Annotated in this window: 105 protein-coding genes, 7 tRNA genes and 1 pseudogene; 42 read left to right on the top strand and 71 right to left on the bottom strand. The window is 59.7% G+C overall.

From position 1 onward, the window contains the following. The first annotated feature begins 222 nt into the window (after positions 1-222). Both HMPREF3147_RS09090 and HMPREF3147_RS09085 read left to right on the top strand, forming a co-directional pair. Positions 223-612 carry a hypothetical protein gene (locus HMPREF3147_RS09090; RefSeq protein ID WP_070446816.1) on the top strand — a complete coding sequence of 130 codons (390 nt, stop codon included), beginning with the start codon at positions 223-225 and terminating at the stop codon, positions 610-612. A gap of 57 nt (positions 613-669) precedes the next feature. Then, on the top strand, positions 670-924 hold the full coding sequence (locus HMPREF3147_RS09085; protein ID WP_070446814.1) for a hypothetical protein: 255 nt from the start codon (positions 670-672) through the stop codon (positions 922-924). 140 nt (positions 925-1,064) lie between these two features. Here HMPREF3147_RS09085 and HMPREF3147_RS09080 read toward each other — a convergent pair whose 3' ends face one another. From HMPREF3147_RS09080 to ruvC, 11 genes are all read right to left on the bottom strand, one after another. After that, positions 1,065-1,607 carry a DUF421 domain-containing protein gene (locus tag HMPREF3147_RS09080; protein ID WP_210384589.1) on the bottom strand — a complete coding sequence of 181 codons (543 nt, stop codon included), beginning with the start codon at positions 1,605-1,607 and terminating at the stop codon, positions 1,065-1,067. 106 nt (positions 1,608-1,713) lie between these two features. Then, a complete protein-coding gene (locus HMPREF3147_RS09075) occupies positions 1,714-3,813 on the bottom strand; it encodes a bifunctional metallophosphatase/5'-nucleotidase (RefSeq protein ID WP_070446812.1) in 2,100 nt (699 codons plus the stop codon). Between the two features lie 171 nt (positions 3,814-3,984). Then, positions 3,985-6,282, bottom strand: coding sequence for a RelA/SpoT family protein (locus HMPREF3147_RS09070; protein ID WP_070446810.1), 2,298 nt, complete (start codon positions 6,280-6,282; stop codon positions 3,985-3,987). A gap of 34 nt (positions 6,283-6,316) precedes the next feature. Then, positions 6,317-6,871, bottom strand: coding sequence for an adenine phosphoribosyltransferase (locus HMPREF3147_RS09065; protein ID WP_070446808.1), 555 nt, complete (start codon positions 6,869-6,871; stop codon positions 6,317-6,319). Continuing rightward, positions 6,868-8,481, bottom strand: a complete 1,614-nt coding sequence (locus tag HMPREF3147_RS09060; protein ID WP_168160910.1) for an ABC transporter substrate-binding protein — start codon at positions 8,479-8,481, stop codon at positions 6,868-6,870. Before HMPREF3147_RS09060 ends, HMPREF3147_RS09065 begins: the two co-directional genes overlap by 4 nt. Positions 8,482-8,484: 3 nt before the next feature. Then, positions 8,485-9,648: a protein translocase subunit SecF gene (gene secF, locus HMPREF3147_RS09055; RefSeq protein ID WP_070446804.1), complete on the bottom strand. Its 1,164-nt coding sequence runs from the start codon at positions 9,646-9,648 to the stop codon at positions 8,485-8,487. A 2-nt stretch (positions 9,649-9,650) separates the two neighbouring features. Then, a complete protein-coding gene (gene secD / locus HMPREF3147_RS09050) occupies positions 9,651-11,432 on the bottom strand; it encodes a protein translocase subunit SecD (RefSeq protein ID WP_210384588.1) in 1,782 nt (593 codons plus the stop codon). A 246-nt stretch (positions 11,433-11,678) separates the two neighbouring features. After that, the gene (gene yajC / locus HMPREF3147_RS09045) at positions 11,679-12,011 is read right to left on the bottom strand and encodes a preprotein translocase subunit YajC (RefSeq protein WP_070446800.1); all 333 of its coding nucleotides are present in this window, start codon (positions 12,009-12,011) and stop codon (positions 11,679-11,681) included. 39 nt (positions 12,012-12,050) lie between these two features. Continuing rightward, the gene (gene ruvB, locus HMPREF3147_RS09040; protein WP_070446798.1) at positions 12,051-13,136 is read right to left on the bottom strand and encodes a Holliday junction branch migration DNA helicase RuvB; all 1,086 of its coding nucleotides are present in this window, start codon (positions 13,134-13,136) and stop codon (positions 12,051-12,053) included. A gap of 15 nt (positions 13,137-13,151) precedes the next feature. After that, positions 13,152-13,760: a Holliday junction branch migration protein RuvA gene (ruvA, locus tag HMPREF3147_RS09035; RefSeq protein WP_070446796.1), complete on the bottom strand. Its 609-nt coding sequence runs from the start codon at positions 13,758-13,760 to the stop codon at positions 13,152-13,154. A 39-nt stretch (positions 13,761-13,799) separates the two neighbouring features. Further along, complete coding sequence (gene ruvC / locus HMPREF3147_RS09030; protein ID WP_070446956.1) at positions 13,800-14,411, bottom strand: crossover junction endodeoxyribonuclease RuvC; 612 nt, start codon at positions 14,409-14,411, stop codon at positions 13,800-13,802. Positions 14,412-14,552: 141 nt separating this feature from the next. Between ruvC and HMPREF3147_RS09025 the strand changes: the two genes are divergently transcribed. Beyond that, positions 14,553-15,248 carry a nitroreductase gene (locus HMPREF3147_RS09025; RefSeq protein WP_083276479.1) on the top strand — a complete coding sequence of 232 codons (696 nt, stop codon included), beginning with the start codon at positions 14,553-14,555 and terminating at the stop codon, positions 15,246-15,248. 5 nt (positions 15,249-15,253) lie between these two features. On the opposite strand, the gene HMPREF3147_RS09020 is transcribed toward HMPREF3147_RS09025, so the two are convergent. After that, positions 15,254-16,009, bottom strand: a complete 756-nt coding sequence (locus tag HMPREF3147_RS09020; RefSeq protein ID WP_070446794.1) for a YebC/PmpR family DNA-binding transcriptional regulator — start codon at positions 16,007-16,009, stop codon at positions 15,254-15,256. A 104-nt stretch (positions 16,010-16,113) separates the two neighbouring features. Beyond that, positions 16,114-16,980, bottom strand: a complete 867-nt coding sequence (locus HMPREF3147_RS09015) for an acyl-CoA thioesterase (protein ID WP_070446793.1) — start codon at positions 16,978-16,980, stop codon at positions 16,114-16,116. 102 nt (positions 16,981-17,082) lie between these two features. Here HMPREF3147_RS09015 and HMPREF3147_RS09010 point away from each other — a divergent pair, with 102 nt between their 5' ends. Both HMPREF3147_RS09010 and HMPREF3147_RS09005 read left to right on the top strand, forming a co-directional pair. Continuing rightward, on the top strand, positions 17,083-17,571 hold the full coding sequence (locus HMPREF3147_RS09010; RefSeq protein ID WP_070446792.1) for a DUF3817 domain-containing protein: 489 nt from the start codon (positions 17,083-17,085) through the stop codon (positions 17,569-17,571). Between the two features lie 25 nt (positions 17,572-17,596). Continuing rightward, entirely contained in the window at positions 17,597-18,811 is a 1,215-nt protein-coding gene (locus tag HMPREF3147_RS09005) for a DUF2029 domain-containing protein (protein ID WP_070446791.1), read from the top strand. Positions 18,812-18,824: 13 nt separating this feature from the next. On the opposite strand, the gene HMPREF3147_RS09000 is transcribed toward HMPREF3147_RS09005, so the two are convergent. From HMPREF3147_RS09000 to HMPREF3147_RS08925, 16 genes are all read right to left on the bottom strand, one after another. Then, entirely contained in the window at positions 18,825-19,283 is a 459-nt protein-coding gene (locus HMPREF3147_RS09000) for a hypothetical protein (protein ID WP_070446790.1), read from the bottom strand. Beyond that, positions 19,284-20,384, bottom strand: a complete 1,101-nt coding sequence (locus HMPREF3147_RS08995; protein WP_070446789.1) for a glycosyltransferase family 4 protein — start codon at positions 20,382-20,384, stop codon at positions 19,284-19,286. Positions 20,385-20,402: 18 nt separating this feature from the next. After that, a complete protein-coding gene (locus HMPREF3147_RS08990; RefSeq protein ID WP_070446788.1) occupies positions 20,403-21,305 on the bottom strand; it encodes a phosphatidylinositol mannoside acyltransferase in 903 nt (300 codons plus the stop codon). 63 nt (positions 21,306-21,368) lie between these two features. Beyond that, positions 21,369-22,004 carry a phosphatidylinositol phosphate synthase gene (gene pgsA, locus HMPREF3147_RS08985; protein WP_070446787.1) on the bottom strand — a complete coding sequence of 212 codons (636 nt, stop codon included), beginning with the start codon at positions 22,002-22,004 and terminating at the stop codon, positions 21,369-21,371. Then, positions 21,997-22,575 carry an ATP adenylyltransferase gene (locus tag HMPREF3147_RS08980; RefSeq protein ID WP_070446786.1) on the bottom strand — a complete coding sequence of 193 codons (579 nt, stop codon included), beginning with the start codon at positions 22,573-22,575 and terminating at the stop codon, positions 21,997-21,999. Before HMPREF3147_RS08980 ends, pgsA (HMPREF3147_RS08985) begins: the two co-directional genes overlap by 8 nt. A gap of 43 nt (positions 22,576-22,618) precedes the next feature. Continuing rightward, on the bottom strand, positions 22,619-24,682 hold the full coding sequence (gene thrS / locus HMPREF3147_RS08975) for a threonine--tRNA ligase (protein WP_070446785.1): 2,064 nt from the start codon (positions 24,680-24,682) through the stop codon (positions 22,619-22,621). A gap of 93 nt (positions 24,683-24,775) precedes the next feature. Then, positions 24,776-26,047: a Dyp-type peroxidase gene (locus tag HMPREF3147_RS08970; protein ID WP_070446784.1), complete on the bottom strand. Its 1,272-nt coding sequence runs from the start codon at positions 26,045-26,047 to the stop codon at positions 24,776-24,778. A gap of 66 nt (positions 26,048-26,113) precedes the next feature. Next, entirely contained in the window at positions 26,114-26,782 is a 669-nt protein-coding gene (locus tag HMPREF3147_RS08965; RefSeq protein WP_083276478.1) for a copper chaperone PCu(A)C, read from the bottom strand. Positions 26,783-26,858: 76 nt separating this feature from the next. Next, a complete protein-coding gene (locus HMPREF3147_RS08960; protein WP_070446783.1) occupies positions 26,859-27,446 on the bottom strand; it encodes a copper resistance CopC family protein in 588 nt (195 codons plus the stop codon). Positions 27,447-27,634: 188 nt separating this feature from the next. Next, the gene (locus HMPREF3147_RS08955) at positions 27,635-29,725 is read right to left on the bottom strand and encodes a vWA domain-containing protein (protein ID WP_070446782.1); all 2,091 of its coding nucleotides are present in this window, start codon (positions 29,723-29,725) and stop codon (positions 27,635-27,637) included. A gap of 171 nt (positions 29,726-29,896) precedes the next feature. After that, positions 29,897-29,972, bottom strand: a tRNA-Gly gene (locus HMPREF3147_RS08950). Positions 29,973-30,015: 43 nt separating this feature from the next. Continuing rightward, positions 30,016-30,087: transfer RNA gene (locus HMPREF3147_RS08945), tRNA-Val, on the bottom strand. Between the two features lie 32 nt (positions 30,088-30,119). After that, positions 30,120-30,190, bottom strand: a tRNA-Cys gene (locus HMPREF3147_RS08940). A gap of 31 nt (positions 30,191-30,221) precedes the next feature. Next, positions 30,222-30,297: transfer RNA gene (locus HMPREF3147_RS08935), tRNA-Gly, on the bottom strand. Between the two features lie 38 nt (positions 30,298-30,335). Next, positions 30,336-30,407 (bottom strand) — tRNA-Val (locus HMPREF3147_RS08930). A 62-nt stretch (positions 30,408-30,469) separates the two neighbouring features. Next, a tRNA-Gly gene (locus HMPREF3147_RS08925) sits at positions 30,470-30,545 on the bottom strand. A gap of 290 nt (positions 30,546-30,835) precedes the next feature. On the opposite strand from HMPREF3147_RS08925, the gene HMPREF3147_RS08920 reads away from it, so the two are divergent. The 5 genes and pseudogenes from HMPREF3147_RS08920 (at position 30,836) to msrB (ending at position 34,442) form a co-directional block, all read left to right on the top strand. Beyond that, positions 30,836-30,910, top strand: a tRNA-Val gene (locus HMPREF3147_RS08920). 269 nt (positions 30,911-31,179) lie between these two features. Further along, positions 31,180-32,067 carry a TDT family transporter gene (locus tag HMPREF3147_RS08915; protein WP_083276481.1) on the top strand — a complete coding sequence of 296 codons (888 nt, stop codon included), beginning with the start codon at positions 31,180-31,182 and terminating at the stop codon, positions 32,065-32,067. 91 nt (positions 32,068-32,158) lie between these two features. Beyond that, a pseudogene (locus HMPREF3147_RS08910) lies at positions 32,159-32,716 on the top strand (dihydrofolate reductase family protein); the annotation flags it as partial. Between the two features lie 104 nt (positions 32,717-32,820). Next, positions 32,821-34,032: a glycosyltransferase family 87 protein gene (locus tag HMPREF3147_RS08905; RefSeq protein WP_070446780.1), complete on the top strand. Its 1,212-nt coding sequence runs from the start codon at positions 32,821-32,823 to the stop codon at positions 34,030-34,032. Then, entirely contained in the window at positions 34,029-34,442 is a 414-nt protein-coding gene (gene msrB, locus HMPREF3147_RS08900) for a peptide-methionine (R)-S-oxide reductase MsrB (protein WP_070446779.1), read from the top strand. Before HMPREF3147_RS08905 ends, msrB begins: the two co-directional genes overlap by 4 nt. 56 nt (positions 34,443-34,498) lie before the next feature. On the opposite strand, the gene hemQ is transcribed toward msrB, so the two are convergent. Further along, a complete protein-coding gene (gene hemQ / locus HMPREF3147_RS08895; protein WP_070446778.1) occupies positions 34,499-35,200 on the bottom strand; it encodes a hydrogen peroxide-dependent heme synthase in 702 nt (233 codons plus the stop codon). 176 nt (positions 35,201-35,376) lie between these two features. Between hemQ and HMPREF3147_RS08890 the strand changes: the two genes are divergently transcribed. After that, positions 35,377-35,991 (top strand): DUF3000 domain-containing protein, encoded by a 615-nt coding sequence (locus HMPREF3147_RS08890; RefSeq protein ID WP_070446948.1) that lies wholly within the window; start codon positions 35,377-35,379, stop codon positions 35,989-35,991. Position 35,992: 1 nt separating this feature from the next. Further along, the gene (locus HMPREF3147_RS08885) at positions 35,993-37,240 is read left to right on the top strand and encodes an HRDC domain-containing protein (RefSeq protein ID WP_070446777.1); all 1,248 of its coding nucleotides are present in this window, start codon (positions 35,993-35,995) and stop codon (positions 37,238-37,240) included. On the opposite strand, the gene dxs is transcribed toward HMPREF3147_RS08885, so the two are convergent. The 5 genes from dxs to dut all read right to left on the bottom strand — a co-directional run bounded on the left by dxs (position 37,237) and on the right by dut (position 42,780). Further along, on the bottom strand, positions 37,237-39,129 hold the full coding sequence (gene dxs / locus HMPREF3147_RS08880) for a 1-deoxy-D-xylulose-5-phosphate synthase (protein WP_070446776.1): 1,893 nt from the start codon (positions 39,127-39,129) through the stop codon (positions 37,237-37,239). The genes HMPREF3147_RS08885 and dxs overlap by 4 nt on opposite strands. A 114-nt stretch (positions 39,130-39,243) precedes the next feature. Further along, positions 39,244-40,536: a class I SAM-dependent RNA methyltransferase gene (locus HMPREF3147_RS08875; protein ID WP_070446775.1), complete on the bottom strand. Its 1,293-nt coding sequence runs from the start codon at positions 40,534-40,536 to the stop codon at positions 39,244-39,246. Beyond that, on the bottom strand, positions 40,533-41,288 hold the full coding sequence (locus tag HMPREF3147_RS08870; RefSeq protein WP_070446774.1) for a DUF3159 domain-containing protein: 756 nt from the start codon (positions 41,286-41,288) through the stop codon (positions 40,533-40,535). Before HMPREF3147_RS08870 ends, HMPREF3147_RS08875 begins: the two co-directional genes overlap by 4 nt. A gap of 55 nt (positions 41,289-41,343) precedes the next feature. Next, complete coding sequence (locus HMPREF3147_RS08865) at positions 41,344-42,258, bottom strand: DUF3710 domain-containing protein (RefSeq protein WP_070446773.1); 915 nt, start codon at positions 42,256-42,258, stop codon at positions 41,344-41,346. A gap of 45 nt (positions 42,259-42,303) precedes the next feature. Continuing rightward, positions 42,304-42,780, bottom strand: a complete 477-nt coding sequence (dut, locus tag HMPREF3147_RS08860; RefSeq protein ID WP_070446772.1) for a dUTP diphosphatase — start codon at positions 42,778-42,780, stop codon at positions 42,304-42,306. 113 nt (positions 42,781-42,893) lie between these two features. On the opposite strand from dut, the gene HMPREF3147_RS08855 reads away from it, so the two are divergent. Continuing rightward, a complete protein-coding gene (locus HMPREF3147_RS08855; RefSeq protein WP_070446771.1) occupies positions 42,894-43,421 on the top strand; it encodes a DUF3093 domain-containing protein in 528 nt (175 codons plus the stop codon). Between the two features lie 64 nt (positions 43,422-43,485). On the opposite strand, the gene HMPREF3147_RS08850 is transcribed toward HMPREF3147_RS08855, so the two are convergent. Next, on the bottom strand, positions 43,486-43,776 hold the full coding sequence (locus HMPREF3147_RS08850; protein WP_070446770.1) for a DUF4193 domain-containing protein: 291 nt from the start codon (positions 43,774-43,776) through the stop codon (positions 43,486-43,488). A 334-nt stretch (positions 43,777-44,110) separates the two neighbouring features. Between HMPREF3147_RS08850 and ppgK the strand changes: the two genes are divergently transcribed. Further along, complete coding sequence (ppgK, locus tag HMPREF3147_RS08845; protein ID WP_070446769.1) at positions 44,111-44,908, top strand: polyphosphate--glucose phosphotransferase; 798 nt, start codon at positions 44,111-44,113, stop codon at positions 44,906-44,908. Positions 44,909-45,109: 201 nt separating this feature from the next. Beyond that, entirely contained in the window at positions 45,110-46,579 is a 1,470-nt protein-coding gene (locus tag HMPREF3147_RS08840; protein ID WP_070446768.1) for an RNA polymerase sigma factor, read from the top strand. Positions 46,580-46,667: 88 nt separating this feature from the next. Here HMPREF3147_RS08840 and dhaM read toward each other — a convergent pair whose 3' ends face one another. From dhaM to HMPREF3147_RS08805, 7 genes are all read right to left on the bottom strand, one after another. Next, a complete protein-coding gene (gene dhaM / locus HMPREF3147_RS08835) occupies positions 46,668-47,378 on the bottom strand; it encodes a dihydroxyacetone kinase phosphoryl donor subunit DhaM (protein ID WP_070446767.1) in 711 nt (236 codons plus the stop codon). A 3-nt stretch (positions 47,379-47,381) separates the two neighbouring features. Next, positions 47,382-48,047 carry a dihydroxyacetone kinase subunit DhaL gene (dhaL, locus tag HMPREF3147_RS08830; RefSeq protein ID WP_070446766.1) on the bottom strand — a complete coding sequence of 222 codons (666 nt, stop codon included), beginning with the start codon at positions 48,045-48,047 and terminating at the stop codon, positions 47,382-47,384. Between the two features lie 2 nt (positions 48,048-48,049). Beyond that, the gene (gene dhaK, locus HMPREF3147_RS08825; RefSeq protein ID WP_070446765.1) at positions 48,050-49,051 is read right to left on the bottom strand and encodes a dihydroxyacetone kinase subunit DhaK; all 1,002 of its coding nucleotides are present in this window, start codon (positions 49,049-49,051) and stop codon (positions 48,050-48,052) included. Between the two features lie 124 nt (positions 49,052-49,175). Then, positions 49,176-50,804, bottom strand: coding sequence for a DHA2 family efflux MFS transporter permease subunit (locus HMPREF3147_RS08820; RefSeq protein WP_070446764.1), 1,629 nt, complete (start codon positions 50,802-50,804; stop codon positions 49,176-49,178). 2 nt (positions 50,805-50,806) lie between these two features. Beyond that, positions 50,807-51,253, bottom strand: a complete 447-nt coding sequence (locus HMPREF3147_RS08815) for a DUF2871 domain-containing protein (RefSeq protein ID WP_070446763.1) — start codon at positions 51,251-51,253, stop codon at positions 50,807-50,809. A gap of 215 nt (positions 51,254-51,468) precedes the next feature. After that, positions 51,469-53,259 (bottom strand): DEAD/DEAH box helicase, encoded by a 1,791-nt coding sequence (locus tag HMPREF3147_RS08810; protein WP_070446762.1) that lies wholly within the window; start codon positions 53,257-53,259, stop codon positions 51,469-51,471. Positions 53,260-53,361: 102 nt separating this feature from the next. Further along, entirely contained in the window at positions 53,362-53,613 is a 252-nt protein-coding gene (locus HMPREF3147_RS08805; protein ID WP_012715089.1) for a DUF3039 domain-containing protein, read from the bottom strand. A gap of 48 nt (positions 53,614-53,661) precedes the next feature. Here HMPREF3147_RS08805 and HMPREF3147_RS12625 point away from each other — a divergent pair, with 48 nt between their 5' ends. The 6 genes from HMPREF3147_RS12625 (at position 53,662) to galE (ending at position 59,431) form a co-directional block, all read left to right on the top strand. Next, entirely contained in the window at positions 53,662-54,144 is a 483-nt protein-coding gene (locus HMPREF3147_RS12625) for a DUF3099 domain-containing protein (protein WP_141740731.1), read from the top strand. Between the two features lie 79 nt (positions 54,145-54,223). After that, positions 54,224-55,765: a DUF7782 domain-containing protein gene (locus HMPREF3147_RS08795; RefSeq protein WP_210384586.1), complete on the top strand. Its 1,542-nt coding sequence runs from the start codon at positions 54,224-54,226 to the stop codon at positions 55,763-55,765. Positions 55,766-55,863: 98 nt separating this feature from the next. Further along, positions 55,864-56,340 (top strand): D-aminoacyl-tRNA deacylase, encoded by a 477-nt coding sequence (gene dtd / locus HMPREF3147_RS08790; RefSeq protein WP_070446759.1) that lies wholly within the window; start codon positions 55,864-55,866, stop codon positions 56,338-56,340. Positions 56,341-56,479: 139 nt separating this feature from the next. Then, positions 56,480-57,475, top strand: a complete 996-nt coding sequence (locus HMPREF3147_RS08785; protein WP_046648202.1) for a sigma-70 family RNA polymerase sigma factor — start codon at positions 56,480-56,482, stop codon at positions 57,473-57,475. Between the two features lie 287 nt (positions 57,476-57,762). Then, on the top strand, positions 57,763-58,443 hold the full coding sequence (locus tag HMPREF3147_RS08780) for a metal-dependent transcriptional regulator (RefSeq protein WP_070446758.1): 681 nt from the start codon (positions 57,763-57,765) through the stop codon (positions 58,441-58,443). A 4-nt stretch (positions 58,444-58,447) separates the two neighbouring features. Beyond that, positions 58,448-59,431 (top strand): UDP-glucose 4-epimerase GalE, encoded by a 984-nt coding sequence (gene galE, locus HMPREF3147_RS08775; RefSeq protein ID WP_070446757.1) that lies wholly within the window; start codon positions 58,448-58,450, stop codon positions 59,429-59,431. Here the strand turns inward: galE and HMPREF3147_RS08770 are convergent. After that, positions 59,388-60,536, bottom strand: a complete 1,149-nt coding sequence (locus HMPREF3147_RS08770) for a DUF4192 domain-containing protein (RefSeq protein ID WP_070446756.1) — start codon at positions 60,534-60,536, stop codon at positions 59,388-59,390. The genes galE and HMPREF3147_RS08770 overlap by 44 nt on opposite strands. Positions 60,537-60,888: 352 nt before the next feature. On the opposite strand from HMPREF3147_RS08770, the gene HMPREF3147_RS08765 reads away from it, so the two are divergent. The 5 genes from HMPREF3147_RS08765 (at position 60,889) to HMPREF3147_RS08745 (ending at position 67,061) form a co-directional block, all read left to right on the top strand. Further along, the gene (locus HMPREF3147_RS08765) at positions 60,889-61,908 is read left to right on the top strand and encodes a PAC2 family protein (RefSeq protein ID WP_070446755.1); all 1,020 of its coding nucleotides are present in this window, start codon (positions 60,889-60,891) and stop codon (positions 61,906-61,908) included. A gap of 114 nt (positions 61,909-62,022) precedes the next feature. Then, on the top strand, positions 62,023-64,596 hold the full coding sequence (locus tag HMPREF3147_RS08760; RefSeq protein WP_070446754.1) for a DEAD/DEAH box helicase: 2,574 nt from the start codon (positions 62,023-62,025) through the stop codon (positions 64,594-64,596). 180 nt (positions 64,597-64,776) lie between these two features. Continuing rightward, positions 64,777-65,802, top strand: coding sequence for a PTS sugar transporter subunit IIC (locus HMPREF3147_RS08755; RefSeq protein ID WP_371325746.1), 1,026 nt, complete (start codon positions 64,777-64,779; stop codon positions 65,800-65,802). Positions 65,803-65,830: 28 nt separating this feature from the next. Continuing rightward, positions 65,831-66,208, top strand: coding sequence for a hypothetical protein (locus tag HMPREF3147_RS08750; protein ID WP_070446752.1), 378 nt, complete (start codon positions 65,831-65,833; stop codon positions 66,206-66,208). 142 nt (positions 66,209-66,350) lie between these two features. Further along, a complete protein-coding gene (locus HMPREF3147_RS08745; protein ID WP_070446751.1) occupies positions 66,351-67,061 on the top strand; it encodes a VIT1/CCC1 transporter family protein in 711 nt (236 codons plus the stop codon). Positions 67,062-67,189: 128 nt separating this feature from the next. Here the strand turns inward: HMPREF3147_RS08745 and HMPREF3147_RS08740 are convergent, their stop codons facing one another. Together HMPREF3147_RS08740 and HMPREF3147_RS08735 are read right to left on the bottom strand one after the other, a co-directional pair. Next, the gene (locus HMPREF3147_RS08740) at positions 67,190-67,723 is read right to left on the bottom strand and encodes an alkylhydroperoxidase, AhpD family (RefSeq protein ID WP_070446750.1); all 534 of its coding nucleotides are present in this window, start codon (positions 67,721-67,723) and stop codon (positions 67,190-67,192) included. 44 nt (positions 67,724-67,767) lie between these two features. Next, positions 67,768-68,361 carry a peroxiredoxin gene (locus HMPREF3147_RS08735; protein WP_010190254.1) on the bottom strand — a complete coding sequence of 198 codons (594 nt, stop codon included), beginning with the start codon at positions 68,359-68,361 and terminating at the stop codon, positions 67,768-67,770. A gap of 173 nt (positions 68,362-68,534) precedes the next feature. On the opposite strand from HMPREF3147_RS08735, the gene HMPREF3147_RS08730 reads away from it, so the two are divergent. Continuing rightward, complete coding sequence (locus HMPREF3147_RS08730; protein ID WP_070446749.1) at positions 68,535-69,494, top strand: hydrogen peroxide-inducible genes activator; 960 nt, start codon at positions 68,535-68,537, stop codon at positions 69,492-69,494. A gap of 106 nt (positions 69,495-69,600) precedes the next feature. Here HMPREF3147_RS08730 and HMPREF3147_RS08725 read toward each other — a convergent pair whose 3' ends face one another. Further along, positions 69,601-70,668: a hypothetical protein gene (locus tag HMPREF3147_RS08725; RefSeq protein ID WP_070446748.1), complete on the bottom strand. Its 1,068-nt coding sequence runs from the start codon at positions 70,666-70,668 to the stop codon at positions 69,601-69,603. Positions 70,669-70,776: 108 nt separating this feature from the next. Between HMPREF3147_RS08725 and hrpA the strand changes: the two genes are divergently transcribed. After that, a complete protein-coding gene (gene hrpA / locus HMPREF3147_RS08720) occupies positions 70,777-74,652 on the top strand; it encodes an ATP-dependent RNA helicase HrpA (protein WP_070446747.1) in 3,876 nt (1,291 codons plus the stop codon). Here the strand turns inward: hrpA and nrdR are convergent. Beyond that, positions 74,649-75,107 carry a transcriptional regulator NrdR gene (gene nrdR / locus HMPREF3147_RS08715; RefSeq protein ID WP_010190258.1) on the bottom strand — a complete coding sequence of 153 codons (459 nt, stop codon included), beginning with the start codon at positions 75,105-75,107 and terminating at the stop codon, positions 74,649-74,651. The two genes, hrpA and nrdR, sit on opposite strands and share 4 nt — an antisense overlap. A gap of 750 nt (positions 75,108-75,857) precedes the next feature. Here nrdR and lexA point away from each other — a divergent pair. Both lexA and HMPREF3147_RS08705 read left to right on the top strand, forming a co-directional pair. Next, positions 75,858-76,580: a transcriptional repressor LexA gene (gene lexA, locus HMPREF3147_RS08710; protein WP_070446746.1), complete on the top strand. Its 723-nt coding sequence runs from the start codon at positions 75,858-75,860 to the stop codon at positions 76,578-76,580. Between the two features lie 368 nt (positions 76,581-76,948). Then, positions 76,949-77,731 (top strand): DeoR/GlpR family DNA-binding transcription regulator, encoded by a 783-nt coding sequence (locus HMPREF3147_RS08705; RefSeq protein ID WP_070446745.1) that lies wholly within the window; start codon positions 76,949-76,951, stop codon positions 77,729-77,731. Between the two features lie 82 nt (positions 77,732-77,813). Here HMPREF3147_RS08705 and ptsP read toward each other — a convergent pair whose 3' ends face one another. Next, a complete protein-coding gene (gene ptsP / locus HMPREF3147_RS08700) occupies positions 77,814-79,508 on the bottom strand; it encodes a phosphoenolpyruvate--protein phosphotransferase (RefSeq protein WP_070446744.1) in 1,695 nt (564 codons plus the stop codon). A gap of 239 nt (positions 79,509-79,747) precedes the next feature. Here ptsP and HMPREF3147_RS08695 point away from each other — a divergent pair, with 239 nt between their 5' ends. The 4 genes from HMPREF3147_RS08695 to HMPREF3147_RS08680 all read left to right on the top strand — a co-directional run bounded on the left by HMPREF3147_RS08695 (position 79,748) and on the right by HMPREF3147_RS08680 (position 83,628). Next, the gene (locus tag HMPREF3147_RS08695) at positions 79,748-80,719 is read left to right on the top strand and encodes a 1-phosphofructokinase family hexose kinase (protein ID WP_070446743.1); all 972 of its coding nucleotides are present in this window, start codon (positions 79,748-79,750) and stop codon (positions 80,717-80,719) included. A gap of 23 nt (positions 80,720-80,742) precedes the next feature. Beyond that, entirely contained in the window at positions 80,743-82,827 is a 2,085-nt protein-coding gene (locus HMPREF3147_RS08690) for a PTS fructose transporter subunit IIABC (RefSeq protein WP_070446742.1), read from the top strand. 58 nt (positions 82,828-82,885) lie between these two features. Then, the gene (locus HMPREF3147_RS08685) at positions 82,886-83,155 is read left to right on the top strand and encodes an HPr family phosphocarrier protein (RefSeq protein ID WP_010190265.1); all 270 of its coding nucleotides are present in this window, start codon (positions 82,886-82,888) and stop codon (positions 83,153-83,155) included. A 194-nt stretch (positions 83,156-83,349) separates the two neighbouring features. After that, a complete protein-coding gene (locus HMPREF3147_RS08680; protein WP_070446741.1) occupies positions 83,350-83,628 on the top strand; it encodes a hypothetical protein in 279 nt (92 codons plus the stop codon). Between the two features lie 98 nt (positions 83,629-83,726). On the opposite strand, the gene HMPREF3147_RS08675 is transcribed toward HMPREF3147_RS08680, so the two are convergent. Further along, complete coding sequence (locus HMPREF3147_RS08675) at positions 83,727-85,007, bottom strand: uracil-xanthine permease family protein (protein WP_070446740.1); 1,281 nt, start codon at positions 85,005-85,007, stop codon at positions 83,727-83,729. 34 nt (positions 85,008-85,041) lie between these two features. After that, positions 85,042-86,520, bottom strand: a complete 1,479-nt coding sequence (gene hflX, locus HMPREF3147_RS08670; RefSeq protein WP_070446739.1) for a GTPase HflX — start codon at positions 86,518-86,520, stop codon at positions 85,042-85,044. Between the two features lie 122 nt (positions 86,521-86,642). Here hflX and HMPREF3147_RS08665 point away from each other — a divergent pair, with 122 nt between their 5' ends. Together HMPREF3147_RS08665 and HMPREF3147_RS08660 are read left to right on the top strand one after the other, a co-directional pair. Then, positions 86,643-87,425: a hypothetical protein gene (locus tag HMPREF3147_RS08665; protein ID WP_070446738.1), complete on the top strand. Its 783-nt coding sequence runs from the start codon at positions 86,643-86,645 to the stop codon at positions 87,423-87,425. 20 nt (positions 87,426-87,445) lie between these two features. After that, positions 87,446-87,979, top strand: a complete 534-nt coding sequence (locus HMPREF3147_RS08660; protein ID WP_070446737.1) for a hypothetical protein — start codon at positions 87,446-87,448, stop codon at positions 87,977-87,979. 18 nt (positions 87,980-87,997) lie between these two features. Here the strand turns inward: HMPREF3147_RS08660 and dapF are convergent, their stop codons facing one another. From dapF to HMPREF3147_RS08645, 3 genes are read right to left on the bottom strand one after another with little or no spacing between them, the layout of a single operon-like run. Beyond that, positions 87,998-88,834, bottom strand: coding sequence for a diaminopimelate epimerase (dapF, locus tag HMPREF3147_RS08655; protein WP_070446736.1), 837 nt, complete (start codon positions 88,832-88,834; stop codon positions 87,998-88,000). A gap of 11 nt (positions 88,835-88,845) precedes the next feature. After that, complete coding sequence (gene miaA / locus HMPREF3147_RS08650; protein WP_070446946.1) at positions 88,846-89,772, bottom strand: tRNA (adenosine(37)-N6)-dimethylallyltransferase MiaA; 927 nt, start codon at positions 89,770-89,772, stop codon at positions 88,846-88,848. Then, entirely contained in the window at positions 89,772-90,404 is a 633-nt protein-coding gene (locus HMPREF3147_RS08645) for a hypothetical protein (RefSeq protein WP_070446735.1), read from the bottom strand. Before HMPREF3147_RS08645 ends, miaA begins: the two co-directional genes overlap by 1 nt. Before the next feature lie 131 nt (positions 90,405-90,535). Here HMPREF3147_RS08645 and HMPREF3147_RS08640 point away from each other — a divergent pair, with 131 nt between their 5' ends. Then, positions 90,536-91,852, top strand: a complete 1,317-nt coding sequence (locus tag HMPREF3147_RS08640) for a DUF349 domain-containing protein (protein WP_070446734.1) — start codon at positions 90,536-90,538, stop codon at positions 91,850-91,852. Between the two features lie 15 nt (positions 91,853-91,867). Further along, a complete protein-coding gene (locus HMPREF3147_RS08635; protein ID WP_070446733.1) occupies positions 91,868-92,944 on the top strand; it encodes a GNAT family N-acetyltransferase in 1,077 nt (358 codons plus the stop codon). Here HMPREF3147_RS08635 and HMPREF3147_RS08630 read toward each other — a convergent pair. The 6 genes from HMPREF3147_RS08630 to HMPREF3147_RS08605 form a co-directional block, all read right to left on the bottom strand. Continuing rightward, positions 92,926-94,014: an alkene reductase gene (locus HMPREF3147_RS08630; RefSeq protein ID WP_083276477.1), complete on the bottom strand. Its 1,089-nt coding sequence runs from the start codon at positions 94,012-94,014 to the stop codon at positions 92,926-92,928. The two genes, HMPREF3147_RS08635 and HMPREF3147_RS08630, sit on opposite strands and share 19 nt — an antisense overlap. 28 nt (positions 94,015-94,042) lie before the next feature. Further along, the gene (locus tag HMPREF3147_RS08625; protein ID WP_070446732.1) at positions 94,043-94,675 is read right to left on the bottom strand and encodes an Rv2732c family membrane protein; all 633 of its coding nucleotides are present in this window, start codon (positions 94,673-94,675) and stop codon (positions 94,043-94,045) included. Between the two features lie 21 nt (positions 94,676-94,696). Then, positions 94,697-96,247 (bottom strand): tRNA (N6-isopentenyl adenosine(37)-C2)-methylthiotransferase MiaB, encoded by a 1,551-nt coding sequence (gene miaB / locus HMPREF3147_RS08620; RefSeq protein ID WP_210384585.1) that lies wholly within the window; start codon positions 96,245-96,247, stop codon positions 94,697-94,699. An 8-nt stretch (positions 96,248-96,255) separates the two neighbouring features. Next, positions 96,256-96,855: a recombination regulator RecX gene (gene recX, locus HMPREF3147_RS08615; protein WP_070446730.1), complete on the bottom strand. Its 600-nt coding sequence runs from the start codon at positions 96,853-96,855 to the stop codon at positions 96,256-96,258. Between the two features lie 9 nt (positions 96,856-96,864). Then, complete coding sequence (recA, locus tag HMPREF3147_RS08610; RefSeq protein WP_070446729.1) at positions 96,865-97,998, bottom strand: recombinase RecA; 1,134 nt, start codon at positions 97,996-97,998, stop codon at positions 96,865-96,867. 267 nt (positions 97,999-98,265) lie between these two features. After that, entirely contained in the window at positions 98,266-98,670 is a 405-nt protein-coding gene (locus HMPREF3147_RS08605; RefSeq protein ID WP_141740730.1) for a hypothetical protein, read from the bottom strand. 228 nt (positions 98,671-98,898) lie between these two features. On the opposite strand from HMPREF3147_RS08605, the gene HMPREF3147_RS08600 reads away from it, so the two are divergent. The 3 genes from HMPREF3147_RS08600 to HMPREF3147_RS08590 are packed head-to-tail and all read left to right on the top strand — an operon-like array spanning position 98,899 to position 100,787. Further along, complete coding sequence (locus HMPREF3147_RS08600; RefSeq protein WP_070446727.1) at positions 98,899-99,471, top strand: biotin transporter BioY; 573 nt, start codon at positions 98,899-98,901, stop codon at positions 99,469-99,471. A gap of 5 nt (positions 99,472-99,476) precedes the next feature. Beyond that, entirely contained in the window at positions 99,477-100,169 is a 693-nt protein-coding gene (locus HMPREF3147_RS08595; protein ID WP_070446726.1) for an energy-coupling factor ABC transporter ATP-binding protein, read from the top strand. A gap of 3 nt (positions 100,170-100,172) precedes the next feature. Further along, complete coding sequence (locus HMPREF3147_RS08590; protein ID WP_070446725.1) at positions 100,173-100,787, top strand: energy-coupling factor transporter transmembrane component T family protein; 615 nt, start codon at positions 100,173-100,175, stop codon at positions 100,785-100,787. A 3-nt stretch (positions 100,788-100,790) separates the two neighbouring features. Here HMPREF3147_RS08590 and HMPREF3147_RS08585 read toward each other — a convergent pair whose 3' ends face one another. From HMPREF3147_RS08585 to pgsA (HMPREF3147_RS08570), 4 genes are all read right to left on the bottom strand, one after another. Then, complete coding sequence (locus HMPREF3147_RS08585) at positions 100,791-101,627, bottom strand: PspA/IM30 family protein (protein WP_070446724.1); 837 nt, start codon at positions 101,625-101,627, stop codon at positions 100,791-100,793. 105 nt (positions 101,628-101,732) lie between these two features. Beyond that, positions 101,733-102,080 (bottom strand): helix-turn-helix domain-containing protein, encoded by a 348-nt coding sequence (locus HMPREF3147_RS08580; protein ID WP_049157573.1) that lies wholly within the window; start codon positions 102,078-102,080, stop codon positions 101,733-101,735. Positions 102,081-102,125: 45 nt separating this feature from the next. After that, entirely contained in the window at positions 102,126-102,611 is a 486-nt protein-coding gene (locus tag HMPREF3147_RS08575; protein ID WP_070446723.1) for a nicotinamide-nucleotide amidohydrolase family protein, read from the bottom strand. Then, on the bottom strand, positions 102,608-103,198 hold the full coding sequence (gene pgsA / locus HMPREF3147_RS08570) for a CDP-diacylglycerol--glycerol-3-phosphate 3-phosphatidyltransferase (protein ID WP_201827981.1): 591 nt from the start codon (positions 103,196-103,198) through the stop codon (positions 102,608-102,610). Before pgsA (HMPREF3147_RS08570) ends, HMPREF3147_RS08575 begins: the two co-directional genes overlap by 4 nt. A gap of 47 nt (positions 103,199-103,245) precedes the next feature. On the opposite strand from pgsA (HMPREF3147_RS08570), the gene HMPREF3147_RS08565 reads away from it, so the two are divergent. Then, the gene (locus HMPREF3147_RS08565; protein WP_010190299.1) at positions 103,246-103,536 is read left to right on the top strand and encodes a YciI family protein; all 291 of its coding nucleotides are present in this window, start codon (positions 103,246-103,248) and stop codon (positions 103,534-103,536) included. Between the two features lie 17 nt (positions 103,537-103,553). Here HMPREF3147_RS08565 and HMPREF3147_RS08560 read toward each other — a convergent pair whose 3' ends face one another. The 7 genes from HMPREF3147_RS08560 to dapB form a co-directional block, all read right to left on the bottom strand. Continuing rightward, positions 103,554-104,672 (bottom strand): TerC/Alx family metal homeostasis membrane protein, encoded by a 1,119-nt coding sequence (locus HMPREF3147_RS08560; protein ID WP_070446722.1) that lies wholly within the window; start codon positions 104,670-104,672, stop codon positions 103,554-103,556. A gap of 179 nt (positions 104,673-104,851) precedes the next feature. Next, the gene (locus HMPREF3147_RS08555) at positions 104,852-108,070 is read right to left on the bottom strand and encodes a DNA translocase FtsK 4TM domain-containing protein (RefSeq protein ID WP_070446721.1); all 3,219 of its coding nucleotides are present in this window, start codon (positions 108,068-108,070) and stop codon (positions 104,852-104,854) included. 77 nt (positions 108,071-108,147) lie between these two features. Next, positions 108,148-108,789, bottom strand: a complete 642-nt coding sequence (locus tag HMPREF3147_RS08550; RefSeq protein ID WP_070446720.1) for a TIGR03085 family metal-binding protein — start codon at positions 108,787-108,789, stop codon at positions 108,148-108,150. Positions 108,790-108,832: 43 nt separating this feature from the next. Beyond that, on the bottom strand, positions 108,833-110,902 hold the full coding sequence (locus tag HMPREF3147_RS08545; RefSeq protein ID WP_070446719.1) for a ribonuclease J: 2,070 nt from the start codon (positions 110,900-110,902) through the stop codon (positions 108,833-108,835). 2 nt (positions 110,903-110,904) lie between these two features. After that, entirely contained in the window at positions 110,905-111,813 is a 909-nt protein-coding gene (dapA, locus tag HMPREF3147_RS08540) for a 4-hydroxy-tetrahydrodipicolinate synthase (protein WP_070446718.1), read from the bottom strand. Positions 111,814-111,885: 72 nt separating this feature from the next. After that, the gene (gene thyX, locus HMPREF3147_RS08535; RefSeq protein ID WP_070446717.1) at positions 111,886-112,635 is read right to left on the bottom strand and encodes an FAD-dependent thymidylate synthase; all 750 of its coding nucleotides are present in this window, start codon (positions 112,633-112,635) and stop codon (positions 111,886-111,888) included. After that, complete coding sequence (gene dapB, locus HMPREF3147_RS08530; protein ID WP_070446716.1) at positions 112,635-113,381, bottom strand: 4-hydroxy-tetrahydrodipicolinate reductase; 747 nt, start codon at positions 113,379-113,381, stop codon at positions 112,635-112,637. Before dapB ends, thyX begins: the two co-directional genes overlap by 1 nt. Positions 113,382-113,703: the final 322 nt, after the last annotated feature.

Genomic DNA, 113,703 nt, shown 5'->3' with positions numbered 1-113,703 from the left:
CCTCACCATCCATCACGGTCTAAGAATTTCTTATCCTTGAGCTGTTCATTTAGCAAAGCATTCTTCGCCCGAAGGTGTCATATCGTGACAAACCCAGCTCACATGCGACAGTCAGCAGACCTTCAGACTCGCTATTCGAATGATAGAACCCTTGCAAAACGCACAATGCCTCAGTAGCATCTGTGAGGTCTTTGAAATTCCCGAGATACCTAAGGAACGAGAATGAAGCTCTTCTCCCGTAAGGCACTTGTTGCTGCCGCTACCGCCGCTACCGTTTCCCTGTCCGGCGTGACCGTTGCTACCGCTGAGACCACCAACGATGACACCAACGCGGTAAACAAAACCACCAACGACACCAACACCAACGAGGGCGCCGGCAAGGACGCTCCTGAGTCTGAGGGCAAGAACAACACCAACACCGGCGACAACGGCAAGGACGGGAACAAGGACAAGGACAAGGAGTCTTCTTCCTCTTCCTCCAACGACTCCGAGGGTTCCTCCATCTCCGACATGAGCCCGCGCGAGATCCGCGACTGGATCGCTGTCTTCACCGCCATCATCGGCGCTCTGGGCACCGTCTTCGCTTTCTACAACAAGAACTTCGCTAAGTAAGTCAGACCGAATAGCTCAGACTTTCCGTTCACATTCGAATCAGATTAGGACCACACCATGAAGTTCTTCTCCCGTAAGTCCATCGTTGCTGCTGCCACCGCTGCAACCATCGCTTTCTCCGGTACCGCAGTTGCTTCCGCAGCCCCGGTTGAGGATGACAGCTCCTCCAAGGCTTTCTTCGCTCTCTCTTCCGACGATGAGGGCAACATCAGCCCAAAGGAGATCCGCGAGTGGATCAAGGTCGTCACCTCCATCATCGGCGCCATGGATGACGCTATGCGTCTCGGCGACAAGCTCGCTGGCACCAAGTAAGCCACGAGCACCCTACTCTCCCCTTGCGCAATCCGCGCAGGGGGGAGTTTTCGTTTTACCGGACAGGGCGGCTTCAACGGCCCAAACAACCTTATCGCGGCTTCTAAGCCCGGCTACTCTTGCAACCTAGAAGACTGTTCCTAGTCCTGTTCGTCTACTTCCTCGATACGCTCGGCGCCTAGGACGTCCTTGAACACGGAGGCATCAACAAGCTGGCCACGGCGAATGACAGATATCTGGCCGGTAGGCTCCAAAATCATCAGCTGCACGTCGCTGCGCCGGCCCAGGCCAGCTTTGCGCACTGCGGAATTGACGTCTCTCTCGGTAATGTGGGCGAAACTCATGTTGTCTTCTTGCAGCTGCCCCTTGTACACGAGCAAGACTGGCTTGCGGTCGATGAACCGTGACCACGCCACTAGTTGACGAAACGTACCGAAGGCGGCTTCCAGGAGCATGAGGGTGAACAGACCAATGATGCCTGCGGCGAGCGTCGGTGGGTTACCCACGATGACGCGTCCAGAGACCGCACCAAACATAATGATGATGACGGCGTCAGAGGCAGTGATGGACGTCAGAACACGGCTGCCGAAAAGCTTGACCAGGACCATGAAGGCCAGATAGATACCCAGCGTTGCGAGCATCACCAGGGGGATGCGGTGAAGCTCAATGCCGAGCTGATACATTGCCTCGCGTCCAAAAAGCCTCAGTGTATCCACACCCTACTACCCTACCTTCCGGAAGAAAAAGCTAAAGCCCGCACCGTAGTGCGGGCCTGTACATCAGAAGTGACTAGATGTTGAACTGCTTGCGCAGCTGCTCAATTAACTGCTGTACCGGAGCTGGGAGGGCTGCTACCGGCATGTTAATGGCACCAATGACGGCTGCGATAGCAGCCGCGATTGCGGCAAAGATTCCCACGCCCAAGCCGATAGAGGACCCTACGTCCTTGGCAGAACCGCCGTCCTGAGAGCCGTCATTGCCGTCTAGGAACAGCGGCAGAACTGCTTCAGTACCAGCATCGGTAGTGATGTGCAGTTTCTCATCGCCCACCAGCTTCTCCGGGAGTGTGAGCTTGACGGTCGCGCGGCCGCGCTCACCGAACTGCTCGTCACCGGGCTGTGCTGCGTTGTCAATGTCTGCCTCGGCCTTAGCGTCACCCAGTGCAACGGTGACCTTCTTAGCCTGTGGCTCTTCTGCGTTGGAGTAGTTCAGGGAGGAAAGGTCGACTGTGATCTCCTCCCCCGGCTTCAGGTCACCAGACACGTGGGCACCAATCTGGCCCTGGCCGGTGCGAACCTTGGACTCGCCGGAAGCGATGTAGTCAATCATCGCCTGGGTGTCCATATAGCCAACGTCATTGCGGTTCTTGATGGAACCGGGCTCGAAGAAGCCATCGCCGCCGGCCTCCGTCTCGCTGGAGGCAAGGAAGGAGGACAGAGCAATGCTGTAGTTCTTCTCCGGGTCAATCGGTTCACCGTTAATGGTGACAGACTTAACGCGCTTGCCCTGCTCAGCCTTCTGGTCGTAGACAACGGTGACGTTGTTGGACAGGCCCAGAGCCAGGCGCGGGCGGGACTGGCCAGGCTTCCACTGGTTCTCCAACGCGGTAATGAAGTCTGCGCCGCTAACCTCCGCGGTGATCACGTAATTACCGAATGGCTGAACGGCAAAGATGTCCTGGTAGGAAACATCACCTTGCTTGAGGTCGGCGCGCACACCGCCTGCGTTCATGACACCGATTTCGATGTCCTTGTCCGTCTGCTTAGATAGAGCATAGCGCTGGCCATCGGCAATAAAGTTATTGAGGGTCGACTCCACACCGCGGTTGGTACCGGTGTCCTTGCCCTCATCAGAACCGCGGTACATGGCCTTCTCGGTGGTACCAGCAGTCTTGGCACCCTCAATCTCCGCTACCTTCTTTGCTTCCTCGACAACCTTAGCTACCTCGGGGTCGTCTTCGAGGCCCTGCAGCTGAGCGAAGACATCTGCGTCGGCCACGTCGTACTGCTTGAGATCAATCTTGGTGATCTTCTTCTCGGCCTTGTCGTAGGTGATGTCGGCGTCGTTAAGCACCTTGCCGTACTCGTAGCCCTGTGCCCAGTACAGCGGCAGTGCGTCCTCACGAGCAACCTCGCCCTGGGTCTTGACGTGAGTATCACCGCCAAAGAGGATATCCACATCCTTGTTGAAGCCCTGCGCGAACTGCTGAGCATCCTCGTGCATGAGCGCCACTACAACCTCGGCCTCGCCGGATTCCTTCAGGCGGCTGGCTTCCTTATTGGTGGCCTCGACGGGGTCGAAGAACTCGACACCTGGGATGGAAGCGGCGGACACCTTGTACTTGGTGTTGGTGGTAACGGTGCCAACGAAGCCGACCTTCACACCGTCTACCTCCTTGACGAAGGAAGCATCGAGCAGGGGCTTGCCATCCTTAGTGACGTTGGCGCCCAGGATCGGGAAGTTGGACTGGTCCTTGATACGGCCCATCAGGTCATCGGTGCCCTTGTCGAACTCGTGGTTGCCCACAGCCGTGACATCGAGGTTCATGGTATTGAGGGCCTCGTTGGTGTACTTGTCTTCAGAAATTGCAGACACGAAGGCGGAGCCGCCAACGTTATCACCGGCGGAGGTCAGGGCGTACTCCTGATCCTTGTTGACGGCCTTGATGAGCGCAGCCATGCGAGCAGCACCCATCTCGGTGTAGCCGCTCAATTCCTTAGTGTCCTTGTCGAACTCCTCAGCCAGCTCAAGGTGGCCGTGGAAGTCGGTGAAGTTAGTGACGGAGAAGGTCACTTGATCAGCCTCGGCGGCGAAGGCAGGTGCGCCGGAGATAGCAACGGCGGTAACGGTGGTGGCGGCCAACAGCTGGCCAAAGCGACGGAAGTTCACGTAGGTCTCCTGAGAATGAGAGGAATCTTGTCCACGTGTTTATAACGCATACATCACAATGGCGCAGCGCATGCTGAGACCACCACCAGCGGGTTTACGTAGGATCTTCTACGGTTTCACCCAGGCGCAACCTTGAGTTCAGCCACGCACCCCCGAATCAGGGGTGGCGGGTTAGGCGGTGACGCGATAAACGTCGAAGACACCCTCCGTGTTGCGCAACGTTGTCATGAGCTGGCCCAGTTGCTTGGTATCGGAAACCGAGAAGGAAAAGCGCACGGTCGCGATGTGATCATCACCGCGATTGGACGTCATCGACAGCACATTGAGGCTCTGCTCGCTGAAAATTCGCGTGAGCTCAAAAAGCAGACCTTGGCGGTCGATGGCCTCCAATTGCAAGGTTGCGGCGAATGCACCGGAGGACTTCGGCCCGCCGGCCCACTCCACCTGCATCATGCGCTCCGGCTCGGACTTCAACTTTTCGGCATTGGTGCAGTCCGCTCGATGGACAGACACGCCACCGCCGCGGGTGACGAAACCAAAGATGGCGTCACCAGGCACCGGCTGGCAGCACTTCGCCAACTTGGCCATGACGTCTGGGCTGCCCTCCACCAAGATGCCGGTACCAGTTGCGGAATCCTTCGTGTGCTGAGCACGGGAGTTCTCCAATTCGCTCAGTGGGGTACGCGAAGCCAAGGCATCGACGGCATCGTCTTGGTCCCCGAACAGGGCCATGAGCTGGTTGGCAACGTGCTGTGCCGACACGTGACCCGCGCCAATAGCGGTATAGAGTGCATCCACATCGGGATAGTGCAGCTGCTCAGCCACCTGCTTCATGGAGCTGGCGGTAAACAGGCGGTGCATGGGCAAGCCGCCGCGCTGCACCTCAGCAGCCAAGGCATCGCGCCCGGCCTCGAGGTGCTCTTCACGGCGTTCTTTGGCAAACCACTGCCGCACCTTCGTCTTCGCCCGAGGCGATACGAGGAATTCCTGCCAATCCCGCGAGGGGCCAGCATTCGGATCCTTTGAGGTAAAAATCTCGACCTTATCGCCGGACTTCAGCTCCGATTCTAGAGCCACGAGCTTGCCGTTGACCTTTGCGCCGATGCACCTGTGGCCGACCTCGGTATGCACCGCATAGGCGAAGTCCACAGGGGTGGACCCCGCGGGCAGATTGACCACGTCACCCTTGGGGGTAAAGGCAAAAATCTGCTTGGCTGTCAGGTCATAGCGCAGCGAATCCAAAAACTCGTTGGGATCTGCAGCTTCCTTCTGCCAATCCAGCAGCTGACGCATCCACGCCATCTGGTCCACTTCTTCTTGGTGGCCCGAGTTCTTGCCCTTAGTTTCCTTATAACGCCAGTGGGCGGCCACGCCGAACTCCGCGTTATAGTGCATCTCGTGCGTGCGCACCTGCACCTCAAGGGTGGAACCGCCGGCCCCAATCACGGTGGTGTGCAGTGACTGGTATACCCCGAATCGCGGAGAGGAAATATAATCCTTGAAGCGCCCTGGAAGAGCTTGATACAGCGAGTGCACCACGCCAATGGCCGCGTAGCAGGAATTGATGTCATCGACGAGGATGCGGATTCCCACGAGGTCAAAAATCTCCGCGAAGTCGCGGCCGCGCACGATCATCTTCTGGTAAATCGACCAGTAGTGCTTCGGGCGCCCCATGACCTCGGCCTCAATACCATTAGCCTTGAGAGCCTGGCCTACCTGGGCCTTGATTTCCTTCAGCGCTCGATCGCGTGAGGGAGCACGATCCGCCACCATGCGCACGATTTCGTCGTACTTCTTTGGGTACAGGATGGCGAAGGCCAAATCCTCAAGCTCCCATTTGACGCTGGCCATTCCTAGGCGGTGAGCCAGTGGCGCAATGACATCGAGAGTCTGGCGTGCCTTCTTCGCCTGCTTTTCGGGCGGCAGGAAGCGCATGGTCCGCATGTTGTGCAGGCGGTCGCACACCTTGATAACGAGCACGCGCGGGTCGGTGGCCATGGCCACGATCATCTTGCGGATTGTCTCTGCCTCCGCGGCGGCACCGAGGGCGACCTTGTCAAGCTTCGTTACGCCGTCGACCAACCGGGCCACTTCGGGACCAAAGTCACGGGTGAGGTCCTCCAGCGAATAGTCAGTATCTTCCACTGTGTCGTGGAGCAAAGCCGCCGCGACAGTCGTGGTGTCCATACCAATCTCAGCCGCAATTGTCGCTACCGCCAACGGGTGCGTGATATAAGGTTCGCCGGATTTGCGGAAAACGCCTTCGTGCAGACGCTGTGCCGTGGTGTAGGCATTGTTGAGCAGCTCCGCATCCGCCTTCGGGTGAAATTCCCGGTGGATCGACATCAACGGGTCCAGAGCCGGATTGATCTTTACTCGACCACCTGTCAGGGAGCGGGCCAATCGCGCGGACATGCCGCGCACACTGCCTGGCCGCCATGCAGTCTTGTCCTGCTTTTCAGTCGTCATGTCTGCCTCCGCGAAGTAGCTTAGGCATACAACCTTAGTCCTTCGTCCCCATCTGGTTGAGCACAATCAACGGAGAACCTTGCAGGCGCTCGCGGCCCTCAAGTCCTTGGACCTCTAGGACCACGACGTTGCCCACGACTTCAGCTCCAGCGGATTCCAAGAGCAAGGTGGCGCCGTGGAGTGTGCCGCCGGTTGCGAGGACGTCGTCGACAAGCACGATGCGCTTGCCCTTAATATCAATGCCGCTACTGGGGATTTCCAGTGCTGCAGTGCCGTATTCCAGCTCGTACTCCTGGGTCAAGACGGGCGGTGGGAGCTTGCCCTTCTTGCGGATAGCCAAGATTCCTAGTCCCAGCTTGTAGGCTACGGCTGAACCAAGCAGGAAACCGCGTGCATCGAGGCCGCCGATCATGTCTGCGCCGAGCTCCTTGCAGGCCTCTGCTAAGCCATCGACAACGACGGTGAAGGAATCTGCGTCAGCCAACACCGGGGTCAGATCCTCGAAAAGAATTCCCTCCTCTGGGAAATCCTGGACAAGGCGCACCTTATCCTTCAAGGCTTGTGCTGCTGCGACGTAAATCTCGCTCACGACTCTTCCTTTGTTTCAGTTGCTGTTGTGGGGTTATAGCTCCAACGGTCGAGGTTCCACCCGATACCCGCAAGGCCAGTGTAGGGCACCACGCCGGTGACAGCGCGGTCGACAATGAATGTGCGAGGCTGCGCGGCGATGGGAATAGAGGGCAGCTCCTCCCACAATTCCTGCTCCAGATTCCGCAGCGCCGCCGCGTGCTTCACGCTAGAGGACGGCGCGGAATGCTCACGCATCGGGTCCACGGCGCCGAGGTAGACATCTATCTCCGGCTGCCCAGTTGCAGGATCCGCGGCCAATTGCGCACGGGAAACCCGCTCGCCGGAACGGTCCTCCACCATGATCCCCGCAGGTTCGCACGCGGCGCGGAGCTCCTCCACCATCGCCTTATAACGCGGGTTAGGCCCGAGGTAACCCACTCCGATGGTGTAGCCGGACAGACCGGATGCCGTTGCATTGTCTACAGGAACGGTTGTCAGCGAAGACATCTGCGCCGCGACCGGATCATCATTGCGCACGGTACGGACGGTGACAGCGGGGACGTCCACGCCAGATTCCTTCGATGAGACCTGCGCCAAGTGCTGTGCATCCACACAGGCCGCAAAGGCAGCGCGTGCCCAGGGCTGAGAAAAGGTCCCAGCCTCGGAGAATACTAAGGTGTCTGTCAGGCTTCCTGCCGAAGACGTCACCTCTACTGGCTTGCCTTCTGCATCCCGGTCGAACCACGACGGTGACGCGGTGGCAGCCTCGGCAACGCGGAGCTCATCTGAGGCAACAAACGCGGCAGCGTCTGCGCTTCTCGGAAGCATGAGGATCTCGCGCAGGGTCGGCTTATCGCCGTAATAGTTATCGTTGGCGGTGAGCACAATGGCACCGTCATCCTCAACGCGCTCGATTTGATAAGGACCGAAGGAAACCTGTAACTCCGGGTCAAAGCGCCCAGGCTCCGTAGAGAAACCATAGCGCCACGCCTCTGCTACCGGCTGCAAAGTAGCTACGTCCTGAGAATGTAGAGCTGCATTGAGTTCTTCGAGGTTCATATCAGCCCGCTTGGCTAACACGTGTGCTGGGACAACCGAACCCGGCCCAAACAAATACCGCCACCGCGAGCCGGCATCAGGTGTAAACCATACGGTGAATTTCTTGCTGTGGGGCGCGCATTCCACTTCTGTCACTTCCTCCATCAGGGGAAGGTGGGAACCGAAAATTTCGCTCAGCTGCCCGGCGGTGAAGGCCAAAAGGTAATCATCACAGGTCACGGCTTCACCGTCAGCAAAACGTGCTTGCTCAGTGAGCGTGAAGTCCACGTGCGCCCCAGCGTCCTCATCCTCGGCAGCGAAGAACTCAGCATCGGCAAGATCTGAATTAGGGACCATCTGCCCCGCCGGGCCCGGTACGTAGAGTGCCGGGAAAACACGGCTAGCCAGCTGGGCCGCCCCCACCGCATCCCCCCACGCCGTGGCTGCATTGCTGGTGGCAATGGGGGCGTCGGCCAGCACCGCAAAACGCGATGGCGGGGTGTCTTTGTCAAGGCCGCCTTCCTGTGCCCCGCATGCGGTCACAGTAAGAGCTACCGCGGCACACAGCGCCGCGCATGATGGACTACGCACGGCTTAGCGCCCAGGGCGCCAGGACGCCCCACCGGACTCGTCGCTACGCGGCCCGGATTCGGTCTGTGTTGCGGCTGGTGCAGAAGCTGCGGCCGGGGATGCCACGGTGCGTGTTGCCTTCGGTGCATCCTCATCCTCTGCTTCTGCAGTCCACCCCTCGGCGCGGTAGGCAGCGACCACCTCATTGTGCTTCTTAACGCTCTTGCGCTGATTCGACAAGGTCACCAGCAACGTGGTGGCCAGGAAGATGGAGGAAAAGACACCTTCAATAACGCCAATGAACTGAACCAATGCCAGATCGCGCAAAGTACCAATGCCCATTAACCACACGGCGACGATGAACAGCGCGATGATAGGCAAGGCCGAAATCACCGAGGTGGAGATGGAACGCATCACGGTCTGGTTGACAGCCAAGTTAGTGAGCTCGGCGTAGGTCTTCTTGCGTTGGCCTTCCAGCCCCGTTGTATTCTCATCCACCTTGTCGAAGACAATGACGGAATCGTAGAGGGAGAAGGTCAGGACTGTCAGCAGACCGATGATGACTGCCGGGGACACCTCGAATCCGAAGAGCGCGTAGATGCCCGCGATGAAGACACCGTCAAAGATGAGCGCGAGGATAGCGGCAAAAGCCATATCGCGCTGCAGGCGGACCGCCACATAGATGGTGGCCAGCACGAGGAAGACCGCCATGGCAATAACCATGCGTTGGGTGATCGACGAGCCCCAGGATTCCGACACCGTCGAGGAGCCAATTGCATCCGGGCTCGGCTTGCCGTTGTCATCCTTGACTTGGTAGGTCTCAAAGATAGCCTGGCGGGCTTGGTTAACCTCATCTTGCGACAGGCGCTCGGAGGTGATCTCCAGAGTCTCCGAAGAACCGGCGCCCACAATCTGCACCAGCTCCGGAGTGACACCGGTGGCTTCCGTGAAGGTTTCTTCTACCTGTTCAGTAGAAAGATCGCCTGCAGGCATGTTGAGTTTCGTGCCGCCCTCGAAATCAAGGGACAGATTGAAGCCGCGAAGTACGATAGCCAGGATCGAGGCAATAAGCAGCACGCCGGCGATGGTGTACCAGGTCTTAGCCCGGCCCACGAAGTCAAATCCACTGCCGTCCACATAGAGACGGTCAAAACGGGAAATCTTGCGGCTAGTAGTTTCGACAGCCATGGTTACTTCTCCTCATCCGTAGCAGTAGCGACGGGTTTCTTGGCCGGTTTGGCATAAAAGCCGCGTTCACGGCGCTCCTCCACAAGGTTGTAAATACCGCCCAGGCCGTTCATCGACGGCTTGGCAAAGGCTGGGCGGCTACCAAGAAGCTGCATGAGCGGTGCCATGATCAGGAAGGATACGACGAGGTCGAAGATGGTGGTGAGGCCCATGGTGAAGGCAAAGCCCTTGACGGCGCCAATGGACAAGAAGTAGACCACGACGGAGCCGATGAGAGTCACGGCCTTACCTGTGACAATCGTTGCTCGCGAACGCTCCCAACCAGTGCGGGTGGCGGAGCGGAAGGTACGTCCGCTCAAGAGCTCATCCTTCATACGCTCGTAGTAGACGACGAAGGAGTCAGCGGTGGCACCAATACCGATGACCAAGCCCGCCATGCCGGAAAGATCAAGCGAGTAACCGATCCACCGGCCCAGCAGAACCAGTGCGCCATAAAGCAGAACGCAGGTAGCGATGAGGACCAACAGAGCCACCGAAGACAGGGCACGGAAGTAGTAGATGGAATACAGCGACACCAGGATGAGGCCCACGATGCCCGCGATGAGCGCTGCCTCAAGAGCTGCCTTGCCCAGCGATGGCGGAACGGTTTCTACCGTGCCCCCCGGCTCGCCGTTAGCGCCGGTAAAGGACAGTGGGAGCGCACCATAACGCAGGTTATTGGCCAAGTTCTGTGCCTCCTCCTGCGTGAAGTCACCGGTAATGGAAGTAGCAGAACCAACCGGGGTCGGGCCTTGGATTACCGGCGCGGAAATCACGGCGGAGTCGAGGGTGATAGCCACCTGCTTCTGGAGGTACTCCTGGGTCAGGGTGGCCCAGGTTTGCGAACCATTGGGGCCATCGCCGGTCTTGAAGGCGAAGTTAATCTCCATCTGACCAGTCTGGGAATTGAGCCCGCCCTGAATCGGGGCGTTGTTATCAATCTCGTTTCCGGTCAGGCGAGTTCCGTTCGGATCTTCAATGCCGTCCAGCAGCGGAGCCGGGTTAAGAATATAGGGCTGCTGATTCGAGTAATCACAAGCCACCAAGGGCTTTGCAGGGTCGTCGGTACCTGCCAGCGGATCGGATTCCGCATCACAGGTCATCAGTCCCAAGGCTGCGGTCTGCACGGTGGGGTCTTCGGACTGGCGGTCCTTGAGCAGAACCTCAGTAACCTTGTCGCGGCGCTCAGTTTCCTCAAGGGAGTTCGCTGGGTCCGGAAGCGGCTTTTCGCTCACAGTCGGAGCCGGTGACTTGTCATCCTTCTGATCGCCGCCCTGGGCGGCGTCGGCACTCTGGTTGAGTGCCTCATGGATGGAGGCCAGCGACTGATTAGCATGCTCCGGAGTTACCACCCCGTACTTAACCCACCGGTTAGCCATATCCGTCATGGTTTTCTCAAGCTTGCCCATGTCTGGCATCGGCTGCTCGCCCACTGGGCGGAACAACAGCTGGGAGGTTTGGCCCACGGCCTGCGCCTGGGAGGCATCTTCACCGGGGACGGTAATGACCAAGCTGGAGCCACTGATGACGACCTCAGAACCGGACACCCCCATGCCATTCACGCGCTGCTCGAGGATGGTGCGCGCCTGCTGCAGCTGTTCCTGGGTGGGGTCTTCGCCCTGCGGCACCAGGGTCACGCGGGTTCCGCCCTGCAGGTCAATGCCGAGCTTGGGTGTTGGTGACTTATCACCGGTCAAAAATATCAGCGCATAAACCACGATGACAATGAGCGCGAAAAGCGCCATCGCACGCTTGGGCCATTGCCGTTGACGGCTGCTAACGCCACCACGTTTCGAAGCGGACACAAAGATCTCCTGTGTTGTGAGGAACAGGGCTAAAAATCATAGGTCATGGCAGCAACCGCCGCGCACGCACTGGGCGCCGCGGTGCCTCCATGACTAAAGCACAGTCCACCATGGTACGTCATGGACTGTTGTTTTCCTTAACAGACTTAAGGTACGCGCCCGCACTGTGACGAGCGCAACGCAATCTTAGAGTTTCGGGAAGCGCTCGTCGTTCTCGTCCTCCGTCTCCACTGGCGCATCAGTGTTTGCGCCGGCTGCGTCAGCGGAGCGAACGATGGCCATCGTGTCGAAAGTCATCACCGTGCCGTCCTTGACCTGCAGATCAACCTGCTCGCCGCGGGTTTCGACGACGGTGCCGGGGAGGCCGCCGGCAGTAATCACTTCCTGCCCCGCCTGCAGCGAGGATTGGAGCTTTTGCATCTGCGCCTGGCGCTTGCGCTGCGCTCGCATCGACATGAAGCTCGGCAAGATGACGAGGATGGCGAGAACAAGGAGAAGAAGAAGTTGAGTTCCGTTCATAAAAGGCCAGTGTGCCAGACCGCCCTACCTCCGGGCCAATTAAAAAAGGGTCCCGCCAACCGCTCCCTCGGGCGCCTCCAGTCCTAGGTGTTGCCATGCGGCGGCTGTTGCCACACGGCCGCGGCCGGTTCGTGAGATCATGCCGGCACGCACGAGATAGGGCTCACAGACCTCCTCCACCGTCGATGGTTCCTCGCCCACCGCGATGGCTAGGGTATTCACTCCTACGGGGCCACCGCCGTGGCCTTTGATCAAAGCCCCGAGCACCGCGCGGTCAAGACGGTCCAATCCGCGCTCATCGACGTCGAAGACCCGAAGCGCTGCCTGGGCAGCTGCAACATTAATATGTCCATCCCCGTTGACTTCGGCATAGTCTCGGACTCGGCGCAAAAGCCGGTTGGCAATACGCGGAGTGCCACGCGAGCGGGAACCAATCTCTACCGCGGCATCCTGATCGATGTCCACCTCCAGAATCCGCGCTGCACGGCTAATTACCCGGGTGAGATCCTCAGTATCGTAATACTCCATCTGCGCGGTGAAACCGAAGCGATCACGCAACGGACCAGTCAGCATGCCCGCACGAGTTGTCGCTCCTACCAGTGTAAAAGGCGGGATTTCCAGCGGGATGGACGTCGCTCCTGGGCCTTTGCCCACGATGACATCGATGCGGAAATCCTCCATTGCCATGTAGAGCATTTCCTCAGCTGGGCGGGCGATGCGGTGAATTTCATCGATGAAGAGCACATCCCCCTCCATCAGATTCGACAACATCGCCGCTAGATCCCCGGCCCTCTCCAGCGCTGGGCCCGAGGTCATACGCAAGGAGCTTCCCAGCTCTTGGGCGATGATCATCGCCATGGTGGTCTTGCCCAGCCCAGGCGGGCCGGAGAGCAATACGTGGTCCGGGGTGACACCACGGTTTTTCGCGCCATTGAGCACGAGCGATAGCTGCTCGCGCACCTTGGGTTGGCCAATGAATTCATCGAGGGACTTCGGGCGCAGCGAGCGCTCAATATCGTGCTCGCCCTGTTGCTCTGTGGCGTCCACATCCTGGTTACGCTGCGGGGGCGAGCTTAAATCCATCCCCTCCGGAAGCTTAAATTCAGTGCGTTCTACGTCTGACATGTCACCCACTCTCCCCTATTTCTTGGCGCCAAGCTGGCTCAGCGCTGCGCGCAGCACCACCGGCGTCGCCGCATCGGGTTGCTCTGCCGCCACGGATTCCACCACGGGGCGGGCCATTTTATCAGTAAAGCCCAACCCAATAAGAGCCTCAACGACATCCTCAACCACCGGCCCGGCGGCAGCCGGGGCAGCAGCCGAGAGATCCGCGCCTTCTGCCGGGGCGAAAGCCTTGACCTTATCTTTGAGCTCCAGAATCAACCGCTGTGCAACGCGTTTGCCCACTCCCGGGATTTTCTGCAAGCGTGCGGCCTCCTCCCCCGCAATCGCCTGTGCCAAATCGCCCGCGCTCATCACGGACAGAGCAGCTAGAGCCAGTTTTGGCCCCAGCCCAGAAACCGTTTGGAGGACGTGGAACATATCGCGGTCATCCTGACTGGTGAAGCCGTACAGCGTCATCGAGTCTTCCTTTACCACGAGCGTGGTCATGATCCGCGCTTCCTCGCCACGCTGTAGGGTTCCCAGCATGGCCGGGGTGGCCAGGACCTTATAGCCCACGCCAGCGCATTCCAGCACGGCATGATCAAGCTGGATGTCTAGGACGGTTCCGCGCAAAGATGCAATCATTAATAGGGTTCCTTGGTGTGAGTGGTTGTGCCAGTTAGCTTAGGAGGTCGTCTTCGCCGCCCGGGAGACGGATGCGGTACGCGGCGAGGTGCCGCGTACTCCGCTCGTTCGTGCCCCGGCCCCGACGCCAGCGCTCGCATCACCGCCGGTCATCCATGCCAGGGCTGGCGCACGCCAGCAGTGACACACGGCTAGGGCTAGGGCATCCGCAGCGTCGGCCGGCTTAGGCGCCTCACTGAGCCCCAAGATTCGAGTAATCATGGCAGTCATCTGCTTCTTATCAGCACGTCCATTGCCTGAAATTGCCTTCTTGACTTCGGAAGGGGTGTACATGTGCACCGGAATATCCCGCTCTGCTGCGGCAAGGACCAATACCCCAACCGCGTGCGCGGTCTGCATCACGGTTGAGACTTGACCGCGTTCGAATACGCGCTCGAGGGCCACAACATCCGGCTTATAGTCATCCATCCATTCCCGGACTGCCACCGATAGTCGCTTCAGGCGCTCCCCTAAGTCCTTGTCGCTGGGGGTGCGGACGACCCCTACGGCGATGGGAATGACCCCACGCCCACGACCGGCTTGGACAACTGACAGACCGCAACGCGTCAGACCGGGATCAATGCCCATGACGCGCAACCCCTCCAAGTTCACGGCCGCCTCCTCGCCCTTGTTGCACGCGCCCTTGTGAAGCGCTTGTTTATCTAGGAACAGTGTACACACATGTGTTCTAGTCTAGGCAGTCCCCCAAGCCGCTTACTCGCCTCTCCTACTGCGCGGCGTAGAGTGGCGCGCATGTCTCAACATCCTAATGACTATTCAGAGTTTATCCGTTCCCGCCATTCCCCGCGCGCATTCCTTCCGGAGCCGCTCCCCGCTGATGTCATAAAGCAGGTGCTTATCGACGCCCGATCCGCCCCCTCCAATTCCAATACCCAACCATGGAATGTGCACCTCGTCGGCGGTACGGCACTGCAAGAACTAAGCGCTGCTCTCATATCCGAATTCGATAAGAACGGCATCAACCCAGACTTCACGATTGATTACGGTCAAGGCGTTCACCCGCAGCGCTCTCAGCAACTGGCAGCCAAAATGTATGGGCTCCTCGGCATTGCGCGTGAAGATAAAGAAGCCCGCACGGAATTTATCCGTGAAAACCTTCGCTTCTTCGGTGCCCCGCACACCGCGCTGCTTTTCATTCCCCCGATGGGTGACCGCATCCGTGCCGCTTTTGACCAAGGCACCTATGCGGAGAATTTTTTGCTCTCGCTCCAGGCGCACGGCTATCACGGCGTCCCGCAGGGCATGATTTCGCTGCTCGCCCCAACCGTCCGTGAGTTCCTGGGCGTGGACGAGGATTACAAACTCGTCACCGCCCTAACTTTCGGCGTAGCAGACCAGTCCAGCCCCGTGTTCAAGACTGCCCCGGGCCGCGCACCATTGTCAGAGACGGTGACTGCTCATGGCATGGAAGGCCTCGAGCTCGACTAGCCTTCTTAGTCCTCGTCCAGCTCGGCGAGGACCTCTTCGCTTAAGTCCATGTTGGTATAAACGTTCTGGACATCATCCGAATCCTCGAGAGCATCGATGAGGCGGAAGATCTTGCGGGCATCATCTGCCTGCAGCGGCACCTCAACGGAAGCACGGAAGTCGGTATCGGTGTCATCGACCTCGATATCGGCAGCAACGAGCGCCTCGCGCACGGCAGGAACATCGCCCGGTGCGCAGGTGATCTCGAACTTCTCGCCGTTGTCATTGACCTCTTCGGCGCCGGCCTCGAGGACGGCGAGAAGGATGTCATCTTCACTGAGTTCGCCCTTCTCCACCATAACCAGACCGGTGCGGGAGAACATATATGCCACGGAACCGGACTCGCCGAGGTTGCCGCCATTCTTAGACATCGCAGTGCGGACGTCCGTCGCCGCACGGTTACGGTTATCCGTCAGGCACTCGATGAGCATGGCCACGCCGTTCGGGCCATAGCCCTCGTACATCACGGTTTCCCAATCGGCACCACCGGCCTCTTCGCCGGAACCGCGCTTGCGGGCGCGCTCAATGTTGTCGTTGGGAACGGAGGCCTTCTTAGCCTTCTTGATCATGTCATCAAGGGTGGGGTTGGCTGCAGGGTCACCGCCGCCGGTGCGTGCTGCCACCTCGATATTCTTGATCAGCTTGGCAAATTCCTTGCCACGCTTGGCATCGTTCGCCGCCTTCTTGTGCTTCGTTGTTGCCCATTTAGAGTGGCCTGCCATGTCATCCCTTTCGATGTGGCTTAAAAGACTTGTGTGGAAACTGTTGTAATTATACGGCCTCACCGAGCCTCCACCAGCACAGGGGGCCGTGCCCCGCCTGCATCCTAGACGTTTTGCCAATTGCCATTGGCGCTGGAGCCATCACTATCCGGATGCAAGGTGCGCGTCAGCCCCTCCTGCATCGCCACGGCCAGTAGCTCGCCGCGCTGGTTGAAAATCTTTCCCTGGGCAAGTCCCGTACCGGATTGCGCTGACGGGCTGGACTGCGAAAACAGCATCCACTCATCCACCCGCACTGGCCGCAAGAACCACAGCGCATGATCCAAGCTGGCTAGCTGAATCCTTTCGCCTTGGTGCGGAAGAAGCGCCGTGCGGATCAACGTCATGTCAGACATATACAACAACGCTACCTGGTGGAGGGATTGGTCAGAGGTAGCAGCAAGCAGGTCACCGGTGTTGCGGAACCAAATATTTCTAAACCCTGCCCCAGTGGTTTCGGCAGCGACAGCATCGCGGTCCGCGTCCGGAACGAGCCGCACATCCCAGTCTTCCCACTCCTTCAAAATGATACGGGTGGAGTAAGGCGAGTCCTTAATGATCTCCGGTGGCGGCACCTGCGGCATGTCGGCCTGATGCTCAGGACCGATATCCCCGGTCGCGTGGAAACCGGCACTGAGCATGAAGATCAAGCGATCATCCTGAAAGACTCGCACGTGACGGTGCGCAAAAGAACGGCCGTCCCTAATCCGCTCGACCTGGATGGTGGTGGGAGCGCTGGAATCGCCCGGGCCCACGAAGTAGCAGTGCATGGAGTGCGCTAGCTTCTCATCGACAGTAAGCTGCGCTGCCCGCAGCGCCTGCGCCATGGTTTGTCCGCCGAAGGTGCGCGTAATGAGCGAGGGAACCACCGGGCCGCGAAACTCGTCTTCACCGATCCGCTCGATATCGACCGCCTGGGCCACCGATGCCATGTTCTGCTCCTCTTTCCCTTCTGTTATGGCGCTCGCCACACTAACCCCGACCATCCTACTCACGTGCTGATCCGCTCTCGGGAGTTGCGTACTATATTCGGCATGACTTCAACCACCCCGCACAGCGTGCACCGTGTGGCCGCGTACCTGGAAATGTTCACGTGGGGCCTGCTGATCTTCTCCATGATCCTCAAGTACTCCGGCACGACCGAAGCACTCACCCCCATCGCGGGAGGTATCCACGGCTTTGGCTTCCTCTGTTTCCTGCTCATGACGGCGCTGGTATGGATCAATAACCGGTGGTCACTCGGCGTGGGAATTCTGGGGTTAGTCGTAACCGTAATCCCCTTCGCGGCCTTGCCCTTTGCAGTGTGGGTATCGCGGCGCGGACTCGTCGCCGGCCCCTGGCGGTTTAGCAATGCCGATGACTCAGAGCCGCACGGTGTCTTCGACACGATCTTGGCACAGGCCATTCGCCACCCGGTGCGCACCGCGCTCATCGCGCTGCTCGTCGTTGCCGTAGTGTTCAGCGTTCTGCTCATGGTGGGGCCACCCGTCGACGTCGAGTCCGCCATTGAAAATAATCGCTAAGGCCCCAAGCATCTGGCTTGGGTGGGTGCTGGCACGCCTTTTCCTTATCTACCTACTCCTCAACGAGAAGGGTCCGCTCGGGGACGTTCGGTATTACCTCGAAGGCGTCTACGGCGCTAACCCCAGCGACATGACGGAGTATCCCCAAGTCGGTACCTGGCCCAGCGTTCTGCTTGCGTGGCTTACTGGCTACGACTTTGAGCGCTATGCCATCGGTTTTACGGCAATGATGCTGCTTGCTGACGCCACTTTCCTCGCCCTCCTCCTGCACCATCACCGTTCCACCCCAGGGGCATATAGCGCTGGGTGGTTCTGGGTATTCTTCGGCACCGCGGCGGGACATGTATTTACCTGGCGGCTCGATCTCTACCCCGCCTTACTAGTTGCCGGTGCGGGCGCACTTCTGGCTACCCGCCCGCGGCTTGCCTCAGTTCTGTTGGCTTGGGCCACCGCAGCAAAGCTGTGGCCCGGTGTCCTCGCTGCCGGACTCGTCGGGCGCGCAACCTCCCGCGCTACGTGGCAGCGACTAGTCGCGTTCTTTGGAAGTCTCGTTGCCCTGTGCATCGGCGTGGCAGCAATGACCAGCGTGGACAGAGTTCTATCCCCGTTGACTTATCAAGGAGAGCGCGGCCTCCAGATCGAATCTCTGGCCGCCACCTGGTTCGTCTACCAAGCTCATCACCAGCCTGATGTGTGGACGATGGGATACGCGGCCTCGAAAAGCTTTGAGATCACCGGCCCGGGCGTCGACACAACGATTGCGCTGAGCAGCATCGCCATGGGAGCGGCCCTCGCGTGGATCGTGGGAGTGGCACTCGTGCACTTTCTGCGCGGGAATTGGAGCCCGCACTCCTCCCTCGTCTTCTTCATCGCGGCGATTCTCCTTCTCATCGCGACAAATAAGGTCTTCTCCCCGCAATACATCGTGTGGCTTGGGCCGATACTAGCGGTGGCGCTTCGCTCCCCTACTCCCACGGCGGCCACCACCCCACGGAAGGTGGCCGCTGACATTAAAGGGGTACGCGCCATCATGGCGGTGCTCGCTGTAGGAACGGCGGCCTTGGGAACCGTCATCTACCCCTATGGGTATAACTACATCTGGTTCTTTGTGGGCGAAAACCCCAACCCGGTCTACGCGCTCCTGTTGCGCAATCTGCTCATCCTGGCAATGACCGCATGTGCCGTCTACTGGCACCTGCTTGAGTACCGTGTGGCAAGAGCGAATCAGGCGCGGGTGTGACAGGGCGGGTGAATCACACGTCGATCTGACTGAGCTCAAAGTACTCCGGCAATTTCGCGGTTCCTCCCAGACGCAGCAGCTTGACGGCTGGCCGCAGGCGCAGCGCGCGGGTATCGCTGACTGCCTCGTTGTAGAAGCGATGCGCTAGGTGGATGCGACCTTCGGCGTCGGCAAGCACGGGCGGGCGTGACTCAAAGCGCTGCGCAATAGCCGCCGAAAGCTCCCGTTCCCGGGCGGCTCGTTCATCGAAATGCCCTTGCACAAGCTCCGTTGACTCTGCGCGCGCCGCGATAGCCTCAAGCTCAGGAGCCAAGGCACTTATCACTGCTGCGCGGCGATCCAGAGTGGCTTCGAGCTGTGCCAAGGCTGCGTCCGTGCGAATGTGGAGCGAGTTGAGCCGCTGCGCCGTGTACAGCGCCCACATACCTAGTACGAGGAGCACAGCGAGGGTGATAACTATCTCGATAGCCATTTATGACACCCGGACCTTTGTGCCATCCGCCACGGTCTCGTATACCTGCATGACGGCTGCGGCCACATGATCCCAGTCGTATTCGCGGGCACGCTCCACCCCCGCCCTAATCAAGGCCTGCCGCTTGTCCGCATTGATCACTAAATCCTGCAACACCCGCGCTAAGTCCGTCGCATCACCGTTCTTAAATAAGGCGCCTGCGGGTTTCTCCGAGTCTGCGTTGCACACCGCGGCGAAGGCCTCCAGATCTGAAGCCACCACTGCGCATCCAGCGGCCATTGCCTCAACAAGAACAATGCCGAAGCTCTCGCCGCCTGTATTGGGAGCCACATAAATATCAGCGCGCCCCAAAATAGCCGCCTTCTCGGCATCACTGACACGCCCCACGAAGTCAACCCCCGGAACGCGTCGCGGGTGTCCCCCGCCCATAACCGTCACCCGGACCGGCTGCGGGAGTAGCGTGAGAGCCTCAAGAAGAATGTCCAAGCCTTTTCGCGGCTCATCGAGCCGGCCCAAGAACACAATCTCAATCTCTGAATCATTCTCTTTATGCTCGGCGCGGGCACGCTCGCGCGCATAGACAGAGGTGTCGACCCCATTAGGGATGAGCACAGGGTCCCCTCCCAACTGCTCAACCTGCCAGCGCCGAGCCATCTCTGAAACCGCAATACCTCCCCGAACCTTTTCCAGATACGGACGGAGGAAAGGCTTAGCCAGGGTCAATGCCAGAGAGCTCGAGGCCGAAGCATGGTACGTCGCTACGATGGGCCCGCGCACCACTGCCAGAGCAGCCATGGAATAACTTGGGGAGTTGGGTTCATGGATATGGAGGATGTCGAAATCTCCCTCGCGGATGAAACGCTTAATATTGCGGCGCACGTGCGGGCCAATAGAGAGACGAGCCACGGATCCGTTATAGGTAATCGGCACCGCCCAGCCACCCTTGCGAACAAAGCTGGGAACCTGCGTGCTCGCCGCTGCGGGCCCGAGTACTTCCACGTGGTGTCCTTGCTCAATGAAGACAGTCGCCAAGTCAAGGATATGAGCCTGAACTCCACCGGGTTCGTCGAAGGAATAAGGGCAGATGATGCCTATGCGCATGATCTGTGTTCTGCCTTTCTACTTCTTCTGGCGAGCGGCTCGCCGCCGCTCCACATCGGCGTTCCAATGCGGCTGCAACATGTGCCAGTCTTCTGGATGTGCCCTGATGTTCTCCGCAAAGCCATCCGCAAGGCGCTGGCACGTCTCCTGCAGGTCAGTGACCTCCACCTCGGGGCTGACCGATAGCCCCCAATCCTTACCGTCAAACCACGAGTGCACGACATGGAGTGCAGCTCCTGTCTCGATGGCCAGCTGGGCGGGGCCGGCGGCAACGTTAGCCTCTTCGCCCATGAAGTCTACCGTCACACCGGTGCGCGTGAGGTCCCGCTCAGACAACAAACACACCACCCCACCGCGTTCCAGAGTGTCCTTCAGACGCGGGTAAGGAGAAGAACTGCCACCGGTCAGTGGCAGGACAGTAAAGCCAAGGCTCTCGCGGTAGTCCACGAAGGCGTCAAAAAGCACCTCTGGCTTCAAGCGCTCAGCCACCGTAGTGAAGCCGCCATAGTGCCCCACGCAGAAGACACCCGCCATGTCCCAATTACCGGAGTGCGGAAGCGCAAAAATCACCCCGCGCCCGGAAGCCACGGAGGCATCAGCATGTTCCTTGCCTCGCAGACCTGCCAATAGATGCCTCTGCAGATCCGGATCCGAATGGATAGCAGGCAAACGGAAAGCCTCGAGCCAGTAGCGCATATAGGAGCGCATCGAATCCCGCACCAACTCCCGCGTGACGTTTTCCGCCCCCACGACCCGGCTCAGGTTCTGGCGCAGCTGTTCCATGCCTTGGCCGTTGTCACTTGCCAGATCCGCGCCGCGTTCGAACAGCCAGGCTGCCAGCGGCTGGGGAAGGAAGCGCACAACCTTCCAGCACGCGATGTATGCGGCGGCGGTCAGCCGGTCACGGTCCAGTAGAGCCACGGTTCGGGAGCCTTTCTGTGTGGGCTGAGGGCGCGGTACCTTCCGGTAGAAGAGGGTGTCGGACTAAATGTGCTTCAGTTCCTTCTTGAAACGCGCCTTGGTGTCCTGACGCGCTGCTTGGCGCATGCGCTGGTAAATGGTGAAGACAGAGCCCACGGCCAGCAGCCACAGGGCAACCTCGAGTGCATAAGGCACGCCCAAGCCTTCCAGCCCCACGCCGCCGAGGCCCAAGATGAGGCGCTCGGGGCGTTCGACGAGTCCGCCGACCATCTTAAAACCGGAGGCTTCGCCGCGCGCCTTGACATAAGAAATGACCTGGGAGCTCACGAGCACCACCATGCAGGCGGCGAAGTTGAGAGGGTGGGCGTTATCGACGTACACCATCCAATAGGCGATCGCTGCGAACAAAGCACCGTCAGTGATGCGATCGCAGGAGGCGTCGAGAGTCGCGCCGAAGTTGGATCCGCCGGTGGTCAGGCGCGCCATGGTGCCGTCGAGCATGTCGAAGGCAGCGAAGAGTCCCGACAGCAGCGCCGCCGCAAAGAGGTGATCAAGCGGGATCAGGATAACCGAAATAGCAATGGTGACGATTGTGCCCACGACGGTGACGACATTGGGCGTGAGCCCCACCTTCAGGAAGAGTTTGGCCACTGGGACCACAACCACGGCGGCGGGTTTGCGCCCATGAACACTAAGCATGCGCTTCTCCTGAAATGATTCCCTCGGCGGCGAGCTCCGCCCACCCCTGCGCCAACAGGGACCGGGTGTCTTTGAGGAGCTGCGGCAGCACTTTGACGCCGTCCACAATAGTCATGAAATTTGAGTCCCCGCTCCAGCGCGGAACGATGTGCATGTGCAGGTGCTGCCCCACCGAGCCGCCCGAGGCGCGCCCCAAGTTAAAGCCAGCGTTGACGGCATCGGGGCCGGAGACCTTCTTTAGGACGCGGATGGCGGCTTGGGCAAACTGAAAAAGCTCGCGAGATTCTTCCTCGGTGAGGTTTTCCAGCTCTGATTCCTGACGGTATGGGATCACCATCATGTGCCCGGCGTTATAGGGGTAGAGGTTGAGAACACAATAGACAAACTCGCCACGCGCAACGATGAGCCCGTCCTCGTCCGACATCTGTGGAATCTCCACGAACGGATTATGGGCTTCCTTGGGCACGTCGCCGGCGCCGCCCTCACGCTTGATGTAGCTCATGCGGTACGGCGCCCACAGGCGCTCTAAGCGGTCGGGGGTTCCCAGGCCGGTATCGACGTACTCTCCCACTCTGTGTGTTCTCCTTTTCTAACCTCTACCTAGATGCATCCGCCTAGAAGCGTTCAGCGATAGTGTCCTTAGTCGGTTGCTCGTTGTTGCGCTCACGAACCCATGCTTCAATCACGTTGATTGCTGTCTCTACGGGCACACCGTTGACCTGGGTGCCGTCGAGGAAGCGGAAGGACACCGCGTTGGCATCCACGTCACGCTCACCGGCCAACAGCATGAATGGAACCTTGCCCGTGGTGTGGTTGCGGATCTTCTTCTGCATGCGGTCATCAGAGGTATCCACGTCAGCGCGCAGGCCGCGTGCGCGCAGCTGTGCACAGACTTCCTCGAGGTGCGGGGCGAAGGTATCGGCGACCGGGATGCCCACCACCTGGTGAGGTGCCAGCCACGCCGGGAATGCACCCGCGTAGTGCTCCAGTAACACGCCGAAGAAACGCTCGATGGAACCGAAAAGTGCGCGGTGAATCATGATCGGGCGCTGCTTGGAGCCATCCGACGCCGTGTACTCCAGTTCAAAGCGCTCCGGCAGGTTGAAGTCCAGCTGCACAGTGGACATCTGCCAGGTACGGCCGATGGCATCGCGCGCCTGAACGGAAATCTTCGGGCCGTAGAAGGCCGCGCCTGCTGGGTCCGGGACCAGCTCGAGGCCGGACTTCTCCGCCACCGACTGCAAGATAGCCGTCGAGCGCTCCCAAATCTCATCCGAGCCAACGTACTTGTTGGGGTCCTTGGTGGATAGCTCCAGGTAAAAGTCATCCAGACCGTAGTCCTTGAGCAAGGAAATGATGAACTCCAGAACCTTGGTCAGCTCGTCTTCGAGCTGCTCCGGGGTGCAGTAAATGTGCGAATCATCCTGGGTAAAGCCGCGGGCGCGGGTCAGGCCGTGGATAACGCCTGACTTCTCGTAGCGGTAGACCGTGCCGAACTCGAAGAGGCGCAGCGGCAGCTCACGGTAGGAACGACCACGAGAAGCGAAGATGAGGTTGTGCATCGGGCAGTTCATCGGCTTGGCGTAGTAATCCTGCGGCTGCTTAGTGCAGTTGCCGTCCTCATCCCACTCACCGTCGAGCTGCATCGGCGGGAACATGCCATCCGCGTAGAAGTCGAGGTGGCCGGACTTCTTGAACAGGTCTCCCTTGGTCAGGTGCGGGGTGGACACGAAAGAGTAGCCGTCCGCGATGTGGCGACGGCGGGAGTGCTCCTCCATCTCCATGCGCACGGTAGCGCCATTCGGGTGGAAGACGGGGAAGCCGGAACCAATCTCATCCGGGAAGGAAAACAGGTCCAGCTCAGCACCCAGGCGGCGGTGATCACGCTTTTCGGCCTCTTCGACCATGGTCTTGTAGGACTCCAGGGCCTCCTTGGATTCGAAGGCGGTGCCATAAATGCGCTGCAGGCCAGCCTTGGACTGGTCGCCGCGCCAGTAGGCAGCAGAGGATCGCGTCAGGGTGAAAGCCGGGATGTACTTGGTGGTCGGCACGTGCGGGCCGCGGCAAAGGTCAAACCACTCCACCTCGCCGGTGCGGGGGTTTACGTTGTCATAGTGGGTCAGATCTCCGGCGCCCACCTCGGCGGCCTCATCGGAATCTGGATCCACGTTGCCCTTGTCCTGGACCAGCTCCAGCTTGAAGGGCTCGTTGGCCAATGCCGCTTCAGCTTCTTCGGTGGTGGCGTAGACGTGGCGCTCGAAGCGCTGGCCGCCCTTGATGATCTTCTTCATACGCTTCTCAATGGCCTTGAGGTCCTCCGGGGTGAAGGGCTCAGCGGTCTGGAAGTCGAAGTAGAAGCCATTCTCGATGGCCGGGCCAATGCCCAGCTTAGTGCCGGGGAATTCCGCCTGCACTGCCTGGGCCATGACGTGTCCGCAGGAGTGGCGGATAACGGCGCGGCCGTCTTCCTCGCAGGCAGCAACCGGGGTGAACTCGGCGTCCGTGTCCGGGGTGTGGGAAAGGTCGTAGAGGGTTCCATCGGCGCCGCGGACGACGACGACAGCTTCCGGGCCCTTGTTGGGCAGCTCATGCTCGCGCATCGCTGCTCCCACGGCAGTACCGGCGGGGACCGTGATTGGTTCGTAGTTCACCGGGACTGCTGGAATCATTTCCGCCATGACTTGGTGCGCTCCTTTGCGCTCACGCGCCGCTCGACATACCTGGCCGATCAGCACTCAACGAGAAAGTTACAGCGGCTTAGTCTACCCCTCTTAACTGCGTATGAGCGATTCGCCCCAGAAGGTTTCGCCTTCAGTTCCGGCCGGCATGTAATACACGGCCGAACCAATGTGGCGAATCCACTCATTGAGGCGATCCGCTTCATCAAGGCGCGCTTGAATAGGCTCGAACTGCGTCGTCGGGTCCTTCTGGTAGCAGATGAAGATCAATCCCGCGTTGCTAAGTTCACCGCGCTGGGTGGTCTCCGGAGTCGGCGGCAGGTTGTAGTTATACGGGCGACGCAAAAGCTTTTGTTCTGGATGCTCTGCCGGCGGATGCGCTCTGGCGACATGCGAGTTTTCATCAATGGCTTTGAGCCCAAACTCGTTGCGGGCATCCAGATCCACCGGGTCGAACTCGTCCTTAGCGCCTATAGGAGCTCCGGTATCGAGCGTGCGCCCAGTCGAGTTCTCACGTGCCGCGCGATCAAGCTGCTCCCATGTGTCCAGGTTCATGTGAATGCGGCGTACCACCATGGCGCTGCCGCCGGCGAAGGGGCCGTCTTCGATCCACACCTGTTCGTTGAAGTCTTCATCGCTTCGGGGATTGACCGTTCCGTCCTTTTGCCCAAAGAGGTTGCGCGGAGTCATACCCTTCGGTGCGGAGCCATAGGCATGGCTGAATCCCTGTTGGATCCACGCAACATCGGCGTAATCTTTGCCCGCGCGGGTCATATGCCGCAATACGAAGGCGGCAGTGAAAGGGTCATCGCTGCAGATCTGCAGGACGATATCTGTCTGGCCCCATTCCGGGCGGAGGTCATCATGGTCAAAAGCCTGGATATCGCGCAGCCAGCTGGGCTTGGCGACGTCCACCGTGTCGAAGAATCCCTCTCCCCAACCGCACGTGACGGTGAGGTTTGCTGGGGTGGTAGACAATTCGGGTTCGAGGCTGCCCAACGGGTTCTCACCGGTGCACAGACGGCGGGCGTCTTCTGTCCACAGGCGCATGAGCGCGGCCGCGCCGCGTGCGGTGGTCCCCTTTTTCAGGTTAAAGCCCGCCAGTTCCACGTGCGCTTGGACCGGAGTTTGGATGCCCGCTTGGTGCTTTCCGTCGAAGGCGACGATATCGCCGCCCATGGTCTCCTCGCGGCTGTCCGGACCGGTGCTTCCAGCGTCACCAGCCTGCGCTGCGCGGGAGGCATCCCCAGATGCCTGTCCAGGTTCATCCCCTTTCGCACAGCTTGCAAGCGCTACCGCGCTTGCCGCCACAGCACTTCCGGCGAGTAATCCACGCCGGCTGACAGGTTCCGCGAACCCGCTCATCCTTGATTTCTCCCTATCTCGTGAGAACCGATTTCTTGCCTACTTTGGCCCAGAGCACGCTAGTTTCTAGTGCGCGTGCTCTTCCTTCTTCATGTCAGACATGTCTGCGGACTCCGAGTGGTCCATGTGCTCTGCATGGTCCATGGATCCGTGGTCCATATCGCCGTAGTCTTCGTCGCCGGCACCAATGGTGCGCACCGGGATATCGCCGAGCTCGACGGAGGAACCGTCGGCAAGCTCCAGCGTGAGGGTGGCAGTCTCACCGGCCATAACAGGCTCGGTCACGCCCATCAACATGAAGTGGAAACCGCCCGGCGCGAGCTCAATGGATTCGCCGGCAGGGATATCGAAGCCGCCCTCCTTCTCCTGCATGACGCCATCGACAACCTCATGGATCTCATAGTGCTTCGCCTTCACCGAAGAGCTGAAGCCAACCACGTTGATGTCCTTGTCCGTGTTGTTGTGGAGAGTGCCAAAGATCGCGGTCATATCCGAGTCCTTCTCCATGGCGCGCACAACAGCATCCTCGAAGGTCACACCGGACTCAGCGGAGGAAGAAGCCGAAGTACTGGTCTCTGCGTCCTTGTCCTTCTCGGCGCCATTCTCAGCACTAGCTGCAGCGCTCGACGGAGCCGCGGCGGAATCCTCTTCGCTCGGGGAGCAAGCCGCCAAGGTCAGGCTGCCTGCTGCGAGAGCCGCCACGGAGACACGGAGGAAAGAACGGGTATTCAGCATGGGACATGCCTTTCTGCAGTAACAGTAGTTAAGGAAAGTGCGGATTGACTCTCGTCTCATCAGCGGCTGGTGGTGTTTAGCCTTCTGAGCCTTTTCCACCAGCGCGGCGGGTCTTTGCTCCGAAGGCAAAGAGCGCTGCGCCGACGACGAGAACTGCCCCTACGCCAATGATCCATCTGGCCGCAGTGGGCAAGGAGCTCAGCGGATCCTGAGACTCCTGCGCCTCTTCGCCTTCCTTGGCACCATCAGCAGAAGCATCTGCAGCCTCATGTCCGCCGGCCCCAGAGCCCACGCTAAACGGCACGGAACCGAGCGTGGAGTGGCCATCGGAGGAGGTAATGCGGAAACCTACCTGGTATTCACCATCGCCAGGTTCGATGTCCTGAGGAACCTCAACGGTGAGATTGCGGCCATCAATGGTTGGGGTGGCGTCAAAGAGCACCTCGCCGCTTGACTTATCGCTCACGGCAAAAGTATTGAAGTCATCCCGGGGAATACCAGAGAACTCCAGCGTGATTTCACGCGGAAACTCTTCCAGCGGTGCGTCACCCACCACGTTTCCGCCAATGACTGAGTCATGTGCCACCGCTAGCGGCGCGGACAACCCAATCGCAAGGCCCGCGGCCCCAGCGGCAATTCCCGTAGTGACCTGACGCAGCTGCATTTCCCGGATTACTCCTTGATGGTCTGATGAAACTTTTGGTTGAAGGCTCCCTCATCCTATCGCCGGAAGGGATCCTCGAGCCAATCCTTACCCCGCACGGATTGTGCGGGGTTACCAAGTAGTCGTTGCACGCGGCGGAAAAGTTCCCAGCCCTCTCCAGCAGCAAGGTCGTGTTTCTTATAAGACTTCTAGTGGCTACGTCCGCGCAGAAGGATAACTACCAGGATGATTACGGCAACAGCGATGATGCCCAAGGCCGCAGCTAGGAAATAACCGAGAGCGCCAAGGCCGAGGCCTTTATCCTCATCGGCCCTTGCTGCTTGGTCCACATTTCCTTCGTCACCATCACTCTTCGGTGCCTCAGTCTTGTCCTTGACAGGCTCATAAATGGGCCCTTGGATTGGCTCCCCCAACACCTTGGACGTGAGGTAATATTTCATGGTGGCACGTTTGTCAGTGAAATTGCCTTCACTATCCGCTAGATTATTCCCTTTACCTGCATCTAGTGTCACCACGATGTAGTAGTCACCCTCCAACCAGTTCGCGTTGCCATAAGAGGGTGCAGAATCCGAGCTGAAGCGGTTAGTGAAAGCAATAGGGTTTGCTGCCGAGACCGATCCCTCGTCCCCCTCATCGGGCCAGATCAAAGACTCATGCTCTCCAGCTTTCTCACGAACTGGATTGAGGATAGACACATCGAGGCCTGAGTACTGGAGAGCCTTCTTATCCGAAGCCTCTCCTGCTCTAATTGCGGCAGCCAACTGCTGTCCTTCCTTCATGGGGACCTTGTAGACGTGCGCTTCGCCCTGAACAATGTCGGTTTCGATGGCCTGACCGCTGCGAAGCTCCGTGGCATTGTCAAACCAGTTTCCGGGAGCCATCTGTTCAGCATCGTTGGCGTTGGCATGGAGTTCGCCGTCCAGCTCGCTGCTAAGACCACTAACAAGCTCGTCAATGTTGGATACTGGGTCAACACGGTGAAGCAGAATCTCCACGTCGAAAGGTTCATCGGCCTTGTACTGGCCTGCGCGCATCGCCGTCAAGACCAAGTCGCCCTGGCAATTCTTGGAACCGATTTCGTAGGTATAAGCGCTAGCGTTTGCCAAGGCCTCAGATACAGTGCCGGTGTTCGCACTTTCCCAGTCAGCTGTGCAATCATCTGAGCCTTCGTCGCCACCATGCGTACCCGTTGGCGGTTCTGTACCATCGCCGAAAAATGTCTTCAAATACAGGTCGTTCGGTGTTCCCACTCCACCTTCAAGTGTCTTGTACATCGTCGCCACATAGCGCTCACCCGGCTTGACGGGGATCGACCATGACTCAGCATGGAAATCGGTGCGAGATTCCTCGCCGCCGTTCGGTGGGGCATCCAACTCCGCGCGGAAGATGAAGTCCTCACCAGACTCCCAGCGTGGAAGCTGCGTTGGTCGGCTGATGTCTTCGGTGCCTTCAATCTGTTCAACATCGGATTGATAGATGTCCGCGGCGCGCCCTGCTGCCTTCTTGATCATCGCTGCCAATGAGTCTGCATCATCGGCGTCGAGATACTCGCCGCCAGCGGCATCTGCAATACAGGAGAGCTCCTTTCGGGCCTCCTCATCGACGTTAAAACCAATGGTGTTGATGACCAGATCGACGCCCTGCTCGTGAAGCTCTTTGGCCACCTCACATACTGGCGGCGGCGCACAGGTATCGATTCCATCAGAGACAAGCACAATGGTGCCGTGCTGGCCACCCAATTCCTCGGCAGCCTTCTTCAGGGAATCACCAATCGGGGTGTAGCCCTTTGCATGGAGCGCATCGATCGGGCCAGTGAAAGAATCCCCTACATCCTCTTTGGGGCCACTGACCACGTGGATGTCTTGGCACCCTGCTTCCTGATTCTCCGGTGCTTCGTCGACCGTGCCGCCGTAAGTAACAAGACCTAGTGGGATAGTCCCACCAAGCTCAGAGACGAACTTCTTCGTTGCGTCCTTCGCGGCGTCGAGGCGGGTCTGCCCGCCAGCGTCTTGCGCATTCATCGAGCCAGAAGAATCGAGAACAAGCATCGTCGCGCCGCTCTCGGGATCTGCGGCGTCCCCATCGGGGCCGGACTCCGGGTTATTCGTGGTAGCGGCCTCGGAGCTCGGAGCTGTGCTGGACGACACCCCGGTCGGATTCTGCGCAGACGCTGGCACCGCAACGACGGTGAGAAACGCGATGAGTAGCGCTGCGAGAATAGCAAAGACCCCGCGTAACAGGCCCTGCGGGGAAGACGAAGGTGGAGAAAAGGCTTTCATGATGTCTACTTCCTTGAGACGACAAGACTGTGAGAAACATCATAAACAGCTGACTGGAAGTTCTCTCGCTGACGGGGAAGAGCCCCCTCACCCCCTTAATCCTTAACCCCCCTTAAAATCCGGGAGACAGAAAACTAAAAGTGCCCCTCCAATTTGGAGGGGCACTCGATGTGGAGCGGATGACGAGACTCGAACTCGCGACCCTCACCTTGGCAAGGTGATGCGCTACCAACTGCGCTACATCCGCGTGACGAGCTCTCGCTCGTCGTGGGCTCCTAGTGGAAACCCTGTGCGCGATACTGGGATTGAACCAGTGACCTCTTCCGTGTCAGGGAAGCGCTCTCCCGCTGAGCTAAACGCGCTCACGGCACCCAGAGTTGGGCGCCTGCTCTTGAGGTGGAAACGGGAATCGAACCCGTGTGCACGGTTTTGCAGACCGTTGCCTCACCACTCGGCCATTCCACCGTGGCGATACCGCCTCACACACTACATGTGCTGGAGCGGATGACGAGACTCGAACTCGCGACCCTCACCTTGGCAAGGTGATGCGCTACCAACTGCGCTACATCCGCATTCGAAACCAGGCCCGGTTTCTAGGACTAAGTCCTTGTGCGCGATACTGGGATTGAACCAGTGACCTCTTCCGTGTCAGGGAAGCGCTCTCCCACTGAGCTAATCGCGCCTATGCATTTATCAAGACTCTTACTTGAACCTAGCCAAGTGACCTTGACTTCAAGAAAGTCCTGGAGCGGATGACGAGACTCGAACTCGCGACCCTCACCTTGGCAAGGTGATGCGCTACCAACTGCGCTACATCCGCATTGCACGTTCCCGGCCGGTATGCCGTGGTGCGAGAAGAAACTTTATCGTGCGCCGCCCCAGTTTCCAAATCCGCAGCCCACGGCACTAATCCCCTGACTTCCAACAGGATTCAGATTACATCAGTGTGATTGAGACTGCAGTTACAACGGACACGGCAGGGATGGCGGTTGCAAGCCCCCTTATTAACTCCATCAAGGCTCTAGTGCCGACAAGCCACAAATTAAAACACGGTTGAGCTGGACGATTAGGGGTTTCCATATGCGCGGTGTACCTTAAAGCCTGCACCGAGGTTCTATAGCTCAGTGGGAGAGCGTTCCGTTCACACCGGAAAGGTCGCTGGTTCAATCCCAGCTAGGACCACCATTATTACTGCAAGTCAGCAACATGCAGTACTGGATAAAAGCCTCCGCGTGGAGATGATGAGGATAATAAACCTGCATTCATCCTTTCTCGCGGGGGTGTTTTCTCGTTGCGCCTCATACTGACCACCGGAGCTAAACGCATACCTTAACGCGTTGGGGTCACGGCACGGTCGAACAAGCCTGCACAACATTGAACCTGCCCCCTGGCGCAGTTATCCAATTAGTCCATAAAAGTTCACTAGCAACAAGTGCAGGAATAGGATGATTTTCGTGCAGTTGCCAAAATTTGGCCCAGCCTGGGCAGGCGCCTTGATGGGAACCTCCATTGCGTCAACTTTGTCGGGTTTACATGGTTTAGACGTAGGCCAAATTGTCTTCGCTCTTATCGCAGCAATGCTGCTGGTGATTTTTACCGTGGGGGCAAAGAATGAACCTCCTCGGCACCACAACATGGCGGCGTGGGGGATGTACACGATGGGTCTGCTGGCGTGCGGCTCGGCGTGGACTGCGTTAACCGGAAACGTTGCCTTCCAGTTAGTAAGTTGGTGGATTGGCGCACCCCTTTCTGTCGTGGTGTGCTTGTGGCAGCTCTGGGGGTTATTCAAGCAGCCGCACCACTACGACAAGCCCGCTTTTCCTTGGGGGCTAGCGCTGGTTTCCCCTATGGTGGCGGCGACCTCCGCAGGCCAATTGGCTATCAACCATGGGCAGTTCTATCACTTTGCCGGCGAGCTGTGCTTCTTCCTCACCTTCATCACGGCAATTCCACTGTTCGCCTATTGTTACCGGTCTCTTGTACAACGCCGAGATAGGCCGCGCGGCGCAGCTGCAGGTACAGCGTGGATCCCGCTGGGCGTGGTTGGTCAATCAACGGCCGCCTCGACTTTGCTTTTTGACGCCCACCTCTACGGCATCATCATGTTCGCCATCGGAGCACCCTGCGTAGCATTCGCCATGTACTGCTTCTACCAAGCGGTATTCGCGTGGGCTCCCTACGGCCCCGGCTGGTGGGGTTCGACCTTCCCAGTCGGAACGCTGTGCCTAGGTTCATGGGATGAAGGCTGGCACCAGTTGTCCTTCGCTTTACTGGTGCTCTTGCTGCTCCACTGGGGAGCCTCCGCGCTGCGTTTCGGCACGTGGCGGCTCCAGAGCGCCTAAACTTCTGAAGCTCGGCCCAGCCCACAGCCCAGTCCAGCGCAGGGGCAGCCCAGCCCAGGCATAGTCACCCTTTGAGGTACCGTAGGGCGCCATGAGTGACACTGCGCTAATAGAACGCCTGCTGGGCCCAGACCAAGAAGGAATCCGCTTAATTGCGGTGAGTACGCTCCACGGCTCCGCCACCATCGATGGCACCTCCGAACCGATGGGCAACGACACCGACGCTGAACTCTTTGCCGCCCTACGCGAGTGGGCGGACGTTGCCGTCGTCGGCTCAGCCACGGTGAAAGCAGAAGATTATGGGCCGGCGTCAAATACCCGTCTCGCCGTCTTCAGCCACTCCCTCGATTTTTCCGGCTTCGAGGACTTCATTGCAGCTGGCCCCCTCGTGCTTACCCCCGCAGAACGCGCATCTTCACTCGAGGCACGGCGCTTAGCCGACGCTGGTGCCGAAGTCGTTAGCACAGGTACCGGAACCATGAGCGAGGCTATTGCTGCCCTCCGCGCCCAGGGCGCGCGCCGCATCAGTTGTGAAGGTGGGCCATCCGTCTACTCCGCCTTTATCGCAGAAGGCCTCGTAGACAAGCTGTATTTGACGCTTGATCCGCACCTTTCCCCTTCCGTCGAAAAGCCAGTCGTTGACGGCGAGGCCACCTCCCCCGCGCTCAAGCTCGAGCTAGAGAACGTCACCGCCGTCGACAACACGGTGTTTCTGCGCTACCGGCGCACTCAGACCCCGTAAACTGTGCTGCCGTGACTTCTCCGGCTCCCTCACCCTCAGATTCCACATTCGCTGATTCCGCGCGACTGTGGACGGCCGCCGCGTGGCCCGCCGCCATCGTCTTGGTTTTCCATCGCGTGTTCGTGCTCGCCTTCAACGGCACGGTGACTGATGATTTCGGCACCGTCTACCGCGCGATCCGGAACCTGTGGGAGGGCACCCCGGTCTACGAGCAAAACTATTCCTTCGTCGAACCGCTCTACCTGTATAACCCAGGCGCCACGGTCCTCTTGTCCCCCTTGGGGCTCGTGTCCGAGGAACACGCGCGCATCGCCTTCATTCTGGCCAACGCCGCCGCCATCATCGCTGCACTAGCCGTGTTGACCCGCTTTGTAGGCCACAGCCTGCGGGGCCCGCTGTGGCCGGTCAGCATCGCCGCTGCCTTCGCTACCGAATCAGTCATCAACACGTTGGTCTTTACCAACATCAACGGTTTATTGCTGCTCGCGATGGTGGCGTTCTTGGCCTTGTTGGATAAACACGGCTGGGCCGCTGGCTTGTGCATCGGACTGGCGATTCTGGTCAAACCACAATTTGCCCCGCTGCTCTTCCTCGCCCTCGTCCGCAAGCGCTGGCTCACTGTAGGCTTGGGCGTAGCCGTACCTTTGGTAGTCAACCTTGCAGCCTGGCCGTTCGTCCCCGGCGTGGAGGGCTTCCGCGCCAACCTTGTGCCTTACCTGTCCACCACGCGCGATTATGCCAACGCCTCGTGGCCGGGCGTGCGCGTCTACTTCGATCTCCCCGGCATCATCTACTATCCCATCTGGTTGCTCTTCGCAGTACTTGCGGCAGTGGCGATCCTCGGTCTGCTGCGCTGGCACGACAGTGAGCCCACCTTCTGGGCGCTGAGCACCAGTGGTGCCATCATGGTCGGCATCTTCTTCCTTTCCTCCCTGGGTCAGCAGTATTACTCCATGTGGCTTATCCCCATGCTGTTTACGGTGGTACTTGCGCGCTCGGTCTTCCACACGTGGGGAGCATGGTTGGCCGCATTTTTATTCTTGGCGCCGCTCGAGTGGACGTCGTCCAGCATGCCCACCGCCGCGCACTGGATGAGCGTCTTTATCGCTACCATTGGGTGGGGACTGCTCATTGTGGTCACCGCCGCCTCGGTGGCCGGCTGGTGGGCTGCGGAGCGAGGCACTAGCCCCAAGCCTCAAGCGAGCGATAAAATCCCTACATGACTGATTTCAAGCTCATTGCTGATACCGAATGGCGCAAGCGTCTAAGTCCGGAGGAATACCACGTCCTGCGCGAGGCTGGCACCGAGGCACCGCACGTCGGTGAATATACCAACACCACCACCGAGGGTGTGTACTCCTGCCGTGCCTGCGGTGCCGAGCTCTTCCGCTCCACGGAAAAGTTCGAGTCGCACTGCGGTTGGCCGTCCTTCTTCTCCCCTTTGGCCAGCGACGCCATCATTGAGCGTGAAGACAATTCACTGGGCATGCGCCGCATCGAGGTGCTGTGCGCCAACTGCGAATCCCACCTTGGACACGTCTTCGAAGGCGAAGGCTACGATACGCCGACGGACCTGCGCTACTGCATTAATTCCATCTGCCTCGACCTAGAAGAAAAGCCGGTCGAGGACTAGACCCTCAACCGGCTTCCGGTGCCTTTCGCTGCCGCTACCGCGAATTATCGCAGCTCTTAAGGCAGGATAGCGATGAGCTCAGCGACGTCCTTCACGCGGCGGCCGGTGTGGAAGGGAATTTCCTCACGCACGTGGTGGCGAGCCTCGGTGTAGCGCATCAGGTACATCAGGTCCACGATGCGGTGCAGCTCTGGGGCCTCAAAGGCCAGGATCCACTCATAGTCACCCAGCGCGAAGGCCGGCACGGTGTTTGCGCGCACATCCGGGTAATCACGGCCCTGCATGCCATGCTCCATGAGGATGCGGCGGCGCTTTTCTTCATCCATGGTGTACCAGTCGTAGGAACGCACGAAGGGATAGACAGAAATCCACTCGCCAGGTTCTTCGCCCATGATGAAGGACGGCAGGTGAGATTTGTTGAACTCCGCCGGGCGGTGCAAAGCATTTCCTACCCACGTCACCTCAGAAACCTGGCCCAGGACGGTCTCGCGGCGGAAATCCGCGAAAGCCTTCTGGATGTCGGCGAATTCTTCCGCGTGCCACCAAATCATGTAATCAGCGCTCTCGCGCATTCCGGACAGGTCATAGATACCGCGAACGGTAACCACGCCTGCTTCCTCGAGCTCAGAGAAGAACTTCTGCGCCTGCGCAACGATCTCCTCGCGCTCCGTGCCCAACGCACCCGGGATCACCTGAAATACCGCGTGCTGCGAGTAGCGCTGGACCTTGTTGAGCTCGGCGAAGTTGACCTTCGACATGCCTTTCTCCTTCTTTCAACCGACAGAGTTTCTTATCCATCATAAGTTGGAGGCGCCTCCGCGCGCCACTAGCTTTTCGGCGCGCCTTCCACCGCCACACGGGCGGAGCTTATACCTTGATCCCCGTGAGCAATTCCGACGTTTCTTCGCGCAACCTCGCAGGGGCACCGACCAACCTGCACGATCGCGCCGCCGCCTCTTCCGCCGAATCGCGCCCTGCGGAGCCGAGCACTCCGACCGCCTTCACGGAGGCCGTCGAGTCCCTCCATACCGCACAGCTGCGCCCCGAAATCACCTTGGGCACCATCCGCCCACCGCAACGCCTGGCTCCATTCAGCCACGCCATCGGCCTCGAGGTTGAGCGCACAGAACACGGGGACCTTATCCCTACTGACTCTGAAGGCGATGCCTTCGGCCGCCTCATCCTGTTGCACGACCCAGGCGCTGAGGAAGCCTGGGAAGGTGCGATGCGCCTGGTGGCCTACATCCAGGCAGACTTGGACGATGCCGTCGCCGGGGACCCGCTGCTTCCCGACGTCGCCTGGGAATGGCTCACTGAATCCCTCGACGTGCGCGAAGCTACTCATACGAATTTGGGAGGCACCGTCACCTCGACCGCTTCCGTTCGTTTCGGCGAAATTGGCGGACCACCGCGCGCCTACCAATTAGAAATGCGCGCCTCGTGGACTGCCTCCGGCCTGGATCTCGCCCCACACGTCGAAGCTTTTGCGCAAGTCCTCTCTCTCGTCGCTGGTTTGCCGCCAGAGGGCGTAGCCGAACTCGGACGCTAAGATGAGCGAATTGCGCCAGGTACCGGTTGATGGGACGCCGAAAGTCCTCCTTTCTCCCCGTGAGTTTCAGGCCGGTGCCGCCCGCTTAGCTGCGGGCACCGGGCCGTTTGCCATCGACACCGAACGCGCCTCGTCCTACCGTTTTGATGACCGCGCCTTCCTCGTGCAAATCCGCCGGGAGGGTGCAGGCACGTTCTTGTTCGCCCCGGAGCACCACCGCGATGAGCTCCGCGCAGCACTCGCACCGGTGCTCAATGGGCAAAAGTGGGTGGTCCATGCCGCCCCTTCCGATCTCCCGAGCCTAGCGTGGCTGGGCCTATACCCGGGCATGCTGTTCGATACCGAGTTAGCTGCCCGCTTCGCCGGTTTCGCACACCCTAACTTGGCCGCAATGGTGCTGGAGCTTTTCGACGTTGAACTGGAAAAAGGCTACGGCGATTCCGACTGGTCCGAAACCCCCATCCCGCGGAAGTGGCGCAATTATGCGGCGCTCGACGTGGAGCTTCTCAACGAGCTCGCCGTGACACTGCGAGATATTCTTGCGGAACAGGACAAGCTCGACTGGGCTTATGAAGAGTTTGAGAGGATTGTCGAAGACCACGCCCGCATCACTGGGCCTGAACCTAGGTCGTGGCGGGCCCTCAAGGATGTCTCCTCTCTGCGCTCCCGAGAGCAACTCGTGGTAGCCCGTGAACTGTGGCAGCGACGCGAATCCATCGCCCGCTCCCAAGACATCGCCCCTAACCGAGTACTGCCGCACCGTGTGCTCGTCGACATCGCGCGCCGCGTGCCCCGGTCGCCGCACGAAATCAATCAAGTTAAAGGCTTCCCCCGCCGCCGCGGCGGCGCCACCTTGCGCTGGTTCGATGCCGTCGAGACCGCCCTTGCTAGCCCGCGCCAGCAGTGGCCGAAGGCGTTGCGCAGCCCACGCCCGGTTCCTTCCAAATCAGCTTTTAACCGAGATTTCCCCGAGCTGTGGCAGCTCTATACCGAGATCCGTAGTGATTTCGAGGCTCTCGGTGAAGAGCTGGGCATGAGCTACGAGCTGATCCTCAAACCCAGCTTGGTCCGCGCTGTAGTCTGGGCGGCCTGCGGACCTGAAGGCGGTGTGGCGGGCGAGATCGCAGCAGACGCCGATATCCCCGATTTCCTGCGTTCCCAAGGCGCGCGCGAATGGCAGGTAGAGCTGTCCACGCCGCTTCTGCGTCGCGGTCTAGCGCGAATGCGCTCTATGCCACCGCGCCTCTAGCTCCGAGCAGCTACCCACTCATTCACGGATTCCGTGATTCCCTCCGGGGTCAACCCGAATTCCTCAAGGATTTCTCCGCGGCTGGCATGCTTGGGGAAGCACCCAGGAACACCAAGGCGGTGGACTGGGGTATCCACATCCGCGGCGTCGAGTGCTTCCGCCACCATGGAACCCACGCCGCCCCGCAAGAGGCCATCCTCTACCGTGACCACAAGATCATGATCAGCAGCGAGTGCAACGATGGATTGCGGGACCGGCACCGGCCAGCGCGGATCCACGACGGTGACGTTGAAGCCTTGGGCTTCGAGCAGCTCAGCTGCTCCCAGGGAACGCGCACTCATGGCACCGATAGCGACGATAAGTACATCAGTGGCCTCCGCCGCAGCAGCATCGGAATAGCTCAGGATATCTACCCCGTCATCGAGGCGCTTGAGTTCGTCGCGGTCATCAAGGAGGTTGCCCTTGGGAAAGCGCACCACCGTGGGGCCATCCTCAATAGCGATGGCCTCATTAAAGAGCTCACGCAGGCGTGCGCCATCGCGCGGCGCGGCAATGCGCATCCCCGGGACGATGCTCATCAACGCCATGTCCCACACTCCGTTGTGCGAAGGGCCATCAGAGCCCGTGACACCGGCGCGGTCGAGCACGATGGTGACGGGCAGCTTGAGCAGCGCGATGTCCATGACGACTTGGTCCACTGCACGGTTAAGGAAGGTGGAGTACACCGCCACTACCGGATGCATTCCGGCCAGCGCCAGACCGGAGGCGGAGGCCATGGCATGCTGTTCGGCGATGCCAACGTCGAAGAATCGCTCCGGGAATTCCTCCTGGAAGGGCGCAAGACCCGTCGGCCCCGCCATAGCAGCGGTAATAGCCACGATATCCTCGCGCGCATGACCGGCCTTGATGAGTTCCTCGGAAAAGGCCGCAGTCCATCCCGGCTGCTTTTGCCCCTTGGAGACACCGGTGACCGGGTCGATAGCTCCGGTGGAGTGCATCTGGTCCTTCGGCTCATTGACCGCCGGGGCAAAGCCATGCCCCTTCTCCGTGACGGTGTGCACGATGATGGGACCGTCATAGTCCCGGGCATAACTCAGTGCCCGGACCACCGCGTCGATATCGTGGCCATTAATGGGGCCAATGTATTTGATTCCCAACTCTGGGAACATCTCGGTAGGCAGAACGGTGGACTTTACGCCCTCCTTGACCGCGTGCAGAGCATCAAAGGTACGCTCGCCTACCCAACCCATCGACTTCAGGCGTTTCTTGCCCAACTCCATGAACTCGTCATAACCATGCTGTGCACGAATACGCCCGAGGTTCTCCGAAAGGCCGCCAATGGTCGGCGAATAGGAGCGGCCATTGTCGTTAACGACGATGACGACGTTGCGGTCTTTATCCGCAGAGATGTTGTTCAATGCCTCCCAGCACATGCCACCGGTGAGGGCACCATCACCGACGACTGCCACGGCATTGCGGTGCGATTCACCGCGAATCTTGAAAGCCTTGGAAAGGCCGTCCACCGTGGATAGCGCTGCAGAAGCGTGCGAGGATTCGGTCCAGTCATGTTCCGATTCCCCACGGTCCGTGTACCCGGATAAGCCGCCCTTCTGGCGCAAGGAATCAAACTGGTTGGCACGGCCGGTGAGCATCTTGTGCACATAAGACTGGTGCGAGGTATCGAAGACGACGGGGTCCCGCGGGGAGTCGAAGACGCGGTGGATCGCCACCGTGAGCTCCACAACGCCCAGGTTGGGCCCGAGGTGACCGCCCGTGGCGGACACCTTCTCAATCAAGCGCTGGCGGATATCCGCCGCGAGCTCAACCAGTTGCGTCTTGCTCAGGGCTTTGAGATCGCCTGGTGATTGAATGGAATCCAGAATGCCCATAGAGCTTGCCTTAAACCCCTTCATCGATCGTTTTCTTCTCTACCACCGTACCCGCTTATACGCGTGACACGTCAATCATTACCCCGGGATCTTCCGCCGCGGATGCATCCTGCCTTATGCCGCAGGAACCAGCAGTGCCAAGGTCTCAAAATGGTGTGTTCCCGGAAAGGCATTCACCATAGCTAGGCGCTCCATGCGGTAGCCGCGCTCGGACCATGCAGCGATATCACGCGCAAACGTAGCGGGGTCACAGCCAATGTGGAGGACGCGCTGCGGCGCCGCAGCGGCAATGGCGTCCACCACCTCAACACCCGCACCGGTACGCGGAGGATCCAAAATGACCGTTGTTGGCCGCGGCAGCTGGCTTGCGGCCTGCTCCACCTTAGCTGTCCGGAAGTGCACATCAATTCCTGAAAGGCCCGGCTGCGCTGCCGCAGCCGCCGGCGAGTAATCGACGGAATACACCGTGGCGTGCCCACCCTCAGGTGCAGTGACTTCAGCCAGCGCGGGAACGAATAGCCCTACTCCTCCGTAGAGATCCCACGCTACTGCTGTGACCTCGGATCCCTTCGTTGCTTCGTGTTCTTCGGCCTCGCCTTCAGCCGCGAGCCACTGACTCGCAAGCCGTGTGTAGACATCAGGTGCGCCGATGTGTGCTTGCCAAAAGGCGGTGGGTGGGAAGTGAAACTCGTGGCCATCAGCGCGTTGAACTACGTCTTGCGTCGGCGCCTCGATGGTCTCCCGAATAGTCTCGATCCGCCGGCCGCGCGGTGCCTTCCGGGTTTCCACGACGTGGCGGTTACCGTCGCTGTCCATGACCGCAATGACCTCCGCGCCAGGGCTAAATGTGCGGGTTCCAGGACCGACCAGACCGCTGACAAGGCCCGGTACTAGCTGGCTGCACGCCACGTCCGTAACCAGTTCTGTGGATCCGCGCTTGCGCACACCAGCACGGCCTTGCTGGTCGACGCCCAACCGGACCCGCGTGCGCCACCCTCGCTGGGGCGCCACATCAATAGGCTCAATTTCTGGAATACTCTCAAGGCGTCCTACCCGGCGCAGTTGATCCCGCAAGACTGCGACCTTGATTCCCGGCTCCGCCGCTAGGTCTAGCTCAGCGAAGTCGCAGCACCCGGCACCACGCTGTGCCGCCGGGCAGGCAGATTCAACGCGGTCAGGGCTTGCCTTGAGCACAGCATCAATTTCGGCTTCCACGAAAGATTTCTTCACCTTGGTAGCCGTCACTACTACCTGGTCTCCGGGAAAAGCGCCGGGGACAAAACACACACGCCCGTCGGGTGCTGCGCCGATTCCGACACCGCCGTGCCCCATGCGCTCGATGGAGGTACCGAAAGACTGGCCTTTGGTGATGGCTGCGCTCTCAGCGTTCCGCTCAGTCTTAGTCATGAGTTTTCTCCTTGTGTAATTCCGGAGCCCTGCGCTTCCTCAACAACAGCGTTGGCGCGACGCACCATCCAAACAGTCAAGATGGTGACGATACCGGTCAGCGGCCAGCCCATGAGGATGCGGACGATGCCGAGGGTTGTGGTCTCGTCGGCGTCGTACAGCGCGCGCTGCACTATGAACCGGGCGATGAAGACTGCGGCCCACCCTGCTGTTGCTAAGGCATAGGCCCGCCGTGCCTTCGGTACTGTGCGCCACCCCATGTCATCGCCGTTCAGGCCCTTCCAGACCACGCCCACGAGTGGCCAGCGCGCGATGATAGAGACCACCGCCACGATGAACAGCACGAGCGACATCCAGATTCCATAAAGGAAATAGCCCTTGGCATCCCCTGTAAACCAGGCAATAGCGGCGCAGATAGCTACGCCCAACAGGCCGGAAACAGCCGGCTGCAGGGTCTCTTTGCGGGCCAAACGCCACACGCTAATAGCCAATGCCACGCCGAGCGCCGCAGCCAGCGCTGGTCCCAGACCCCAGACGTTGTTGACTGGGATGAGAACCAGCACCGGTAGGGTCGCGGACACGAGCCCAGTCAGGCCTCCCATCTGTTCGAGCAACGATGGTTCCACCTCGGCATCCGGGACCACGGCCGTTGCCTGCGGTGACGTATCGGTACTCGGCCCCGCGGTATCTGCGGGGCTAGGGGCGGCGCCGCGCTCAGTGAAATCGTGCTCTTCAGGCGTAGGGGTGGTCACGTGTTTTAAGAATCCTTTTCGCTAGTGCCGGGGAGAGAAAACAACGTTTAAAGTTTTAGTTCTTCTCGTTGTCTTCGAGCTCCCGCAGCTGTTCGCGGGCTTGGGCCTCCGCGGCGTTCTCGACGCCTTCGGTAGCTGATGCGGCCTCCGGTGTTGCAGTGTTGTCGGCATCGGCAGCCTGCTGCTGGCGCTCCTTCAGGGCCTGCTGAACTTGCTCAGCCAGTTGCTGCGGCAGCATAACAGGAAGCGAACTTCCGGCCAGGATAGGCTCCTCACCACGGTAGATGAAGGTACGGGCGACGACTTCACGCCCCAGCTTTGCGAGCTCTTCTTCCTTGCCCGCCGGGGCGGCCAGGGTCAATCGGTACATCCACCGCGGCCCCTCCACGCCGATAATGCGGATCCCGCCTTTGTCGCTGGATCCAACAATTTCAGATCCCCAAGGCCCGTCCTCTGGGTGCGCGGCAAAACCATCGGCTTCCAAGCCTTGGACGATATCCTCCGCAGATTCCGCCCATTGCCCTGGCGTGCGCGGCGCGGCAAAGGCTACGGGGGTCATGCGGCCGTGCGGCGTAAGGATGTGGAGCATGCGCGGGCCGTCTTGGCCCATCTCCACCTGGACCTGCGAGCCCTTCGGCAGCGGGATGCGCATGGAACCCAGGTCCAGCAAACCAACCGAGAAGTCCTCAAAGTTGAACTCGGCAATATCAACGTTATCGCCGTCGTAGGGCCCCATTTCCCCGTTGATGGCATCATGTGCCACGGCCTTAATCCCGGTAACACCATGAGAATCATCGTTGGCTTCGCGGACTAGGCCAGCGCTGGATTCGGCAGGAGCCGTGGCAGCGGTATCGGCTACGGTCTCTGCTGCCTCCGGAGCAGCCTCGTCCTGACGGAGATCCGGGTTCTTCCCCGCGTCCTCGGTCTTATTCTCGTCCTTCTTCTTTTTGCCAAAGGGCCACATCGCCATAGTTTATGCCTTCCTTAATTCGTGTGTGTTGCTGGTCTATTCGAGTCAGTTGACGCCAGTGGAGCCGTAACCGCCTTCACCGCGAGCGGTCTCATCGAGTTCCTCAACCTCACGGAAACCGACCAACTCCACGCGTTGCACAAGGAGTTGGGCAATACGCATTCCCCGCTCAACCTCAAAGGTCTCTACTGGGTCGTGGTTAATAAGGCAGACTTTAATCTCACCGCGGTACTCCGCATCGATGGTGCCTGGCGTGTTGACCACGGAAATCCCATGCTTGGCTGCCAGGCCGGACCGAGGGTGAACCAAGCCGACCGTGCCCATCGGCAGGGCAAGGGCTATACCCGTGCCAACCAAAGCCCGCTGGCCGGGACGCAGAGTGACATCGTGCGCAGCATAGAGATCCGCGCCGGCATCGCCACGGTGGGCGCGCTGCGGCAGCGGAAGCTCCTTATCAAGGCGCTTTACCTGAATCTGACCAAAAGGACTTACCGGTTCTACGAGGGGATGTTGCTCATTCACACGGCCCAGCCTACCTTGCTCCCACCGTGCCGCACCCACGGGCTGGGGCCTGGAGGCTATGTCTACTCGGCGCGTTGGGTTCTCCCCTCCCCAGACGACTAGACTCTGAGGTCATGTCTTCGAGTTCTTCGTCTGCTTCCCCCTCGGCGGCTGCCGAATCCCCCGTCATCCTTTACCGCGAGCGCCAGTGGGTGCCGTGGCACTGGTGGTTGATGGCGGCCGCCGTTGTGGTGATCTCTACAGCCACGGTCAGCCTCAACCGCGGAATCATGTGGGTCATCATCCCCGCTATTCTGCTCAGCGCCATCGCCGCGTGGGTCCTCTTAGCATGGTCCAACACGGTGGTGCAGGTGGAACAGGATACCGACGGCACGCGGTGGCTCACCGTGAAGGATGCGCAGCTGCCACATGATGTTGTCGCCCGAAGCACCGCGGTGCCGGCCACCGCGCGTCGCAATGCGTTGGGCCCACAGCTCGATCCCGCTGCATTCCTTGTGACACATGGCTGGGTACCAGAACATGTGATGCTTGTCCTCGATGACCCAGAGGACCCAACACCTTATTGGCTCATTGGCTCAAAGAACCCCGACGAGCTACTTGCGGCCTTCGTGCCCGAACAGGCCGCTGCTGCCAAGGCTTAAACGCCGCGTGCAGAATCAGGAAGCTCGTTAGCTCATTGGTTCAACCAATTGGCCGACCAATGAGCTAAGCGCAGTCCATGCAGACGGGCTGCCCGTCTTCTTCGTGGTCCAGGCGCTTATTGGACTGCACCAAGTAGCACACGGAACAGGTGAACTCGTTTTCCTTGCGCGGCACGACAGTGACGTTGAGCTCCTCGCCCGTCAGGTCTACTGACGGCGGCTCAAAAGCCTCGACGATTTCGCCATCGTCATCCATGCCGTTGTTGTCATTTTCAGCCGCCTTCAGGCCCTCGAGGGAATCAGCCTCGAGCTCATCTTCAGCGCGGCGACGCGGTGCGTCATAATCGGTGGCCATAATGCTTGCCTCTGTGAGTCAGATAGATAGGTACGTGTATTTATCGACGGCATCCTAAACCACACAGGCCCGCGTGTCACACTCGCCCCGCCATGGGGGCACCATGCGGCTCACCCTAATACCCCCTCCGCTCCTGCTTTCATGGTTCTAAGCTGTGCGTTTGCACCTTTCGTATCGTGGAAAATTTTTCTGGGTAAAGCTCCTCACACCCCACCCAATATGCATTGGGGCACGATGCATCGGACAGCGAAAATCGAAGTATTCTCCCCCACACCTTCGGCTTAAATGCTGAAGTATCACCACATCATCGGGCGGCTAAACATAGACTGTCGGTATGACCGTGCAAGAATCACAGCAGCAGGACACGAATCCGAGCCCCCAGCACCATGGCCATGCCTTCGGCATCGATGTTGGAGGCTCCGGTATCAAAGGTGCCGTAGTAGACCTCGCGACAGGAGGGTTCGTCGGTGACCGCCTCAAGATCGCCACGCCACAGCCTGCCACCCCCGACGCCGTGGCCACGGTAATCGCGCAGATCGTCGCTGAGAAGAACTGGGACGGTCCTGTCGGAATCACCATGCCCGCGGTGGTCAAAGAACAGATTATTCGCAGCGCAGCGAATATTGATAAGTCATGGATCGGGGTCGATGCACAGGACTTGCTGGGCAAGTACCTCGCTGCTCCTTGTACTGTGCTTAACGACGCCGACGCAGCCGGCCTCGCCGAGGTGGCCTACGGCGATGACGTCGCGCGCTCCGGCCCCGTTATCTTCCTTACCCTAGGCACCGGCATCGGCTCTGCCTTCCTACTAGATGGCCAGCTCTTCCCTAATACGGAGATCGGCCACCTCATCGTCGGGGAAAAGGAGGCAGAGCACCAAGCCTCGTCCGCAGTCAAGGATCGTGAGGGGCTCAAGACTAAGCATTGGGCAAAGCGCGTCAACCGAGTACTCCATGAATACGAGGCGCTTTTTAACCCCTCAGCTTTTGTCATCGGCGGTGGAATCTCTCGAAAGTTTGACAAGTGGGGCGAGCACCTGAGCATCGAAACCCCAGTCGTTGCAGCTCAGCTCCGCAATCGCGCGGGCATCGTCGGGGCCGCAATGGCAGCGAAGGAAGGCATTCGCCCATAAACCGAGCAGACCCTATCTTCCCCAGTCGACCCCAGTCACCGCCTAGTGACAAAAATGATCTATACTGGGCTGTCGATTATCGAATATCCAGCGGCGCGCCTCCCCTGCTCATTACGGAGGCGGGCTAGCATCGGGGACTAGTCGCGATAAACTTGCGCGTCCCCATAGTTTCCACTCAAAGAGCAAGTCGAAAGGGCGTACGTGGCAGCCACTGATTCTTCAGACCAGGTACTCGGCGAGGGCGAGAGCGCCTCCGAGGCATCTGCACCTGCACAGAAGACCGCCAAGAAGACGGCAAAAAAGACAGCCAAGAAGACGGCTAAGAAAACCGCGAAAAAGACTGCGAAGAAAACGGCTAAAAAGACGGCTAAAAAGACCGCCAAGAAGGCTGCTAAGAAGACAACTCGCAAGTCTGCGCAGAAGGCGACGAAGAAAACCGCCAAGAAGACTGTGCGCAAGTCGGCAGCCAAGAAGGCAACCTCGCCTGAAAGCTCTGAATCTGCCGAAGAGCTCGCAGAGGATCAGAACGACGAGTTGGATGCCGAAACCAACGACGATGCCGATATCGACTTCGATCCGGACAACGCAGAGTTGGACGAGGACGACGAGTTCGGTGACGACGATGACGACCTCGAGGGCGAGGACTCTGAAGAAGAAGATGACGGCTCATCTGTCTGGGATGAGGATGAGTCCGCAGCCCTGCGCCAGGCTCGCAAGGATGCAGAGCTAACTGCCTCGGCAGACTCTGTCCGTGCCTACCTGAAGCAAATCGGCAAGGTCGCCCTGCTCAACGCAGAGCAGGAGGTATCCCTCGCCAAGCGCATCGAGGCCGGCTTATACGCTCAATACCGCATGGATGAGATGGAAAAGGCCCGCGCCGAGGGCGACAAGGCCGCCAAGCTCTCCCCCATGGAGAAGCGCGATATGCGCGCCATCGCCCGTGATGGACGCAAGGCAAAGAACCACCTCCTCGAAGCGAACCTCCGCCTCGTCGTGTCCTTGGCTAAGCGCTACACAGGCCGCGGCATGGCATTCTTGGACCTCATCCAGGAAGGCAACTTGGGCCTGATCCGTGCCGTTGAGAAATTTGACTACACCAAGGGTTATAAGTTCTCCACTTATGCCACGTGGTGGATTCGCCAGGCCATCACCCGCGCCATGGCGGACCAGGCCCGTACCATTCGCATTCCGGTGCACATGGTGGAGGTCATCAACAAGCTGGGCCGTATCCAGCGTGAGCTGTTGCAGGACTTGGGCCGCGAGCCTACCCCTCTGGAGCTGGCGAAGGAAATGGACATCACCGAGGAAAAGGTGCTGGAGATCCAGCAGTATGCCCGCGAGCCTATTTCCTTGGACCAGACCATCGGTGATGAGGGTGACTCCCAGCTCGGTGATTTCATCGAGGATTCCGAGGCCGTCATTGCCGTCGACGCTGTGTCCTTCACTTTGCTGCAGGACCAGCTCCAAGATGTGCTCACTACCCTTTCTGAGCGCGAGGCCGGCGTAGTTCGCCTGCGCTTCGGCCTGACCGATGGCATGCCGCGCACTTTAGACGAAATTGGCCAAGTCTACGGCGTTACCCGCGAGCGTATTCGCCAGATCGAGTCGAAGACCATGTCTAAGCTGCGCCACCCATCGCGTTCCCAGGTGCTGCGCGACTACCTGGACTAAGCAAACTGAAGAAATAAAGCGGCGAGGAGGTTTATCCCTCCTCGCCGCTTTTTCTTTGCCCTATACAGCCGGCAAACCCAAGGGCTTTCTAGCCTTCGATCCCCAGCTCAATGGCTGTGGCGATCCGATCGATAACGTCTTTATCGGAAACATCTCCGCTGATGGTCACCGAAGCGCCCTGGGATACCCCGAGAGACATCAGCATCATTGCAGAGTCTGCCTCTGCCGACTCTCCGTCACAGGAGAGGGTGACATCCCCTGCCGCTTCCGCCGCCAGCTCTGCAATCCTTGACGCCGGACGTGCATGCAGACCCGCCTCATCGGCCACAGTCACTGTCAGCGAGTACCCATCAGCGTTTGTTGCTAGGTCATCCTCGGCTGCAGACGCAGTGGCTGAGGGCTGCTTCGGAACGAAGACTTCGATGGCGCGTTCCGCGGCTTTGATCACGGCGGCGAGTCCATCGCCCTGCTGAGCGGCGGTGGCTGCTGCAATAGTGGATTCGACCAAGGGGGCATCGACAAACGTCACCGTGTCTTCGTCAAGGAACTCGAGAACGGACTCAACGGTCATCGTGGCCGAGCCCAAATCGGTGAGGACAACCACGCTAAGGCCTTGGCCACGTGCGTGGCTGATAGCCCCTTCGACGAGGTCAAAGGACGTTCCGATGCCGCCCTCCTCCAGACCACCGGCAGGAAGGATGGTCACGTCAGGAGCCATCTGAGCAGCAAGCTCAGTCAGACCTTCAGCGAGCTTTGCCGAGTGTGATACGAGAACGAGTCCAACGCGGGGCTGTGCCATATCCTATGCTTCCTCCTTGAGGGTTTCGGCGGCGCCCGCAGCCGCAGCGATGAAAAGTGCCGAGGATGTAGCGCCCGGATCCTTGTGTCCAGCAGAACGCTCCCCTAGGTAGGAAGCGCGGCCTTTCGTGGCCACCATCGGGATAGTCGCTTCCGCGCCTGTTGCTGCGGCGTCGGCAGCCGCGCGCAGCACTTGATCGGGGCTCTGTGCGGCATCCGCCGCAGCGCGAGCGGCCCGTGCGGCCGGCGCCCAGGCATCGACCATCGTCTTCTCCCCTTCAGAGGCCTTACCACGGGTGGCTATTCCCTCAAGCGCGGCCTCAATGAGAGCGGCCGTCGTAGGCGCATCGATCTCTCCAGAGCCTGCGGCCTTAGCCGCGCGTAAGAAAGCGGTTCCCAGCAATGGACCAGAGGCGCCACCAACGGTGGACATAAGCGTCTTTGCCGTCAGCTTCAACACATCAGCAACGTGAGACGTCTCCGGTGAGATATCCGAATCCACTTTCTCCGCGACAGCTCGGAAACCGCGGTCGACGTTTGCGCCATGGTCACTATCCCCGATGGCGCGGTCAAGCTCGATGAGTTCCTCGCGGTGTTCGTGTGCCGCTGCGGCGCAGTTTTTCATCCACGCCTGGGCCCACGCTGTTGACAAAGTTGCATTGTCGGTCATATCTACATTCCTTGTCGTAGTGCAGCGGTGTGGCACGGGGCATCAAAAAGCTCAAGGTCTTCCTCGTCCGCGCGCATGACTGTAACGGAGCAACCGGCCATATCTAGACTAGTAACGAAGTTACCCACGAGGGAACGCTCGATGCTAACACCCGCGTCCTTCAGACGCTGAGCCACACGACGGTAGACCACATACAGCTCGGACGCCGGAGTAGCACCCATGCCGTTGACAAGGACAATGGTACGCTCCCCATCACCCAGCTTAAGGTCTGCCAACACCGGATCAAGCAGATGGTCAGTTACGTCGTCGGCAGAGACCAACGGAATTTCCTTGCGGCCCGGCTCCCCATGAATACCCACGCCGAGCTCGACTTCGTCTTCCCCGAGGTCAAAGGAGGGCTTGCCCACGTGTGGCACCGTGCAGGCACTCAGCGCTGCGCCCATGGTCGCGGTGTTTTCTACCACCTTCTTCGCCACAGCGGCCACCGCCGCGAGATCATCACCGCGCTCGGCTGCAGCACCCGCCAGCTTTTCTACCAACAGTGTGCCGGCAACACCGCGGCGACCAGCTGTAAAAGTGGAATCCTCCACCGCAACATCATCGTCCACGATGACCTGGCTGACCTCAATATCATCGAATTCCGCCAGCTCCGCCGCGGTGTCGAAGTTGAGAACATCGCCGGTGTAGTTCTTGACGATGTAGAGCACCCCCGCCCCGGCATTAGCTGCCTCCGTGGCCGCTTGGATTGCGTCCGGCGTTGGCGATGTAAACATGGCACCGGGCACTGCTGCATCCAACATGCCGTAGCCAACGAAGCCGGCATGCAGCGGCTCATGTCCAGAACCGCCCCCGGAGACTATGGCTACCTTGCCGTCTTCTTTCTTCTGCGAGCGGGACACAAAGAGAGGATCGGTGGATCGAGTGACTATGTCACCGTGTGCTAAAGCAAAGCCCTCCACGGATTCCTCTACTACGCTGTCCGGCGAGTTGATGAGCTTCTTCATCATCCTTCTCCTTAGGTTTTCATTGCCCTCGAGCACTCTTCTGGGAATGCTGCCGAGCCTACCCTCGCTACCGGACGGTCTGCCGAGACCAGCGTAACGCTCCTGTAGCCCCCGCCTCACCTTCTTAGCTCTTCGCGGCCTTTTGAACCTGCAACGCACCAAAGACACCGAGTACCAAGAACATCACTGCGGCCAGAAGCGACCATCGAGCTGCATCACTCATGCCTTCGCTCAACGCCTGCACCAACGCTGTTGTCTGTTCCCCAAAGGGTCCAGCCGCGCCCTGTGCGCGAAGTCCTGCGATGCTCGAGCCCGCGGACTGGCGGGTAGCTTCCGCCATGGCATCTGCGGCTGGGCCGACGACGTCGATGTCTTCGAGCGCCTTCGGCAACGCCAGTGCTAGGGCGACGGAAAAGACGGAACCAGAAACCGCGGTGCCGAGGGAGGAGCCGATCTGGCGGACCGTGCTCTGGGTAGCAGATGCCTGCCCCGAATTCGCTACCGGTATCTCGCTCAAGACCGTGCCCGTCAACTGCGCAGATGCGAACCCCAAGCCCACGCCATACAACACAAGCGGAAGCGCGATGACCCAGCCGCTAGTGTCCGGACTCAGGAGCATCGCGAGGATAAGCGCGCCGACAACTTCTAGGCCCAGACCTATGAGCACTGTTCCAGGAGCACCAAAGCGGCCAGCAACATGCCGTGCGGCGGCTCCCGAAATAAAGGCGCCGATTGCCATCGCCGCGAGCACGAGGCCAGCGGACATCACACTCAAGCCCAGCGCATTAATGAGGTACAGCGGGAGGATAAAAATAATCGCAAACTCACCGATAGCTACCGCGCCCGCGGTGATGTTTCCCCAGGAAAACGTGGAGTAGGAAAAGAGGCCCAGGTCCAGCAGCGCGGAGCGTTGTACTCGCTCACGGTGCTCCTCCCAGCGGATGAACAAACTGAAACTGATCGCGGCGATGAGCAGTGCAACTGGCACCGCAGATACCGGCGCGGTGGTGGGCCATGTCCAGCCGAACACCGTCAGCTCGGACTGTGGTGTCCACCAGCCAAGACTTGGCCCCTCAATCACCGCGAAAACAAGGGCTCCGAAGGCAATCGCGCTCAACTGTGCGCCATCGACGTCGACCCCGGGCCGTTTTTCGGGGCTACGGGTTTCCCGCACGGTGAGCACAGCTCCAACAGCCACGATGATGCCTATGGGAACATTGACCAGGAAGATCCAATGCCACGATACCCACTGGGTAAGCGCGCCACCGGCCAAAGGTCCGACGGCGGCGGCGCCAGAGATAACTGCGCCCCACACACCGAATGCAGCCGCGCGATACTTGCCTCGGAAAACGGCGTTCACCGTGGACAAGGTTGAGGGCATGATAAACGCTGCACCCACTGCTTGTACTGCACGCGCGGAAATGAGCGTGCCTGCGGAGTCCGCGAAACCCGCCCACACGCTGCCTGCTACGAAAATGCTAAGACCGGCGAGAAACGCTCGCTTGCGACCCCAACTATCCGCGATCTTTCCGGTGGACAACAACAGTGCGGCAAGCACTACCGCGTAGAGGCTGTTGACCCACTGCGCCTGAGTTATGTCCAGTTTGAGGTCAGTAATAATAGCCGGCAGCGCTACCCCGACGATGGTGCCATCAAGGACAATGACGCCCAGTCCTACCGACAAAACCGCAAGACTAATCCAGTCACGGCGGGTCGGCACCGCCGTGATGGAACCCGCTGTGGGCGACAACATGACTAGGCGCTCACGGGTGCCGGGGTGGAAGAGTTAGCCGGCTCCTTCAATGCGCGGCCAAGTGCGACAACGAAGAGAACGAGGCCAATCGTGATGAGGATGTGGCCAATACCGGCAATCCTGGCGATCATGGCGGTGGATTCCTCGCCCAACACGGTCAGGCTGCCGTGCCAGATGAGCATTCCAACGGTAAGCACGACACCAATGTTGTAGAACCAGAAGAAGGAGTTAAACAGCTTCTTATTCCGCGAGACGCCGAATACCTTGTCCACGACGAGGAAGATCAAAAACATCATGAATCCCAGCGCCAAGAGGTGGGTATGGGCCACGCCCAACTGGGTGAACTGGCCCTCCGGGAAATCATTTGCGCGTGTGAACTCACGGTAGAATAGTCCTGCTGCCAACCCCATAACGAGGTAGAAAATAGCTGCTCTATACAGGGACTTCATTACTTGTTCCTTCCTAGCCACGGTGTTGTGGCTGCTGCACCGAGGGTGTTATCTATCACGGCCAAAGCCTTCTGGTATCCATCCTGCTTGGCGCAGCCAGCACAGTCATCGAGTGGTCGGCTGATTTTGACATCAACCAACTAGTTGATCGCGCACCTAGCCCTCAGCCCGCAGCTCTCTTCTTCCCCGAATCCACGCCGACTCAGCGGCGCCAACTACCACTTGCGCAGATAATCGATGCGCTCTTGGAGCTGCTCGGCGTCGCACAACGCAGTGGGAGGGCCGCCGCAAGCCTTGCGGGCTTCAGTGTGAATAGCGCCGTGTGGGCGGCCGGTGCGTTGAGCGGTGATGGACACTACTGTGTTGAGCTCCTTGCGCAACGCGGAAATCTCATCCACCACACCTGACTGGGAACCGGTGCTGCTTGCCGATGCCTCCGCCCCGCGCTTGGGCGCATGCGGAGTGCCGTAGAGCTTGCGGCGTTGCTCCTCTGCCGCCTCTGCAGCCCGGCGCGCCTTCTCTTCTGCCTCGCGGCGGTCCAGCTCATCGGACTGCTTCTTGCGCAAGAGGTCCTTGACCTGGTCGGCGTCGAGAAGCCCGGGGATGCCGAGGAAATCCTCTTCTTCATCGGTGATATTGCCCGTGGTGAACTGCGAGCCGTTGTAAAGCAGTCCTGAGAATTCTGCTTCCGCGCCTAAGGATTCATAGGAAGGCTCGAGCATGTCCGGTTCGGACTTCTTCTTATTGGCGTCCTCGAGCAGCTCATCGTCCCAGCCATCCTTGTCGGGGTTTTTCTCCCCTCCCAGGACGTGGTCGCGCTGCTTCTCCATGTTCTCGGCAAGCCCCAAGAGCACCGGCACGGAAGGAAGAAAGACGGAGGCGGTCTCCCCTGGCATGCGGGAGCGCACGAAGCGCCCGATGGCCTGCGCGAAGAAGAGCGGTGTCGACGCAGAGGTGGCATACACACCCACGGCGAGGCGGGGAACGTCGACGCCCTCCGACACCATGCGCACGGCCACCATCCACTCGTCGGTGGATTCAGAGAACTCTGCAATACGCGCCGAGGAGCCTGGGTCATCGGAGAGGATGACGGAGACGGGGGTATTGGAAATCTGCTTGAGGATCTTGGCGTAGGCGCGCGCGGTTGTCGTGTCGGTAGCGAGCACGAGACCGCCGGCATCCGGCATGTTGCGGCGCATCTGCATCAGCCGTGTGTGCGCCGCCTGCAGGACGGTGGGGATCCACTCGCCTTTCGGGTCGAGGGCCGTGCGCCATGCGCGGGCGGTCTGCTCCGGATTGAGAATATCGCCGAGCCGGGCCGCATGTTCCTCACCGGCGCTATCACGCCAGCGGGATTCGCCGGAGTAGCTGAGGAAGACGACGGGGCGCACGACACCGTCGGCAAGCGCATCGCCATAGCCATACGTGTGATCAGAGCGGGATACGAGGTGACCTTCCCCATCCTCCTCGTAGCGCACGAAGGGAATTTGCGAGTCATCGGAGCGAAAGGGGGTACCGGTCAGCGCGAGGCGGTGCTCCGCATCATCATAGGCTTCCCGCACGCCATCGCCCCAGCTCTTGGCATCACCGGCGTGGTGGATCTCATCGAGGATCACCAGGGTGCGCCGGGCTGAGGCCACCGCGCGGTGTTTGTATGGGTGCATGCCCACCTGCGCATAAGTCACCACGACACCGTCCATCGCGGGGTTGACTCCCGAGGAGTTTGTGAACTTGGGGTCGAGCGCTAAGCCAACGCGGGAGGCGGATTCCGACCACTGCACTTTGAGGTGCTCGGTGGGCACCACCACGATGACGCGCTCAACGGTGCGGTCCGCCATAAGCTCTGTGGCCACCCGCAGGGCGAAGGTGGTCTTACCTGCACCTGGCGTTGCCACCGCCATGAAATCCTTCGGCTTGGTGGCTAGGAACTTATCCAAAGCAGCGCGTTGCCACACGCGCAGCGAACCGTTATTGGCAAATCTCTGTGCTGGAGTCTGTGTAGACACGGTCAGCGACTATCCCCCTCTAGTTATCCCAACATCCCGCTTCTGTGAAGTTCTCTATCCCTAATGCTTGGCATCGACGCAGGATGAACGTCGATGCGCAGCTTAACGGCGGCGCAAGCTCTTATAGACGCGCTCGCAGTCAGGGCACACGGGCGAACCAGGTTTGGCTTGCTTGGTTACCGGGAAGGTCTCTCCGCACAGGGCAACGACGTACTTGCCGTTGACCGCGGAGTCGAGGATCTGGTTCTTCTTCACGTAGTGGAAGAACTTCGGGGTGTCGTCGTTGGTCGACGTATCCTCGCGGACATCAGGGCGCTCAATAGTCTTAGTCGTCGTACTCACGCCCACTATCATGCCGCATCAGTATCGAAGTTGGCGAGTCCTCCAGCTACGCTGATAGGCATGACCCCTTCGAACTCGCGCGATAACGCCCGCCATACCCCACGATCGGGGCAGCGGCGCGGACGCCGATTCGGGCGCGAAACGCACCTCATCACCACGGCAAAACTCGCCCCCGGTCAGGACCGGCATCGCCGCGAGATCATCTACTCCATACTGCAGTTTCTGCGCGTTCCATCCCTCCTGATAGCCGGGGCCATGGTTTATGTCTGGCAGTGGTGGATCCCCGCCGCCCTTGTCGTGGCCGTCACCTTCCCCCTCCCCTGGATCGCTGTGGTCATTGGCAATGGCCGGGGTCAAAAGAAAGACAAGCGCGAAAAAGCTGTTTATAAACCAGCCCTTGCCCGGCAAATGGCGCAAGCACAACGTGAAGAACTCACCAGCGGTTCCCATGGTGAACTGCCCAGCACGCCTGGGCGGCACAAACCCTCGTCAGGAGCAGACACAAACAGTACTGCAGCTGACACTATTGACCACGAAGATTAGAACATCACTGTATTCCCTCCCCGATGCATTTAAGGATTCTCTTGTGAGCACCCAGCAGCCTTCTCCTTTTGGCCCAGCGATGAACCCGGAACACCCCATCGCAGACGTTGCGGCAGAACTTTCCCGAGTGTTTGCGGAGGCAGGGTTTAGTGCGGATGGCATCGCAGGCCATTTGGGACCCGAGTACACCGAAGCCCTGCATCGCGGCGAGCCCGCCGCAGTTGTGCTAGGAGCAAGCGGCGATTCCCGCCTGGACCATCTCATCCGTATCTTCTTGCTGCATGAACACGTACCAGCCACGCTGCTTTCCGACGTCCTCGGAGCACGCCTAGCCGCCCAACTCATTGATTGCGGTGTCGTGCTCAGCGACGAACACGGCACCGCCTACGTGGCTTATGACATTCGACCGCACATCATCGTGGGCAAGAATCGTGTCGTGTTCTCCGATGTTGATGCATCTCTGGTGCATCACGTCCCCGGCCCCGAGCATGTGTTGGGAGTGGGCTCGGCCAGCCTGTCCTTGTTGCATTCAACGCCAACGACACCAGTGGAATCAGTACTAGATTTAGGCACGGGTTCAGGCGTCCAGGTCCTTGGGCAGCTGGATTCTGCGCAACGCATTGTGGCTACCGACGTCCATGAGCGAGCCCTTGAACTCGCCCGCGCCACCGTCCTCGCGGCGGAGGCGGAAGACCGCGTTGAGCTACGCCACGGCTCCTGGTACGAACCCGTTGAGAATGAGCGCTTCGACCGCATCGTGGCTAATCCTCCATTCGTGGTTGGCTTACCCGAAGTGGGGCATGTCTATCGAGACTCCGGCCTCAACCTGGATGGAGCAAGCGAGCTGGTGGTCTCCCAGGCAGTCGAGCATCTCAACCCTGGGGGCACAGCGCACGTACTCGCAGCCTGGGTGCATCAAGGCGAAGAATCGTGGCAGCAGCGCGTCGCCTCGTGGCTACCGGATACCGGCGTCGCTGCATGGATCATTCAGCGCGATGTGGCGGACCCAGCGTTATATGTCTCAACCTGGTTGAGCGATGAATCCGTGGATGTTCGCAGCCCTGAAGGCCAAGAGCGGTCTCGCCGGTGGCTGGAGCACTTCCGTGAAAACGAGGTCACCGGAATCGGGTTTGGTTTCGTGGCCATCCAGCGCATCGGTGAGGACGAGCCCTCGGATATCTTGGCGGAGACCATGGCGCAGCCAGTTATCGATCCGCTCGGCCCGGAAGTGGAAGAATACTTCGCGCGCGTCGAATGGCTGCGCAACCTGGTGCCGGGTGAATTAGAAACTAAGCATGTACAGCTGCGCCCCGGGGTGGCCCGTGAGGACGTTGCGCTGCCCGATGGGGACCTGGGCATGGGCTTTGAGCGCGCGGCACTGCGGCTCAGCCGTACCGATGGCCCCCGCTGGCAGCACGATGTCGATGAGCATCTCGCGGCCATTGTCGCCGGGTTTAACCCGAATGGTTTGAGCATCGGTGAAACCATCGAGCTCTACGCCGCCGCGCAGGGTTTTGAAGAAGCCGAGTTGGTCAGCGCAGCACTTCCAGCCATCGTGGATCTTATCCGCCACGGGCTTCTCATCCCGACTGAGCTGCTAGCTTTTAGCAACACTGAGTAGCCTCGCGCCCCACTAAGAGCCTCTTTCCTCCTTCAATCCCCGCGTACTTCTCATCCGAGAAAGAACTCCTCTACAGAAAGGTTGTGTACTTCCCTGCCATGCGTGCTGTTTTAACCCGTGTTTCTGAAGCCTCTGTCACCGTTGACAACGACGTCGTTGGGTCCATTACCTGCCCCGACACCGGCGGAGTCCTAGCACTCATTGGTGTGTCGCGGGAGGACGTCGAGGCAGGTGGTGACGCCACCGCTAGCGACGGCCCGACTTTAGAGGAGAAGATGGACACGATGGCGCGCAAGATCGCTGAGCTGCGCATCCTCGAGGGTGAGACCAGCGTGGTCGATAGTGGTGCGCCAGTTCTGGTGGTAAGCCAGTTCACCCTCTACGGACGAACCGCGAAAGGCCGCCGACCTTCGTGGTCAGATGCAGCCCCAGGCGAGGCCGCGGAGCCGGTGATCCAGGGTGTAGTTGCGCGCCTGCGCGAACGCGGAATCACCGTGGAGGAAGGCCAGTTCGGAGCGATGATGCGCGTCTCCTCGGTCAACGAAGGGCCGTTCACCGTGCTCGTGGAGGTCTAGGTGCGGCGCGCCTCCCCCAAAATGGCCTAAAACCTCACTCTTCCCGCGGGGTGTTAGAACATTTTTCGGGCCACGGGAACTAACTGCGCCGAAAGCTCGTTGTAGGAGATGAACCAAGCCGCAACTTAGGAGGCATGAGATGGCCACATCATCCGCTGCTAGCGTCCAGGACGAGGACGGACAGGAAGTTGACCGCGGCTCACGCCGTAACCAAACAAATGACAATCCCTCTGCGGACTTGGTCCGCGTTTATCTCAACGGAATCGGCAAAACGGCGCTGCTGAGTGCTGAGGACGAGGTTGAGCTCGCACAGGCCATCGAGGTAGGCCTGTACGCCGAATACAAGCTCGCTAATGCCGAAAAGTTGACCCGCGCTGAGAAGCGCGACCTGAAGATTTTGGCCCGCGAAGGCAAGAAGGCTCGCTCCCACCTCTTGGAGGCCAATCTGCGTCTCGTAGTCTCCCTGGCTAAGCGTTATACCGGCCGCGGCATGCCGCTGCTGGACCTCATCCAGGAAGGTAACTTGGGCCTGATTCGTGCGATGGAGAAGTTTGATTATGCCAAGGGCTTCAAGTTCTCCACGTATGCAACGTGGTGGATCCGCCAGGCCATTACCCGCGGCATGGCTGACCAGTCCCGCACTATCCGCCTCCCTGTGCACCTGGTTGAGCAGGTAAATAAGCTTTCCCGGATTAAGCGCGAGATGTACCAGTCCTTGGGCCGCGAGGCCACGAATGAGGAGCTCGCGGAGGAATCCGGAATCGAAGAGTCCAAGATCGAGATGCTGCTGCGCCAGTCCCGCGATCCTGTTTCCTTGGACATGCCGGTCGGTACCGATGAGGAAGCCCCGTTGGGTGACTTCATTGAGGATGCCGAGGCAACGGATGCCGAGACCGCTGTGGTGGCCTCCATGCGCCACTCCGATATCCGCTCCGTGATTGGTTCCCTCGAGGAACGCGAACAGGATGTCATCCGCCTGCGCTATGGCTTGGACGATGGTGTCCCGCGCACCCTCGACCAGATTGGCCGCAAGTTCGGCCTCTCTCGTGAACGCGTTCGCCAAATCGAGCGTGAGGTGATGGCCAAGTTGCGCGAGGGCAACCGTGCGGACCGCCTCCGCGAGTACGCGCTCTAAGCCTTAGCTGACTTCCCAGCCTTAGCCATTGAGGAATGCCTTTGCTGCCCAGTTGACTTGTGCTGCTGGGCCGCAGAGGACGTTGCTCGGTGGCTTTTTCTTTCCTCGCGGTGGTCCTCACGGTTTTTAATTCCCGCCCCTCTCCTCCCTGTCGAACGCACAGTGCTGCGCGCTCTCAGCTTTCGAAAAATGCGCTATTGTTTAAGATATTCTCTTAATACACTTTTATTACCGCGCCTAAACCTATGTGGCTACGGACCGCCGACAACGCAGAAAGGTAAGCCCACGTGAGGGACCTAGTTGACACCACGGAAATGTATCTGCGAACCATCTACGAGCTCGAAGAGGAAGGTATTACCCCACTGCGTGCTCGAATTGCAGAGCGTTTAGAGCAGTCCGGACCGACCGTCTCCCAGACCGTGGCCCGGATGGAGCGCGATGGACTTCTTCACGTGCGCACCGACCGCAGCCTTGATCTCACTCAGCAGGGCCGCGAATTAGCTACCAACGTCATGCGCAAACACCGCTTGGCTGAGCGGTTGCTCACGGATGTCCTTGGCCTTGATATCCACAAGGTCCACGACGAGGCCTGCCGGTGGGAACACGTCATGAGCGAAGAAGTAGAAAAGCGAGTCGTCGCGGTGCTGGAGGATTCCTCCCGCTCACCATTCGGCAACCCAATCCCCGGTTTGGCACAGCTGGGCATGTCTCCGGTAGAGCTCGACTTGGGCACGCGCGCCATCGACCTTCCCACGGGGCAAGAAACCGAGGCCACTATCGTGCAAATCAATGAGGTCTTGCAAGCTGATAATTCCACCTTCCACGACCTGTATGCCTGCGGAATCCAGGTTGGCTCGCACGTCACCGTAGTCAATGAGAGCGGGACGATTAGGCTGACAACGAAATCAGGACACACTGTCGAGCTTGTCGACGACCTTGCTCACGCTATCCGCGTCAAGGAGGACTAAACCGATGAAGCTGTTAGTTACCGGCGGCGCCGGCTATGTCGGCAGCGTATGCGCGGCCGTCCTCGTTGAAAAAGGCCACGATGTCACCATCATCGACAATTTCTCTACCGGCAACCGCGAGGCCATCCCGGAGAAGGCGCGCCTTGTCGAAGGCGACGTGGCCGATGTCGCTCGTGAGGTGTTATCTGAGGGCGGTTTCGAAGGAGTCTTGCACTTCGCGGCCCGCTCCCTCGTGGGCGAATCTGTGGAGGCCCCGGCTGACTATTGGCAGCACAACGTGGTCACAACTCTAAAGCTGCTCAACGCTATGCGTGAATTCGAGGTCACCAACCTCGTCTTTTCCTCAACCGCTGCCACCTACGGTGAGCCGGCGCAAGTGCCGATCACGGAGACGATGCCCACCCAGCCGACGAACCCTTATGGCGCATCGAAGCTTGCCATCGACTACATGATTACTTCTTATGCCCAGGCCTATGGCTTGGGGGCGACTTCCCTGCGCTACTTCAACGTCGCCGGCGCCTACGGCGATATCGGAGAGAACCGCGAGGTGGAAACCCACCTCATTCCCCTTGTCCTGCAGGTAGCGCTGGGACATCGCGAAAAGATTTTCATCTTCGGCGATGACTACGACACCACCGATGGCACCGCAGTGCGCGATTACATCCACATTCGTGACTTGGCCGAAGCCCATGTCTTAGCGCTGGAGAGCAATGCCGCTGGCACCCACCGCATCTACAACCTGGGCTCCGGGGACGGCTACTCGGTCAAGCAGGTTATTGAGGCCTGCCGCGAAGTCACTGGACACCCCATCCCAGCAGAGCTTGCGCCGCGCCGCGCTGGTGACCCCGCGACGCTCGTGGCGTCCTCAGACAAGATTAAATCCGAGCTCGGATGGAACCCAGGCCGCACCGACTTGAAGACCATCGTCACGGATGCTTGGAATTTCACCCGGCAGCTCGGCGAGCGGGCTCACTCCGCTCGGCGCTAAGCGTCTTTTCTTTAGGCTCCTCCCCTAGGGCGGTGTCATAAGCCTTGAGCGCCCCTGTATGAATCGAATCACGTACCTTTTCATGCAGGCCATGGCGGTACGCTTGGCACAGCAGCGCCCCGAGGCGGTGGCTGGGAAACTCCTCCGTGACGAGCTGCAATGCTGGTCCGGCAAGGATATCCCACTCCTGCTCCAACTGCGCTAATGCGAAAAGGGTCAGCGCATTCGCCCGCAGCTCCCCGCTGAATGTGCGGGCCGCTGCGAGGAGAAGGTCCGCCCCGGATTCGCCTGCCTTCGCGCAGATATCTACTACGAGGTCGCGCGTCCACGTCGTCGCGAGCCACACTGCGCAGGTTTCCAGTAGCTTGCTGTCCTGTTCTGCTTCTTCCACCGATGCCACTTGGTCAAGCGCCCACTGGGCATCCTCAAGAAAGTGATCCAGCAGGTCTTTGCGCTTCTTTCCGTGCGCAACGGCCACCTGCTCGCGATATCGCGTTGCCGAATCGCGGGCTTGCTGCGCTAAGACTTTAGCTTCTTCAGCGTCGAGGTAGCTATTCCCCGGCGCAAAGACGGAAAAGAAATCCTCCCGGTTTAGCTCAGGTACCACATTGTGGTCGACGCAAGAGCGCATCGAGGGGGCGTCGGTTAGCGCCGGTATAGTCCCCTCAACCCACTTCTTCATCGGCCCGCTACCGTCCGCGTTGACGGTTCCATGCAGCAATATATAAGGCGCATTCTGGGTGATTTCCTGGGCATACCACGCGGCGTCGATCTCCACCCCATCCTCAGCACGGTCCAGGCCATAAAGCCAGTGGGACACTTCCCGCAGTTCGGTGAGAGGCTGCTTCGAGATGAGGAAGGCAAAGACACCTTCGCGGGCATGCTCCGCTAGTAGCAGTGCGATGTCTGTGATCGTTCCTTGGGCATCCGTGATGTCGACGCGAGCGAGCGGCCCCATGGCTGGGCCGCGTGGAGTGGTGTCGATGGCCATGAACACCACTGATTCGGTGGGATAGAAGCCTAAGAGGCCGGGGATGTTAGCGAGAAGATGACCTGGAGTTGTTATTGGTGGTGTACGGTCTGTGTGCGTTGAAAAAGTGTTCATACCCTGTAGCCTGAACCACCAACGGTAGCCACCGCTAGGGATACCCCGGCGCGCACGGCATATCTGTGGATAACAAGTCCGGACTGCCACTCAATCCATGGAAATCCACTGGGTTATCCACACCTTGGCAAAGGCAAGCCTGGAAGAAGTAATGACTATATGGCATGCTTGTACGATCAACACCAGTTCCCGCAGGCAGTCCCACATACGCAGCCTCCCGGGTTTGTGTTCTCCTTGGAGCACCATTTCAGCTGGGAATAGGCAGCAAGCCTTAAGCGTTGCATGACACAGAACGCTGATGAAGTCCGTACGCTCGTTAAGAAGCGCACGATGAGAAGGAGGAGTCACTACCATGCAGGAAGAACAGCGCCGCATGTATGAGCTGGAGTATCCCGCTCCAGTGATCAAGGATGATTCGACTCCAGACAACGGCCCCACGATGATCGTTGCTATGAATGGTTATGCCGACGCCGGACAAGCCGTCGAAGCCAGTGCCGATCACCTCAAGGCCGCTTTGGAAAACCGCCAGCTGGCCTCGTTTAACAATGACGAGCTCATTGATTACCGCTCGCGCCGCCCCGCCGTCACCATCGATCATGACCGCACGGTGGAGATTGAGAACACTGACTTGGGTATCAAGGTGCTGCGGGATAACTCTGGCACTCCATTCTTGCTTCTCTCGGGCCCTGAACCGGACTTGCGGTGGGAGGCCTTTACTGATGCGGTAGTGAACTTGGTGGAGAAATTCGATATCAAGAACACCATCATGCTCTACTCGGCCCCCATGCCGGTGCCGCACACCCGCCCCACTGTGGTAACAGCGCATGGCAATTCGCCGGAGCTCCTTAACTCAATGGTGCGCATGGAATCCACCATGATGGTCCCCGGCGCCGCCGCCCTGTATATCGAGCGAGCCTTGGACAAGAAGGGCCGCCGCGTTGCCGGGTACACCGCCCATGTTCCGCACTACTTGGCCGCCTCCCCGTACCCGTCGGCCACGCTGCGTCTTTTGGATTCGGTGGCAACCGCAGCTGGCCTCAACATCCCACTGGGCAGCTTGGAGGCAGACGTGACTCGCGTTAACCAGCAGTTGGAGGAGCAGGTTACCAACTCTGAGGAAATTGCAGGCGTGGTCCACCAGCTGGAGGAGCAGTACGACGCCTACATGGAGCGCTACCGCTCCCGCCACCCGCAGGCCATCATGCCTGGCGAAGAGCACATGCCTACTGGTGAGGAGATCGGAGCAGACTTTGAAGCTTTCCTGGCGGGCCTCGACGACAATCCGGATATCCTCTCCGAAGATATCGATGACCGCGAAGACAACTATGGGCGGGAGCAAGGACCCGGCTCGGATATGGACGATGACGTCTAATCGCGGTTAGATCTACCGCACGAACACAGGCACCGAGGACAGCCATCTGGGACTCCGGGGGGAGGCCTAGTCCGCGGTGCTTTTCGCCTAAGGTTTTCGCCTAAGGTGGGACGGGTGAACCTTTCTCAGATGTTGCCCGATCTCGCCGAAGTCCCCGAGTCGATGGTTGATGAGGCCATCTGGGACACATTTTTGTCCTGGACTTCTGGCCGTGGTATTTCGCTTTACCCAGCGCAGGAAGAAGCCTCCCTCGGCATTCTTGCCGGGGATAACGTCATCCTGGCAACTCCCACTGGTTCCGGCAAATCCATGGTGGCCAACGCCGCCCACTTCATTGCTTTGGCGCGCGGCCAGCGCAGCTTCTACACCGCACCCATCAAGGCCTTGGTGAGCGAAAAATTCTTCGCGCTCTGCGAGATTTTCGGCCCCGAGAACGTCGGCATGATGACCGGTGATGCCACGGTCAACGGCTCCGCTCCCATCATCGCCGCGACGGCTGAGATTGTGGCCAATATTGCGCTGCGTGATGGCGCGGAAGCCGCCATTGATCAGGTAATCATGGATGAGTTCCATTACTACTCCGAGCCTGATCGCGGCTGGGCCTGGCAGGTTCCGCTGTTGGAGCTACCGAAGGCCCAATTCTTGCTCATGTCCGCCACCTTGGGCGATACCGCCTGGCTGGAGAAGGATTTGACGGAGCGTACCGGCCGTACGACGACTCTGGTAGCGGGAACAACTCGCCCAGTGCCCCTCGACTTCTCTTATGTCTTTTCCGCGGTCCACGAAACCATCGAAGAATTGCTCGCCGATGGCAAGGCCCCTGTCTATGTCGTCCACTTCTCCCAGCGCGAGGCCTCAGAGCGCGCGCAGGCGTTGACTTCCCTGTCGAAGATCATCACCCCGGAGGAGAAGGAGGCCATTGCAGCTGAGCTCGCGGGCTTCCGCTTCACCACGACGTTTGGCAAAGACCTCTCTAAGCTTCTGCGTAAGGGAATCGGTGTGCACCACGCTGGTATGTTGCCGAAATATCGGCGCTTGGTTGAGCGCCTGGCCCAGAAGGGCCTTCTCAAGATTATTTGCGGCACCGATACTTTGGGCGTGGGCATCAACGTCCCCATTCGCACAGTCCTGATGACCGGCCTTGCCAAATATGATGGAACCCGCCAGCGCATTCTGAAGTCTCGCGAGTTTCACCAGATTGCCGGCCGCGCTGGCCGCGCCGGTTATGACACGGAAGGCACCGTCGTCGTGCAGGCGCCGGAGTATGAGATTGAGAACGCCAAGGCGCGGCGCCGTGTGGGCGATGACCCAGCAAGGCTCAAGAAGCTGAAAAAGAAGTCTGCGCGCGACGGTGAAGTGTCGTGGTCGGAACAGACTTACGCACGGCTTATCGACGCCGAACCGGAGCAACTAACGTCCCAATTCCGAGTGTCCAATTCCATGTTGCTCAACGTGCTCGCCCGGCACGGCAACGGCTACGAGCATCTCAAGCACCTGCTGCGCACCAGCCACAACACGCGTGCCCGCCAGAACGAAGACATCCTGACGGCATTGAGTCTGTTCCGGGGACTTCTCAATTCGGGCGTAGTGCAAAAGTCTACGAAGGGGCTCGATATCTACGGCCGTCCCTACCACGTCGTGCGAGAGATGCCGCGCGATTTCGCCCTCAACCAGCCTTTAGGACCCTTCGCGCTGGCAGCGCTCACCTTATTAGATCCAGAATCGGATACTTATGCACTCGACGTCATCTCTGTCTTTGAATCGGTGCTGGATGATCCTCGCCAGGTACTCATTGCCCAACAGAAGCAGCGGCGCGGTGAGGAAATCGCGGCGCTCAAGGCCGAGGGCGTGGACTATACCGAGCGCATGGCCATCGTGGAAGACATCACGTGGCCAAAGCCTCTGGAAGAGCTCCTCGAACAGTCCTATGAGACCTTCTGCCAGACCAACCCATGGGCGAAGGAGTTCGAGCTGCGGCCTAAGTCTGTAGTGCGCGACATGCTGGAGAGCGCCATGACTTTTTCCGATCTCGTCGCCACCTACGGTCTGGCCCGCTCGGAAGGCGTCATTTTGCGCTACCTGACCGATGCCTGGCGCACGCTCAAGCAGTCTATCCCTGCGGAGTTCCTCACAGAGGAACTCGAGGACATTATCGTCTGGCTCGGGGAGCTTATCCGCCAAGTCGATTCTTCGCTTGTCGACGAGTGGGCTGAGATGGCTGGCGAGGACTCCCCCATTTCCCAGGAAGATTTGGACCGCGAGTTGGCCTTCGGAGTCGAGGATCCCTCCGCCTTGACCGCGAATCAGCGGGCTTTCAGCATCATGGTGCGCAACTACTTCTTCCGCCTTGCCCAACTCTTTGCGTTGGAGAAGGAAGAGCGCTTGGCAGACCTGTTGGACTACTTGGAGGAGATTCCTGACTTTAGCCGTGCCCTCGATGACTACTTCGATGACTACGATGACATTGACACTGGGCCAGCGGCTAGAGGCCAGGAATACTTCCTCCTGGACAAGGGCGACGCAGGTTCGGGCGCTCGTGGCGTTGGCGGCTCGCGGTCGTGGACCGTGCGTCAGATCCTTAAGGACCCAGAGGGTGATAATTCCTATCAGCTCGTTGGCACCGTAGATCTCGATGCCTCCGATGAAGCCGGGGAGGTACGGCTATCCGAGCTGCGCGTGGAGTACTAGGGCGCATAAGCAGGGACTATTAATACCCCCTTTCTGAATTAATATTTTCTACACACCGCATATTATGCGTATGATTGGGGAATGAGTACGCCACAGCAGATAGACGAACGCAAGCTTTCCCCTATCCCTCACGCCAGCGCAGCGCCTGCGGCCGAGCGCCTCACCCCCGGCTCCTTCACCATGAAGGTCCTCAACGGCATCTCCATCGCCGTCGTTGTGTCGCTCGTCCCACAAGCACTGCTCGGTGAATTAGCCAAGGCGCTACTCCCCTTGTGGTCCGGCGCAGCCACCGTCATTGCACTGACGGGCTTAGCCGCAAGCCTCTTGCCGGTAATGATTGGTGTCCTCGTGGGCATCGAATTCAAGATGACCCCCATCCAGACTGCTGCGGTCGGCATTGCTTCCTTCTGCGGCTCAGGCGTGGCCACTGTTAATCCCGAAGGCGGTTTCTTCCTCAAAGGCACCGGTCTTGTTATCAACTCAGGCCTTACCGCAGCCATAGCAGTGGGATTATTGCTCTTTATCGGCGACAGGCTGAAAAATTACTCTATTTTGTTGCTATCCACCATCGTGACGCTGGTGGCGGGCACCATCGGTTGGGCTGTCACCTTCCCCATCGTCAAGGTCTTCACTCTTTGGCTGGGCAACTTGGTCAATGGGGCAACTACCTTGCAGCCGGTTCTCATGGGTGTTGTCCTCGCCGTCCTTTTCGCCATCATGATTGTCTCTCCAGTCTCCACAGTCGGCATTGCCACTGCCATCTTCATTGACGGCATCGCCTCCGGTACCGCGAACCTGGGCGCCGTCGCCGCTGGGTTCACACTCCTCGTTGCCGGCTGGCGCGTCAACGGCTTCGCCACCTCTATCCTGCATGTTTTGGGATCCCCCAAGGTGCAAATGGCCAACATGCTATCCAAGCCAGTCACCTTCCTGCCCGTGATGTGCTCCGCTGCCGTGCTGGGCGGCGTCGGGGGCGCTTTAGGAATCTCCGGCACCCCTATCTCTGCTGGCTTTGGCATCTCCGGCCTCATGGGCCCACTGGCAGCCCTCAATTACGAAGGCTGGGGTTGGAGCGCCAGCAACGTGATGATTATTACCTTCGTTTATGTCATCCTTCCCCTCGCCCTTGCGCTGCTCTTTTGCTGGCTCTTTGAAAAGGTTCTGCATCTGACTAGGGCTGAGTACTTTTCTCTCGACTTTAAGTAGGTATCCGGGGAGTACAGTGGGGGCCGCTATGAACGAACAGAACACCCCACCCACCGGCATCCGCCTCGCAGGCGTTCATTTTGAGACGCACGAAGACGCCGTCACCGTGCATTGGCTCCTTGGAGGAATGCCCCACCACCGTGACGCCGTGTTCACCCTGCACACCCTCGATCTAGAGCTCACCGCTCATTTCGAACAAGACCAGCTCACGTCGATGAAAATCTCTTCCTTCGGTGAGGACACCAGGGATGCCCACCGCCCGGTTGATTACCCCTACACGTACACCCCGGAAGAGTTGGCCGTTACCCTCCCCACCGCTCATTTCAATCTCTCGGAAGAAGTGTTCACCATGGCTCTTTCCGTGGACGGTGCGGCATGCGGTGAATGGACCGGCACTATAATCTAAGCCTTCACTCTCTGCATTCAGCTAAGCCTACACACGCTTTACAAGGCCCTGACCAGCGGCGATACTGGAACATAAGAAGTTCTCTAGACAACTGCGAAAGCACTAGAGAGCCACGCATATTCTGGTATCCAAGGAGCTGGCAATGCCACAACATATCAGCGAACCCCACGGAGCCTCACGCAACGCTCGTCTGAACTCTCTTCGCGCAGGTGTACTTGGGGCTAACGACGGCATCGTCTCCGTCGCGGCACTTCTACTTGGCGTCGTTGGTTCTGGGGCGTCGGCAAGCGCCATCCTCACCGCCGGCCTAGCCGCAACGGTGTCGGGCGCTGCCTCCATGGCACTCGGAGAATATGTCTCTGTTTCGGCACAACGCGACTCCGAGCGCATGATGATAGACAAGGAGACCCGCGAGCTGGCAGATCTCCCCGAGCAAGAGCATGCCGAGCTCGTTTCTATGCTCGCCAGCTACGGCATGCATACCGAAACCGCGGATACTGCCGCCCGCGAGATCGCTGCCGAAGATAGACTTCTCGAGGCACACCTTCGACTGGAGATGGGCATTGATGGCGAAGACCTGACAAATCCTTGGCACGCCGCGTTTTGGTCGGCCGTATCCTTCCTTGCCGGCGCCGCACTCCCCCTGTTATCAATCTTCCTCGCACCCATGAGCATGGCTGCAGCAACAGTCGCCATTGTTACCCTGATCGCCCTGGCAATCACGGGCTACGTTTCGGCACGCCTCGCTGACACGGATGCCGCGCGCTCCGTCTTCCGCCTGGTTATCGGTGGTGCGCTCGGCTTAGCCATCACCTATGGCATCGGCGTAGCCTTCGGCGGGGTCATCGGCTAGCCCATGCTAGGACACTTTCCTCTGCCCCAGGTCCGGGCCCAAGCCGACAATGCACAAAGTCCCACTCACCGCAGTGCGAGCGGTGAGTGGGACTGCTTAACTGCGCTTGGGAAAGCGCACTGAGTCATTTACTCAGCGGAGCGTACGGCTTCGGCCTGGAGCGCTTGTGCAACGGCCTCAACCACACCAGCGACCTTGATGCCTTCCCAAATCTGCTCCTTGGTCACGCCTTCCTCGAGGAGAGTATTAGCGTGTGCGGACAGGCAGTGCTCGCAGCCGTTGATGGCGGAGACGACGGTGCTCCACAGCTCGAACGTAGCCTTGTCTACGCCAGGCTTAGCAATGATATTCATGCGCAGACCAAACTTGACCTGGGCAAAATCATCACCCAACCAGCTCTTTGCGCGGTAGGCCACGTTGTTCATAGCCATCACCGTGGCGGAGCCGAGAGCTGCGTCAATTGCCTCCTCGCTGAGGTGCTCGCGAGCTTCCTCAAGAATCTCCGACAGCACCAGGTCATTGCGGGTCGCAGCGGCGGCAGCAACCAAGCTGCCCCACAGCTGCTCCTCATTCAGCTCGGTGCTACGCGTAAGGGAACCAATGTTGAGCTTCTGATCCTTGGCATATGCCGGAAGCGCGGACTTCAGATTTTCGATGGACACTGATCTAACTCCTTTAAGGTTGGGCGGTTGTGCTTAGTGCTGGTTTATAGAGCGGACTTAACAACCTCGAGCTTGTCGATGTTCTTGGTCGGGTCATTAGCCTCCCAGTTGCAGGCACAGACCTCTTCAGACTGCAGGGCGTCCAGCACGCGCAGAACCTCATCTACGTTGCGGCCGACAGCATCCGGAGTCACGGACACGAACTGGATAACACCGTCCGGGTCGATGATGAAGGTAGCGCGGTCAGCAACACCGTCGGCGTTTTCCACACCGAGGGCACGGATCAGGTCGTGGCGAATATCAGAGAACATCGGGAACGGAACTTCCTTCAGCTCCGGGTGGGTTGCACGCCAGTTGAAGTGCGCGAACTCGTTATCGGTGGAGCCGCCAAGAACCTGGGTATCGCGGTCCAGGAATTCCTCGTTCAGCTTGCCGAAAGCCGCAATTTCAGTCGGGCAGACGAAGGTGAAGTCCTTCGGGTAGAAGAACACGACCTTCCACATTCCCTGGTACTTGTCCAGAGATACCTGCTCGAAGTAGTCCTCCGGCTGGTTAGCGTTGACGTCGTGGAGGTCGCCACCCTTCAGCGCGGTCAGCTCGAACTCCGGGAACTTCTCACCAACGGTCAAGATAGGCATAGAAGACTCATCTCCTTCAATAGTCACAACAATGCACAAAAGTGATGCAAATCTCTACGACCGCACACCACTTTGCCTTTTGGCTGGTACGCAGTCGCTCGCTTGTTAAGTATGCCACGGAAGGCTTGGCACGTCAATAGGCTCCACGAATTAGAGATGTTAGAGTTATAGGCATGAACAATAAGGAGTATCGCCCAACCCTCGCCCAGTTGCGCACCTTCGTCACGATTGCGGAAAACAAGCACTTTGGAACCGCAGCCGCCAAACTCGATATCTCCCAACCTTCGCTCTCCCAGGCCCTCGTCGCACTCGAGCAAGGTTTGGGAGTACAGCTGATCGAACGCTCGACCCGCAAGGTCATCGTGACGTCCACAGGTGAAGCGCTACTGCCTTATGCCAAGGCAGCACTCGAAGCTTCCGATGCTTTCCTCAGCCAAGCGCGCGGCGCCAGCGGCACGCTTAACGGCCCCCTCACTATCGGCATCATCCCCACCATCGCGCCCTATATTTTGCCGGGGATACTGCAGTCCATCAGCGAGACCTATCCCGATTTAGAACCCCGCTTCGTCGAGGAACAGACCCAGCACCTGCTAGACAAGCTGCGCGAGGGCAACCTGGACCTGGCCATTGTTGCCCTGCCCACCGAAGCCCCCGGAATGGTGGAGATTCCTCTCTACAGCGAGGCCTTCACCGCAGTTACCCCAGCAGAGCACCCACTTGCGGGTCGAAAGGATCTCACGCTCGAGGATCTAGGGCACCTTGATCTGCTCCTGCTTGACGACGGCCACTGTCTCCGCGACCAAGTCCTCGACCTGTGCCGCCGCGCGAAGGTCAATCCCTCCGAAGCCACCAATGCCGTCACTCGAGCCTCATCGCTGACTACTATCTTGCAGCTGGTCATGGGAAACCTCGGCGCCACTCTCGTCCCCGAGTCCGCCCTGGCAACGGAATGCCAGAATCCGCGGCTCTCCGTCGCACACTTTGCCCCTTCTGTCACGGCGGAGCGGCACGTGGGGCTTGTCTTCCGCTCTTCCGCTGCCCGTGCCGATGAGTTCAGCGCTTTCGGGACCTTGGTCACCGCTGCCTTCCACGACGCCGCGGAGCGTTCCCGGACACTTTTCACGGCCTCCTAACTGTTCCCCAGCTCCAGCATCAGAGCTAAAGAAGACGACAACGCCGCCCCTAACTCACCTCATGAAGTCAGGGGCGGCGTTGCATATCGATTCGACAGCTTAAGCCTTAGGCTGCAGGAGCATAGCGACCCTGGCACTGGCGGCACAGGTGTGCGGTTGCCAGCTGCAGTGCCGGCGCGATGATGATCAGTGCCAAGCCCAGGGTGATGAGGGAGGCGAAAGCCATCAGACCGGACAGGACAATGAACAGCAAGATGTGACCGTAGTTTTCCTTGCCCAGCTTCAGGCCCTGGGAGAAAGCCTCGCCAACGGAGGAGCTATCGGCTGCCAACCACGGCATGAGAGTGAAGAAGGGCTGAATGAACAGCGCAATCAGCATGACGATGATGACTCCGCCGAAGATAGAGCCAACGAGTGCAAAAATATCATTTTCACTGAGCTGCTCTGGGTTCTGGAGGTCCACACCTGCCACACCACCGAGGCCCACCATAAGCAGGCCGACGATGACAATCACCAAGACAATCGCACCAAGAATGCCCAAGACGATGTTCACCACGAGCGGCGGTACCCAGCGAACACCCTGGAACAGGGTGCCCCATGTGGGGCTCGGCTTGTCGATTTCACGGTAGGCCAAACGATAAACAACCAGAGCAATGACAAAGGACAGGATGGACACCGCGAAGGAGAAGAGGTCCAACATAATGGAGGTCTCCGCCCCATCGGCGTTCTGCGCACCAACGCTGATTCCAATTTGTGGAACAAACTGAATAGCAAACACGACGACGGCGCCCAGCACCCACAAAAGTGCGTTACTGAGCGCGGCTTTGAAACCCCACTTGATAGCTTCGATAGCGCTGACCGGACCGGTGTAGGCCGGGCCGGCGCCTGGGCCTGGGCCTTCGTAGCTGGAGTCGCTTCCATAGCCCGCACCAGCGTAGCCCGGCTGGCCAGCCTCGTACCCACCATAGGACTGGGAGCCGTAGGCGCCGCCGCCATAATTGCCGTAGCTGCTGGACTGGCCGAAGCCAGCCTGATCTTCTGGGTGAGAAGTAGGCTCGTATTTGGGAAGTCCGCCGTTGTTTCCGGAGGAGTCGCCGGAGTTATGAGCCGGGTTGCTGCCAAAGCCCCGGTTGGAGCCGTTATCCTCCGGATTCGATTCAAAAGGATTAGTCATAATTCATACCCTTCATTGATTAGTGTTCACGCAATAAACACGAGGGTACCAATATCTCCACCTCGACCTGTGAGCGAATAGCCTTCCGAGTAGACTTTTAGGTCGATTATGACTGCTACTCGCGAAGACCTTTACGGCGCTCTCACTTCGGTTTCCTTGAGTGATGAGCGCGCTTTCCGCCGTCGCCTGCGCAAGGCCCGCTCCCCCAAGGCCCTGGATGCCATTGGAGCTGATATCGCAGCCGCCCAAGACAAGGTGCGCACCATCGATGCGCATGTACCACCCATTACCTACCCCGAACAGCTTCCCGTCACTGGGCGCCGCGATGATATAGCTGAAGCTATCGAGAATCATCAGGTAGTCATCATCGCCGGTGAGACTGGTTCGGGAAAGACCACCCAGATTCCCAAAATCTGTTTGGAGCTCGGCCGCGGGCGTCGAGGGCTCATTGGGCATACTCAGCCACGACGTTTGGCAGCGCGCACGGTTGCTGAGCGCATTGCAGAAGAGCTTGACCAATCCATCGGGGACTCAGTCGGCTATGCCATCCGCTTCGATGACCGAGTCTCCTCCACCACCGCTGTAAAACTCATGACGGACGGCATCTTGCTGGCAGAAATGCAGCGTGACCGCTTCCTCAACGCCTATGACACGATCATCATCGATGAGGCGCACGAGCGTTCGCTCAACATTGACTTCCTTCTCGGGTACCTCAAAAGGCTGCTGCCCAAGCGCCCCGACCTAAAGGTGATCATCACCTCCGCCACCATTGATCCGGAACGCTTCGCCAAGCACTTCGCTGACGCTCACGGTGAACCAGCGCCGATCATCGAGGTATCGGGGCGTACCTACCCCGTGGAGATCCGCTACCGCCCGCTCGAGGTCGAATCAGGTGGCAAGACCATCGACCTCGATCCCTTGGACGCCCTCTGCGAAGCCATCGAAGAACTCATGGCCGAAGGCGAAGGAGACATTCTGTGCTTCTTCCCGGGCGAGCGCGATATCCGCGACGCCATGGAAGCCATCGAAGGGCGCCATTGGCGCAACGTGGAGGTCACTCCGCTCTTCGGACGACTGTCCAACCAGGAACAACATCGCGTCTTCCGCTCGCACCGCGGCCGCCGAATCGTGCTCTCTACCAACATCGCTGAGACCTCATTGACGGTGCCTGGCATTCGCTATGTCGTCGACACGGGCACCGCGCGCATCTCGCGCTATTCCACTCGCACCAAGGTGCAAAGACTGCCCATTGAGCCGATCTCCCAAGCAAGCGCTAACCAGCGCTCAGGCCGATGTGGTCGCGTTGCCGATGGCATTGCCATCCGCCTCTACAGTGAACAGGACTTCCTCTCCCGGCCAGAATTCACCGACCCCGAAATCCTGCGCACCAACCTGGCCAGCGTCATCCTGCAAATGATCTCGTTGCGCCTCGGTGATATCGCCGACTTCCCCTTCGTTCAATCCCCCGAACCGAAGGCCGTGCGCGATGGTCTGCTCCTCCTCCACGAACTGGGCGCACTCGAGGGCAAAGAAAAAGATGGGCTGCCGGTACTAACCCGAATTGGACGCAATCTTGCCCGCATTCCCGTGGATCCGCGCATGGCCCGCATGCTCGTTGAAGCCAACACCTCCGGATGCCTCCACGACGTCATGGTCATTGTCGCCGCGATGACAATCCAGGATGTGCGCGAGCGGCCTACCGACAAGCAAGCGCAGGCTGACCAAGCCCATGCTCGTTTTAAAGACAAGTCTTCAGACTTTATGGCAATGCTCAACCTGTGGGACTTTGTCCAAGAAGCGCGCGAGGAGATGAGCGGCAATGCTTTCCGCAAACGGATGAAGGCCGATTTCCTGCACTATATGCGCATCCGCGAGTGGTTCGACCTGGTGCGGCAGCTGCGGGACGTCACCAAGCAGCTCGGATGGAACGCTCAAGAGGGCACCGAACGGCGCCCCGATGACATCCACATGTCGTTGCTCTCTGGCCTGCTGTCCAACATCGGCGCACGTGACGGTAACTCCAAGGAGTTCATTGGCGCACGCAATACCCGCTTCCTTGTTTTCCCGGGATCAGCGCTCGCAAAGAAGCCACCGGAGTTCCTCATGGCAGCCGAGCTGGTGGAAACCTCGCGACTGTGGGCACGCGATGTTGCCGCCATCGACCCGGCCTGGGTGGAAAAACTGGCGAAGGATCTGTTGAAACACAACTATTCCGATCCAACATGGTCACGGAAGCGTGGCTCAGCGGTCGTTACCCAACGCTCGACGTTGTACGGCGTCACCGTGGTCGCAGACCGGACGGTGCCCTACCACCGCGTCGATCCTGCGGCGGCACGCGATATGTTCATTCGCAATGCGCTTGTCGACGGCGAATGGACCACCCACCATCACTTCTTCCACGACAACAAGCGCAAGCTTGCCGAGGCCTCCGAGTATGAGGAGAAGGCCCGTCGGCGCGGCCTCGTGGTGGATGAAGACACGCTCTTCGACTTCTATGACCAGAGAATCCCCGAGTCTGTCACCACTGCCCGTCACTTCGATTCTTGGTGGAAGAAACAGAAGAACAAGCACTCTTTGGACTTCGACCCGGAAGCACTCCTCGAAGAGGACCACACTGTTACTGAAGAGGCTTTCCCCGACCGATGGCTGAAGGGAAGCATCGACTACGACCTCTCTTATAAATTTGAACCCGGTGACCCCCTCGATGGTGTCACGCTCATGGTCCCTGTCCCCCTCCTTGCGGGATTGGACTCCGAGGGCTTCGACTGGCTCGTACCCGGCCTGCGGCTAGAGCTGGTAACGGAGCTGATTCGCTCACTCCCGAAGGCTCTTCGGCGCACTGTGGTTCCAGCACCCGAATTCGCTGAACGAGCGCTGCCCAAGCTTGTGCCCTATGAAGGCGCACTCACTGAGCAACTCGCTGCTGTTCTGCAAGAAATGGGCGGCCAAGGCATCAACGCAGGGGATTTCCGCCCCGACCAGCTCCCTCCGCACCTGCGCATGAACTACGCGGCAGTGGACAAACGAGGAAAGGTCATCGATTCCGATCGAGACTTGAAGGCGCTCGTGCAACGCCAAGCCGGGCATATCTCGTCCTCCGTCTCGCGTGTTGGCCGGGCAGCTGAATCCACCGCCGTCAAGGAATGGTCAAAGGACACTCTGGGCGCTATCGATGAAGAGGTAACCACTGTCGTTGATGGGCACGAGGTCACCGCCTATCCAGCACTCGTAGCAACGAAGGAAGGCGTCGCTCTCAAGGTGCACCCGACAAAAGCGGCTGCCGACGCCTCCATGATCACCGCCACCCTCACCTTGTTGCTTCGGGAAATCTCCGTGAGTGCACAACAGATGGTCAAGGGCTTACCGCTACAGCAGCGGGTAGCTGTCGACTCCTACCCACACGGCGGAGCCGAAGGGTTGGTCAACGATGCACGAGTAGCCGCAGTGCGCGACATCATGATGGAGAAGGGCGGGCCCGTAAGAACTCCTGAGGAATTTACCGCCTTGCTGAACGCCGTAAAGCCTGAGGTCCCGGGGCGTGTGCGTCAGGCGGTGGTGGCCATTGCCCCAGGGTTGGCAGAGTACTCCAACCTCAACGCAGAGCTGAAGCACTGGGAGGGGCCGGCAATCGATGATATTCGCGCTCAGCTCGACTTCCTATTGCCACCGCACGCCATCACCGTGCATGGAATCCAACACTTGCGCCACCTACCGCGCTATATCCAGGCTGCACGTATCAGGCTTGATGATATGAACCTGGATCCAGATCGTGACGCTGACCGCCAGGCAGATGTCGACGAGGCCAAGGCCTACCTGAATAATCGTTTGCGCTCCTTGCCTGCAGGCCGCGAGAAGACGCGTGAAGTTAAGGAGATCTTGTGGATGATCGAGGAGTTGCGCGTATCGCTCTTCGCGCAACGCCTAGGAACCGCTCATGCGGTGTCTGTTCGGAGAATCCAAAAGGCCGCGGATAAATTGCGCTAGAAGCTATCGCGGTCACGCCGACGCATCAGGCGGATTTCCGATTCGAAGTCGTCTGCGCTTTCGAAAGACTTGTATACGGAGGCGAAGCGCAGGTAGGCGACCTCATCGAGATCGCGGAGAGGCTCCAAGATGGCAAGGCCGATGTCGTTGGCATTGACTTGGGAAGACCCATGACTGCGCACGGTCTCCTCGACTTCTTGTGCAAGCTTCTTCAGAGCATCGTCACTTACATCACGTCCTTGGCACGCGCGTTTGACGCCGCGAATCAGCTTGTCGCGGCTGAAGGGCTCCGCTAAGCCATTGCGCTTGACTACCGACAGGACCGCCTTTTCGATCGTGGTAAAACGGCCTTTACATGCGGCGCATTCGCGACGCCGCCGGATTGAGGTTCCACTATCAATCACGCGCGAATCGATGACTCGTGACTGTTCATTGTGACAGAACGGGCAATACATAGTGCCGTAACCTTCCTCTCCGCCGATGCGCCTTGCTTCCCCGGCCCAAGGAATTCTAGCGCGAAGTTGCCTCCGCGGTAGCTGAAGCACCACTGTTACTAGGAACCTCACTATCGATGCTGAGGCCACCCCACACTGTTCCAATAAAGACTGCAGCGCCAAAGACCGCGCCCAAAACATAGTTACCTACGTTCGACCCACCACGCCGGCTCCGCGACACACTCCGCGGGGAAGAAACACAGGATGGTGCCGAGCTGATCGTGCGCCCCTGTGTTCTACCCTCCGAAGAGAGCGTTCGAACAACAGACGAGCCACGGGAAGAAATAGGTGATAATTCATGGGTTCGCACCTGGCCCTGCACAGGATCCCAAATTGCCGCCGGAGGGACCAGCACTGCCGTATTGCGAGGCTTCCGACGAACATCCCTACGCAGTACAGAGGCATTATTGAGAGCGATAGCCATGACGGCTCCTTTCTAGTTCTTCCTTCTCCATCGACGCAATATCCGAAGTATAAGAATCCAGGCAGACACTTTCGAACATCACCATCGACCAACCGTTCGATTTAGCGTGTATGTTCGATTTATAGCACCGTCTCGAAAATTTGTCCACAATTCGGCGACGACAGTCGAACATTTTTTCCTGTCGTGCTAAAAAGGAAAGCGGAAGCACCACCGGCAGTCCCATACATGCCTGGCACGCCAAAGCCTCAACCACGAATGTGCACATCGCAATAGTTTTAGGAGAAAGAATGGCCCGCAAATCCAAGCGAAGCGACCACCCTTCCCTCGACACCCTGTCCGCCCGCCAGCGCCGCATCCTGGAGGTTATCCATGATGCCGTAATGCTCCGCGGATACCCGCCAAGCATTCGTGAGATCGGTGATGCCACCGGCCTACAGTCCACATCATCCGTGGCCTACCAGCTGAAGCAGCTTGAGGAGAAGGGCTTCCTGCGCCGCGATCCCAACAAGCCGCGCGCCGTTGATGTCCGCCACTTCCCCGGTGCCGAAGACTCGAAGAAGCCCGGCCGCAAGACAAGCCAAGCAAACAAGTCTCCAGATCCTTCCACCCCCGATATCCCTGAGGACGCAGCGACGCCGAACTACATCCCTGTTGTCGGCCGCATTGCCGCAGGTGCCCCAATTACCGCCGAAGAAAACGTTGACGCTTATTTCCCCATGCCGGGCGAAATCCTTGGCAGCGGCGAACTTTACATGCTGCAGGTCGTGGGCGATTCTATGCAGGACGCCGGAATCCTCAACGGCGATTGGGTGATTATTCGCTCACAATCCGTCGCAGAGGAAGGCGAGTTCGTCGCCGCTCTCCTGGACGGCGAAGAAGCTACCGTAAAGGAATTTCACCGCGACTCTTCCGGCGTCTGGCTTCTCCCCCATAATGATGCCTACTCCCCCATCAAAGGCGACGAAGCTGAGATCATGGGCAAGGTAGTGTCAGTTTTCCGCAAGCTCTAGGAATCATCACTTCGCAGCCATCCCCCAGGGCCCTACCCACCCCGCAGCGCCAGTCCACTCGGTGCGGGCGTAAAGGGCCGGGGGATTGTTTCTTTCTACCCCCTTGTGTGTGTACATGCCCGATTCCTACCGCTTTAGCGTCCGACATCACACATTTACATATGTGCAGGTTATGACGGAATTTTTACACTAAGACAGCAATCTCAATGTGAGTTTTTCTTTGTTTCGTTCCGTTTTCTTCACCTTCAGTGAGACAATAGAAACATCGCCGCAACATTCGTTGTTCTTTTCGTTCACACGCCCCAGCCCCGTTTCCTTTCCGCGGCGGGCGCAGTGACCACCACAGGCAGACTTCACCGGGAGGAACTATGTACGCAGAAGAGCGTCGCCGACAAATTGCCTCATTGACCGCCGTCGAAGGCCGTGTCAATGTCACCGAACTTTCTGAACGCTTCGATGTTACCGCTGAGACGATTCGCCGCGATCTCGCGGTTTTGGATCGGGAAGGAGTCGTGCACCGAGTTCATGGCGGTGCGGTTGCCTCCCAATCCTTCCAAACCGCGGAGTTAACCCTTGATACCCGTCAACGCTCGGCCACGGGCGCCAAGATGGCCATTGCGCGCGCTGCGCTGGAACAGCTTCCCGATGGCGGCAGCATCTTCCTCGACGCCGGCACCACGACGAATGCGCTTGCTGATCTCATTGGCCAGCGCTATTCGGCAGGTCAGTTCAGCATCGTCTCCAACAGCCTGCCGATCGCCCTTTCGCTAGCCAGCAACGGGGTATCCGAAGTCCAGCTCCTTGGCGGTACAGTACGGGCAATTACCCAGGCCGTGGTTGGTGATACCGCCCTTCGCACCATGGCGCTCATGCGTGCCGACGTGGCTTTTGTCGGCACCAACGCACTGACCATTGATCACGGTCTCTCAACGGCAGACTCGCAAGAGGCTGCGATCAAGTCCGCTTTCGTCACCAATGCGCACCGCGTCGTCGTACTGTGCGATTCTTCAAAGCTGGGCAATGACTACCTCGTGAGCTTTGCGTCCCTCGATGAAATTGATGTCGTTATCACCGATGCCGGCGCGCCCGCTTCCTACGTTGAAGCGCTGCGTGAGCACGGCATTGAGGTGATCATTGCTGCAGAGAAGTAGGCGCTTTAGCCCCTAGATCGTTTCAGGAGGTGTGCACCCCTTCATGGTGAGGGGCACACACCTCCTGCGCATTCACAATAATCTAGGACGCTTGGAATTGCTCCAATAGGTCAATCACCGCGGCGCGGGCATCAGCTGGGCCCTCAGCGTTTACTGCTGCGTCCGACATCTTCTGGCATTGCTCAAGAGTGACCTCAGCAAGCTGTGCGCCAACACCTGCGACCGCAGTCGACGCCGCAGACAGTGAAGTCACACCAAGGCCAGTTAGCACGCAGGCGAGCATGGGATCTGCTGCTGCTTCGCCGCAGACGCCCACCGGAACATTATTATCGCGCCCGACCACGCAGGTGTGCTGGATCAAACGCAACACGGCCGGTTGCCACGGATCGGTCAAGTAGGCCAGCTGGGGCGATAGGCGGTCAGCGGCCATAGTGTACTGCGTCAAGTCATTGGTACCGATGGACACGAAGTCGAGGTGCGGCAGGATAGTATCCGCCATCAGGGCTGCAGCCGGTACCTCAATCATCGCACCAGCCGTGAGCCCACGCTCGCGACAGAGTTCGGCGAACCACTTTGCCTCGACTGCCGTGGCCACCATCGGTGCCATAACCCACGTCGTGGCACCTTCGGCACGCTTTTCTGCGGCCTGCGCGATGGCATCGAGCTGACGGGTCAAAAGTGCCTCGTTATCGCGGGCGATGCGCAGGCCCCGGACGCCCAAGGCGGGGTTCTCCTCAGAGTCCAACGTGGCATAGGAGATCGGCTTATCAGAACCAGCATCGAGCGTTCGAACAACGACCTTGGAGTCCGGGAAAGCGTTGAAAACCTTGCCGTAGATGCGCGCTTGCTCCTCCACGGTGGGCTCTTCGCTCGCGGAGAGGAAGGACAGCTCTGTACGGTACAAACCGATACCTTCTGCCTGCGAATCAGAGGCGATGCGAGCTGCGTTGCCGTCGGCAACATTGGCGAGCAACTGCACGCGGTGTCCATCCTTGGTCTGGGCCGGACCCCGCCACTCGGCCACTCGTGCTGCCTTCTCGCGGTATTCCTCTACAGCCTTGAGCGAGGCAGCGCGATCCGCACCAAGGGCCACTGTTCCCACGGAGCCATCGACGAAGATCTGGGTTCCCGCCTCAATCGTGCGCAGCTCAGCGCCGACCGCCACGATGCACGGAAGGTCGAGCTGACGAGCGATAATTGCCGTGTGGCTGGTGGGACCGCCCAGCTCGGTCACAAGCGCCTTGATATGGGTGGTGTCCAAGGTTGCGGTATCCGCCGGTGCAAGGTCATCCGCCAGCAGCACCGCCTCCCCTTCAACCATGGGCAGGCCCGGCTCTTGCTCACCACGCAGTTGTGCGATGACGCGGTCGCGCACGTCCTTGAGGTCAGTCGTGCGCTCGGCCATTACGCCGCCGGCGGCCTCAAACATGGTGACAAACCTGTCTGTGGCACCAACAACTGCATATTCGGCGTTCTTGCCGCTGCGAATACCCTTGCGCACTGCCTTGTGCCAACCTCGGTCCTTGACCATTCCAGCAGTAGCGCCCAGAACTTCTGCTGCCTGACCTTCAGCACCAGCGGCACGCTGTTCTAGCCTGCTGGCAACGATGTCGGAGGCTTCGAGGAAGCGATCGTATTCAGCATCACGTTGCTCTTCCGCCACGGTTTCTCCAGCCGTGGGCAGTTCTGGGCGTGGGCGAACCCACACCGCCTCAGCGTATGCAACGCCGGCGACGACGCCGGTGCCTTTAACGGTGGATGGGGATGCGTTTTCCATGACACATTTCCTTACGGAGACGATGTTTTTTCTCTATCCAGATCATCACAAGTCGGTCAAAAATGCAACGAAAACCACAGTGATTCCGTTGACATTCGGACAAAAACGGGCAATAATCAACATTAAGCAACATTACTTTCACGCTGACCACGGGCAATCCGCACGGGAGTTCTTGTTTAAGCCGCCGAGGCGCGTTTGCCCCCAATATACGCACTCCGCGAAAGGGGACATTGTCCACAATGATCCTTACCTTGACCCCCAACCCAAGCATCGACGCCACCGTGCGCCTGAACGAGGAACTCGAGCCTGGTGCTGTACACCGCGCAGGGGCTGTATCCAGCGTTGCCGGTGGTAAAGGCGTCAACGTTACGCACGCCGTAATGCTCGCCAATGTCGACAGTCTGGCCCTTCTACCGGCTGTGGCCTCAGACCCTTTCTTAGCCCTCGCCGATGACGCGTCTATCCCCGTACACGCCGTGCCGACACATGGCGCGGTGCGCACCAATACCACCCTGACCGAACCGGATGGCCGTACGACCAAACTCAACGGACCCGGCCCCACGCTCGATGAATCAGTTCAGCAAGACGTGGCACAGGCCGTTGCTGAACACTGCGCTGACGCCGAGTGGATCGTCATGGCGGGCTCTCTTCCCCAAGGCGTTCCTACAGATTGGTACACGCAGCTCATCTGTGTCGCGCGCGAAGCCAACCCCGACATCCGTGTAGCCGTCGACACCTCCGATGCCCCTATGGTGGCTCTCGGAGAAAACCTCGAAACCGCCAGCCCCGACCTCATCAAGCCGAATGGTCTTGAGCTTGGCCAGCTAGCCAACGTGGATGGTCAGGCCCTCGAAGCTGCCGCCGAGAACGGTGATTTTAGCGGTGTGGTCAAGGCCGCGAGGGTCGTCGTCAAGCGCGGCATCCCCGAGGTTCTCGTCACCCTGGGTGGCGCTGGCGCAGTGCTGGTCACTGCCGATGAAGCGTGGGCCGCTACTCCCCCGCCGATTACCCTGCGCTCTACCGTGGGTGCCGGTGATTCTTCGCTCTCCGGCTATATCCTCGCCCGCTGCTCGGGTGCCTCCTACTCGGAAGCCCTGCGCCAAGCGGTGGCCTACGGCTCGGCTGCCGCAGCTCTCCCGGGAACCCAGATACCAACCCCTGAAGAACTAGATATCGAACACACGACGGTTCAGGCCGTCACCGACTTTTAGCAGTACTGAGGAGTACGTACCCGATGTCATCAGAACTCATCACCACCGATCTTGTGGCGCTCGACGCCGACTTCGGTGACAGCATCGAATCAGTCATTACCAACCTGGCCACGCTTGTCCACGACACCGGCCGCGCCACCTCCGTGGAGGAACTGGCTGGCCCCGCCATCGAGCGTGAAGCAAAAGCTGGCACCGGTGTCCCCGGTGGCGTTGCCATCCCACACTGCCGTTCCGCCGCAGTGTCTGAACCCACCTTGGCCTTCGCCCGCCTCTCGCGCGGTGTAGACTTCTCCGGGCCCGATGGCGACGCCCACCTGGTGTTCCTCATCGCCGCCCCGGAAGGTGGCGGTAAAGCACACCTGAAGATCCTTTCCAAGCTGGCTCGCGCGCTGGTGAAGAAGGACTTCTTGGAGGCTCTGCGCACCGCGCAGACCAAGGAGGAAATCGTCTCCCTGGTACTCGACGTGGTTAACGCCGAAAAACCGAAGAAGAAGGCTACGGCCAGCGAATCGGCACCTGCAGCTGCGGCTGCTGTGCCTGCGGCGAGCAAGGCTGCGGATTCACAGAAGACCCGCATCGTGGCCGTGACCGCATGCCCGACCGGCATTGCCCACACATACATGGCAGCCGACGCCCTCACCCAAACCGCCGAGGAGCGCGACGATGTCGAGCTCACCGTAGAAACCCAGGGTTCCTCCAATAACACCGCTGTTTCTGCAGACACCATCGCGGCTGCCGACGCCGTCATCTTCGCTACCGATGTCGGTGTTCGCGACCGGGAGCGCTTCGCCGGAAAGCCCGTTATTGAATCAGGCGTCAAGCGCGCCATCAACGAGCCGGGCGTGATGCTCGATGAAGCTATCGCTGCGTCCAAGAACCCCAACGCACACAAGGTCGCAGGCACGGCAGGCGCAGCCTCCTCTAGTTCCGCAGAAGAAGGCGAAGGACTGGGCTGGGGCAAGCGCATTCAGCAGGCCATCATGACCGGTGTGTCCTACATGGTGCCCTTCGTCGCTGCCGGTGGCCTCCTCTTGGCCTTGGGCTTCCTCTTCGGTGGCTACGACATGGCCAACGGTTGGCAGGCCATTACCAGCGATTACTCGTTGACCAACCTGCCGGGCCATGACGTCATGGTTGATGGCGAAATGATGACCTTCAAGAAGGCAGGGTTCGCCCTGTACATCGGCGCCGTGCTCTTCGCCATCGGTCAAGCATCGATGGGATTCATCGTCGCGGCGCTCTCCGGCTACATTGCCTTCGCGCTGGCGGGCCGCCCGGGCATCGCGCCGGGCTTCGCCGGTGGTGCCATTGCGGTCACCCTCGGTGCGGGCTTCATCGGTGGTCTGGTCACCGGCCTTATCGCTGGCTTTGTTGCGATGTGGATTGGCAAGTGGAAGGTCCCGCGCTGGATCGGCTCCCTCATGCCTGTGGTCATCATCCCGCTGCTCGCCACGATGGTTACTGGCCTGCTCATGTACCTGCTGCTCGGTGCACCGCTGGCCACCATCATGGAAGGCCTGCAGAACTGGCTGTCCTCCATGTCCGGTTCCTCCGCGGTCCTTCTGGGCATCATCCTGGGACTTATGATGTGCTCCGACTTGGGTGGCCCGGTCAACAAGGCTGCTTACCTCTTCGCTACTGCTGGCCTGTCCACGGGTGATGAGGCTTCCATGAAGATCATGGCCGCCGTCATGGCTTCCGGTATGGTTCCCCCGATTGCCCTGTCCATCGCGACCTTTGTACGCAAGAACCTGTTCACGCCTGCGGAGCAGGAAAACGGTAAATCCGCCTGGCTGCTGGGTCTGTCCTTCGTCTCCGAGGGCGCTATCCCGTTCGCTGCTGCCGACCCACTGCGTGTCATCCCGTCGATGATGCTCGGTGGCGCAGTGACGGGTGCTCTGTCGATGTCCCTGGACGTCATGTCTCGCGCCCCGCACGGCGGAATCTTTGTTATCTTCGCCATCGAACCAGCGTGGGCTTACTTCGTGGCTATCCTTGCCGGCGTCATCGTGTCCGCCAGTGCGGTCATCGCGATGAAGCAGTTCTGGCCTAACAAGGCTGCTGAAGAGGCTGCTGCGAAGGCAGACAAGGCTAAGGCCGCCGCCTAGCGCTTAAGCCGCGTACACTTGTAAGCACGAAACTCCGTAATTCGAAAGGATTATTATCATGGCTTCTAAGACCGTCAAGGTTGGTTCCTCCGTCGGACTGCACGCACGTCCGGCCTCCATCATTGCCGATGCCGCCGCTGAGTTCGACGAGGACATCTTCCTGACCCTCGTCGGTGACGAGGACGAGGACGAGACCGATGCTGCTTCCTCCCTCATGATCATGGCTCTCGGCGCCGAGCAGGGCGACGAAGTCACCGTGACTTCTGAGAACGAGGCCGCTGTGGAGAAGATCGCCGGTCTCATCGAGCAGGACCTCGACGCTTCCTAAAGCATTTTCCGTCTATAGAACGGCAGAGCTCCCGCTTCCCTCTTGTGCTGAGGGTGGCGGGAGCTTTTTGATTCGCCTCGTCTGCGCGGACTCTTTCTCTCGTCTTCTCCCCTCGACTGAAGTGACCTACTGTGTAGAGTCAAAGACATGACTGGCCAGCCAACAACGCCCCCCCAGACGTCGGCTACGAGGTCATGGGAGCGTTGACCCGGTTCCGCGGCGACCTCGATACCGAAACCCTCTACCACGGAGTCGCCTCACACCTCTGGGCGGATCAATTAGCGGGAGATTATCCGATTGGAAAAGCAGACTTCGCCAACCCCGAAACCATTTCGTGGCCAACTCATACCGACGACGAGGTATACATACACACGGTGGAAGAGCTGCTGGACTACGCACAGGCTCATTCCGGCAGTGATGATGTCTGGCTGGATGATGAGTTCGTGGGGAGACCTCTAAAGGGACCGAAGTAAAAGCACCTTATGCAGACTTCTGCACACATTCACCTGGGGTTTTCTAAATCAAAGCCTCCAGATGGTGCCTTTACTCCGTTCAGGCGGCGAGGGTATGTCTAGTACTTCGCGCCGCGGCCCTCACCAATGGAGCCGTAGAGCTTCTTCATCACCGGGTAGAGCACGATGATGCCGACAGAGCCCCAGGCAATGCCCTCAAGCGTCACGCCAAAGACGTCGAGGGTGAGGTTGCCAATACCCGCGATGAGCGCCACCGCCGCAGCAGTGAGGTTCACCGGGTTATTGAAGTTGACCTTGTTGTCCATCCAGATGCGCACGCCGAGCATGCCGATGAGCCCGTAGAGGACAATGCAAGCACCACCCAGCACGCCGGTGGGGATGGTAAAGATGAGCGCGCCAAACTTCGGGATGAAGGCCAGAGCGATGGCTGTGATAGCAGCTACCCAGTAGGCGGCCGTGGAGTAGACGCGGGTCGCGGCCATCACGCCGATATTCTCCGCGTAGGTCGTAGTACCTGAGCCACCGAAACCACCAGCCAGGGAGGTGGCAAGACCGTCTGCAATGAGGGCGTCACCGGCCAGATCATCGAGATCGCGCTTGGTCATCTCCGAGACGGCCTTGACGTGGCCGACGTTTTCCGCAATCAACACGACCAGGACCGGAAGCGCGGCCGCGATGGCGGAAACGTGAAACTCCGGCGCATGGAACTGTGGGAAGCCAATCCAGGCTGCTGCGCGGATGGACTGCACAGCGCCTTCGCCAAGGTTGCCCGTGGCAGCCGCAAAAGCCCAGCCCACGACAACACCGATGAGGATAGACAGACGCGACACCATGCCGCGACCAGCGACGGTGGCCAGGATGATGACCGCCAGCGTCACCGTGGCAACCAGAGGCTGGCTCGAATAATTGGTGGCAGCATTGGGCGCCAAGTTAAGGCCAATCAGTGCCACGATGGCGCCGGTCACAGCCGGCGGCATGACGGCGTCAAGGACCTTCCGGCCCGCCGCCTTCACCGCGAAACCAATCGCCACCAGGACCAGGCCAGTCACTAAGACGGAACCCGCCTGTGCGCCAATGCCGTACTGCTGGGAGGCGCTCAGCGGCGCAATGAACGCGAAAGAGGATCCCAGGTAGGAAGGCAGGCGGTTGCGGGTAATCAGGAGGAATAGGATTGTTCCCAGGCCTGAAAACAGCAACGTCGTATTGACCGGGAATCCGGTCAGGGTGGGCACCAGCAGTGTCGCGCCGAACATGGCCACGACGTGCTGCATGCCGATGCCGATAGTGCGGCCCCAGCTCAATCGTTCTTCGGGTGCGACGACCGCGCCCGGCTTAATCGTTTTTCCGTCCCCGTGGACGGCCCAGCCAAAATTACTCACGAACCATAATTATGGCTCACGGGAGCACTGAAACCTAAGCGTCCTCACCGGCCACGCGAAATTCCCTGAGTTCGGCGGCAATAGAGGCGGGCAGGCGAACGTCGACAAGCGTGCCCTGACCCGTGTACTCCTCACTGCGCACGGTGCCCTGGGTATGGATGCGATCGACCACGTCCCCGCGGGTAAACGGCACGAGCAGCTGCACGTGCTCGTCCTGGGAATTGAGGAACAGCTCCACACGCGCAGTGAGCTCATCGATGCCCTCCCCCGTCTTGGCGGAGACATAGACGACATTGTCGCGGTCGAGGGCGTGGCGCAGCTCCGCGAGTACCAGGGGGTCAGCCTGGTCAATCTTATTAATGACGATAATCTCCGGCGGGGCTTCCTCACCGGTGTCCTTCACAATGTCATAGATGACCTTGTTGACCGCTTCAATCTGCTTGAGCGGGAAAGGATCAGAGCCGTCCACCACATGAAGCATCAAGTCCGCTGCGAGGACTTCCTCCAAGGTGGATTTGAAGGCTTCCACCAGCTGCGTCGGCAGGTGGCGCACAAAGCCGACGGTATCGGTGAAGACGACCTGACGGCCATCGGCCAGCTCGGCGCGGCGCGTAGTGGGATCCAAGGTAGCGAACAGCGCGTCCTCCACCAGCACGCCAGCGCCCGTCATCGCGTTGATGAGCGAAGACTTGCCAGCGTTGGTGTAGCCAGCAATAGCGATCTGCGCAATCGTTGAGGATGCGCGGCGCGAGCGCTTGATCTCGCGTTCCGTCTTCATCCCTTTAAGTTCCTTGCGCAGCAGCGCCATCTGCGTGCGGATGCGGCGACGATCCGTCTCAATCTTGGTTTCACCGGGTCCGCGCAAGCCGACACCGCCGTTGGATCCGGCTCGGCCACCCGCCTGGCGCGAGAGGTTACCGCCCCAACCGCGTGTATGGGTGTAGAGGTACTCCAGCTGTGCGAGCGAGACTTGGACCTTACCTTCCTTGGACTTGGCGTGTTGCGCGAAGATGTCCAAGATGAGCATGGTGCGGTCGATAACCTTGGTGTTGAGCGCTCGTTCTAATGCCGTGAGCTGGCCCGGGGTAAGTTCGCCGTCGCATACCACGGTATCCGCGCCGGTGGCAGTCACGATATCCTTGAGCTCTTTCACCTTGCCGGAACCGATATAGGTTCCAGGATCCGGCTTGTCGCGCTTCTGATACAGGGCTTCGATGACCTCTGCACCCGCGGTCTCCGTCAACGCGACAAGCTCCGCCATCGTGGCCTCAACCTCGGCCACGGTGCCTTCGGTCCACACGCCCACCAAGATCACTTGCTCAAGGCGGAGCTTGCGGTACTCCACCTCGTAGATGTCGGTGCTGTCTTCTGAGCGGATTGTGGTCTTACGGTTCACTCGCCGGAAGGCATTGCGCTCCGCGAGGTCGAAATCACCGGTGGACGGCACCTGTGGCATGGGCGCGGGCTCACCAAAAGCCTGCGCGAGGAGATCATCATGGGTTTCTTGTGTCATATGTTTTCTATTCTTGCACGTCACGCCTCTTAACAGGGAATCTCCGTTGCACACGACCTTGTGCCGATCCCGGCGGCAAGGCTCACCGACAACATTTTTGAGTCATCGCGGCGCCAGATACAATGGGCCGCATGACCGTCAAAGAGACCACCCACCCAGAGATGCAGGCCATTGGCCTCAACTACGAGCGCTGGCAGGACGCCGTCGAAGCCGCCATTTCCACCAACCAGCTGGCAGTCACCGGGGAGGTTCGCGGAGGACAACTCATTCAGTTCTCGGATCCTTCCGGGGCGCAACTCAATATCCTTGCCGTCGAACCTTTCGCCACCTTTATCGGCTTCGAGGGCGTCACCCAAGGATTCGCTCACGTCTCTATGATCAACGATGTCTTGGCTTACCTGGACATCATCGATCCTTTCGGATACGTTCTCGCGCAAGCAACGGCGAACCTGGCGCAGGGCCCGCTCTTGGCAGATGAGGACACCCAGCAGTGGCAACAGGTAGAGCTCACCGCGATGGGCCTCGACGTCACCGCCTTCGACAGCACTGAAGCCTACGAAGCCGAGAAGGGTGCCTACCCAGCCACGTTTGAATCCACTGGCGCGGCAATTGTTGCGGCCGGTTCCGGTTCCGAATCCCCCACGCCGGGCTGCACTTTTTCCGCACGGGTCATGGAATCCGAGTGGCGCCACAACCAGCTCACAGGTAAGCGCTTCATGCACCTCGTCATGGATGGCACCTTCCCCTTCGATCTGTGTCTGCCGGAGAGCTTTGGTGAGCTGCCACCGAAGGATTCCGTTCTTGCGGGTTCGGCGATGTTGACGGCCTCGATTGCGCTGCCCACCGGTGGTTGTGGCGGCGAAGGCGGCTGCGCTTGTGGCTCTGGAGGCTGCGGAGGCCACTAAGGTCTCGGAGAGTTGTCACCATGATTTTTTCCGCATCTCAGCGTCGCGGTCTAGCGCTGCTTCTCGCCGCAGTTACCGCTGCGGTGTTGATTGTGACGCTGAAGCTGCCGGGAGTCATCCTCGCTGCTTTCGTCTGCGGCGCGCTGTGGCTTTTCGCCGATGCCCGCCCCAACGCCTCGGAGCATGCGGCACTGCGGGCTTCCATTGCGCTCACGGTGGAGGACATCACGGGTGTCCTCGAGGACTATGCCACGTTTGCTACGAGCGATGACGCGGAGTCCTTAGCCGACCGAACATTGCACCGCCCCGCGCTTGTCGACGTCGACTGCGCAAACCCCGTCATCGAAGCGTTCCACTACGAGATGCATGGTGCGCAACGCTTCTTACGCCGCCTCGATGCGCGGGTGAACTCACCGCACGTTGAAACCAGTGAGCTGGAATCCCTGCTTAAAGTGGCCGACGAGCGCGCCGCAGAACTCAAAGAAGCCTGGCTCGCGGCCCGCCGCGCCGCCTTGGCCTTGGGCACCAACTACAAAAAAGAGGACGGACGCTAAACGCCGTCCCGAAAAGCCCTATAGTGAAGTTTCACCAGTTGCCACGATGCGCGAAGGCCCCGTCAGCGTGGAGCCGTCTTCGGTGATGTCCACCTCTACCTCGCCGCCCGGAACAATGACGCGGACGTGGCCGGTGACCTGGGAGGCATCGGCAAGCGCGGCGCACGCTGCCGCCACCGTTCCGGTGCCGCACGAGCGAGTCTCCCCCGAGCCGCGCTCGAAGACGCGCATGTGAATCACACCATCGCGCAAAGGTGTCACCAGCTCTACGTTGACGCCTGCCGGGAAAAAATCAGTGTCAAAGACAGGCTGCTCAAGGCGCTTTCCAGCCAAGGCCTCTGCGCTAAGCCCCGGGATTACAGCCGCCAAATGGGGGTTTCCCACGTCCACTCCTAGCCCGGCGAAGCTCTCCCCCGCCATCGCAGCCGTGGAGACACCGAGCACCTGTGCTGGTCCCATCTCCACGCTAACTTCGGCCTCAGTCTCGCTGAAAGAGTGCACGGTAACCTGCTTGGCGCCGGCGCGCGTGCCCACGGTGAAGGTGTCTTCTTCCACCAACCCACGGGAACGGACCCAATGCGCGAAGACGCGGGTGCCGTTGCCACACATTTCCGCCACGGAGCCATCCGCGTTGCGGTAGTCCATGAACCAGTCATCGGCGTTAATACCCGGCGCGAGCTCATCGATTTCTCCAGAAGCGAGCAGTTCACCAGCCCGGATGACGCGCAGTACACCGTCGGCGCCGATTCCGGCTCGACGGTCACACAGTGCCGCCACCTTTTCCGGCGGTAGCGGCTCGGTTCCCTCCACAATGACGAAATCGTTCTCAGTTCCGTGGCCTTTAGCAAAGTTCATAGCTGTAGAGTCTAACGCCCTTCGAGGACACGCAAAGCCTGCGTGGTCGTGTCAGCCGCGGCATCCAACCAGTGGATCCGTTTATCGCGGTTGAACCAGGCGCGCTGGCGGCGCACATAGCGGCGGGTTCCGGTGATAGTGCGCTCCACTGCCTCCTCCCATGTCAGCTCTCCGCGCTGTGCTTGGAGAACTTGGGCATAGCCAATCGCCCGCCCGGCTGTGGACTCAGCCTTCAAGCCGCGGATTTGGAGGCTCTCCACTTCCTCCACCAGCCCCTTGTCGAACATGAGGCGGCTACGCAGCTCGATGCGCGGGTTCAACCAGCTGGCTTCCGTGCGCAACCCGAGGATTCTCGTGCCCCACCGGGGCGGGGCGTTCTTCGGTGGCTGGCTGGCTTTGAAAGGCTTGCCTGTAAGCTCGATGACTTCCAGCGCGCGCACGGTACGGCGCGGGTCCTTATCTTCAATGATGGCCGCGGCTGCCGGGTCCACGCTGGCAAGCTCTGCGTGCAAGGCATCGGTACCAATCTCTTGGCGCCGGGCTTCCCAGCGAGCGCGCACCTGCGGATCAGTGGGCGGGAATTGCCAATCATCCACGAGTGATTGGACATAAAGCATGGAGCCGCCCACCAAGATCGGAGTCTTGCCACGCGCTCGAATACTCTCGATATCCGCGATGGCAGCGGACTGATAGCGTGCTACCGACGCCGTTTCCGTCACGTCCCACACATCGAGCTGATGGTGTGGGATACCTTCGCGTTCCTCCATCGTTAGCTTGGCGGTGCCGATGTCCATGCCACGGTAGAGCTGCATCGAATCAACGTTGACAACTTCCCCGTCAAGCTCGTGTGCAAGAGCTACGCCGAGAGCCGACTTTCCGGAGGCCGTCGGGCCAACCACTGCAATGGGGGTTGGTGCGTGCGGGTGAGTATGAGTCATCAGCACTGCCACCCCGCCACATAGCGCCCTACCCCGAGGGTTGAATCCGCTGCCCGAAGCTCCGCGTGCCGTGGGTGCACGCCTGCCAGCTGTGCCCAGAGGTTCGTCTCGAGCACACCTGCGGACCGCAGACGTGCCTCGTCGCAGTGTGCTTCCCCGCCGGCAAGAACGCTTTCGCACCACAGGTGGGCATCCCGTGCGCCGTCGACGAGGGCTAGTGGCGCGCGTTTGGTCAGGCCTGCTGAGCCATCAACACAGACAACGGTCAGGCGGGCGGGACGGACCTCACCGAGTTCAGCGCGGGAATCTTCCACCACGAAGCCTGGTTCATCGGGTGTGTGGGCAAGCGCGCGACAAAGCACGTAGCGGGCCATGATTTCTGGCAGAAAGTTGCCTCCGCCGACGTCGACCTGCGGCGCTCCCCATGCTCGCAAGCTTCCCGTATGCTCGGTGCTCCACCGAGTATCACGCGATCCCACGATATCTACCTTGAGAGGGCCTCCGCCGCTTATGCGTGCGGCATCGCGAGCGAGCTCGCAGGCCGCGCCGAGCAGCGCGCGCGAAGCGTCATCGCCGGGAGAGAGTTCTTCCGCCAGAGCCGGGGAGGCTGGCATAACCATGAGATTCTGCATCAACTCCCATCCTATAAGGTTTGTTTTTCGGGGTTAACACGCGGCTGCACGGCGGAAACGGTAGTGTTGTGTCACATAAGTTTTGGCAGCCGTGTCGCGCGGCGCGATAGTACCGAAGGTGGTTTCCTACCATGTCCGCTATTCCTTCTCCTGGAGCCATGCCCCGCAAGGGCGCTCGTCCCGGCCCGTCGGCTTCCGCCCCCGCCGCACGACCGGTGCAGCCTGCAAAGAATGATCCCGCCAAATGGGGCCGCGTTGATGCTGATGGTTCGGTCTTTGTGAAGTTGCCCGAAGGTGAACGCAAGATCGGCGAATGGCAGGCCGGCACCCCAGAAGAAGGCTTGGCGCACTTTGGCGCCCGCTACGACGATCTGTCTACCGAAATCGAGCTGCTGGAATCCCGCCTGCAGGCGCATCCGGACGATGCAGCGTCGATCAAATCAACCGCGGCAGAGCTCCGGGACTCCCTGCCCACGCAGGCAGTGATTGGTGATATTGCCGCCTTGGACAAGCGCCTGAGCACCGTCATTGAGCATTCCGTGGAGGCCGGCGAGCAGGCGCAGGCTAACAAGGCTCGCCGCCGCGAAGAGGCAATCGCCAAGAAGGAAAAGCTGGCGGCCGAGGCCGAGGACATCGCCGCCAACTCGACGGAGTGGAAGGCCGCCGGCGACCGCATTCGCGCCATCCTCGAGGAGTGGAAGCAGATTCGTGGCATCGACCGTCAGACGGATGATGCACTGTGGAAGCGCTATTCCCGCGCCCGCGATTCCTTTAACCGTCGTCGGGGCTCGCATTTCGCCGAGCTCGATCGCAACCGCGCTGCAGCCCGCGCCAAGAAGGAAGAGCTAGTGGAGCGCGCGGAGGCTATTAAGGAATCCACCAACTGGGGTGAAACGGCGCGTGCTTACCGTGACCTCATGACGGAGTGGAAGGCCGCTGGCCGCGCTCCCCGCGAGATCGACGATAAACTCTGGGCCCGCTTCCGTGCCGCGCAGGACCACTTCTTCAACGCCCGCAACGCGGTCAACGACGAACGGGATAAGCAATTCGCAGAAAACGCCGCCGCCAAGGACGCGCTCATTGCGGAATATGACTCCCAGATTGATCCATCCAAGTCCATCGACGCTGCAAAGGCCAAGCTGCGGGAGCTGCAGGAAAAGTGGGAAGAGATTGGTTTCGTCCCGCGCAAGCAGGTGCGCGAATACGAGTCTAAGATCTCGGCTTTGGAAAAGCGCGTGAGCGACGCCGAGGATTCACAATGGCGCCGGACGGACCCAGAGGCCCAAGCCCGCGTGGCCCAGTTCCAAGCCAAGGTGGATGAATTCACTGCACAGGCGGAGGCCGCAGACGCCAAGGGCAATGCCAAAAAGGCAGAGGAACTGCGCGCCCAGGCGCAGCAATGGCAGGAGTTCGCGGATGCCGCTGCGGCTGCTGTCAACGATAAGTAGCGGCTCCCAGTCTGAGTGTTCGTTCAGATAGTCGCCCCGCCGGGCTCGGCACACGCTGAGCCGGCGGATTGCCTCCGCAGCTTTGTCTTCGACGCTAACCTTGCCGCACAGGAAGCCAGCGGTGATCCCGCGGCCAGTGGCTCTCCACGCCGTGTGCTCCAGCGCTTGCAAGGCTCCGCAGAGTCCGTGACTTACCTTTTCGGGCTCACTACCGCTGCTATGGGCACTGCAGGAGAACTGGGGCTGCCGGTCATTTCAGCAGCCGAGCCCAGCCCAGAAATCGACTTCGACGGTTTCATCCATATCTCACTTCCTCTCTTGGAGGAAACGGACAACGCCGATATCGAATGCGTTCTCGCCGCGGATCTCTTGCCCTTGCCTGGGGAGGAACTAGAGCCAGAGGCTCTCGACGTTACGCGAGCCCTCGCCCGCGAGGCACTCCGGCTTACCCGCCAACTGGGCCGCAAGAATGCCCAGGTTGGCATGCTGTATCCGCCGGACGCGGACCATACCTACGATCCGATGTCGCAGGCCTACCTCGAACTGGGGTTTCGCCAGAAGCACGCCGAGCGTCAGATGTACGTCGACATCCAGCCCACTGCCCCGGTGCTCGGTGCGCAGGTGTGGCCGGACTATGACATTCCGGAAGAGTTGCTGGATGATGTCCTGCGGCTGCTCACCATTGCCTCCGCCGACGCCGTGTACGGTGACTTGAGCGTTGAGCCTATCGTGTGGACGCGGCAACGCCTCAACGAAGCTTACGCCCGGCTACGCTCCCGGAAGGCTCACACGTTGCTCGTCGGCATTCTCGAGCGCGGTCGAGTTGTCGCACTCACGGAGCTGTCGCGCCACGGCGATGCAGACCCCGAAGTGTGCGAGTGGACTCTCACAGTCACCGACCGCGCCTACCGCCGGCGCGGACTGGCCACGCGCGCCAAGCAGCATGCTCAGTACGCGGTGACGCACCACTGGCCCACCGTTCGCCGGGCGTACTGTTCTGTGGCCCAAGCTGATCCAGCGATGAATGCGCTCTACGCGCGCCTCGGCGCGCATATCATCTCCGCCAGCAGCGCCTACGAGCTCACCGTGTAGAGCGGATAATCGGTGTAGCCGCGCTCCCCACCTGTGTAAAACGTTCCTTCGTCCGGCGCGGTGATTGGAAGCTGCTCCTGCCAACGGCGAACGAGGTCCGGGTTCGAGATGGCCAAGCGGCCCACGGCCACCGCATCACCATGCTGAACCAGCTCCTCGGCTTCGGCACGCTGGGTGACCTGGACAAATCCCGAATTCAGGATGACGCGGGTGCGCCCGTTAGCGCGTGCAAGGGTGCTCAGCTCAGTAATGAGCTCACCGGTAGGCTCTGCGTGGAGGAAGGAAACATAGGCCAGACCGAGGTCTTCACTTGCACGGAGCAGCCCTCCATACGTGGCAAGCACATCCGCGGCGTCAGTTTCCTCGATGCCCTGAATATTGTGTTGTGGCGACAGCCGCAGTGCGAGACGGTCTGCACCGATCTCCTCGGCCACAGCACGGAGGATTTCCTCCACGAGGCGATAGCGATTCTCTGGGTTTCCACCATAAGCATCCTCTCGGTGATTGGAGCTCGGGGAAAGGAATTGATGCAGAAGGTAGCCATTGGCGCCATGGATCTCTACGCCATCCATCCCTGCGTCGATGGCGTTGCGAGCGGCCTGACGGAACTCTCCGATGATGCGAGGTAGCTCTTCAACGTCGAGGGCTCGGGGAACCGGGCACTCTTTGCGGGACTCAAAATCTCTGACCGCAGTCCCAGAGGCCACTGCGGAGGGCGCTACCGGCTGTGCCCCTTCGAGGAGACTGGCATGAGACAGGCGCCCGCCATTCATTACCTGCATGAAAATGCGCCCGCCGGCCTCATGGACGGACTCCGTCACGCGACGCCACCCGGCAATCTGCTCTGGAGTTTCGACACCGGGCTGGCCAGGAAAGGCGCGGCTCGTCATCGAGGGGAATACGCCCTCTGTCACGATAAGGCCCATGGAAGCGCGCTGCGTGTAGTACGTCTCGTGCACATGTGTGGGGACACCGTCACGGCCTGCCCGTGAGCGGGTCAAAGCTGCCATGGTCACGCGGTTTGGCAGGGTTAGTCGTCCCAATTCAAGTGAGTCGAAGAGTGTAGTCATGCACTCCACAACACGATAGTAGGAGTGCTTATTCCTCGCCCTGCTGACGGCGGTGGCGTGAGGCGGCGCGTGAGCGGCGGTCGTCGATAAGCAGCGGGTTCTGCTCCGCTGGCAGCTCAGTCGCGGCTTCGTTTTGCAAGACACCCACGTGGTCAAGCTGCCCCGAGACTTCACGGACACGCTCAGCGGCGGCTAGCTGCTCAGGGCTGCGGCGCAACGCAACTTGGCAGTACACAAGAAAGGCCACCAACGTCGAGATAGCACCCGCGTACATGCCGATGGAAGCACCCTCAGCGGCGCCGCCGCGGTACCAGAAGCCCCATAAGTTGACGAAAAAGGAGATGGTCACCATCATCCATGCGGCGAGAGCTACAGACGTCCGCCGCGTGAGGAGTGTGGCCGTGGTCAGAATACCCACGCCACCCAACGCTAGCCAGGCGCTGACGGTCTCCATAAGCGAGATCCGGACTCCCTCAACGGTTCCTCCGACGAAGAGCGCTTCCCATCCGCGAGCCTCGCCAGCATAAGGAAGCACCAGGTACGCTACCCACGCCAGGACGGATACGATGAGCGCGTATTTGTGCTTTCCCAGTTCAATGGTCCTCGCTGCACGCTTCTCTGCCGCGACGGCGTCGCGCACCTGCTTCAAGTCATCACTCATAGAACCGGAGCCTACTCTCTTCTAACAGCCGCAAGAATCAGCCGGCGCGCTGGGCTTGCCGACGCCCGGCAGCCCCAGCCCCACCCCAATCGGAGCCGTCGTAGGTGTCTGCCCTGCCGCCGACATATCGCCGGCCTTCGTGCGGCGGTGCTCGCTGACGCCGGAGTCAGCAACCAGGAAGAAGGAGCCCGCACCCGTCACGGTGGTGTGCACGACATCACCGGGACGAATCTCCGCGGAAATGTCCTTGCCCGCAGGATCGACGGGAGCGAAGTGAACGAGACGACCATCGCGAGCACGGCCGGTAAGGCGGTGAGTCTCGGCGGACTTACGGCCACCTTCCGCCTGAACCAGAAGCTCCACATCGGAACCGACGAGCTTCGCGTTTTCCTCAGCCTGGATGGAGTCTTGCAGCGCTACCAAGCGCTCGAAGCGCTCCTGCACGACCTCTTTCGGTATCTGATTCTCCATTTCCGCAGCCGGGGTGCCTGGGCGCGGCGAGTACTGGAAGGTAAAGGCGGACGCGAAGCGGGCACGGCGCACCACCTCTAGAGTGGCCTCGAAGTCTTCCTCTGTCTCGCCAGGGAAGCCCACAATGATATCCGTCGTAATGGCAGCATGCGGCATCTTCTCGCGCACTTCATCGAGAATGCCCAGGAACTTCTTCGTGCGATAGGAACGGCGCATGTCCTTGAGCACCTTGTCCGAACCAGACTGAAGCGGCATGTGCAGCTGTGGGCACACCGCTGGGGTCTCCGCCATGGCATCGATGACATCGGACGTAAACTCGGCAGGGTGTGGGGAGGTAAAGCGGAGGCGCTCAAGGCCCTCAATCTTGCCTACTTCCCGCAGCAGCTTGGAGAAAGCGAAGCGGTCCCGCGGCAGATCCGGGTCGGCGAAGTTGACACCATAGGCGTTGACGTTTTGCCCCAACAAGGTCACCTCGGACACGCCCTGGTCCACCAGTGCTTGAACCTCTGCGAGGATATCGCCTGGGCGGCGGTCCTCTTCCTTGCCGCGCAACGAGGGAACAATGCAGAAGGTACAGGTGTTATTGCAGCCTACGGATACCGATACCCACCCGGCATAAGCGGATTCGCGCTTTGCCGGCAGCACGGACGGGAAGGCCTCCAGGGCGTCGACGATCTCGACCTGGGCCTCATCGTTGTGGCGGGCACGCTCCAGCAATGCCGGCAGGGCAGCCATGTTGTGGGTTCCGAAAACAGCGTCTACCCACGGCGCATGGTCAAGGACTGTGTCCTTATCCTTCTGCGCCAAGCAGCCACCCACCGCGATTTGCATGCCCGGGTGGTTTTCCTTCGTCTTCTTTAACGCACCCAACGTGCCGTACAGGCGCTTATCGGCGTTCTCGCGCACGGCGCAAGTATTGAAAACGATGAGGTCAGGCTCAGTGCCCTCCGGTGCCGCCGAATAGCCGGCTTCCTCAAGCAGGCCGGAGATGCGCTCTGAGTCATGAACGTTCATTTGGCAGCCGAAAGTCCGCACCTCATAGGTGCGGGGCTGGGAATTAATTACGGGGGAGTTCACGGGGGGACATTCTAACTGGCCCATCCGACTACTCATAATGCCTTAAGTTCGGCAATGCGTGCGTCCAAGACCTCAATGGAGATACGCATAACGAGTTCCTGGTTATAGCCGCGCCGCGCGAGCGTGCCAACGATGCGACGCAAGAACTTGTCCCTCTCATGCCGGTCAGCGGGAACCCTCTTGAGGGTTCGCACCTTCTTTTCAGCTACCTGGCGGGCGACAGCCTCTTCAGATTCTTCAGTGATCTGCTCTAAAGCTATGGCACGGTCGGCAGCCTCGACGCCCTTCTCCTTCAATTCGAGGTTGAGGGCCCGGGCCGATTTTCCTCGCCGGGCGTGACGCTGACGCACCCACTCCTTGGCAAAGGCTTCATCATCAACAAGCCCTACCCCTGCTAAGTCATCGACGACAGTGTCAACGACCTCTGGCTCAAAGTCCGCAGCGACGAGCCGGTCACGCAGCTCCTTGCGGGAACGCGCCCGCTGATCCAGTAGACCTAGCGCACGGGAACGCACGGGTGCCTTCGCCGCTTCGGCTTCCGCGTCAATGAGTTGCCCGCCGGCGTCACCCGACTCGTAGGCTTCGAGAGCGCGACGCAGCTTTTCGAGTTTCTCTGGTGAAGGTTGTGGCATTGATTCCGATTAGTCGTCGTCGAAATCGACGTTCGGTACAAGATCCACAGCCTCATCCGTCAGCGGATCGTCCGCGCCCGGCACGTCCATCGCTACATCCTCGCCCGCTTCGGCAGCGGCGGCACCAACGCCGAGTTTGACGAAGATCTTCTTTTCAATCTCATCCGCGAGATCTGGATTGTCCTTGAGGAAGTTACGGGCCTTTTCCTTGCCTTGGCCCAGCTGGTCGCCCTCATAGGTAAACCACGAGCCAGACTTCTTGATGAAGCCGTGTTCGACGCCCAAGTCAATGATGGAAGACTCGCGCGAAATGCCCTCGCCGTACATGATGTCGAACTCAGCGATCTTGAACGGCGGGGAAACCTTGTTCTTCACAACCTTGAGCTTGGTGCGGTTACCAATGGCATCCTGACCATCCTTCAGGGTCTGGATTCGGCGAATATCGCAACGCACCGAGGCGTAAAACTTCAGCGCCTTACCACCCGTCGTGGTTTCCGGCGAGCCAAACATTACGCCGATCTTTTCACGCAGCTGGTTGATGAAGATGGCGGTGGTGCCCGAGTTGTACAGAGCACCGGTCATCTTGCGCAGCGCTTGGGACATGAGGCGCGCCTGAAGGCCAACGTGGCTATCTCCCATCTCGCCCTCAATCTCAGCCTTCGGTGTCAGCGCCGCGACCGAGTCAATGACAATGATGTCAATGGCACCGGAACGCACCAGCATATCGGCGATTTCCAAAGCTTGCTCACCGGTATCTGGCTGGGAAACCAACAGGTTGTCCGTATCCACGCCGAGTAGGCGCGCATACTCCGGGTCGAGAGCGTGCTCAGCATCGATAAATGCGGCGATGCCACCGGTTTTCTGCGCCGATGCAATGGCGTGCAGCGCAACGGTGGTCTTACCCGAGGATTCCGGGCCATAAATCTCCACGATACGCCCACGCGGGAAACCGCCGACGCCTAATGCGATATCGATAGCTGTGTTGCCGGAGGAAATGGCTTGGATTGGCGGGCGGTCATCATCGCCCAAACGCATGACGGCGCCCTTACCAAAATCCTTCTCAATCATCGCCATTGCGGCATCAAGGGCCTTTTGACGATCATCGCCCTTGTTCGCCGTCGAGGACTTCTTCTTCGTAGCCATTCATTTCCTCACTATCGTGCGTCAGTTGTTGTGCATTCTTGCTCGTTAATACGTGCGTGTTAATGCTTGAGTGTTAATTAAAGGTGGCACCTAGTTAGACTGCCGCCTCGTGACTTTGGTTCCCAGGCTTTGACTCAATTAGCCTTTCACCCTCACCACAAGCCACGAAAGCACCCTAACGCGCTCACCGGACCACGTCTCCACAATACACACACAAGTGTTCGATTGGCCATTCTGCCGTGACGCGTGTCCAGGGCGCCAAGTCCGTTACTGGAGCACCCACGGGCCACCCTGCTCCTGCCGAGAGAAAGTCACCTTCTCAGAAGCTGGAAGAACGGCCACCTCCTCCCCTAGTTGACCACACATGTCTAGCTCGTCAAGGTCAGCCCTACTGCTCATGAATGAGGAATACCCGGGCCTTTGCACATCCCGGTAGAGCTCAACCTGCCCCGCAGCAGGCGGCACCCACTCATCGTCCTCATCACTACCGCCCTGCCAGGTACCTTCGCTCGCCGCTAGGACATCTTTTTCGGAAGCACCGGGGCAAATTAAGATCACCCGTTCATACTCGGAATCAAAGATGTCACCGATCTGCATGTCCACGCTGCCAGGATCCCCCTCCTTCGCCCCGGCTGCCCTATCGATATTTTCAATGACATTCGCGGAATTCATCAACGAACATCCAGTCAGACTACCTATGACCAAGCCGGAGAGAAGCGCCATTGCACCCCCGCGCACGCTTAGGTGCATCACATCGTTAAGCCGTGCTTGTCCCTGCCTATCTGCCATGCCCCGAGGGTACCCCGTTCGGGGTGATCGTGGGATCCAAAGCCCATGCTTGAACGGTGTTCAAAAGGGCTCATTTGCTGCACCGTTACCCCGCTGGATAAACTTTGGCCCATGAAAAAGAATTCCGTCGCGGCTGACATCGCGTACGTCGCGGTCTTCACCGCGCTCATCATAGTCTTTGCTTTCGTCTCCATCCCCACCCCCACCGCGGGTGTGCCCATCGTTCTCCAAAATGCCGTTATCATCCTGGCCGGCCTGGTTCTCGGCGGCCGGCGCGGCCTCTTCGTGGGCCTGCTTTTCATAGCTCTCGGCCTCGTTGGTCTTCCCATCCTGGCTGGCGGGCGCAGCGCGTTAAGTGCTATCGCCGGCCCCACGGTGGGCTACCTCGTTGGATATGTGGTCGCTCCGGCCATCACCGGTCTTATCGCCTACCGGGCGCCGCGCGACAAGGGAGGCATGACCGCCATCCTCGCCATTGCTGGTCTTGTTGGCTTAGCTGTGCAATATTTCTGTGGAAGCCTGGGCCTAGTGTTCCGCTCTGACATGTCCTTCGGGGCTGCCATCATTGCCCAAGGCCCATTCATCATCCCCGATCTCATCAAGGTCGCCGTCATGGTCATTATCGCGGTCGGTGTTCATGCAGCATTCCCCGATCTGATGGGTCGACGCGCTCAAGCGAAGTAGCTCCCGTGCCGCAGATCGATTTCCGCAATGTTTCCGTCGCCTTCGACGAAACCCCCGTACTCAAAGACATTTCACTTTGCTTGAGCGAACAGCGCATCGGCATTATCGGTGCCAATGGTGGCGGCAAGTCCACGCTCGTTCGGCTCATCAACGGACTCGGTGACCCCACCAGCGGTCAGGTGGTGGTGGACAACCTGGACGTCGCCAAGCACGGCAAGGAAATCCGACGCCGCGTGGGTTTCGTCTTTTCTGATGCCGAGAACCAGATCGTCATGCCGCAGGTACGCGATGACGTGGAGTTCTCCCTGCGTCGTCTCAAGTTGTCTCGGGAAGAACGTACCAAGCGTGTCGACGCCGCCCTCGAACGCTTCGGCCTAGGCCCCTTGGCAGAGCAGTCTCCGCACACGCTCTCAGGTGGGCAGAAACAGCTCCTTGCACTGGCCTCAGTACTGGTCATCGAACCGACCATCATCATCGCTGACGAGCCAACCACCCTGCTCGACCTGCGCAACCGCGACCGCATTCGCCGCGAGTTCGCACGTCTGGAACAACAGCTCATCGTCGTCACTCACGATCTAGACTTCCTCTCCGATTTCGATCGCGTTCTGTGCATAGACAACCACAGCGTCGTTGCCGATGGAGCACCCGAGGAGGTCATCCCCTTCTACACGAACCTTATGGAATCCCGCCCGCTCTAACTCATGCCCAAGAACATCCCACTCGGCTTCTATGTCGACGCCGATACCATCATTCACCGCATCCCCGCCGCGGTGAAGTTCCTACTACTCATCGCCTTCATTCTCGTAACATCGCTGGCGGTGCACACGATCCCTTGGGCGGCGGTGAGCCTGGCTCTCCCCCTTGGCCTCTTCCCTATTGCCCGAGTTCCTTTCCGCGTTGCGTTTGGCCAACTCGCACCGCCGCTCTACCTTCTCCTCGCGCTCGCCGCGTTCCAGTGGTGGCAGAAAGACCTGACGGCGGCTGCCATCATGTTCCTCACCATCTACGCCGCCATTAGCGCGGCGGTGCTGCTAACACTCACCACAAAGGTCTCGGAGATGATGGACTCCCTGGATCGCGCCCTGGCTCCTCTGGGGCGCCTCGGGGTCCCCGTTGAGAACATCACGCTAGCGATGTCCCTGACCATTCGTTTACTTCCCCTGATGCTAGGAACGGTCGTCGAGGTGCTGGACGCACGAAAAGCCCGGGGTGCCACGGCATCACTAACCGCCTTTGGCACCCCGGTTATCATTCGCTCGATCCGTCGCGCACGCGCCATGGGCGAGGCCCTGCAAGCGCGCGGCGTCGGAGACTAAACTCTATTCACCGCGCAGCTCACGTAGGCGAGCCTGGACGGCATCATCCTGCACGTTCGGCTGAGCCTTAGCTTCAGCCGAACCGATTGCCTGCTGGGAGTTGCCCTCTACAGCCTTCGGATTGTTCATCTCGGCGCGAATCTGCTCAAGACGGGAGTGGCCAGCCAGCTGCACACCGGCCTGCTCAATCTCATGCATTCGGTTCGACACAGAGTTCTCCGCGAGCTCCGCCTGACCCAAAGCCTTGGAGTAGCGGCGCTCAATCTTATCGCGCACGGCATCTAGGGAAGGCGTGTTGCCATTCGCGGTAAGCTCGTTCATCGAGTTAAGGGAGTCGGAGACCTTCTCCTGCATCTTGGCCTGCTCGAGCTGGGACAGCAACTTCGAGCGCTCGTTAACCTTCTCACGCAAAGCCATGCCATTGCGCTCGACGGCCTTCTTAGCCTGCTCCGCCTGCTGCAGTGCCTGATCATGCAGCTTCTTGGTGTCTTCAACAGACTCCTCCGCGGTTACCAGCTGGGCGGCAAAGGCTTCCGCTGCGTTCTCATACTCGGTAGCCTTCTGCACGTCACCCTCAGCACGGGCCTTGTCCGCCAAGCTGAGAGCGTTGCGGGTGTTTTGCTGCAGCTTTTCAATCTCACTAAGACGACGGTTGAGCTGCATCTCCAGCTGACGCTGATTACCAATCACCGCAGCGGCCTGCTGGGATAGCTCCTGGTGCTGGCGCTGCGCGTCCTCGATCGCCTGCTCGATCTGCACCTTCGGATCAGCGTTCTCTTCGATCTTCGAGTCAAAGAGAGCCATCAAGTACTTCCAGGCCTTTACGAATGGATTCGCCATAACAGAAGGTGCCTTTCTCAGCAGTTCGTTGTGTGGATAAATGGGTAATCAGAGTATTCTCTGCCTGCCTAATATTAGCGAAGCAAGGAGAGCTACGCCGCAGTTCTATAACTCGGATGCAGCTGGCGCAGTGGATGCAAGTTCCTCATCCATCGACGGCAACGCCATGTAGCCGGCCGCCTCAATGAGGACATCGGAGACGCTGACATCGAGTGCATGGCAGACAGAGGCCAGCAGCTCGGAGGAAACCTCCTTGCGGCCACGCTCCAGCTCCGAAAGATATCCCGGGGAAACACGCGCCACACCGGCGAGTTCGCGGAGGGTCACGCCTTTATCCGCGCGGAAGGCGCGAAGCGTTAATCCGAGGGCCTCACGCAGCAGCGGTTCAGGAGTCCGCGTCGACCGCGCCGGGGACTGGGTGGGTTTATCGAGTAGTGCAACTGAAGTGTTCATCACCCCATACAACGGCTCAGCAGTCGTACTTGTTCCCACAATCAACTAATTTTCTTCAAGAGTTGATAGGAGAAGACTCAATGCCGCCTCAACGGCAGCGAAACGAATCGCGTTGCGCCCCTCAGCAGGAAGCTCATAAAGGACGCCGTGCTTGGCGACGCCCCCGCCACCCCTCCCGCATAACCCCACGTACACCGTGCCCGCGGGTTTGCCTTCCTGGAGGTCCGGCCCGGCTACACCAGTCAGCCCTACCCCCCAATCTGCACGCGTTTCAACGACCGCCGCCTCAGCCATCTGCGCAGCAGTCGCAGCAGACACCACGCCTTGCTCCTCAAGTTCTTCCACGGTGGTGTTGAGAAAATGAGCCTTGACCTCTGTCGCATACGTCACCAGCCCACCCCGCAGCACCGCCGAGGCTCCCGGGATGCACGCCACAGTCGCAGCGGCTAGACCAGCAGTAAGGGACTCACAGAACGCCACAGTTTCACCGCGTTCGCTGAGCGTGGATACTAGTTGCGCCTCGATGCTCATTGGTTCTCCCTGCGGCCGTCGATGAGGTACTGGATGCCGGTCAGGACGGTAACGAAGGCGGCGGCCAGCATAACGAGGAGGCTCGGAAGGTCCATCCACCCTGGCAGCGGACAAAGATACAACGCCACCGCCACAGTCTGCAGAGCCGTCTTGAGCTTTCCGCCTTGGGAAGCCGGCACCACCTTCCCTTGACGCAGCAAGAAGAAGCGCCAAATCGTAATGCCGAATTCGCGAAACAGAATCAGCACGGTGATCCACACCGGCAAAGCCCCGGTGATATTGAGGCACACGAGGGCCGCGGTCATCAGGGCTTTATCCGCGATCGGGTCCGCGATCTTGCCAAAGTTAGTGATGAGTCCCCGCGCGCGTGCAATATCGCCATCCAACTTATCCGTGAGCATCAAGAGCGCGAAGCAGAGGAAAGCCCACCACTCATGGCCGGCGAGCACCAGCCAGGCAAACAAGGGGATAAAAAGGATGCGCAAACTGGTCAGGATGTTGGGCAGGTTCCAATTGGAGACCTCGGGGTTAACATCCGTAGTTTGAGATTGCTTGTGCGCAGCCTGAGAATCATTCACGCTCTTCATCCTACCGTGGCCTGCCTGCCCCTCGGGCGAGCACTACCATGGTCGGTATGAAGTATTTCGCAGTTTCCTATGAATACAATCCATCTAACCCGGTTATTGCTGAGGTTCGCCCGAAGCACCGCGAATTCATCGGCGCACTCCACGACAAGGGCCAGATCTGTGGCTCTGGCCCCTACACCGATTCCAAGGGCGGGGCGCTCATCGTCCTGCAATTTGAGGATGAGTCCGTAAAGGTGGCCGATGTCATCGCCCTCATGGACCAGGATCCCTTCTACACCGAAGGCGCTGTTACTGGGCGCGCTTTCCGCGAGTGGAATCCCGTTATTAATTCCTTCTAAATCCCCGCGGCCCGAGTTTAAGGCAGCTCGGACTTGGGAAGTTCGTCCGCCTTGCCGACGAGCTCGCCCTCCTTGTTGCGTACGATCTTGTTGCCAAAATCGTCCCAATCATAGTGGTTGTGAGAAACCACCACGCCACCCTGGGCTTGGTCGCGTTTGTCCTTCCACACTGACAGCAACACCGTAACCAGGAGGACGCCGACGATGACCAGTAGCGACACAAGGGTCGTAATCTCCGGTACTGCGCTGACATTCTCACCTCCATTGATGAAGGGCAAGTTGTTCTCGTGCAGAGCGTGGAAGAGCAGCTTGACACCAATGAACAGCAAGATAATACCCAGGCCATAAGGCAGGTAGACCAGGCGGTCCAACAGGCCATCAATGAGGAAGAACATTTGGCGCAGCCCCATGAGAGCGAAGGCATTGGTGGTGAAGACGAGGAAAGGCTCCGAGGTAATGCCGTAGATAGCTGGGATGGAGTCGAAGGCAAACATGACGTCGATCAGCCCGATAGCCGCCAAAGCAACGAAAAGCGGCGTCAGGGCGAATTTGCCCTTCTTCTCACCGGATTCCTCACGGTGGGTGAGCTTGTCACCGTGGTAGCGCGGGGTCACATGGATCACTTTGCGCAGCCACTTGACTACCAGCATGTCGTTGGGGTCGGTCTCGGGCGTCCCGTTGATCTCATCGATGAGCAGCTTGACTGCGGTGTAAATAAGGAAGATGGCAAACAGGTAGAAGACATCCGACCATGCCGCAATAATGGCCGCGCCCATCAAGATGAAGACAAGGCGGAAAACCAGCGCTAGGACGATACCGATGAGCAGGACCTTCTGCTGATACCTGCGGGGAATCTTGAAGGAGCCCATGATGAGCGAGAACACGAACAGGTTATCCACGCTCAACGCCTGTTCCGTCACCCAACCGGTGTAGAACTGTGCCGCATGTTCACTGTCCCACAGCACCCATACAACTCCGCCAAAGACAACGGCGACGGCCATGTAGAACAGTGTCCACCCACCGGATTCCTTGATGCTGGGCTCGTGGGGTGAGCGGACGTGGCTATAGAAATCGAAAACAAAAAAGCCCAAGATCACCGCGATGGTGATGGCCCAGACCCATAGTGGCACATGCATAATGAGTTATCCCTCCGGTCGACACGACAATAAAGACCGGAGGTCTCCCCCGCTAGCAGGCTCTATGCACAGTCCCGCTAGCCGGCGCGACCGGGAACTGTACCGCAGTTGCCGTGTTGACGATCGACGCCGTGGATTGGGGTACTCCCCTCCAAGACTCGTCCTATCCTACACGGAGCTTAGAACGCACCTGTGGAGGGGTTAGCGGAGATTTCTACGGTGCGGGTATCGGCTTCAGCGTCATCTACCCCGCCGGCATCTTCAGCGTCTTGGACCTCCTTCGGGGCCTCTGCTGGGTCAGCGCCCTTGATCATCCAGATGATGGTGTCGAGCTCCTCCGGCTTGACCAATACCTCACGCGCCTTGGAGCCTTCGGAAGGCCCAACCACACCGCGCGACTCCATGAGGTCCATGAGTCGACCGGCCTTGGCAAAGCCGATGCGCAGCTTGCGCTGGAGCATCGACGTGGAGCCCAGCTGGGAGGTGACCACAAGGTCGACGGCCTCCAAGAGGTCGTCCATATCCTTGCCGATCTCTTCGTCGATCTCCTTCTTCGCCTCCGAGGCCTTATCGTCCGTCACACCTTCCGTGTAGTTCGGCGAGCCTTGTGCCTTCGCGGCGTCGACAACCGCCTGCACCTCCTCGTCGGAGACGAACGCACCCTGCATACGCACGGGGCGGCCGCCCTGCGGGATGAAGAGGCCATCGCCCATACCGATGAGCTTCTCGGCTCCACCCTGATCCAGGATGACTCGAGAGTCCGTAAGCGAGGACGTCGCAAAAGCCAGACGAGAAGGAACGTTGGTCTTAATAAGACCGGTCACAACGTCCACGGACGGGCGCTGCGTTGCAAGCACAAGGTGAATGCCGGCTGCGCGCGCCTTCTGGGTGATGCGGACGATGGAATCCTCGATTTCCTTCGGGGCTGTCATCATGAGGTCTGCGAGCTCGTCCACGACACACACGATGTACGGGTACGGGCGCATCTCTCGCTGGGAGCCGGCAGGAGCCTGGTATTCGCCACTGCGGACCTTCCGGTTGAAGTCCTCAATCTTGCGCACTCGGGCAGCCTGCATATCCATGTAGCGCTGCTCCATCTCCTCCACCAGCCACTGCAGGGCCGCCGCAGCCTTCTTCGGCTGCGTGATGATGGGAGTGATGAGGTGCGGGATACCTTCGTACGGTGTGAGCTCCACCATCTTCGGGTCGACGAGGATGAGGCGGACGTCTTCCGGCGTCGCGCGGGTCAACAGCGAGACCAGCATGGAGTTCACGAACGCCGATTTACCCGAACCGGTTGCGCCGGCCACGAGCAGGTGCGGCATCTTCTTCACGGAGAAGGAAGTGTACTCGCCTTCGATATCCTTGCCCAAGCCAATCAGCATGGGGTCATGGTCGGCGCGCAGTGCCGGGGAATCCAAGACATCGCGCAGACGCACCATCTCTCGGTCCGCATTGGGCACCTCAATGCCAACTGCGGACTTGCCCGGAATCGGGGTGAGCAGGCGCAGGTTATCCGTCGCGACGGCGTAGGCCAGGTTGGACTGCAGGTTTGTAATCTTCGAGACCTTGACGCCAGGGCCCAGCTCGATCTCATAGCGCGTGACTGTCGGACCACGACTAAAACCGGTTACCTGGGCATCGACCTTGAATTCTTCAAAGACCTCGGTGATGGCCTCGATGATGCGATCGTTAGCCTCCGTGCGTGCCTTCGCAGGTTTGCCGGCGGTGAGCAGGTCCGTCGTCGGCACATCGTAGCCGCCGCCCAGGGCAGTGTCTTCCGCACCACTCGGAGCTGCGGGTGTTTCTTCGGCTACGCTCTGGGCTTCATCCTCAATCTTGGCACCCGTTCGCGCATCACGTCCGGACCGTTCCTGGAACATGCGCACTGCCTCGGAATGAGCGGCGGAGACCACGTCCTCTCCCGCTGAGCCAGCCGACGCTGCGCTTGCCGACGCCTCGGCAGCCGCCGCTCCCAGTGCTGCACCGGCGGCACCGCCGACGTCCACGCGGGGACGCTTTTTCGGTGCTGGTTTGGATACTGGCTGCGGTGCCGCCTTTTGCTCTGACTGCGGAGCAGGCTCCGGTTCCGGCACGACAGGGATCTCATCTGTGTCATCGACACGGCTATCAAAGCTTGGGCGGCCGTGCTGTACCGGCTCCTGGGATACTGGCTGTGCCGCGGAGTCAAAGGAAACCGTGGCATTCTCATCCGGCATCTGCCTCGGGGGCTGCTTCGGTGTCAGCTTCGGGCGCGGGCGCGGAGTATACGCCGGGCGTGCGGGACGCTCGCGCCCTTCGGCGATGGCGTCGATGTCCTCGCTGGCGTAGCCGTAATCGTCCGCGGGGGCGTCGTCAAGCAGCTCCTCATCTGAGCGGTTCTTCCGATCGCGGAGTCCGCCGAGGAGCGCGGAAAACTGGGCGGCCACGAAGTCATATGCCTCGCGCAGGGTGATGCCAGTGATATTGAGCGCTCCGTACACGATGAGCAGGAAAAGCAGTGGCACCGCCACATAGCTGGAGAAGGCCGCTACCAATAGCTCGCCTACTAGATACCCGATGCCACCACCGGCCTCTCCGGCGGCATTGTCCTTCCAGGTCAGCTTCGGGAGCCCAGCGAAAATATGAATGAGGCTGAGCATGCACACCACGATGAGGGCGGTGCCACCCACGACGCGCGGCTTGAAATGGCCCGCGGGACCGGACAGGTCCATCATGAGCGCGATGGCAACCGCAATCAATGCCACGGGAAGGACATAGGCGCCTGCACCAATGACGTAGCGAACAGCATTGGTGAGGTATTCACCGATAATGCCGGCGACTTGGAACCACGTTGCACAGGCAAGGATGATGGCCACACCAATCAGCACGAGCGCAACCGCATCTGGATTAGAGACACGAATGCTCTTCTCCATGCGAGTAGGGCGCTCCATAACGGTCGTCGGCATATCACCGTCGACGTCATGGGCCCGGGTCACCTTGCTCTTCGACGAAGCAGCGCCCTCTGCCCTCTTGCTAGTTTTTTTATTCTTCGCGCGTCCAGAAATTTCCCCTGGCTCCCTCAACTCGTCGTAATCATCAATTGCCCCCTCATCATGGGGCGCATCATAAGCAGAATCGTAGAGATCCTCGTCCCGGCTTCCCGCTTCAGCTGGCTTAAGCCCAGCGAGGCCATGCCCGACTCCCCGCGCCATGCTTCCCATGCCCTTGGCGGTGGCGCCAAAAACGCTGCCGAGTCCGCGGCCAACGGCACGAAAGGCGCTGCCGGTCCTCTCCTCGGAGGTCTCGGCAGCGCGGGTTGCAGACGTCAGCGAGTAGCTTGTGCGGCCCGACGGCCGCGCCCGATTCACGGTGCGACCTCGACCGGAGGCGCGAGACGGAGCGTTCTTGACAGACATGCCTGCCACTCTAGTAGCAAACGCACCATTAACCACATACGCCACACGCGCATGCTAAAGAATTTTCGCAGTTCAGCCTACAGGCTTGACCTAACGATGGCGGAGGCATCGCCCTCGATCTCAACCCGCGCGGCCTCGCGGCCGAAAGCCCACAAGAGCAATTCGGCCACGGTGCCACGCACCCGCACCACTGCATCGCCTTGCTCCGAAACGCGCCGCTTATCCGCGGCCACGATCGGTGGAAAGCCCTGTGGTTCCAGCACGACAGGACGGCGAGAACGTGATAACAGCCGTGTGCCTAGTAGTTTCAACGGCGCACGAAGCTCGGCGTGTGCGGCTCGTGACAAATCCCGCGGTTCAGTGTGACCATTGGCGCGGCGAAGATCCTCATGATGGACAAAGTGCTCCGCAGCATTGAATACTGGGTCCGCATAGCGCAGAGGATTGAGTCTGCCCGCTCCCCTACCCCAGGAATCAACAAGCTCCTCATATGCCTTCTGCGCACGAATCTTCCTAGCGATGTCATCAGCATGAGAAGACAGTGCCGGGATAAAAGCCCCGATCGCAGCATCAGGGCGGTTCTCACGAACCCACAAATGCGTTATGAGGTCATGGGCCGACCAGCCCACGCACAACGTCGGTGCGTCGGGACCAAGTTCATGAAATAACGCCACCATTTTGGCGCGCTCGCTTGAGGAAAACGACATGCGCCCCAGCATACCCACCAAAGACGGGAACGCTGGGGCGCTGTTGGCCTAAAGCCTAGAGCGATTCACGGGAAGCGTGAACTTCGTCGTCGTCAGGCAGCAAGATATCCGAGTTCGTCGGCACAATGGTCGGCAGAATCACCGGCTCGCGCTTGTACTTGGAATCCATGAGCTTCGACACCTTGCGGCGCAGCTTCTGCACCATGCGGTAGGTATCGTTCTCACCCTCCGCTGCGAGGTCATTCATGGTGTTCTCCACCATCTCAGCCACCTCGGGCACGATTCCGCGGTCATCGTCGGAGAAGCCCGTTGTGGACACCGTCGGGTGCTCGAGCAGGCGCGAGGTGCGGTTATCAATGACGCAGGTGATGGAAACAACGCCGCCAGCACCCAGGTTGGTGCGGTCCGCCAGGGTATCTGCGTCGACATCACCCATCGACACACCATCGACGTAGAGGTTGCCCACAGGGATCTGGCCGACAACTTCAGCGCGGCCGTTGCGCAGATCGACGACAACACCGTTCTGAGCCAAGACCACGCGGTCGCGGGCCACACCGGTGGAAATAGCCAGCTCCTTGTTCGCGCGGAGGTGGCGCCACTCACCGTGCACCGGCATCGCGTTCTTCGGGCGGGCAGCGTTGTAAAGGAAGAGCAGCTCGCCCCCGTAGCCGTGGCCGGAGGCGTGAACCTTAGCTTCCTTGTTGGTGATGACTTCAGCACCAATCTGAGAGAGCATGTTGATAACGCCAAACACGGCTTCCTCGTTACCCGGAATCAGGGAGGAGGAGAAGATGATGAGGTCACCATCGCGGACCGTGATCTGGCGGTGCTCGCGGCGGGCCATGCGGGACAGCGCCGCCATCGGCTCGCCCTGGGTACCGGTGGTAATGAGCAGCACCTTGTGCGGAGCCATCTTGGCTGCTTCATCGATCGGGATAATGGTGCCGCGCGGCACCTTGAGGAAGCCCATCTTCTCCGCAATTTCCATGTTGCGCATCATGGAGCGACCGTTGAAGGCAACCTTGCGGCCGGCGGCGACGGCGGCGTCGATAGCCGCCTGCACGCGGTAAACGTTGGAGGCGAAGGAGGCGATGATCACACGTTGCTTGGCCCCAGACACCAGGCGCTTAAATGTTGCCGGAATGTCGCCCTCAGAGGCGGACACACCCGGAATGTTGGCGTTGGTGGAGTCACACAGCATGAGGTCCACGCCCTCATCGCCGTAACGCGACAGGGCCGGCAGATCCGTCGGACGATTATCCAGTGGGGTCTGGTCCAGCTTGATATCACCGGTGTGGATGATGTTGCCGGCCGGGGTACCCAGCATGACGCCAAGCGCATCCGGGACGGAGTGGTTCACTGCCCAGAAACGGCAGCGGAACGGACCGTAGTTCACATCGGACTTCTCGTTGACCTCTACGAACTTCGGCTTCTGGCGGTGCTCCTTACACTTGGCCGCGATCAGCGCAATGGTGAAGCGCGAAGCCACGATCGGGATATCCGGGCGCAGCTTCAGCAGCCACGGAATCGCACCGATGTGGTCCTCGTGTGCGTGGGTGACGACGAGCGCCTTGACCTTGTGAATCTTCTTCTCAATCGGGCCAAAGTCCGGGAGAATCAGGTCCACGCCCGGCTCACCGGAGGACGGGAAGAGCACACCACAGTCGATGATGAGCATTTCGTCCTGGTACTCGAAGACGGTCATGTTTCGACCGATCTCAGAAATACCGCCCAGAGCATAAATACGCAGCGAATCCTTCTGCTGCTTCGGCGGCTCTGGCAGACGCTTAGTCAAGTCCGCGCCCTGCATGGACTTGGGCACATTGCGGCGACCGCGGTTGTTGTTGCGGTTACGGTTGTTACGACCACCGTTGTTGCTATTGCCGTTGTTGTGGTTGTTGTTGCCGCCGCGGCCGCGACCACGGCCGCCACGGGAACCACGAGAACGGGAACGACGGTTGCCGTCGTCAGAGTTTCCAGACTCCTTAGAGGTGGCGCCGGAAGCAGCCGATTCGTTCGGCGCTTGGAAAACCGGCGAAGCCGCCTCATTCGAGGCGGTCTCAGTCTCCGAAGGCGGACCCGCCTTACGGGTTACCTTGCGGGAGCGATTACGGGATTCAGTCATTCTTAAAGGACTCCAGCCTTTTCCAAATCGTGGCGGAGAGCCTCGATCTCCTCCGCGTCAGCCGCGGTAACTGGGAGACGAGGTTCTCCAACTTCAATACCCTGCAGGCGCAGGGCAGCTTTAACAAGAGTTACTCCTCCGAGGCGACCTTGTGCCTCGACGAGCGGGGACAAAGTTTTCGCGTTAATCTCTCGTGCACGTGCAATATCGCCTTCATCGAAGGCTACGCAGAGATCAGCCAGGGCCCGCGGAGCAATATGGCCAATCACGGAAATAACGCCCGAAGCACCGAGGGCCAGCCACGGCAAGTTCAGTCCGTCATCTCCGGAGTACCATGCCAAACCGGTTTCCTGGATAAGCGGTGCGGCTGCTACAAGGTCGCCCTTGGCGTCCTTAACAGCCTTGATGTTCGGCACCTCCGCGAGGCGAAGAAGGGTCTCCGTCTCAATCGGAATGCCCGAGCGGCCAGGAATGTCGTACAGACAAATTGGGAGGTCCACGGCGTCAGCCACAGCGCTAAAGTGCGCGTACACACCAGCCTGGGAAGGCTTGGAGTAATACGGGGTCACGACCAGAAGGCTGTCTGCTCCCGCATCAGCGAAAGCGCGCGCTGCCTCAATACTGGTGGCGGTGTTATTAGTTCCCGCACCAGCGCACAACTTAGCGCGGCCGCCTACCTCTTCCTTTACAGCTGCGAACAGCTCCAGTTTCTCATCCAACGACGTCGTCGGTGATTCGCCCGTGGTCCCAGACAAAATGAGCGAATCTACGCCGTTATCAACCAAATGAGCTGCTAGGCGACGACCAGCGGACACGTCCAAGCCGCCGTCCTGGTCAAATGGAGTGACCATAGCTACGCCTACGCGTCCGAAGGTGTCGACGCCTGCCTGTGCTGTCATACCTGTGCTCATAGGCGTCAAGATTACCTGCTTTCGCCCCCATTGGCCGCATCGGGGTCGTGCGCGAGTCTCCTACTGAGTGCTTTAAGCGTAGGGACTCGAGGCCATTTCGGTACCGTCAGCCAGGGTGGTGATATGGAAGTCGTCGAAAACCACCGGCGATTGCTCCCGCAAGAGCTTTAAACACGTGACGGCGAGCTGGCGCATCTCTGTATCGGCCTGTTCAGTCGCCCGCGCGCCAATAAAGTGACGCCACGCGCGATAGTTTCCCGTCACGACGATGCGGGATTCCGTGAGATTGGGTAATACCGCACGCGCTGCTTGTCGAGCCTGTTTCTTGCGCAGCAATGCATTTGGCTCCTCTTCCAGCTTGGACTCGAGAGCGTCAAGGAGCTCCTCGTAGACAAACCTCGCTTCGTCGGCCGCCTGCAAGGTCAACCGCGTTAGCTGTTCATCCTCCGCAATGAATTTGGGCAGAACTACCTCTGCTTCCTCGGAATGCACAAAGCGCTGCGAGAGCTGCGAGAAGGAGAAATGACGGTGGCGAACCAGCTCATGCGACGCCGACCGCGACAGTCCCCGTATATAGAGCGTCGCCGTGGCATGCTCCAGCAATGCATCGTGGCCTACCTCCAGAATGTGGTGCAGATAGGCCTGATTTGAGGCGGTACGGGGATTCGGCTTGTCGAAGGACTCATAACAGGCGCGCCCGGCAAATTCGACTAGAGCCTCGCTTTCCGACGCCCCCTCATCAACCTCCCAGTCCACTCCTCGCGGCGCATGGAAAGCGGTTGCCGCAATGAGCTGGACATCAAGCTCAGAGACTTTTGCCATTACAGCCCCAAGTACTTCTCAAGTCCCACGGTCAAGCCTGGGTGGGATGCAATTTCTCGTACACCCAGCAGAACACCGGGGGTAAAGGAAGAGCGGTCATAGGAATCCTGACGGATGGTCAAGGACTGGCCTTGAGTGCCGAAAATAACTTCTTCATGAGCCACCATTCCCTGCATACGGACTGCGTGGACGTGAACACCATCGACGTCTGCGCCGCGCGCTCCGTCGAGAGACTGCTCGGTCTTGTCCGGCATAGCGTCCAAGCCTGCCTCCTGGCGAGCCTTTGCAATGCCCTGCGCAGTATGGACCGCGGTACCGGACGGCGCATCGAGCTTGTTCGGGTGGTGGTATTCAACTACCTCGGCACTGTCAAAGAACTTCGCCGCCTGTGCGGCAAACACCATGGTCAGTACAGCTGAAATAGCGAAGTTCGGGGCGATGAGAACGTTGCCGGCGTCCTCTTTCTGAGTCCACTCCTCCACCTTGGCTAGGCGTTCTGAATCGAATCCCGTGGTCCCCACAACAGCGTGGATGCCATGTGCGATGCAAAACTCTAGATTATCCATGACCGATGCCGGCTGGGTGAAGTCGACGGCGACCTCGGCACCAGATTCAACCAGCTTCTCCAACGGGGTCCCGCGGTCGATGGAAGCAACTAGCTCCAAATCCTCTGCCGCATTAACGCCTTCCACGATTGCTTGGCCCACGCGCCCTTTAGCCCCCAAGACGCCTACCTTGATAGTCATTCACAATCCCTTCATACGTGTTCGTGCGGTTAACTGTGCCCAGTCTATCCCTGACACCGGCGAGGTTTCAGACAGGGCTCAAAAGGCTGCCTTTAATACGCATTTTCTTCCTTTCGTTGCGGACACAGGCGACGCCACTCAAATCATTCGGCATCGAATGTCCTGGCTAACCCATGGTGGCTACCCCCGTTTATAGTGACGACTTGACATGAATTTAGTGCTGGCTATGGCTATGTGGGGCGGTGGCCGCTAGAATCATGGTTAGAACACTTCTTCTAATACATGTTTATCTCGGGGGAGATACCATGACCACCACTGCTAC

Origin of the sequence: Corynebacterium sp. HMSC05D03, assembly GCF_001807205.1 — a bacterium.
Classification (GTDB): Bacteria; Actinomycetota; Actinomycetes; order Mycobacteriales; family Mycobacteriaceae; genus Corynebacterium; species Corynebacterium aurimucosum.
Note: the sequence above shows the minus strand (reverse complement) of the source record. Positions and strands in the feature narration are given on the sequence as shown.

Bases quoted from the DNA above. Each gene is read 5' to 3' on its own strand.
- recA (WP_070446729.1), bottom strand. From the start codon at position 97,998: ATGGCTACGAAGAAGAAGTCCTCGACGGCGAACAAGGGCGATGATCGT.
- HMPREF3147_RS08805 (WP_012715089.1), bottom strand. From the start codon at position 53,613: ATGATAGTGGGCGTGAGTACGACGACTAAGACTATTGAGCGCCCTGAT.
- HMPREF3147_RS08965 (WP_083276478.1), bottom strand. From the start codon at position 26,782: ATGCTGAATACCCGTTCTTTCCTCCGTGTCTCCGTGGCGGCTCTCGCA.
- hflX (WP_070446739.1), bottom strand. From the start codon at position 86,520: ATGACACAAGAAACCCATGATGATCTCCTCGCGCAGGCTTTTGGTGAG.
- HMPREF3147_RS08555 (WP_070446721.1), bottom strand. From the start codon at position 108,070: ATGTCTGTCAAGAACGCTCCGTCTCGCGCCTCCGGTCGAGGTCGCACC.
- HMPREF3147_RS08960 (WP_070446783.1), bottom strand. From the start codon at position 27,446: ATGCAGCTGCGTCAGGTCACTACGGGAATTGCCGCTGGGGCCGCGGGC.
- HMPREF3147_RS09010 (WP_070446792.1), top strand. From the start codon at position 17,083: ATGACTTCAACCACCCCGCACAGCGTGCACCGTGTGGCCGCGTACCTG.
- HMPREF3147_RS08850 (WP_070446770.1), bottom strand. From the start codon at position 43,776: ATGGCCACCGATTATGACGCACCGCGTCGCCGCGCTGAAGATGAGCTC.
- HMPREF3147_RS08765 (WP_070446755.1), top strand. From the start codon at position 60,889: ATGCAGGAAGAACAGCGCCGCATGTATGAGCTGGAGTATCCCGCTCCA.
- HMPREF3147_RS09090 (WP_070446816.1), top strand. From the start codon at position 223: ATGAAGCTCTTCTCCCGTAAGGCACTTGTTGCTGCCGCTACCGCCGCT.
- HMPREF3147_RS08630 (WP_083276477.1), bottom strand. From the start codon at position 94,014: ATGACTACACTCTTCGACTCACTTGAATTGGGACGACTAACCCTGCCA.
- HMPREF3147_RS09000 (WP_070446790.1), bottom strand. From the start codon at position 19,283: ATGGCTATCGAGATAGTTATCACCCTCGCTGTGCTCCTCGTACTAGGT.
- ruvA (WP_070446796.1), bottom strand. From the start codon at position 13,760: ATGATTGCATCTTTGCGCGGAACCGTCCTAGACATCCAGCTTGATCAT.
- HMPREF3147_RS08580 (WP_049157573.1), bottom strand. From the start codon at position 102,080: ATGAACACTTCAGTTGCACTACTCGATAAACCCACCCAGTCCCCGGCG.
- ruvB (WP_070446798.1), bottom strand. From the start codon at position 13,136: ATGTCAGACGTAGAACGCACTGAATTTAAGCTTCCGGAGGGGATGGAT.
- HMPREF3147_RS08885 (WP_070446777.1), top strand. From the start codon at position 35,993: ATGAGCGAATTGCGCCAGGTACCGGTTGATGGGACGCCGAAAGTCCTC.
- HMPREF3147_RS09025 (WP_083276479.1), top strand. From the start codon at position 14,553: ATGTCTCAACATCCTAATGACTATTCAGAGTTTATCCGTTCCCGCCAT.
- HMPREF3147_RS08685 (WP_010190265.1), top strand. From the start codon at position 82,886: ATGGCTTCTAAGACCGTCAAGGTTGGTTCCTCCGTCGGACTGCACGCA.
- HMPREF3147_RS08865 (WP_070446773.1), bottom strand. From the start codon at position 42,258: ATGGCGATGTGGCCCTTTGGCAAAAAGAAGAAGGACGAGAATAAGACC.
- hemQ (WP_070446778.1), bottom strand. From the start codon at position 35,200: ATGTCGAAGGTCAACTTCGCCGAGCTCAACAAGGTCCAGCGCTACTCG.
- HMPREF3147_RS08640 (WP_070446734.1), top strand. From the start codon at position 90,536: ATGTCCGCTATTCCTTCTCCTGGAGCCATGCCCCGCAAGGGCGCTCGT.
- HMPREF3147_RS08660 (WP_070446737.1), top strand. From the start codon at position 87,446: ATGATTTTTTCCGCATCTCAGCGTCGCGGTCTAGCGCTGCTTCTCGCC.
- dhaL (WP_070446766.1), bottom strand. From the start codon at position 48,047: ATGACCGACAATGCAACTTTGTCAACAGCGTGGGCCCAGGCGTGGATG.
- dtd (WP_070446759.1), top strand. From the start codon at position 55,864: ATGCGTGCTGTTTTAACCCGTGTTTCTGAAGCCTCTGTCACCGTTGAC.
- hrpA (WP_070446747.1), top strand. From the start codon at position 70,777: ATGACTGCTACTCGCGAAGACCTTTACGGCGCTCTCACTTCGGTTTCC.
- HMPREF3147_RS08795 (WP_210384586.1), top strand. From the start codon at position 54,224: ATGAACCCGGAACACCCCATCGCAGACGTTGCGGCAGAACTTTCCCGA.
- HMPREF3147_RS08690 (WP_070446742.1), top strand. From the start codon at position 80,743: ATGTCATCAGAACTCATCACCACCGATCTTGTGGCGCTCGACGCCGAC.
- secD (WP_210384588.1), bottom strand. From the start codon at position 11,432: ATGGCGCTTTTCGCGCTCATTGTCATCGTGGTTTATGCGCTGATATTT.
- HMPREF3147_RS08995 (WP_070446789.1), bottom strand. From the start codon at position 20,384: ATGCGCATAGGCATCATCTGCCCTTATTCCTTCGACGAACCCGGTGGA.
- HMPREF3147_RS08745 (WP_070446751.1), top strand. From the start codon at position 66,351: ATGCCACAACATATCAGCGAACCCCACGGAGCCTCACGCAACGCTCGT.
- HMPREF3147_RS08545 (WP_070446719.1), bottom strand. From the start codon at position 110,902: ATGACTGAATCCCGTAATCGCTCCCGCAAGGTAACCCGTAAGGCGGGT.
- HMPREF3147_RS08560 (WP_070446722.1), bottom strand. From the start codon at position 104,672: ATGCATGTGCCACTATGGGTCTGGGCCATCACCATCGCGGTGATCTTG.
- dapF (WP_070446736.1), bottom strand. From the start codon at position 88,834: ATGAACTTTGCTAAAGGCCACGGAACTGAGAACGATTTCGTCATTGTG.
- ppgK (WP_070446769.1), top strand. From the start codon at position 44,111: ATGACCGTGCAAGAATCACAGCAGCAGGACACGAATCCGAGCCCCCAG.
- HMPREF3147_RS08785 (WP_046648202.1), top strand. From the start codon at position 56,480: ATGGCCACATCATCCGCTGCTAGCGTCCAGGACGAGGACGGACAGGAA.
- HMPREF3147_RS09085 (WP_070446814.1), top strand. From the start codon at position 670: ATGAAGTTCTTCTCCCGTAAGTCCATCGTTGCTGCTGCCACCGCTGCA.
- HMPREF3147_RS12625 (WP_141740731.1), top strand. From the start codon at position 53,662: ATGACCCCTTCGAACTCGCGCGATAACGCCCGCCATACCCCACGATCG.
- HMPREF3147_RS08600 (WP_070446727.1), top strand. From the start codon at position 98,899: ATGAAAAAGAATTCCGTCGCGGCTGACATCGCGTACGTCGCGGTCTTC.
- miaB (WP_210384585.1), bottom strand. From the start codon at position 96,247: ATGGGCCAGTTAGAATGTCCCCCCGTGAACTCCCCCGTAATTAATTCC.
- HMPREF3147_RS08680 (WP_070446741.1), top strand. From the start codon at position 83,350: ATGGGAGCGTTGACCCGGTTCCGCGGCGACCTCGATACCGAAACCCTC.
- HMPREF3147_RS09015 (WP_070446793.1), bottom strand. From the start codon at position 16,980: ATGGCATCGGTGGCCCAGGCGGTCGATATCGAGCGGATCGGTGAAGAC.
- HMPREF3147_RS09070 (WP_070446810.1), bottom strand. From the start codon at position 6,282: ATGACGACTGAAAAGCAGGACAAGACTGCATGGCGGCCAGGCAGTGTG.
- HMPREF3147_RS08705 (WP_070446745.1), top strand. From the start codon at position 76,949: ATGTACGCAGAAGAGCGTCGCCGACAAATTGCCTCATTGACCGCCGTC.
- dapA (WP_070446718.1), bottom strand. From the start codon at position 111,813: ATGAGCACAGGTATGACAGCACAGGCAGGCGTCGACACCTTCGGACGC.
- HMPREF3147_RS09020 (WP_070446794.1), bottom strand. From the start codon at position 16,009: ATGGCAGGCCACTCTAAATGGGCAACAACGAAGCACAAGAAGGCGGCG.
- HMPREF3147_RS08550 (WP_070446720.1), bottom strand. From the start codon at position 108,789: ATGCTGGGGCGCATGTCGTTTTCCTCAAGCGAGCGCGCCAAAATGGTG.
- dhaK (WP_070446765.1), bottom strand. From the start codon at position 49,051: ATGAAGAAGCTCATCAACTCGCCGGACAGCGTAGTAGAGGAATCCGTG.
- recX (WP_070446730.1), bottom strand. From the start codon at position 96,855: ATGCCACAACCTTCACCAGAGAAACTCGAAAAGCTGCGTCGCGCTCTC.
- HMPREF3147_RS08565 (WP_010190299.1), top strand. From the start codon at position 103,246: ATGAAGTATTTCGCAGTTTCCTATGAATACAATCCATCTAACCCGGTT.
- HMPREF3147_RS08645 (WP_070446735.1), bottom strand. From the start codon at position 90,404: ATGCAGAATCTCATGGTTATGCCAGCCTCCCCGGCTCTGGCGGAAGAA.
- HMPREF3147_RS08820 (WP_070446764.1), bottom strand. From the start codon at position 50,804: ATGTTGTCGCCCACAGCGGGTTCCATCACGGCGGTGCCGACCCGCCGT.
- galE (WP_070446757.1), top strand. From the start codon at position 58,448: ATGAAGCTGTTAGTTACCGGCGGCGCCGGCTATGTCGGCAGCGTATGC.
- lexA (WP_070446746.1), top strand. From the start codon at position 75,858: ATGGCCCGCAAATCCAAGCGAAGCGACCACCCTTCCCTCGACACCCTG.
- thrS (WP_070446785.1), bottom strand. From the start codon at position 24,682: ATGGCGGAAATGATTCCAGCAGTCCCGGTGAACTACGAACCAATCACG.
- secF (WP_070446804.1), bottom strand. From the start codon at position 9,648: ATGGCTGTCGAAACTACTAGCCGCAAGATTTCCCGTTTTGACCGTCTC.
- HMPREF3147_RS08590 (WP_070446725.1), top strand. From the start codon at position 100,173: ATGCCCAAGAACATCCCACTCGGCTTCTATGTCGACGCCGATACCATC.
- ptsP (WP_070446744.1), bottom strand. From the start codon at position 79,508: ATGGAAAACGCATCCCCATCCACCGTTAAAGGCACCGGCGTCGTCGCC.
- HMPREF3147_RS09080 (WP_210384589.1), bottom strand. From the start codon at position 1,607: ATGTATCAGCTCGGCATTGAGCTTCACCGCATCCCCCTGGTGATGCTC.
- HMPREF3147_RS08730 (WP_070446749.1), top strand. From the start codon at position 68,535: ATGAACAATAAGGAGTATCGCCCAACCCTCGCCCAGTTGCGCACCTTC.
- HMPREF3147_RS08970 (WP_070446784.1), bottom strand. From the start codon at position 26,047: ATGAGCGGGTTCGCGGAACCTGTCAGCCGGCGTGGATTACTCGCCGGA.
- miaA (WP_070446946.1), bottom strand. From the start codon at position 89,772: ATGACTCATACTCACCCGCACGCACCAACCCCCATTGCAGTGGTTGGC.
- HMPREF3147_RS08575 (WP_070446723.1), bottom strand. From the start codon at position 102,611: ATGAGCATCGAGGCGCAACTAGTATCCACGCTCAGCGAACGCGGTGAA.
- HMPREF3147_RS08815 (WP_070446763.1), bottom strand. From the start codon at position 51,253: ATGAAGTCCCTGTATAGAGCAGCTATTTTCTACCTCGTTATGGGGTTG.
- pgsA (WP_070446787.1), bottom strand. From the start codon at position 22,004: ATGCTTAGTGTTCATGGGCGCAAACCCGCCGCCGTGGTTGTGGTCCCA.
- HMPREF3147_RS08755 (WP_371325746.1), top strand. From the start codon at position 64,777: ATGAAGGTCCTCAACGGCATCTCCATCGCCGTCGTTGTGTCGCTCGTC.
- thyX (WP_070446717.1), bottom strand. From the start codon at position 112,635: ATGGCAAAAGTCTCTGAGCTTGATGTCCAGCTCATTGCGGCAACCGCT.
- HMPREF3147_RS08725 (WP_070446748.1), bottom strand. From the start codon at position 70,668: ATGACTAATCCTTTTGAATCGAATCCGGAGGATAACGGCTCCAACCGG.
- HMPREF3147_RS08625 (WP_070446732.1), bottom strand. From the start codon at position 94,675: ATGAGTGATGACTTGAAGCAGGTGCGCGACGCCGTCGCGGCAGAGAAG.
- nrdR (WP_010190258.1), bottom strand. From the start codon at position 75,107: ATGTATTGCCCGTTCTGTCACAATGAACAGTCACGAGTCATCGATTCG.
- pgsA (WP_201827981.1), bottom strand. From the start codon at position 103,198: ATGAAGAGCGTGAATGATTCTCAGGCTGCGCACAAGCAATCTCAAACT.
- HMPREF3147_RS08605 (WP_141740730.1), bottom strand. From the start codon at position 98,670: ATGAATTCCGCGAATGTCATTGAAAATATCGATAGGGCAGCCGGGGCG.
- HMPREF3147_RS08695 (WP_070446743.1), top strand. From the start codon at position 79,748: ATGATCCTTACCTTGACCCCCAACCCAAGCATCGACGCCACCGTGCGC.
- HMPREF3147_RS08750 (WP_070446752.1), top strand. From the start codon at position 65,831: ATGAACGAACAGAACACCCCACCCACCGGCATCCGCCTCGCAGGCGTT.
- HMPREF3147_RS08770 (WP_070446756.1), bottom strand. From the start codon at position 60,536: ATGAACACTTTTTCAACGCACACAGACCGTACACCACCAATAACAACT.
- HMPREF3147_RS08855 (WP_070446771.1), top strand. From the start codon at position 42,894: ATGTCTTCGAGTTCTTCGTCTGCTTCCCCCTCGGCGGCTGCCGAATCC.
- HMPREF3147_RS08955 (WP_070446782.1), bottom strand. From the start codon at position 29,725: ATGAAAGCCTTTTCTCCACCTTCGTCTTCCCCGCAGGGCCTGTTACGC.
- dxs (WP_070446776.1), bottom strand. From the start codon at position 39,129: ATGGGCATTCTGGATTCCATTCAATCACCAGGCGATCTCAAAGCCCTG.
- msrB (WP_070446779.1), top strand. From the start codon at position 34,029: ATGACTGATTTCAAGCTCATTGCTGATACCGAATGGCGCAAGCGTCTA.
- HMPREF3147_RS08875 (WP_070446775.1), bottom strand. From the start codon at position 40,536: ATGACTAAGACTGAGCGGAACGCTGAGAGCGCAGCCATCACCAAAGGC.
- dhaM (WP_070446767.1), bottom strand. From the start codon at position 47,378: ATGGCACAGCCCCGCGTTGGACTCGTTCTCGTATCACACTCGGCAAAG.
- HMPREF3147_RS08585 (WP_070446724.1), bottom strand. From the start codon at position 101,627: ATGGCGAATCCATTCGTAAAGGCCTGGAAGTACTTGATGGCTCTCTTT.
- yajC (WP_070446800.1), bottom strand. From the start codon at position 12,011: ATGAACGGAACTCAACTTCTTCTTCTCCTTGTTCTCGCCATCCTCGTC.
- HMPREF3147_RS08665 (WP_070446738.1), top strand. From the start codon at position 86,643: ATGGGCCGCATGACCGTCAAAGAGACCACCCACCCAGAGATGCAGGCC.
- HMPREF3147_RS08735 (WP_010190254.1), bottom strand. From the start codon at position 68,361: ATGCCTATCTTGACCGTTGGTGAGAAGTTCCCGGAGTTCGAGCTGACC.
- dapB (WP_070446716.1), bottom strand. From the start codon at position 113,381: ATGACTATCAAGGTAGGCGTCTTGGGGGCTAAAGGGCGCGTGGGCCAA.